This is a genomic window from Mucilaginibacter sp. GW822-FHT03E02, from assembly GCF_058801545.1.
This window is the reverse complement of the sequence record NZ_JBXANJ010000002.1, coordinates 288,358-403,700: the sequence shown is the minus strand read 5'-3', so window position 1 is coordinate 403,700 and position 115,343 is coordinate 288,358. Positions and strand designations below refer to the sequence as shown.

The 115,343-nt window shown below is 43.2% G+C and carries 85 protein-coding genes and 1 other RNA gene (2 of these 86 only partly in view); 36 read left to right on the top strand and 50 right to left on the bottom strand.

The genetic code is table 11. The features are described 5' to 3' along the window. The 6 genes from AC1RM2_RS28505 to AC1RM2_RS28480 all read left to right on the top strand — a co-directional run. On the top strand, positions 1-428 hold the final stretch of the coding sequence (locus tag AC1RM2_RS28505) for a hypothetical protein (protein ID WP_492988551.1). 1,699 nt of this gene lie to the left of the window's left edge; the window shows 428 of its 2,127 coding nt (coding positions 1,700-2,127); its start codon lies off the left edge, out of view; it ends in the stop codon at positions 426-428. Positions 429-434: 6 nt separating this feature from the next. After that, positions 435-2,219, top strand: a complete 1,785-nt coding sequence (locus tag AC1RM2_RS28500) for a hypothetical protein (protein ID WP_492988550.1) — start codon at positions 435-437, stop codon at positions 2,217-2,219. 31 nt (positions 2,220-2,250) lie between these two features. After that, a complete protein-coding gene (locus tag AC1RM2_RS28495; RefSeq protein WP_439697776.1) occupies positions 2,251-3,888 on the top strand; it encodes a TldD/PmbA family protein in 1,638 nt (545 codons plus the stop codon). Positions 3,889-3,895: 7 nt separating this feature from the next. Then, a complete protein-coding gene (locus tag AC1RM2_RS28490; protein ID WP_492988549.1) occupies positions 3,896-5,227 on the top strand; it encodes a TldD/PmbA family protein in 1,332 nt (443 codons plus the stop codon). A 286-nt stretch (positions 5,228-5,513) separates the two neighbouring features. Further along, complete coding sequence (locus tag AC1RM2_RS28485; RefSeq protein ID WP_492988548.1) at positions 5,514-6,407, top strand: glycoside hydrolase family 16 protein; 894 nt, start codon at positions 5,514-5,516, stop codon at positions 6,405-6,407. A gap of 283 nt (positions 6,408-6,690) precedes the next feature. After that, positions 6,691-12,000, top strand: a complete 5,310-nt coding sequence (locus AC1RM2_RS28480; protein ID WP_492988547.1) for an Ig-like domain-containing protein — start codon at positions 6,691-6,693, stop codon at positions 11,998-12,000. A gap of 84 nt (positions 12,001-12,084) precedes the next feature. Here the strand turns inward: AC1RM2_RS28480 and AC1RM2_RS28475 are convergent, their stop codons facing one another. Further along, a complete protein-coding gene (locus AC1RM2_RS28475; RefSeq protein WP_492988546.1) occupies positions 12,085-15,474 on the bottom strand; it encodes a DEAD/DEAH box helicase in 3,390 nt (1,129 codons plus the stop codon). A 1,072-nt stretch (positions 15,475-16,546) separates the two neighbouring features. Here AC1RM2_RS28475 and AC1RM2_RS28470 point away from each other — a divergent pair. From AC1RM2_RS28470 to AC1RM2_RS28460, 3 genes are read left to right on the top strand one after another with little or no spacing between them, the layout of a single operon-like run. After that, positions 16,547-17,923: an ATP-binding protein gene (locus tag AC1RM2_RS28470; RefSeq protein WP_492988545.1), complete on the top strand. Its 1,377-nt coding sequence runs from the start codon at positions 16,547-16,549 to the stop codon at positions 17,921-17,923. Between the two features lie 39 nt (positions 17,924-17,962). Then, complete coding sequence (locus AC1RM2_RS28465; protein ID WP_492988544.1) at positions 17,963-18,940, top strand: O-methyltransferase; 978 nt, start codon at positions 17,963-17,965, stop codon at positions 18,938-18,940. Then, positions 18,937-20,169 carry a DNA cytosine methyltransferase gene (locus AC1RM2_RS28460; RefSeq protein ID WP_492988543.1) on the top strand — a complete coding sequence of 411 codons (1,233 nt, stop codon included), beginning with the start codon at positions 18,937-18,939 and terminating at the stop codon, positions 20,167-20,169. The genes AC1RM2_RS28465 and AC1RM2_RS28460 overlap by 4 nt, the downstream gene beginning before the upstream one ends. Before the next feature lie 477 nt (positions 20,170-20,646). Here AC1RM2_RS28460 and AC1RM2_RS28455 read toward each other — a convergent pair whose 3' ends face one another. After that, a complete protein-coding gene (locus tag AC1RM2_RS28455; RefSeq protein ID WP_492988542.1) occupies positions 20,647-21,114 on the bottom strand; it encodes a DUF6265 family protein in 468 nt (155 codons plus the stop codon). Between the two features lie 177 nt (positions 21,115-21,291). Here AC1RM2_RS28455 and AC1RM2_RS28450 point away from each other — a divergent pair, with 177 nt between their 5' ends. From AC1RM2_RS28450 to AC1RM2_RS28425, 6 genes are all read left to right on the top strand, one after another. Further along, on the top strand, positions 21,292-22,599 hold the full coding sequence (locus AC1RM2_RS28450) for an SWIM zinc finger family protein (RefSeq protein ID WP_492988541.1): 1,308 nt from the start codon (positions 21,292-21,294) through the stop codon (positions 22,597-22,599). Then, positions 22,599-24,080 carry a DUF5691 domain-containing protein gene (locus tag AC1RM2_RS28445; protein ID WP_492988540.1) on the top strand — a complete coding sequence of 494 codons (1,482 nt, stop codon included), beginning with the start codon at positions 22,599-22,601 and terminating at the stop codon, positions 24,078-24,080. The genes AC1RM2_RS28450 and AC1RM2_RS28445 overlap by 1 nt, the downstream gene beginning before the upstream one ends. A gap of 11 nt (positions 24,081-24,091) precedes the next feature. After that, positions 24,092-25,168 (top strand): ATP-binding protein, encoded by a 1,077-nt coding sequence (locus AC1RM2_RS28440; RefSeq protein ID WP_492988539.1) that lies wholly within the window; start codon positions 24,092-24,094, stop codon positions 25,166-25,168. Positions 25,169-25,323: 155 nt separating this feature from the next. Continuing rightward, positions 25,324-27,585 carry a DUF5682 family protein gene (locus tag AC1RM2_RS28435; RefSeq protein ID WP_492988538.1) on the top strand — a complete coding sequence of 754 codons (2,262 nt, stop codon included), beginning with the start codon at positions 25,324-25,326 and terminating at the stop codon, positions 27,583-27,585. Then, complete coding sequence (locus tag AC1RM2_RS28430) at positions 27,575-28,717, top strand: VWA domain-containing protein (protein WP_492988537.1); 1,143 nt, start codon at positions 27,575-27,577, stop codon at positions 28,715-28,717. The genes AC1RM2_RS28435 and AC1RM2_RS28430 overlap by 11 nt, the downstream gene beginning before the upstream one ends. A gap of 191 nt (positions 28,718-28,908) precedes the next feature. After that, the gene (locus AC1RM2_RS28425; protein ID WP_492988536.1) at positions 28,909-29,535 is read left to right on the top strand and encodes a M15 family metallopeptidase; all 627 of its coding nucleotides are present in this window, start codon (positions 28,909-28,911) and stop codon (positions 29,533-29,535) included. 33 nt (positions 29,536-29,568) lie between these two features. Here AC1RM2_RS28425 and AC1RM2_RS28420 read toward each other — a convergent pair whose 3' ends face one another. Further along, positions 29,569-31,332: an SMP-30/gluconolactonase/LRE family protein gene (locus AC1RM2_RS28420; RefSeq protein WP_492988535.1), complete on the bottom strand. Its 1,764-nt coding sequence runs from the start codon at positions 31,330-31,332 to the stop codon at positions 29,569-29,571. Positions 31,333-31,839: 507 nt separating this feature from the next. On the opposite strand from AC1RM2_RS28420, the gene AC1RM2_RS28415 reads away from it, so the two are divergent. From AC1RM2_RS28415 to AC1RM2_RS28380, 8 genes are all read left to right on the top strand, one after another. Beyond that, the gene (locus tag AC1RM2_RS28415; protein WP_492988534.1) at positions 31,840-33,465 is read left to right on the top strand and encodes an arylsulfatase; all 1,626 of its coding nucleotides are present in this window, start codon (positions 31,840-31,842) and stop codon (positions 33,463-33,465) included. Between the two features lie 26 nt (positions 33,466-33,491). Next, positions 33,492-34,667, top strand: coding sequence for a formylglycine-generating enzyme family protein (locus tag AC1RM2_RS28410; RefSeq protein WP_492988533.1), 1,176 nt, complete (start codon positions 33,492-33,494; stop codon positions 34,665-34,667). 449 nt (positions 34,668-35,116) lie between these two features. After that, positions 35,117-36,103 carry a 3-keto-disaccharide hydrolase gene (locus AC1RM2_RS28405; RefSeq protein ID WP_492988532.1) on the top strand — a complete coding sequence of 329 codons (987 nt, stop codon included), beginning with the start codon at positions 35,117-35,119 and terminating at the stop codon, positions 36,101-36,103. A 374-nt stretch (positions 36,104-36,477) separates the two neighbouring features. Next, positions 36,478-37,452, top strand: a complete 975-nt coding sequence (locus tag AC1RM2_RS28400; RefSeq protein WP_492988531.1) for a YncE family protein — start codon at positions 36,478-36,480, stop codon at positions 37,450-37,452. 180 nt (positions 37,453-37,632) lie between these two features. Then, complete coding sequence (locus tag AC1RM2_RS28395) at positions 37,633-39,777, top strand: DUF5703 domain-containing protein (RefSeq protein ID WP_492988530.1); 2,145 nt, start codon at positions 37,633-37,635, stop codon at positions 39,775-39,777. 369 nt (positions 39,778-40,146) lie between these two features. Continuing rightward, positions 40,147-42,696, top strand: coding sequence for a Kelch repeat-containing protein (locus AC1RM2_RS28390; protein ID WP_492988529.1), 2,550 nt, complete (start codon positions 40,147-40,149; stop codon positions 42,694-42,696). Positions 42,697-42,800: 104 nt separating this feature from the next. Further along, positions 42,801-45,047, top strand: a complete 2,247-nt coding sequence (locus AC1RM2_RS28385; RefSeq protein ID WP_492988528.1) for a GH92 family glycosyl hydrolase — start codon at positions 42,801-42,803, stop codon at positions 45,045-45,047. Positions 45,048-45,081: 34 nt separating this feature from the next. Next, complete coding sequence (locus AC1RM2_RS28380) at positions 45,082-46,338, top strand: glycoside hydrolase family 99 protein (protein WP_492988527.1); 1,257 nt, start codon at positions 45,082-45,084, stop codon at positions 46,336-46,338. A 188-nt stretch (positions 46,339-46,526) separates the two neighbouring features. Here the strand turns inward: AC1RM2_RS28380 and AC1RM2_RS28375 are convergent, their stop codons facing one another. The 13 genes from AC1RM2_RS28375 to AC1RM2_RS28315 all read right to left on the bottom strand — a co-directional run bounded on the left by AC1RM2_RS28375 (position 46,527) and on the right by AC1RM2_RS28315 (position 61,298). Beyond that, on the bottom strand, positions 46,527-47,798 hold the full coding sequence (locus AC1RM2_RS28375; RefSeq protein WP_492988526.1) for a glycoside hydrolase family 99 protein: 1,272 nt from the start codon (positions 47,796-47,798) through the stop codon (positions 46,527-46,529). Positions 47,799-47,825: 27 nt separating this feature from the next. After that, positions 47,826-48,830: a family 43 glycosylhydrolase gene (locus tag AC1RM2_RS28370; protein ID WP_492988525.1), complete on the bottom strand. Its 1,005-nt coding sequence runs from the start codon at positions 48,828-48,830 to the stop codon at positions 47,826-47,828. Positions 48,831-48,836: 6 nt separating this feature from the next. Then, positions 48,837-49,865 (bottom strand): family 43 glycosylhydrolase, encoded by a 1,029-nt coding sequence (locus AC1RM2_RS28365; protein ID WP_492988524.1) that lies wholly within the window; start codon positions 49,863-49,865, stop codon positions 48,837-48,839. Positions 49,866-49,902: 37 nt separating this feature from the next. Next, the gene (locus AC1RM2_RS28360; protein WP_492988523.1) at positions 49,903-51,051 is read right to left on the bottom strand and encodes a hypothetical protein; all 1,149 of its coding nucleotides are present in this window, start codon (positions 51,049-51,051) and stop codon (positions 49,903-49,905) included. A gap of 24 nt (positions 51,052-51,075) precedes the next feature. After that, positions 51,076-51,780: a DUF3823 domain-containing protein gene (locus tag AC1RM2_RS28355; RefSeq protein WP_492988522.1), complete on the bottom strand. Its 705-nt coding sequence runs from the start codon at positions 51,778-51,780 to the stop codon at positions 51,076-51,078. A gap of 18 nt (positions 51,781-51,798) precedes the next feature. Next, a complete protein-coding gene (locus tag AC1RM2_RS28350; protein WP_492988521.1) occupies positions 51,799-53,616 on the bottom strand; it encodes a RagB/SusD family nutrient uptake outer membrane protein in 1,818 nt (605 codons plus the stop codon). A 44-nt stretch (positions 53,617-53,660) separates the two neighbouring features. Beyond that, positions 53,661-56,798, bottom strand: coding sequence for a SusC/RagA family TonB-linked outer membrane protein (locus tag AC1RM2_RS28345; RefSeq protein ID WP_492988520.1), 3,138 nt, complete (start codon positions 56,796-56,798; stop codon positions 53,661-53,663). Positions 56,799-57,400: 602 nt separating this feature from the next. Further along, on the bottom strand, positions 57,401-58,357 hold the full coding sequence (locus AC1RM2_RS28340; protein WP_492988519.1) for a YpdA family putative bacillithiol disulfide reductase: 957 nt from the start codon (positions 58,355-58,357) through the stop codon (positions 57,401-57,403). Positions 58,358-58,487: 130 nt separating this feature from the next. Next, positions 58,488-58,586, bottom strand: an RNA gene (gene ffs, locus AC1RM2_RS28335) — signal recognition particle sRNA small type. 235 nt (positions 58,587-58,821) lie between these two features. After that, positions 58,822-59,355 (bottom strand): hypothetical protein, encoded by a 534-nt coding sequence (locus tag AC1RM2_RS28330; protein WP_492988518.1) that lies wholly within the window; start codon positions 59,353-59,355, stop codon positions 58,822-58,824. Between the two features lie 102 nt (positions 59,356-59,457). After that, positions 59,458-60,030 carry a 2'-5' RNA ligase family protein gene (locus AC1RM2_RS28325; RefSeq protein WP_492988517.1) on the bottom strand — a complete coding sequence of 191 codons (573 nt, stop codon included), beginning with the start codon at positions 60,028-60,030 and terminating at the stop codon, positions 59,458-59,460. 6 nt (positions 60,031-60,036) lie between these two features. Further along, entirely contained in the window at positions 60,037-60,657 is a 621-nt protein-coding gene (locus AC1RM2_RS28320) for a 2'-5' RNA ligase family protein (protein ID WP_492988516.1), read from the bottom strand. Positions 60,658-60,668: 11 nt separating this feature from the next. Beyond that, complete coding sequence (locus AC1RM2_RS28315; RefSeq protein ID WP_492988515.1) at positions 60,669-61,298, bottom strand: 2'-5' RNA ligase family protein; 630 nt, start codon at positions 61,296-61,298, stop codon at positions 60,669-60,671. 72 nt (positions 61,299-61,370) lie between these two features. Between AC1RM2_RS28315 and dinB the strand changes: the two genes are divergently transcribed. The 4 genes from dinB (at position 61,371) to AC1RM2_RS28295 (ending at position 65,840) form a co-directional block, all read left to right on the top strand. Further along, a complete protein-coding gene (dinB, locus tag AC1RM2_RS28310) occupies positions 61,371-62,555 on the top strand; it encodes a DNA polymerase IV (RefSeq protein WP_492988514.1) in 1,185 nt (394 codons plus the stop codon). A gap of 208 nt (positions 62,556-62,763) precedes the next feature. Next, on the top strand, positions 62,764-63,999 hold the full coding sequence (locus tag AC1RM2_RS28305) for an acyltransferase family protein (RefSeq protein WP_492988513.1): 1,236 nt from the start codon (positions 62,764-62,766) through the stop codon (positions 63,997-63,999). A gap of 114 nt (positions 64,000-64,113) precedes the next feature. Then, positions 64,114-65,145 (top strand): sensor histidine kinase, encoded by a 1,032-nt coding sequence (locus tag AC1RM2_RS28300; RefSeq protein WP_492988512.1) that lies wholly within the window; start codon positions 64,114-64,116, stop codon positions 65,143-65,145. Further along, on the top strand, positions 65,142-65,840 hold the full coding sequence (locus AC1RM2_RS28295) for a LytR/AlgR family response regulator transcription factor (protein WP_492988511.1): 699 nt from the start codon (positions 65,142-65,144) through the stop codon (positions 65,838-65,840). Before AC1RM2_RS28300 ends, AC1RM2_RS28295 begins: the two co-directional genes overlap by 4 nt. A 523-nt stretch (positions 65,841-66,363) precedes the next feature. On the opposite strand, the gene AC1RM2_RS28290 is transcribed toward AC1RM2_RS28295, so the two are convergent. From AC1RM2_RS28290 to AC1RM2_RS28280, 3 genes are read right to left on the bottom strand one after another with little or no spacing between them, the layout of a single operon-like run. Next, entirely contained in the window at positions 66,364-66,954 is a 591-nt protein-coding gene (locus AC1RM2_RS28290; RefSeq protein ID WP_492988510.1) for a hypothetical protein, read from the bottom strand. Then, positions 66,941-67,438, bottom strand: coding sequence for an RNA polymerase sigma factor (locus AC1RM2_RS28285; RefSeq protein WP_090650380.1), 498 nt, complete (start codon positions 67,436-67,438; stop codon positions 66,941-66,943). Before AC1RM2_RS28285 ends, AC1RM2_RS28290 begins: the two co-directional genes overlap by 14 nt. Before the next feature lie 45 nt (positions 67,439-67,483). Beyond that, entirely contained in the window at positions 67,484-68,011 is a 528-nt protein-coding gene (locus AC1RM2_RS28280; RefSeq protein ID WP_492988509.1) for a hypothetical protein, read from the bottom strand. Positions 68,012-68,341: 330 nt separating this feature from the next. On the opposite strand from AC1RM2_RS28280, the gene AC1RM2_RS28275 reads away from it, so the two are divergent. The 4 genes from AC1RM2_RS28275 (at position 68,342) to rpmA (ending at position 71,245) form a co-directional block, all read left to right on the top strand. After that, entirely contained in the window at positions 68,342-69,745 is a 1,404-nt protein-coding gene (locus AC1RM2_RS28275; RefSeq protein ID WP_492988508.1) for a dicarboxylate/amino acid:cation symporter, read from the top strand. A 178-nt stretch (positions 69,746-69,923) separates the two neighbouring features. Continuing rightward, positions 69,924-70,421: a hypothetical protein gene (locus tag AC1RM2_RS28270; protein ID WP_492988507.1), complete on the top strand. Its 498-nt coding sequence runs from the start codon at positions 69,924-69,926 to the stop codon at positions 70,419-70,421. 75 nt (positions 70,422-70,496) lie between these two features. Continuing rightward, the gene (gene rplU / locus AC1RM2_RS28265) at positions 70,497-70,805 is read left to right on the top strand and encodes a 50S ribosomal protein L21 (RefSeq protein ID WP_090650782.1); all 309 of its coding nucleotides are present in this window, start codon (positions 70,497-70,499) and stop codon (positions 70,803-70,805) included. A 50-nt stretch (positions 70,806-70,855) separates the two neighbouring features. Beyond that, positions 70,856-71,245 carry a 50S ribosomal protein L27 gene (rpmA, locus tag AC1RM2_RS28260; protein ID WP_090650785.1) on the top strand — a complete coding sequence of 130 codons (390 nt, stop codon included), beginning with the start codon at positions 70,856-70,858 and terminating at the stop codon, positions 71,243-71,245. A 55-nt stretch (positions 71,246-71,300) separates the two neighbouring features. On the opposite strand, the gene AC1RM2_RS28255 is transcribed toward rpmA, so the two are convergent. From AC1RM2_RS28255 to pbpC, 10 genes are all read right to left on the bottom strand, one after another. After that, complete coding sequence (locus AC1RM2_RS28255) at positions 71,301-71,711, bottom strand: energy transducer TonB (RefSeq protein ID WP_492988506.1); 411 nt, start codon at positions 71,709-71,711, stop codon at positions 71,301-71,303. Positions 71,712-71,746: 35 nt separating this feature from the next. After that, positions 71,747-73,339, bottom strand: a complete 1,593-nt coding sequence (locus AC1RM2_RS28250; RefSeq protein ID WP_492988505.1) for a M1 family metallopeptidase — start codon at positions 73,337-73,339, stop codon at positions 71,747-71,749. A 184-nt stretch (positions 73,340-73,523) separates the two neighbouring features. After that, positions 73,524-73,928 carry a hypothetical protein gene (locus tag AC1RM2_RS28245; RefSeq protein ID WP_439697482.1) on the bottom strand — a complete coding sequence of 135 codons (405 nt, stop codon included), beginning with the start codon at positions 73,926-73,928 and terminating at the stop codon, positions 73,524-73,526. A 107-nt stretch (positions 73,929-74,035) separates the two neighbouring features. Further along, a complete protein-coding gene (locus AC1RM2_RS28240; protein ID WP_492988504.1) occupies positions 74,036-75,010 on the bottom strand; it encodes a polyprenyl synthetase family protein in 975 nt (324 codons plus the stop codon). An 88-nt stretch (positions 75,011-75,098) separates the two neighbouring features. Continuing rightward, a complete protein-coding gene (rnr, locus tag AC1RM2_RS28235) occupies positions 75,099-77,237 on the bottom strand; it encodes a ribonuclease R (protein ID WP_492988503.1) in 2,139 nt (712 codons plus the stop codon). Positions 77,238-77,309: 72 nt separating this feature from the next. Then, a complete protein-coding gene (locus tag AC1RM2_RS28230; RefSeq protein WP_492988502.1) occupies positions 77,310-77,690 on the bottom strand; it encodes a type II toxin-antitoxin system VapC family toxin in 381 nt (126 codons plus the stop codon). After that, the gene (locus AC1RM2_RS28225; protein ID WP_492988501.1) at positions 77,672-77,911 is read right to left on the bottom strand and encodes a hypothetical protein; all 240 of its coding nucleotides are present in this window, start codon (positions 77,909-77,911) and stop codon (positions 77,672-77,674) included. Before AC1RM2_RS28225 ends, AC1RM2_RS28230 begins: the two co-directional genes overlap by 19 nt. Before the next feature lie 123 nt (positions 77,912-78,034). Next, entirely contained in the window at positions 78,035-79,747 is a 1,713-nt protein-coding gene (locus AC1RM2_RS28220) for an ABC transporter ATP-binding protein (RefSeq protein WP_492988500.1), read from the bottom strand. Next, positions 79,747-80,460: a 3'-5' exonuclease gene (locus AC1RM2_RS28215; protein WP_492988499.1), complete on the bottom strand. Its 714-nt coding sequence runs from the start codon at positions 80,458-80,460 to the stop codon at positions 79,747-79,749. The genes AC1RM2_RS28220 and AC1RM2_RS28215 overlap by 1 nt, the downstream gene beginning before the upstream one ends. Positions 80,461-80,649: 189 nt before the next feature. Next, on the bottom strand, positions 80,650-83,040 hold the full coding sequence (pbpC, locus tag AC1RM2_RS28210) for a penicillin-binding protein 1C (RefSeq protein ID WP_492988498.1): 2,391 nt from the start codon (positions 83,038-83,040) through the stop codon (positions 80,650-80,652). Between the two features lie 81 nt (positions 83,041-83,121). Here pbpC and AC1RM2_RS28205 point away from each other — a divergent pair, with 81 nt between their 5' ends. Further along, positions 83,122-83,847, top strand: coding sequence for a glycosyltransferase family 2 protein (locus tag AC1RM2_RS28205; RefSeq protein WP_492988497.1), 726 nt, complete (start codon positions 83,122-83,124; stop codon positions 83,845-83,847). A gap of 31 nt (positions 83,848-83,878) precedes the next feature. On the opposite strand, the gene AC1RM2_RS28200 is transcribed toward AC1RM2_RS28205, so the two are convergent. The 14 genes from AC1RM2_RS28200 to AC1RM2_RS28135 form a co-directional block, all read right to left on the bottom strand. Then, positions 83,879-84,619 (bottom strand): 4'-phosphopantetheinyl transferase family protein, encoded by a 741-nt coding sequence (locus tag AC1RM2_RS28200; RefSeq protein ID WP_492988496.1) that lies wholly within the window; start codon positions 84,617-84,619, stop codon positions 83,879-83,881. Positions 84,620-84,625: 6 nt separating this feature from the next. Beyond that, positions 84,626-88,654 (bottom strand): non-ribosomal peptide synthetase, encoded by a 4,029-nt coding sequence (locus tag AC1RM2_RS28195; protein WP_492988495.1) that lies wholly within the window; start codon positions 88,652-88,654, stop codon positions 84,626-84,628. A 1-nt stretch (position 88,655) separates the two neighbouring features. After that, positions 88,656-95,285 (bottom strand): amino acid adenylation domain-containing protein, encoded by a 6,630-nt coding sequence (locus AC1RM2_RS28190; RefSeq protein ID WP_492988494.1) that lies wholly within the window; start codon positions 95,283-95,285, stop codon positions 88,656-88,658. Between the two features lie 239 nt (positions 95,286-95,524). Further along, on the bottom strand, positions 95,525-96,700 hold the full coding sequence (locus AC1RM2_RS28185; RefSeq protein ID WP_492988493.1) for a glycosyltransferase family 2 protein: 1,176 nt from the start codon (positions 96,698-96,700) through the stop codon (positions 95,525-95,527). Continuing rightward, complete coding sequence (locus tag AC1RM2_RS28180) at positions 96,697-97,620, bottom strand: glycosyltransferase family 2 protein (protein ID WP_492988492.1); 924 nt, start codon at positions 97,618-97,620, stop codon at positions 96,697-96,699. The genes AC1RM2_RS28185 and AC1RM2_RS28180 overlap by 4 nt, the downstream gene beginning before the upstream one ends. Positions 97,621-97,643: 23 nt before the next feature. Continuing rightward, positions 97,644-98,843 carry a glycosyltransferase family 2 protein gene (locus AC1RM2_RS28175; protein WP_492988491.1) on the bottom strand — a complete coding sequence of 400 codons (1,200 nt, stop codon included), beginning with the start codon at positions 98,841-98,843 and terminating at the stop codon, positions 97,644-97,646. A 52-nt stretch (positions 98,844-98,895) separates the two neighbouring features. Then, positions 98,896-100,116 carry a glycosyltransferase family protein gene (locus tag AC1RM2_RS28170; protein WP_492988490.1) on the bottom strand — a complete coding sequence of 407 codons (1,221 nt, stop codon included), beginning with the start codon at positions 100,114-100,116 and terminating at the stop codon, positions 98,896-98,898. Between the two features lie 16 nt (positions 100,117-100,132). After that, on the bottom strand, positions 100,133-101,470 hold the full coding sequence (locus AC1RM2_RS28165) for a lipopolysaccharide biosynthesis protein (RefSeq protein WP_492988489.1): 1,338 nt from the start codon (positions 101,468-101,470) through the stop codon (positions 100,133-100,135). 11 nt (positions 101,471-101,481) lie between these two features. After that, positions 101,482-102,096, bottom strand: coding sequence for an acyltransferase (locus AC1RM2_RS28160; RefSeq protein WP_492988488.1), 615 nt, complete (start codon positions 102,094-102,096; stop codon positions 101,482-101,484). A gap of 4 nt (positions 102,097-102,100) precedes the next feature. Beyond that, positions 102,101-103,621: an O-antigen ligase family protein gene (locus AC1RM2_RS28155; protein WP_492988487.1), complete on the bottom strand. Its 1,521-nt coding sequence runs from the start codon at positions 103,619-103,621 to the stop codon at positions 102,101-102,103. Positions 103,622-103,834: 213 nt separating this feature from the next. Beyond that, positions 103,835-105,994 (bottom strand): GumC family protein, encoded by a 2,160-nt coding sequence (locus AC1RM2_RS28150; protein WP_492988486.1) that lies wholly within the window; start codon positions 105,992-105,994, stop codon positions 103,835-103,837. Positions 105,995-105,996: 2 nt separating this feature from the next. After that, positions 105,997-106,677, bottom strand: a complete 681-nt coding sequence (locus AC1RM2_RS28145; RefSeq protein ID WP_492988485.1) for a TolC family protein — start codon at positions 106,675-106,677, stop codon at positions 105,997-105,999. 4 nt (positions 106,678-106,681) lie between these two features. Next, positions 106,682-107,767, bottom strand: coding sequence for a sugar transferase (locus AC1RM2_RS28140; RefSeq protein WP_492988484.1), 1,086 nt, complete (start codon positions 107,765-107,767; stop codon positions 106,682-106,684). After that, positions 107,748-108,134: a response regulator gene (locus AC1RM2_RS28135; protein WP_492988483.1), complete on the bottom strand. Its 387-nt coding sequence runs from the start codon at positions 108,132-108,134 to the stop codon at positions 107,748-107,750. Before AC1RM2_RS28135 ends, AC1RM2_RS28140 begins: the two co-directional genes overlap by 20 nt. A gap of 448 nt (positions 108,135-108,582) precedes the next feature. Here AC1RM2_RS28135 and AC1RM2_RS28130 point away from each other — a divergent pair, with 448 nt between their 5' ends. Both AC1RM2_RS28130 and AC1RM2_RS28125 read left to right on the top strand, forming a co-directional pair. After that, entirely contained in the window at positions 108,583-109,116 is a 534-nt protein-coding gene (locus AC1RM2_RS28130; RefSeq protein ID WP_492988482.1) for a response regulator transcription factor, read from the top strand. Between the two features lie 96 nt (positions 109,117-109,212). Next, a complete protein-coding gene (locus tag AC1RM2_RS28125) occupies positions 109,213-109,752 on the top strand; it encodes a DUF4199 domain-containing protein (protein ID WP_492988481.1) in 540 nt (179 codons plus the stop codon). Positions 109,753-109,831: 79 nt separating this feature from the next. Here the strand turns inward: AC1RM2_RS28125 and AC1RM2_RS28120 are convergent, their stop codons facing one another. The 6 genes from AC1RM2_RS28120 to AC1RM2_RS28095 form a co-directional block, all read right to left on the bottom strand. Next, complete coding sequence (locus AC1RM2_RS28120; RefSeq protein ID WP_492988480.1) at positions 109,832-110,224, bottom strand: VOC family protein; 393 nt, start codon at positions 110,222-110,224, stop codon at positions 109,832-109,834. A gap of 60 nt (positions 110,225-110,284) precedes the next feature. Next, positions 110,285-110,506, bottom strand: coding sequence for a hypothetical protein (locus AC1RM2_RS28115; protein ID WP_492988479.1), 222 nt, complete (start codon positions 110,504-110,506; stop codon positions 110,285-110,287). Between the two features lie 32 nt (positions 110,507-110,538). After that, positions 110,539-110,928, bottom strand: a complete 390-nt coding sequence (locus AC1RM2_RS28110) for a DoxX family protein (RefSeq protein ID WP_492988478.1) — start codon at positions 110,926-110,928, stop codon at positions 110,539-110,541. Positions 110,929-110,960: 32 nt separating this feature from the next. Continuing rightward, complete coding sequence (locus AC1RM2_RS28105; protein ID WP_492988477.1) at positions 110,961-111,341, bottom strand: DoxX family protein; 381 nt, start codon at positions 111,339-111,341, stop codon at positions 110,961-110,963. Positions 111,342-111,352: 11 nt separating this feature from the next. Beyond that, positions 111,353-111,784: a VOC family protein gene (locus AC1RM2_RS28100; protein WP_492988476.1), complete on the bottom strand. Its 432-nt coding sequence runs from the start codon at positions 111,782-111,784 to the stop codon at positions 111,353-111,355. 120 nt (positions 111,785-111,904) lie between these two features. Further along, positions 111,905-112,645 (bottom strand): NUDIX hydrolase, encoded by a 741-nt coding sequence (locus tag AC1RM2_RS28095; RefSeq protein WP_492988475.1) that lies wholly within the window; start codon positions 112,643-112,645, stop codon positions 111,905-111,907. 124 nt (positions 112,646-112,769) lie between these two features. Here AC1RM2_RS28095 and AC1RM2_RS28090 point away from each other — a divergent pair, with 124 nt between their 5' ends. Beyond that, positions 112,770-114,401 carry a carboxylesterase/lipase family protein gene (locus AC1RM2_RS28090; RefSeq protein ID WP_492988474.1) on the top strand — a complete coding sequence of 544 codons (1,632 nt, stop codon included), beginning with the start codon at positions 112,770-112,772 and terminating at the stop codon, positions 114,399-114,401. Positions 114,402-114,464: 63 nt separating this feature from the next. On the opposite strand, the gene AC1RM2_RS28085 is transcribed toward AC1RM2_RS28090, so the two are convergent. Next, positions 114,465-115,091, bottom strand: coding sequence for a LysE family translocator (locus tag AC1RM2_RS28085; protein WP_492988473.1), 627 nt, complete (start codon positions 115,089-115,091; stop codon positions 114,465-114,467). 71 nt (positions 115,092-115,162) lie between these two features. Between AC1RM2_RS28085 and AC1RM2_RS28080 the strand changes: the two genes are divergently transcribed. Next, positions 115,163-115,343, top strand: partial view of a uracil-DNA glycosylase family protein gene (locus AC1RM2_RS28080; protein WP_492988472.1) — the start only. 521 nt of this gene lie beyond the right edge of the window; the window shows 181 of its 702 coding nt (coding positions 1-181); it begins with the start codon at positions 115,163-115,165; the stop codon falls past the right edge of the window.

Below are 115,343 nucleotides of genomic sequence, written 5' to 3'. Positions count from 1 at the left end.
CACCGGCACTGAAGTCAGAGAAACGTTTAAGCGGCGATCTGTCGAAGATCAATCAACCTATCGATAAATCGGATATTAAGCCCGGTGCAGATCAATTTGAAAATTTAAAAAAGGCGGTTCAGGTTTTAGCGCAGCTTAGGATCACGCCGAAAATGAGCATAGCAGATGAACACGTGCTTGCTTTAGCCAACCAGCAGCTCAGTTCAAAGGCTTCGGCTCAACCAGGTGCTTACTTGCCGGCTTTAAGTGCCATGCGCCGGATATTATCGAAACCAGATAAAATTAAGCCAGGCGATATCCCGTTGGTAGAAAGAGCTATTCAAAAAACACTGATTCCAGCTGACAAAGTGCCGGTTGCAGCGAAAAACCCCGCAGATTTAGGTTTATCGCAGCAGTATTATAAAAACCTTAATCGCTTAAACCGCTAAATACAAATGAACTGGAACGCCATTGTTATCATCATTTGCATTTTAATTGCTGCTTTCGCGGTTTGGAGGGAATATGTTCGGGCAAATAAATCGCGTTTGGTTTTACGACTGCTTGCAACTATTACGGCCATAGTTGCCTTAGCCTGTATCGCCTTACCTTTAACTTACCAGGTTGATGTAGACCGGCAGGAAAAAAGGGAAGCGCTATTATTAACCGAAGGATTTAGTGCTGATAGTGTGAGCAGGTACAACACGGAAAAGATATTCACCCTGAATAGCGCAGTCAGCAAAAAGATTCCAAAGGCAGTGCTGATCTATGATTTAGCAGATCTGAAATCCGATTCAACAATTACACAAATACGGATACTGGGTGGTGGTTTGGACAAGGAAGAACTGCAGCGATTGGATCATGTACCGGTAATATTCCATCCTGCGGCTTTTAAACAAGGGATAACCGCAGTTAGTTGGAATGAACACCTGAAAGCAGGAGATGAGATTAACATTGCCGGAACTTATAAAAACAGTTTGCCTCAAAAAATAAAGCTGTTACTGAAGGGATTAGGTACAGGGTTGGATTCGGTAATCATTGCATCGGGCGAGGCGGTGCCGTTTAATTTAAGGAACACGCCAAAAAATCAAGGTAAAAACGTTTATAAGTTACTGGCCATAACCGGGACAGATACGCTCGAAAACCAAAATATTCCTGTACAAATTGAGCCGGCCAAGCCTTTGAATGTTTTAATGCTAACAGCATCGCCCGATTTTGAGAGCCGTTTTTTAAAGAATTGGCTTTCCGAAAACGGATACGCAGTGGCAGTCCGCTCGGCAATCAGTAAAGATAAATTCAATAAAGAGTTCATTAACCTGGCGCAATTTCCGATTGATCATTTATCGGCTTCGGTTTTTAACAAGTTTGATGTTTTAATTGCCGACCTCTCCGTTTTGAAAACGCTAAATGGGGCCGAGGCTGCGGCGTTACAACAGGAAGTAACCCAAAAAGGCCTGGGAGTAGTTATCCGGGCTGATAGTAGCTTAAAATCAAATTCGTGGCTGCAACGTGATTTTCCTGCTGATAGGCTGGCAGTGAAAGATCCGGCACCGGTATCGCTCAGCATCCAAGGCAAAACCGGTAATACAGCCAAATTGAATGCCGGAATGGTTTACCTGGCAAACCAGGCTAATATACAACCATTGGTTAGTGACGAGCACGGACATGTTTTAGCAGCCAATGCATTGGCCGGTGCCGGTAAATTGGTATTCACACCCTTGAATAATACGTTCAGTTGGGTATTGGGCGGTGATAAAGCCGACTATTCAGCTTTATGGTCGTTATTGATTGCTAAGGCAACACGAAAGGTTGCCACACCAGAATTGTGGACGGTAAAATCGGCCATCCCAACAGTATCAAATCCGGTTGAGTTGCAGTTGGAGAGCGCGGTAGCGCCATCGGCAATACAAATTGACAGCGCGGTTATCGCCCCCATACAAAATAGTAAGCTCCCTTTTCAGTGGACGGTTAATTATTGGCCACAGACGGTTGGCTGGCAAGCTGTAAAACAAAGTAACGGGCCTTTAAACTGGTTTTATGTTTATAGTTACGATGACTGGAAAAATATAAAGGCGCTAAAAAAGCAGGCCGACACCAAAGCCTACGTCGCCAACAACACGATTAATAGCAATGTAACGAAACAGATACACGAAAAAGCCACGATTGCTGTAAGTAAAATTTATTTTTATGTTTTGCTATTGATGGCTTGTGCTTTTTTGTGGTTAGAGGCCAGGTTTCGGTAGTTATATAAGTAATAAAAGGAGGAAATATACTTTGAGAAGACGTGACTTTATCTATTTAACGGGTATGGGTGCCGGCGCTTTGATGCTGCCCGGTATGAATGCCCTCGGTAAAACAATCGATCCTATACAGGCGCTGGAAGGCGTTGATGTAAAGATCAAAAAAGAGCTGGCCGATGTGGCTTTAAACGCTGCAAAATCAAACGGTGCTACCTATGCCGATGTTAGGATTGGCCGCTACCTTAACCAGTTTGTGGTTACCCGCGAAAACAAGGTACTTAATGTGGCCAATACCGAATCATATGGTATCGGTATCCGTGTTATCGCTAATGGTTGCTGGGGATTTGCGGCAACCAACGATGTAACTAAAGAGGGCATGGCTAAAACTGCCCTGAAAGCGGTGGCTGTTGCCAAAGCCAATGCCAAAATTGGAGGCGCCCCCGTTGAGCTTGCCCCTCAAAAAGGTTACGGCGAAGTAAGCTGGAAAACACCGCTTACCAAAAACGCGTTTGAAGTGCCGATCAAAGAAAAGGTCGATCTGTTGCTTAACGCTAACGGCGTGGCTATGGCGGGCGGCGCCAACTTTGTAAACTCGATAATGTTTGCTGTAAACGAGCAAAAATACTTTGCATCTACCGATGGTTCGTATATCGACCAGGATGTACATCGCTTATTCCCAAGTTTTACGGTAACCAAAATTGATCCTGCAGCCGGCTCATTTGAAACCCGCAGGTCATTAAGCTCGCCGGTTGGCATGGGATACGAGTACCTTGATCCGCTGGATAGCGAGAAAGTGGCTGGTATAACTACCCGCTACAAAAAGCGTTATGACATGATTGAAGATATGAAGTTTGCTACCCAGCAGGCTGCCGATAAAATAAAAGCAAAATCGGTTGAGCCGGGCAAATATGACCTGGTGCTTGACCCTTCGCACTTATGGTTAACCATTCACGAATCTGTTGGTCACCCTACGGAGCTTGACCGTGTGCTGGGCTACGAAGCTAACTTTGCTGGTACCAGCTTCCTGACTTTGGATAAATGGAAATCTGGCAAGTTTAACTTTGGCAGTAAGGCTGTAAATATTGTGGCCGATAAAACCCAGGTTGGTTCGTTAGGTGCTGTAGGATACGACGATGAAGGTGTTAAGTGTAAAAAATGGGATATCATAAAAGAGGGCACCTTAGTTAACTACCAGGCCATCCGCGACCAGGCGCATATTATCGGGCTTACCGAATCACAAGGCTGCTGTTACTCCCAAAGCTGGCAGGACGTGCAATTTCAGCGTATGCCAAATATATCTTTGCAACCGGGCAAAACCCCATTAAGTGTTGATGAGATGATTAAAAACGTCGAGAAAGGCGTTTACATCATTGGCGATGGCTCCTTCTCTATCGATCAGCAGCGCTATAACTTCCAGTTTGGCGGGCAGCTGTTTTATGAGATCAAAAATGGCAAGATAGCCGGCATGCTTAACGATGTTGCCTACCAGGCCAACACACAGGAGTTTTGGAATTCCTGTAGCCAGGTTTGCGACGAGCGCGACTACCGTTTAGGCGGAGCCTTTAATGACGGTAAGGGTCAGCCAGGCCAGTCAAGTGCCGTATCGCACGGCTCATCAACCGCATTATTTAAGGGAGTTAATGTAATCAACACTAAAAGAAAGATCGGATAACTGAATTATGCCTATATTAAATAAAGAAGAAGCCCAGGCTTTACTAAAAAAGGTACTTGCCTATTCAAAAGCCGAGGAGTGTGAGGTAAGTTTAAACGGCAGCGAAGGTGGTAACATCCGCACAGCATTAAACGCGGTATCAACTGCCGGCGATATCAGTACTATTGGATTGGCCGTAACATCGGTATTTGGCAAAAAGGCCGGTACCGCCACCATTGATGAATTTGACGATGCCGCCCTGGAAAGGGTAGTGCGCCGGTCGGAGGAACTGGCCCAGTTAGCGCCGGCCAACCCCGAATATATGCCGATGTTAGGTCCGCAAACTTTTGCAGAGGCTATCACCTTTAATGCCAACACTGCAGCCATAACGCCGGATACCCGCGCCGAAATGGTAGCCAAAAGTCTATCGGTTACCAAAGAAGCAAAATTAACAGCCGCCGGGTTCCTTGAGAATTCTACCAGTTTTAACGCTGTTATGAATTCCAAAGGGTTGTTTGCTTACAACAAAGGTAGCGATGTTACTTTCTCGGTTACCACCCGTAATCAGGAAGGCACAGCATCTGGCTATGCTGCCAGGGGATTTACCGATGCAAGTAAGATGGATACCTTTTCGGCAACCAAATACGCCGCAGGTAAATGTTTAAGCTCGTCAGGTGCAAAAGCCATAGAGCCAGGTAAATATACTGTGATATTGGAACCCGTTGCGGCTACCTACCTATTGGAAAACATGTTCCGTTTTGATGCCCGGAGTGCTGAGGAAGGCCGCAGCTTTTTGAGCAAGAAGGGTGGAGGTACCCGCCTGGGCGAGCAGCTAATGGACCCTAAAGTAAATATCTACTCTGATCCTTTTAACCCCGACCTGCCATCAACCACATGGAGCGGTGAAGGCTTGCCGCGCGAAAAAACCAGCTGGATTGAAAAAGGCGTGGTTAAAAATTTAAGCTATACCCGCTACTGGGCTGATAAAAAAGGTGTTAAGCCTTTGCCAGGCCCCGGTAATATTATTATGGATGGCGGCGATGCCAGCCTGGAAGACCTCATTAAAAGCACAGAACGGGGCATCCTGGTATCACGCCTGTGGTATATCCGCATGGTTGATCCGCAATCGTTATTGTTGACCGGCCTTACCCGGGATGGTACTTTTTATATCGAGAATGGCAAAATCAAGTTCCCGGTAAAAAACTTCAGGTTTAACGAGAGCCCGGTTATTATGCTAAACAACCTGGAAGCCCTTGGTAAGCAGGAGCGAAGCATCAGTGTAGAAAGTTATCGCAGCTACCTCATCCCAACTTTGAAGGTTAGGGACTTTACTTTTAGCTCACTATCAGATGCTGTTTAAATTCAAATAGTGACAAAAACAGGAGCGGCGATAAAGCTGCTCCTGTTTGAATATTGATCCAGCTAAAAGCAGCGATGGTGCCGCACTGGTGCAAAGATCGGTAACTCTTTCCTCAACAGATACTGCTTTAACCAGGGCAGCGCGGTTTAGTCGTTATTCAGCCACATACTGATGGCGGCAGGCCATACTTTATCCACTAAGTAAATTGTTATTGAATATATTTACCGGCGTAACATGATCTAAAAGCATCGCCGGCAAAATCAATAATGTCTTTTTATTATTAAATATGAATTGTATAAAGTATAGTTACAGTTTTATGTTTTTTCTTTGCGGTTTGTCCGCCGTATCAACAGAGGCCTTTGCCCAAACGAAAAAGGCAATTTCAAATCCAGATGAAAAAGTAATTTTTTTTGACGATTTCTCTGAAAAAAAACTGGATCGCAATAAATGGGGTGCCGAAATAACTGGTCAGCATAACAATAACGAATTACAAGCTTACATAGATACCAATGCTACGGCCTTCCTGGTAAACGGCGCAGCTGCCGAAGGGGCTAACAATGGCGCTTTGGTAATAAGGCCGCAATCGATGCCGGGCTTTGAAACAAAGGACGGGCAAAGTTTCGATTTTACATCGGCGCGCTTAACTACCGAGAACAAGTTTGAATTTACGTATGGCAAAGCCGAAGCAAGGATTAAACTGACAGATGGTGCCGGACTTTGGCCCGCCTGGTGGATGCTGGGCAAGGGCGCCTGGCCCGAGTGCGGCGAAATTGACATTATGGAATACGTGGGCGAGAAGGATTGGGTAAGTGCTGCGGTGCACGGACCTGGCTACTTTGGCGAAACCCCGTTTGTAAACCGCCAATACTTTGCGGCCGGAAACGATGTTACCCAGTGGCATATCTATGCTGTTGAATGGACCCCTGACGCCTTGAATTTTATTTATGATGGCAAACTAATGTTCAGGGTAAATAAAAAAATGACCAGCCATTACGGCAAGTGGGCTTTTGATAACAAAAAGTACCTTATCCTGAACTATGCTTTAGGAGGCGCTTATCCTATAAAAATAAACGGAATAAACGCGCCTTATAATGGCCTGCCGGCATCGTCAGTGAATCTTATTAAAAAAAATCGAGCAAAAATGCTGGTTGATTGGGTTAGGGTAACTCAAAAAAAATAACATTTAACAATTTTTTTGAATTTAAAATCGGCCCCTAATAGCCGTTTTTTTTTGTTATTTTAAATTTAAAAGGCTGTTCGGCTATAAAAAATGAAAAATTAAGCAGAAAATTTTACGATATACCAAACCATTTTACTTATTTTACGTATAAAGGTTGAGATTTGATTTCTATAAAGACAGTGTTGTTGGCTATGTTATTGGTTGTAAATAATTTACCGGTTTGAGGATTTATTCAAACGGAACCTTATTATCATAAAGCTGAAACGAATAGATATTGAGGTTAATGAAGATCCGTCTACTTTTTTTTATTTTTTTACTTATTTCTCTGCGTGGCCTTGGCCAGTCATGTTCGCTAACGGCAGCTATATCTTCTTCCGAGCCGGGAATATGTGCAGGCAGTACCATTGATTTGACAGCTACGCCCACTGGCGGTACCGGTAGTTATGATTATGCCTGGAGTACCGGCGAAACTGTTAACCCAATTCACGTCAATAAAGCGGGCAATTATACGGTAACCGTTACCGACAAAACTTCTGGTTGTACAGCCAGTAAAACAATTACGGTAAGCATTACGCCAACGCCTACTGCACCCGTAATAACAGGCGGGGGCACAGTTTGTCAGGGTACAAGCGCCCATCTTCAAATTACTTCTGCGGGCGATAGTTTTCAATGGTATACGCAGGCGGCAGGCGGCACCCCGTTTCATACGGGCGTTAGTTATGATACGCCCCCGGTTAACGGTTATACTGCATACTTTGTTGAAGCTACCACTGCCGGCTGTACAAGTGCCCGGGTTACTATTTCTGTTAACGTTTTAGGTAAACCGGTAGCCCACAATGTTAAAGCCTGTGCAGGCAGCCCGGTTACCCTATCGGTAAGCAACGGTGATAATTATAGCTGGTATACCTCAAGCACATCTGCAAATGCGGTTAATACCGGCTCAACGCTTACCATAGCATCATTAAATCAATCGGTAACTTATTATGTATCTTCAACTGTTAACGGTTGCACAAGCCAGCGTACTGCTGTATCAGCAACGGTAACCTCGGCGCCGCAATCGCCTACGGTGACCAATAACAATCCGGTATGTTCAGGTTCTGTAATCACTTTACATGCTGATGCACCATCTGGCGTTGTTGATTGGTTTGATACACCAACCGGCGGCACTCCATTAATATCAAGTCCGGATTATACAACCCCGGCGCTTACTGCCAATACCACCTACTACGTACAAAATACGCTTAATGATTGCCAGAGCTCCCGTGTACCGGTTACAGTTACTGTAACGCCTATACCCGCAGCACCTCCGCAGCAAACCGTAAATAGTTGTTATAACAGCAGCGCGCACCTAACAGCGGGCACAACAGGCACCTACCAATGGTATGCTGATGCAGATGGTAAACATTTTTTAAAGCAGGGGCTTACCTATGATACGCCGCCATTAACGCACGATATTACTTATTATATCATGGCAGTTAATTCGGGCTGTAATAGTACACTAAGCCCAATAAACGTTGTAATCGCACCACTTGTGCCGGCGCCATCGGTATTAGACCCACCTATTACCTGTTACGGTTCCACAGCCGTGCTTACTGCTACGGCACCGGGAGGCACTTATCAGTGGTTTGCAACTGCTACAGATAATAACCCTTTGCCGGTTACCGAGAACGGAAAATTCACAACCCCGGCGTTAACCACCACTACTACTTATTATGTGCAAACCACGGTAGGGCAATGTACAAGTGCGCGTACCGCAGTAAAGGTTGCTGTATTAAGCCAGGTGGCCCCGCCTGTAGTGCGTGATACCAGTACCTGCTCAGGAACCCCGGTTACCTTAACGGCAAGCGGGCCCGCCGGAAATTATGCATGGTATGATAGTAACAACACGCTTTTACAGCTTGGGCAAACATTTACTACCCCGGCATTAACCGCTACAACAACATATACCGTGCAAGTTACCGTTAATGGTTGCAGCAGTGCCGCAGCTCCGGTAAAAGTGGTTGTTACGCCATTGCCGCAATCGCCGGTAGCGGGGCCATCGCCTACAATTTGCCCCGGTACTACTGCTAATCTTACAGCCAGTGTTCCAGCAGGTGAAAGTATCGATTGGTACGCTGCGTCCTCGGGAGGTGTGTCTCTGCATACAGGAAACAGTTATACAACGCCCCCTTTATCTGCCAATACAACCTATTATCTTCAGAGTACATCTGGGGCTTGTACCAGCACGCGTACCCCAATTACAGTTACTGTTGATAACAGCGGCACCACGTTTACATATTCATCGTCAACATTTGCAACAACAGGTGCAAATCCAACGCCAACCATTATCAATCCATCGGGCGGTGGTACCTTCAGCGCGCCTTCGGGCATAGTATTTATAAGTACAACCACAGGGCAAATTAATATGGGCGCAAGCACTCCCGGAACCTATAATATTGTTTATACCAGTAGCGGTACTTGTTCGGGCACTTATTCGGTTCAAATAACTATTACCGATAATCCCCTTACTACTTTTACATATAATACCCCGGTTTGTAAAAACGGAGCCAACCCTAAACCCCAATTTGCCGCGGGCGCCAGTGCTGGCGTTTTCACGGCATCGCCCGTCGGATTAACCTTTGTGAATAAGTTCACCGGAGAAATAGATTTAAAAAATACCACCAAGGGAACATATACTGTACAGAACACCATACCGCCCAGCGGTGGTTTTGCAGGCGACTCCTCAACTTTTAAAATTACCATTGATGACGCAGTTGTAATTAGTGCGGGGAGCAATCAGAGTGTGCCGCTAAATACGTCCGTAACTTTAAATGGCAGCATAACCGGTGCATCCGGTGGCACGTGGTCTGGCGGGGCAGGCCAATTTTCAAATGTTAATGACCTCCACGCCGTTTATACTCCTGCAAATAACGAAAGCAAGGCTGTGCTCACCTTACTTTCAAATAAGCCTGCCGGGGGGTGTAACGCTGCGTCGGCAACGGTAACCATTTTTTTTAACACGCCTCCGCCTGCGCCTACTGCCAAAGATGCTCAAATTTGTACTGGCAGCAGCGCTACGCTAACGGCTACGGCACCCGGGGGAACCTATAATTGGTTTACCGTAGCTAATGGTGGCTCATCAATAAAACAAGGCGCAAGTTATACTACTCCCGCCCTTACAGCTACTACTACTTATTATGTGCAGACCACTGTAAACGGGCTTACAAGTCCGCGTACAGCTGTAACGGTAAGTATTTTTGAACAACCGCCAACGCCCACAACCTCGGCAGATACGGTTGTTATTTGCGCAGGCGGCACTGCAAAATTTGTTGCAAGCGGCTCGGTCGGCAACTACCAATGGTTTAACGAAAGCGGGCAAACCGTAGCTACGGGAGCTACCCTTACAACATCACCATTAAACACCAGCACATTTTACAATGTACAAAGTACAGTAGGACAATGCCTAAGCGCAATGAAAAAGGTAGTTGTTATAGTTAATTCAATACCTTATATCACCAGTACCTCAAGTGGTTTTATATGTAGCGGCAATCCTTTAGATTATACTATAACAGCCAATTTGCCAAATGCTACATTTAATTGGGGCCGTGCTGCTGTGGCAGGTATCAGTAACCCGGCGGTGTCAAACCAAACCAGTGCTTTAATTTCTGAAACGTTAATAAATACCACGGCCAATCCAATAAATGTAACATACGTAATCACCCCAGCAGGTGGCACGTGTTCAGGTACGCCTATTAATTATGTTGTTACAGTTTACCCTACACCGGTGATAACCAGTTCGGCAAAGGATACAATTTGCAATGGTACCTCTGCCAATTACACTATAAAATTTAATACGGCTAATACAACATTTAGCTGGAGCAGAGCGGCCGTGCCCGGCATTACCAATAATGCGGTAAGCGGACAGGCTTCAAATGTTATCAGGGAGGTTTTATACAATACCAATACCACGCCGGTTGATGTTGTATACACCATTAACTACAAAACTAATGATTGTGATGGGGCGCCCTTCAGTTGGGTGGTTACCGTAAATCCTGCGCTTAATATTACCAGCGATACTACATCCCTGGCATGTAACAAAACACCACAAAATTATACCATTACATCCAATGTACCCATCGCAACGTTTACCTGGAGCAGGGCGGCAGTACCGGGTATCAGCAATCCGGCGACTACCGGTAACACTGCGTTGATTGATGAGGCGTTAACAAACACTACAACATCGGCTGTGACCGTTAATTATATTTTAACACCGATAGCCTATGGTTGCACCGGCCTCCCATTTACGCATCCGGTAACCGTTAACCCTAAGCCCAACGTGCCGCAGGCCAACAGTAATTCTCCGGTGTGCCTGGGTAATACAATTAATTTACGTACCCCATCATTGGCCGGCGCCACATATATGTGGACTGGACCTAACGGTTATTCCTCTACATCACAAAACCCGGATATTCCGGCTACTGCGGCAAGTGCTGGTACATATAATTTATTTGTTACTGTAGCAGGTTGTACAAGCGATGCCGGTATTACCACGGTGCAGGTAAATCAACCGCCGGTTGCTACGGCTACAGGCCCGCAGTTGGTATGTGTTAATGTAACTTCTATAGCTCTTAAAGGTTCGGTAACGGGTGGTACTACAACAGGTATCTGGTCGTCAAGTAATCCAAAAGGGAAATTTTTACCATCGTCAACAACTATCGGTAATGTACAATATATCCCGTCGCCCGAGGAGAAGACGGCGGGTAGCGTTATTATAACCCTGTCATCTACCAGTAAAGACGATTGTACCATTTCTACATCCACCCTTAATATCAGGTACGGGCAGGAGCCGGGTGCGGATGCAGGTAAAGACCAGAATGTTTGTTCGCAAGATCAGCTTGTACAATTGGCAGGCAAAATTCTTGTGCCCGTCAGCACCGGTTTCTGGAGCACAACCCAGGGCGATGGTCATTTTAATTCAGGCAATCAACCCAATGCGTCATATTCACCGGGCGCTAACGACAGGAAGAATGGCTCCGTTATGTTAACTTTTAATGTAGATAATTCCGGCCAGTGCTATACGCCTTCTGATTCGGTTAAAATAACATTTTTTGGCCCCCCCGCGCTCACTACCGAAAAAACAAGATATGTGTTAAAAGATAAAACAATCACGCTGCATCCGTCGGTAAATGATAATACCGTTGCATATTTATGGTCGCCCAATTACAATATCAGCGATATTCATATAAAAGAGCCAGTCATAACCGGAAGCGTAGATACCACCTATACCTTAACCATCACCGATAGTTTGGGTTGCGTAACTACGGGTAAAACTCATATAGTAGTCTCGCCAACACTTTCGGTATCCAACGCTTTCTCGCCTAATGGCGATGGCAGCAATGATACCTGGGAAATAACCGGCCTTGTGGCCTACGAAAATTCGACAGTGGACGTATTTAACCGTTACGGTACCCTGATATTCCATTCCAAAGGCTACGGTGTGCCATGGGACGGTAAATCAAACGGCCAACCGGTACCAGTCGGCGTTTATTACTTTATTGTAGATACCAAGCTTAACGGGCAACGGTTTACAGGATATGTTACGGTTTTGCGTTAGTCATTTGCTTCGCGTCATTGGTCATTCGTCATTGGTCAATAGTTATAACGGCGTAAAACCGGCAACTCGCAACTCGCCACCGAATTACCCCAAAATTCCCAACAGATCCGTTTTCGACATGGATTGTAAAAACGAGCCATCGGTATTAACCAAATTATCGGCCAGGCTACGTTTAAAGTCCTGCATCTGCATTATTTTTTCTTCCACAGTATCGGGGCAAATCATCCTTACGGCTACCACGTGCTTGTTTTGGCCTATGCGGTGCGATCTGTCGATCGCCTGGTTTTCAACGGCGGGGTTCCACCAGGGGTCTACCAGGTATACGTAATCGGCTTCGGTTAAATTAAGGCCTGTACCACCTGCTTTCAGGCTGATGAGGAATACGCTGATCTTCGGGTTGTTTTGAAATTCATTCACGGCAGCTTCGCGGTTACGGGTGCTGCCGGTGAGCCAGCTGAATTCAATTTTACGACTCACCAATTCTTTTTTGATGAGTTCCAGCATCGATACAAATTGCGAGAATACCAGTATTTTATGCTGATGCTGTTTACTCTCAATCTGCTCAATCAGCATATCAATCTTTGCCGATTCATTACCCGGCAATTTCTCGCCCTCAATAAGTAATGGCGAATCACAGATCTGCCTCAATTTGGTTAACCCTTTAAGTACATTCATCGGCGTTTTTCGCAACTCGTCGCTGGTTGTAGCCGAGATGTATTCGCGGAATTCCTTTTCGTACGCATCGTAAATTTTGCGTTGCTGATCCTTCATTTCGCAATACAAAACCATTTCGGTTTTTTCGGGCAGTTCGGCGGCTACCTGTTGCTTGGTGCGGCGCAAAACAAAGGGTTTTATTTTATGCTGCAGTTCGGCGGCGCGTTTGTGGCTTTTAAATTTATCTATCGGCACAGCGTAGATATCTTTAAAATATTGCTTTGTTCCCAGTAAACCCGGGCAGGCGAATGATAGCTGTCCGTAAATATCGAAAGTGTTATTTTCGATGGGAGTGCCTGTAATGGTGATCCGGTTGCGCGATTTTAACAGGCGTGCCGCTTTGTACCGCTGCGAATCGGGATTTTTTATCTGTTGCGATTCGTCTAAAAAAACGTAGTTAAATTGGTAATGCTTTAAAAAGTTAATATCGGCCAGCAGGGTGCCGTACGATGTCAGGATAATTTCGTAGCCATCAAAATCGGCCGTGCTTTTTATCCTGTCGGCTCCGTAAATGGTGTGCATCCTGATGGATGGGGCAAACTTTTTAACCTCGGCCTGCCAGTTAAAAATGATGGACGTAGGCACCACCAGCAAATTGGTATTGCGTTCGCTTTTTTTGCGTTGCGATAATATGAACGCGATGATCTGCATGGTTTTACCCAGGCCCATATCATCGGCAAGGCATCCGCCAAAATTAAAATCATCCAAAAAGTTGAGCCAATTTAATCCCTGCTGCTGGTAAGGACGAAGCGTAGCCTTCAAATCTGCCGAAACCTCTACATGCGCTATCTTGTCAAAATTGGCTAACTTTTCACGGTAGGTGTATAACTCGGCTTTTACTTCTTCGTCCATTACCTGCTGGTCAAACAGTTCGGCAATGGCGGTATAATTTATTTTGTGGATGCTTAAAATGTCCTCGTCGGTTACTTCGCCGGCGTTAAAGTATTTGGTAAATTTTTCTATCCAATCCAAAGGCAAAATGCCCAGGGTGCCATCGTCAAGCTGGATGTATTTACTTTTGTTGCGTACCGCTTTTTGTACCCGTTTTAGGCTGGTTTTTGTTTTGCCAAAGCGGATGCCTATTTCGGTATTAAACCAGTTGATGCCGCTTAATACCCTGATGGTGATGTTTACCTTGTTAGGGTTTAGCTTATTCCCCTCCAGTTCGTTAAAGCCTAAAACGGTAATGCCATGCTGCCGCCAGTCTTCAAATACGTTTAAAAACCATTCCTCCTGTAAAAAATGCCTTTTGTGCAGGTAAAAATAATGCAGGTCGTTATCCAGTTGTTCTTCAAAATAGGGGTGCTGCCTTACCAGTAAGGCGGTTAGGGCTACCTCGGCATCGTCGTCGCGTTTTACAATAAATTCGTTGCCTTTATGGTCAAGCCCGTGAATGGTGCGTTTGGTACGCACCGGAATTTCGGCCTCGCCATAGCGCATTACGGGGATGATCATCACATGGCTGCCAAAATCCGACAGGTAAATGATCTGTTCTGTTTCGGCGTCAAAGCCTTGTTGCATTAGCTGGGCCTGCGTGGCCGGTTTTATATGCTGATAGGCAATGCTGATCCTGTCTTCCAGTTTGGTGAGCAGCTGTGTTTTAAACTCCTTGTATTTGGAGTGATGGATAAGCAGGTTCTCGGGCCGTTTGCGCATCAGGTCGATAATGCCCAGTAGTTGAAGGTTATCTGCCAGGTAAAGCTTATCCTTGGCCAAAATAAAATAACCGAACCGGATGCCCAGGTCTTTAAGCTGATGCACCTCGCCATCAATTTTAAGCTGGCCCGAAAATTCATAAAAAGGCCCCCGCGGTTTAATATCCAGGTTTACATTTTGCGGCAGCAAACCCACCTCAACGGGCACAATAGATGATGCCGTAATATTATCAGATACCTCGGTGTTGTGGTAATAAAAATCATATTGCAGCGGGTTTTTGATAATTGCCTTTAAAGCTAATATATCGGCTGCCGACCGTTTACTGTTAATATGGTTTTGAAACTTATTTATCCCCGTAAAAAATTTGATCTGCTCATGGTCGTCCGTACTCCATATCTGGTCTAAAGGGTTTATCAGCGTAAGCGGGTTTTTAATTTTGCCCTCTTTGGTAATTTGCGCGCTGTACAGCTCCACAAACAGGTATTTATAATATTTGTGCTGCTTTAAAACAATACACATTGATTGGCCTGTATCGCCATCGGCCTTATCGGTAATTGCCGCATCAGGGGGCAGCAGCATTTCGCCGTACTGGGCCAGGCTATCTTTGGTAACCGGAATGAGCGATGGCAGGTGCGGAACAATCACCGACTGTTTATCGGTATACATCACCTTCAAAAAAGCATCCAGGTCGGGCTCATTTTCCAGGCCGTAATCAAGGGCAACTTTCCGTAGTTTTTCGTGGCGCAGGCGGGCATCAAAATAAATGCGCAGCTCGTTCTTTTTAACAAGTGCGCAAAGTACTGCAGTTTGGTGTGCGCAAAGCCTGCCGTGGCTGGCATTACAGCCACAGGTTAACAGCAGCTGGCTGTTGTTTTGCACTACGGTAACCTCCGGAAAGTTATCGCCATCAAACTCATGGTAAAACACACCGCTGTCAATATCTATAACCTCGGGCACGATCTGTTTATAATAGGAGGGATGATTGTCAAAACCACCGCCCGACCGTTGGAGAATAGCGGTATCGGTAATGGCCGCAAAAGGCAAATCTAAAATATAAGTATGGCCCTCATGCTCATCATCCTCATAAATAGCTACGGTATCCAATATAATTCCCCCGGTGTGTTTTGGGTAAATATCTTAACAATTGCCGAAAGTAGGGGTATGCGTGTGATGAATTTTTGATAACAAGACTGTCATAAATATTGCGTGTGCTGAACGTCCTGTCCGGAAATCGAACAGCGGGCGAAAACAGGCAGAGATATCGCCGCCCAGCTATCTGACGCTATTTTTCAACCGTCGCGATTTCATCTTGATTCTTGACTCTAATCTCTTGACTCTCCTCCTGGGCGTTCCCCCCGCTGGTAGAAGCGGCGGTCAGGCTTTCTGTTACAAGTCCTCGCAGGCCATTGGCCCCACGGCCAACACGTGCTCCGGGCTTTCCACGTCAATCCTTAACGCAAGCTGCGGGTATGCTAAACCGATTTTTCTGAAGTGTTAAATCCTTTCTGGTAAATAATTTGCTAAATCGGTTTATTTGTTGGTATTGACAAAAATTTAAGCGTTGCGTATTATTAATTTTAGCGCAAGCCCTGTGCGTTTGGATTTGGGTGGCTGCCATGTGATATATGGGAGCTTTTTAAGTACTAATGTATAACCAACAAAGTGTGTGTACCGGTTTTGGTGGTACACCTTGGTACGGGGTGGTACACTACCCGTAGTTAATATTTTTAACCTAAACAGAGCTTGGCTTTTTCGTAAGCGACGATAATTGTGCTAAACAATCTGGACACGCGGCACGCGTACGCCAGCTTAGGTGAAATATAATTTAGAAACTGCCCCGTTTTATTCATCTTTGAGCACCTAACGAAAAGATTGCCTATTTTTTATTGAAGGTCGTAGTTATGCTGTTGGCGAATTATATGGTAGATTTAAAAATCGATTACTGTTGTTGGCGTCTAATTGCTTATAGCATAAAGAGTTGAGCAGAGATATAGTGCAAGATGTTTTCGAGAAATTATTGATTTTACCTGTCGGAAAACGGAAGGAATATTTTGGCACGCCGGATGTCCATATTCTCGCTCATGTAACTGTTGTCGTAGAAAAAATTAATAATTTCCAACGTTATAATATTAATTAGTTTATTTTTTATAGATTTCGAGTCTAAACCTAAATGGCGATGGCGAATAACCCTGCACAAATGCAACTTAAGCTTGAAGTAAGCGGAGATCCTACTAAGGATTTTTTCATTACGATGCTCATCAAAGATATCTCCTTGAAAGATGCCATAGGCGATTTAGTCGATAATTCTGTTGACGCAATCAAGTCTAAAGCAAGTAACGATAGCTTAATCGGTTATAAAATTAATATCGTTTGCGATGGAAAAAGTTTCGAAATAACGGATAATGGAAGTGGTATTGAAGAGGAAATTGCAAGAAAATATGCTTTTAAATTGGGCAAGCCCAAAGAACACAAACTTCTAAAACATTCAATTGGCAGATTTGGAATTGGAATGAAGAGGGCATTTTTTAAGTTAGGCAACGAAATACACGTCGAATCTATTGCCCCGAAGTCAAGATTTTCAATTGACATCCCCGTCAACACATGGCGAAAAAATGAGAGCGAATGGAATTTTAAATTTACGTCTGTTGTTGCCAACGAAAAAAACGCAGCAGATATAACAGGTACAAAAATTCTAATAAAAGATTTAGCTGAAGATGCTAAAGAAAGTTTCAAAAAAGTCCAATTTGAGAATGATTTGATCGATGAAATCGCAAGAGAACAGGTCCTGAATATAAGCCGGGGGTTAATTATAAGCATCAACGAGAATGATTTGAAACCTGAATCCATCACTCTTAAATACGATGAAGAAGTTGTACCCGCATTTTGGAAGCATACTTTTAAGCATGTCAATGCTGAAACTAAAAAAAGTGAGGATTTAAACGTCGAAATTTTAGCAGGTGTTGGTGAGGAGTTAGAAGAGGAAGGTGGTTGGAATATATTTTGCAACGACCGATTAATAATAGATAGAGATACCACGGATGTTAGCGGTTGGACAGGATCCGGAGGCGATGGTGTTGCAAAATATCATCAACAGTTTTGGGGTTTTAGAGGGTATGTATTTTTTAGTGCTAATGATTCAGCGCTGCTTCCCTGGAATACTACGAAAACAGGGATAGACCCAGAATCGGCGGATTATATTGCCGTCAGGAAAAAGATGATAGAGATCATGAAGGACGTTTTCCTACTTTTAAACCGACAAAAAAAGGAGCGTGAAAAGGATAATCCACAGAAAGAACAAATATTAAACAATAAAATAATTGCTGCGGTAAGTGTTCCGATTTTAAATATTATAAAGGAGAAAGCGAAGTTAACCCCTAAATTCCAGTTTCCGAATGTCATAAATGCAGTGAAGGAATCTGACCTACAAGTTATCCGTTACAAGGTACCTACAGTGAAATTTAATAAAGCTAAGAAAGCAATTGGGGGGACTTCACCAAGCGATGTTGGTAGCAAATCATTTGATTATTTTTATGATAATGAAGTAGGCGATTAATCATGAATAATCAAAAAACTCCCAAAGAAAGAGCTCGTAATGACGAGGTTATTGACTTATTCAATTCGTCGTGCAAAAAATATAGAGCGGAAAATGATTTGCGAAGCGTTAAGTCGGTTATCTATCTTGGCACCACTGCGGGACTATCAGTATGTTGGTTTCGGGTCAACCTATTTTGTTGATTTTTCTTTGTTTCATAAATTATTAGGTATCCAAAAGCTAATAAGTATTGAAGGCGACGATACAGCCGAAACGCGGGTCAAATTCAATTCTCCTTATTCCTGTATTGAGATTTTAATTGGAAAGTCAACAGATAAACTGCCAGAAATTCCTTTGGAAAAACAGCGTTCGATCCTTTGGTTGGATTATACATCCTCTTTAACAGGATATATGTTTTCTGATTTGGCTACTTTTTTTAATCGTGCCATTTCAGGTAGTGTTTTTTTAATCTCCATTAATGTTGAAATTAAGGACGAGGTTGGTGCAAAAACGACTGACGACAGAATAAAGAGTAAATTAAATAAGGATTCCGATGTTAAAAATAGAATTAGAAGAAATACTTTTGCACGTGATTTGAAAAAGGATGATTATTATGAAATTATAAGAAATGTCATTCAGCAGGAAATTGAAAGCGTATTAGAAAGTCGCAATCGTTTAGAGGCTAAATCCAAGTTTAAGTATAAACAAATATTCAATTTCTTATATCATGATGGTCAAGCTATGCTGACTATTGGCGGCATCCTTTTTGATGAAATTGACGAGCCAAAAATTGATACGATGAATTTTAAAAATTTGGATTTTATGAAGGACGCCGGTGGTAGTTTTGAAATAATTGTCCCTCATTTGACTAATCGTGAAATTCAAGTTATTGATAAATTTTTACCAGGATTTCATTCTGATCCTGAAATAAAAGAAAAAGCATTTTCAGCGTTAAAAGGTATAGTTAGTGAAAGTGCAATAGAAAAGTACGCAAATGTTTACAGGTATTTCCCGGTGTATAAAGAGATAGCGATATGAGCAAAATTATTGCTAAAAAAAAAATAAAAATAATTGATCTATTCGCTGGTGCTGGTGGCTTTGGTTTAGGCTTTGAAATGGCCAATGAGAATTATGATTTAATTTGTTCTTTAGAGGCCGATAAATGGGCCGTTGAAACTCTCGCAGCTAATAATAAAAATAGCCATCAAATTATTCATAGTGATATACGAGAATTTGATAGTGCCGAAAAAATAAAAGATGCTATACACCATGGTAGCCCGAATATTATTATCGGCGGACCACCTTGTCAAGGATTTAGTTTAGCCGGTCCGGCAAAGGACCCAAAAGACCCAAGAAATTCATTGTTTAGGAACTTTGTGCAATGGGTTGAAGTTCTTAAGCCTGAAATTTTTGTGATGGAAAATGTACGGGGGATACTTACTGGAAAAAATGATAAGGGGGAGAAAGTTGTTGATATTATAAAAAGCAATTTTGAAGCCATTGGATATTCAGTTAATATTTGGGAATTAAATGCCGCTAATTTCGGTGTAGCACAAAGCCGTGAAAGAGTGTTTTTTGTTGGGAGTTCGAAAGGTGTAGAAATCCCATCACCTTCAATTTCGCATTATTTACCCGAGCAAAAATTAAAATTAAATGGGTCGGCTAAAAATTTAAAATGCGCGATTAACGTGATTGATGCAATTGGGGACTTGCCGCATTTGCGTGCTGGTGAGGGGGTTGAACAATGTGAACTTAATCAGCCAGAACATATAACTGATTACCAAGCGCAGTTGAGAGGAAACGAAATTTTTATTCACAACCATGTTACCATGGCTCACACTCCAAGAATTGTGAAGCGGTATGAACAAATACTGCAAGGTGTAAAGATAGATCAGCTCAATGATGACTTGAAGGTTCGTAAAAGGAATGGAAATGGCGTAATTTCAGATACTGAATATAATTCAAATTACCGTCATCTTAAACCGGATATGATATCTTACACTATCCCAGCATCATTTTATTCCAATTTTGTTCATCCTTTTCAACCTAGGAATATAACTTCAAGAGAGGCTGCGAGGTTACAGTCATTTCCGGATAGCTATGTATTCAAAGGTAAGCGTACTCAAATCTCATCCAAATTATTAAAGCAACTTGGTAAAGAAAGTGAGAATCATCTATCTCAATACAATCAAATAGGAAATGCCGTACCGCCGTTATTGGCGAAAGCAATTGCGAACCATTTATTACAGTATTTAGATTTATCGTGATAAGTTCATTTGTTATACTTCAAAGATTTGCAGAAGTCATAACGCAATTACGACCCCAGCCCCGCAAGAGTTTTTCGCTGCCGCTCCAGCCTTGTGGCCCGCTGATAGGTAAACGCCATGCTAAGTAATGAATATGCAACACCCGGATGTTTAATTTAATCCGGGTATTTTTGTATACCCGCAGCTCGCGTAAAGGATAGAAACGGATACCGGCCCGTGAATAAGGCCTCGTGCAGTATGAGTGAATAGCCTGGCGCCGCTTCTACCGGCGGCGTACGCCAAAATAGATTTGAGATTTGAGATCTCCCGTTCTGTCCGAAGTCAGAGGCTTCGGACGACTATGCCTGTAGTATCCAGATACAGGATAATAGATTGTACGAATGCATAATTAAAAACAATAAAACTACCTTGCAAAAAGTATTGCAATACCATAGTTGCAAACTACAGACATAATGGTTCTAACCTCGAACAGCAGGCTCAATTACCTGCGGCTTGCTTAACAAAATAATAATCGATGCTTTTTCCATCACCAGAAATGGTGGCTTTTAACTTTCCATCTGTAAGTGTGTACGCTATCTTTTTAGGGAAATCATGTTCAGGGTTTTCGCACACAAAACTATGATCGGTTATGTTGCTGATTTTAAAATAGACAGGTGCGGCATTCTCGGCTACATCGCCTACGTAAAAAATAGCATTGTCTTTAATCACCAGTTGCAGTTTTTCTACCACCGCAGTATCCGTGCCCTTTAAGGTAACACCTTTGCCTATAAGCCTTGTAGATGAGGCTATGCTCCAGGTTTCGGTACCCGTTTTTCCGGGTTTCATTCCGGTGCGTATCCAGGTGCCAATAATCCAGTTAAGTTTTTTAAAATCATGGTTTACATCCTGGCAAAAAGCGGTGTTGACAAAAAAGATCAGCAGCAATACTAACAACGATGGTTTCATGATGGCGAGGGTTTGAACAAATATAGGTACTGCCAGCGTATTTTGGTAATAACTGATATAACCACATACTCGAGAATTTAATATTATCAATGTATTATTAAAAAGCATTTCACTTGCCAATAATTTAATTTTCTTCCTATTTTTAAAACCTAAACATTCACAATAAATAACACCGTTTTGCAGCTAACAGAAGACCAGATATACGCCCTTGCGCCCGACGAAGCTTCAAAAAAGGCGGGGCGCGATTTGGCCGGTCCGGCTAAATGGGTTACCAAAGGCATTAATGAACTGGCGCTTTGGGGCGAATGCCAGGGCAGCGGCAGCAAACCCTATCAAACCCAGGTTGATTTAACTTCAATAGCATTTAAATGTTCGTGTCCAAGCCGCAAGTTTCCGTGTAAACATGGTTTGGGGCTGTTGCTTTTATGCGCCCGGCAGCCGGCCTTATTTACCAATGGCGATATGCCGGCCTGGGTAAGCGACTGGATTAGCAAACGATCTGAAAAAGAAGAAAAGAAGGTTGAGAAAGCCGAAAAGCCCGTTGACGAAAATGCACAGGCCAAACGGCAGCAGGTGCGGGAGCAAAAAGTAAGCGGCGGCATTGCCGAATTACTGGTTTGGATAAAAGATATTGTGCGCGGCGGCATTTTAACCATGCCCGAAAAAGGGGCCAACTTTTGGGAAAACATGGCCCGCCGCATGGTTGATGCCCAGGCCGGCGGCTTAGCCGGGATGGTGAGGGCTTTAGCTACCACTAATTTTTGGAACGAAGGCTGGCAAAGCAGCTTTATGGATAGGCTACTGCAACTATACCTGGTGGCCGAAAGTTACCAGCATCTGCCCAATATCAATCCCTTGTTGCAACAAGACATCCGCACGGCTATTGGGTTTACTACAAGCCAGGAGGAGATTAAACAGCAAACGGGCGTTACCGATACCTGGCTGGTAATTGGCAAGGATAGCCGCGATGAACAGCAGCTTACTGTTGAACAAAACTGGCTGTATGGCATCAAAACCAATCAATACGCGTTGGTGCTGCAGTTTATAGCAAGGGGGCAGTTTGGGCAGCTGGCGTTAAGCCCCGGCATGTATTTAGATGCCGAGTTGGCTTATTTCCCGTCGGCGGTGCATTACCGGGCAATTATTAAAAATTACAATGCCGTAAGGCCGGTTGATTTGGCCGCGATACAAAGTTATAGCGGCTGGCAGCAGGTGGCAGGGCAGGAGTCGGACCTAAACGCCCGTTTGCCTTTCAGGAGCGAGATGCCTTTTGTAGTGGCCGGGCTAAAGCCGGTGCTGTATCAAAAACAATGGTGGTTGCAGGACCAGGAGGGCGGCCTATGCAAAATAGCGCCGGATTATCAAAATATATGGCAGCTAATGGCCATAAGCGGCGGCGAGGCACTCACCATGACCGTTATTGGTAAAGAGAATGAGTATCGCCCGCTTGGGGTTTGGTATCAAAACAATTATAAAGCTATCTGATGAAGGCCTGGGAACACGTTATAAATGCCGCCATGCTGGGCACCGATAAACCCATGCCGGGCAATGCCGATTTACCGGAGGAGATAGCCATTGTTGCTAACGCGATTGATAGCGCCGAAACTTTAGATAAGGAAGCAAAATACCTGCAAAAGGCAGCTTTAATATACAATTACAGGCAATGCGGCTTTACGCCCTTGCAAAAACAAGACCTGCCGCAAAACATAGCTCAACCGGAAACAAAACCCTATTGTACTGAAAAAGCGGCCAAGGTTTTAAACGCCATACTCGACGAAAACAATGATGCCTTATTGGAACTTTGGCTAACCTTATGCCACAAAGCCGGGCAATTATTTTTGCCGGATGTTTTGCCTGCATTGTTGGAGAAGGCCGAAAAAGATAAATCATTAAGACCGTTAATAACCGGGTGCAGCGGCAACCGCGGCCTTTGGCTGAGCAGGCTGAACCCCGCCTGGGATTATTTTAGCGTATTGCCCGATGAAGATATCTGGCAAACCGGCAACCCGGCCGAAAGGGCGGAGGTACTCAGGAAGGTTAGACAAAGCGACCCTCAAAAAGCACTGGAATGGTTACAGCAAACCTGGGAGCAGGAAAACGCGGCAAGCAAAGTGGAGCTGTTAAAAGTTTTGAAAACAAACTGCGGCCCGGCCGATTTCCCCTGGCTGGAAAGTTTGCTGGCCGAGAAAGCGCAGAAGGTTAAAGATGAGGCTTTGATTTTGCTAAAGCATATTCCCGGCTCGTCCATCGTAAAACAATATGAAGATTTACTAGCGCAATCCGTGACCCTGAAAAAGGAAAAGGCTATGCTGGGGATGATGACCAAAATCTCTATCCGGCAGGAATTACCGGCAACGGTTGATGAAAGCATTTTTAAATCGGGGATAGAAAAACTGGCCGGGCAAAAAAGTTCGGTAAATGATGAAGGTTATATCATTTACCAATTGATGGCTTCGGTACCGCCTTCGTTTTGGGAAAAACAGTTTGATGCTACGCCCGAGCATGTGGTGGGCTATTTTGAAAAATATGCTGTATCGCAAATTGGCGCTTTGGCAAAGGCCGTTATCAGGTTTAACGCTGATAGCTGGATCCCATATTTTTTTTACAAAGCCGAGATTCATCCCGAATTTGTGAATAAACTACCCGTGCAGCAGCGCGATAAATATCTTTTCATGTTTATGGACAATGATGCCCCTAATACCGTGCAGATAGCCTTACGTTGCCGGCAGGAATGGGGAATTGAATTTACAAACGCAGCGCTGGTACATATGGTAGCCTATTCTTATCAATATAACCGTGGCGATTTTAGCCGGATGATCAGGCTGATCCCGGTGGGCATGCTGGGCCACCTGGAAAGGATAGTGCCCAAAGATTTGAACCACCAGGCTCCCTGGGATAAAAACAAAAATTACTTAATTAAATTACTCGGCTTAAAGCAACAAACGCTGCAGGCCTTTAACGCATAAAATAATTTAACATGTCACAGATTTTACGTCAGCATGCAGAGCAATTATTTGCACAGGAACTGGAAGAAATTAAAAAGCAGGACTCGGAGAAGCGCCCCGTAAACTGGGTGTTATCGCCGCAAGCCGTGGTTACCTACCTGATGGGCGGCAAACTGAAAAACGGTTTTGAGGTATCGCCAAAATACATCGGCAACCGCCGCCTAATGGAAATTGCCGTAGCAACCCTAACTACCGACCGCGCCCTGCTGCTTTACGGCCTGCCCGGAACGGCCAAAAGTTGGGTAAGCGAACATTTGGCGGCAGGCGTAAGCGGCGATTCGACCCTTATAATACAGGGAACTGCCGGTACCAGCGAAGAATCTGTACGTTACGGCTGGAATTATGCCCGCCTGATAGCGCAAGGCCCTACTGAAGAAGCATTGGTTGAAACACCCGTAATGCGTGCCATGAAAGACGGTAAAATAGTGCGTTTGGAAGAGCTGACGCGCATTGGCGCCGATGTACAGGATACCCTCATCACCATCCTGTCCGAAAAAACATTGCCCGTACCCGAACTGAACATGGAAGTACAGGCGGTGAAAGGTTTTAATGTGATTGCCACGGCCAACAACCGCGATAAAGGCGTGAACGAATTATCAAGCGCGCTAAAACGTCGCTTCAATACAGTGATTTTGCCCTTGCCCGATACCATTGAAGAAGAAATTGACATTGTGCGCCGCCGGGTTGAGAGTTTTGAAAAAGTAATGGAAATGCCTGCCGAGCCACCGGCCTTGCAGGAGATCCGCAGGATAGTGACCATTTTCCGCGAATTGCGCAGCGGGGTTACTTTGGATGGTAAAACAAAAATTAAAGTGCCATCGGGCACGTTAAGCACAGCCGAAGCAATTTCGGTAGTGAACAGTGGTTTATCCATGGCCGCCTATTTTGGCGACGGGCAAATCAAAGCCGCCGATTTGGCTGCCAGCATCATCGGTTCGGTGATTAAAGACCCGGTGCAGGATAAGTTGGTTTGGCAGGAGTATCTGGAAACCGTTGTAAAACCACGCAACGACTGGAGCGATATTTACCGCGCCTGCCGGGACTTATAAGCCGAAGGCCAAAAGAGATATAACAAAATGAGGAATGTAAATAATATCGAATAATGAATGTCCAACACCGAAGTTTTTCATTCATTATTCAATATTGGACATTCGGTGTTCGATATTAATTATTGATTTAATATCATTGATTTGATAGCTCAAAGATGGGAGTAAGTATTTTAGGTATCAGGCACCATGGCCCCGGTTCGGCACGGAATGTAAAGGCGTTCCTGGAATCGGTTAAGCCGGATATTGTGTTGGTTGAAGGTCCGCCGGAAGCTGATGCCTTGCTGCAATGGGTAGGGCACGAGGGTTTAAAGCCTCCCGTGGCTTTGCTATGCTTTCAGCCAGACGATTCGCGGCGGTCGGTATTTTATCCCTTTGCCAGTTTTTCGCCGGAGTGGCAGGCTATACTTTACGCTAAAAAGAATAATATCCACGTACGGTTTATGGATTTGCCTGCGGGGAACCAGATGCTGATAGAGAAGGAGCGTGCCGTTGCCCGGCAGGATATTGAACCGGATGCGGTTAACTCCGATGCGCAGTCCTTGGAAAATATATATAAAGCGCCGATTAGTTATTTATCGGATGCCGCCGGCTTTGCCGACGATGAAAAATGGTGGGAGCAGATGTTTGAGTACCGCGCAAACAACGATGAAGTATTTGATGCCGTAGCCGAAGCCATGCAGGCCCTGCGTGAAGGCCTGCCCCAAAAAGATAAGAAACTGGAGCAACTGCGCGAAGCTTATATGCGCCGCACCATCCGCCAGGCCGAAAAGGAGATGTTCCATACCATCGCCGTTATCTGTGGAGCATGGCATGTGCCCGCGCTGCAAGACAAATCGTCGCAAAAAGAAGATAACGAACTATTAAAAGGCCTGCCCAAAGTAAAAACCGAATGCACCTGGATCCCCTGGACATTTAACCGGCTGAGCTTCAACAGCGGTTATGGCGCGGGCATCAACTCGCCGGGATGGTACAACCACGTTTGGCACCACCCTAAGGATGACGGTACGTTGTGGATGGCCCATGTGGCGCAATTGTTCCGCAAACAGCAGATGGACACCTCGGTTGCCCATATTATTGAAGCGGTGCGTTTAGCAGGCTCCTTAGCCTCCCTACGTGGCCTGCCGAAGGTAGGGTTGGAAGAACTAAACGAGGCAACCCTGAGCGTATTATGTAACGGCGAAAGTATCTTACTGAAACTGGTGCACGAAGAACTGATTGTTGGCCACCAGATAGGCGAAGTGCCCGTGGATATCCCCAAGCCACCGCTGCAGTTAGATATCGAAAAACTGCAAAAGAAACTCCGGCTTCCGGCCACTGCCGATTATAAAGACTATACCCTGGATCTGCGTAAGGATACCGACCTGGAACGCAGTGTATTTTTACACCGCCTGTTGTTGTTAGGGATTGACTGGGGCCGCCAGCAATATATCACCGGCAAGGGCACCTTTAAAGAACAATGGCGCCTGCAATGGGATCCCGGTTATTCGGTAGATATCATCGAGCGGGGCAACCTGGGCAACACCGTTGCCGAAGCCACCGCTGCCAGTGTACTTAACCGCGCCACCGAAGCCAAAGAACTCAACGAAATCAGCGACCTGCTTGAAAAAAGCATCCCCGCCGAATTGCCTGAGGCGATTGAGGCGCTGATTGCCCGGCTCAACAACCTGGCAGCCGCATCGGCAGATGTGATCGAACTGATGGAGGTAGTACCGGGGCTTATCACCGTAGCCCGTTACGGCAACGTGCGTAAAACGGATGCTACGATGGTGTTAAATATCATCAGCAGTATTATTACCCGCATTTGCATCAGCCTGCCCAGTGCCTGCGTAGCCATTGACGAGGATGCTGCGCAAAAACTGCTCGAACTATTTTATAAACTGAACGACGGTATCAACCTGTTGCAGGATGGCGAGATCACCGCGCTTTGGCAGCAAACCTTGCGGGTGATAGCCGGTAATAAAAACACTTCGCCGGTTATAGGCGGCTATAATACCCGCCTGCTCAACGATGGCAAGTTACTGGAGGGCGAACAACTGATGCAATACTTCGGTTACGCCATGTCATCGGCAACTGCGCCCGATATAGCCGCCGCCTGGCTTGAAGGTTTTTTGAAAGGCAGCGGAACTTTGTTGCTGCTTGACCAGGACCTTTGGCAGGTGATAGACAACTGGGTATCGGGCTTAACGGATGATGTATTTATGCAGGTGCTGCCGCTGCTCCGCCGAACATTTTCCAACTTTACGAGCCCCGAGCGGAGGAAGCTGGGAGAAAAGGTGAAGTTTGGTGCATCAACGGTGCAACAACGGATAACCAACGATGCCGGATTGGATACCCAACGGGCATTGAAAGGTATTCCGGTGGTTATGGAATTATTAGGTTTATCCATCAGCAATAACAACACCCAAAATGGAAACTGAACCACAACATTTACGCAAATGGCGGCTCATTTTGGGCGGCCACCAACAGGAGGGTACCGGCTTTGAACTGGAAGAAGCCGACCTGAAAGTCGACCGTACCTTAGAGGCATTATACGATAGTGACAAGACCGGCGGACTGGGGGCTTCTTCGCCAAACGTAAGCCGCTGGCTGGGCGATATCCGTACATTCTTCCCTTCCAGTGTTGTACAAGTAATGCAGCAGGATGCGCTTAAACGACTGAACCTCACCCAGATGTTGTTTGAAAAAGAGATGCTCGAAAACATCGAGCCCGATGTTCACCTCGTAGCAACCCTGATGACACTGAGCCGGGTTATCCCCGATAAAACCAAAGATACCGCCCGCCAGGTGGTACGCAAAGTGGTTGACGAACTGGTAAAAAAACTGGCCGAACCAACCCGCCAGGCCATCAGCGGTAGCCTTAGCCGGAGTGTACGCAACACCCGCCCAAGGCACAGCGAAATTAACTGGGGCGCCACAATCCTCAAAAACTTAAAACACTATCAACCTGAATATAAGACTATTGTGCCCGAAAATAGGGTAGGATACGGGCGTAAAAGATCGTCGTTAAAAGATGTTATCCTGTGCCTGGATCAAAGCGGATCAATGGGTTCATCCGTTGTATATTCCGGGATTTTTGGTAGTGTAATGGCCTCGATACCCGCCATCAAAACCAAAATGGTAGTGTTTGATACCGCCGTTGCCGACCTCACCGAAGAACTGACCGACCCGGTTGAACTATTGTTCGGCGTACAGTTGGGTGGCGGTACCGATATCAACGCTGCACTAACTTATTGCCAGCAAATAGTAACCAAACCCGCCGATACCGTAATGGTTTTAATAACAGACCTTTACGAAGGCGGCAATGTGAACGAAATGCGCCGCCGAGCTGTAGAAATTGTGGCTTCGGGAGTTCAGCTGGTTGTCCTGCTGGCTTTGAGCGATGATGGCGCACCATCTTATGACCACCGGAACGCTCAATTCCTGGCCGATTTGGGTGTACCCGTTTTTGCCTGCACGCCTGATAAATTCCCCGATTTAATGGCGGCGGCGCTTACTAAGCAGGATGTAGCTTTGTGGGCTGCTAAAGAAGACCTGGTGTTAAAGAAATGATTTGTTAATGCTGTTCGATGATACCGGCTATTTTTATCAGCGGTAAGCAAAGTTTTATTTTAAATATTGTTTGCCATAAATCAAATCTTTAGTTACCTTAGATACTGAATGTAAAATATTGATTTTTAAATATTTATATAGTATTTGAAAGTCAACTCCTGCGTGTTCATTATTACTTAAACCTTAATTTTATGTCAAAGAAATCAAGTATCACCCCCGATCAGGCTAAAAATATAGCCTGGTATCTGCAACCTGTTGATTTACATACCTTGCTCCCTATTAATGTTGGGTTGCGCTCGGCACAGGAAGCAACTATGATATCGGTTCTCGGTTCGCCCCAATTACCCCTTACCACGGTTGATCAGCCGAGTAAAGCGAGTCCACTGGTAAAAAAACTTGCGTCTACCCTAAATATCAGCCCCTTAATAATTGCAAATGGCATTAAGCCTTCTGTTCAAAGCCTTGATACTATACTTAAAAAAGCCTTTAGTCAGGAACAAGCTGCGGGCCATGATCTTAAAAGTGTTCTTAGCTCGGCATATAATATGTTAAATGTTCGTTACCGCAAGCCGCCAAAGGGCCCGCCGTCAACACAAATCAGTAATCATGCCTGGGGTACTGCTATTGATTTCAAGATAATTACCCAGGACTTTTTGGGCGATACCCATTCAACCATACCTAAATATATTGAAGTATTACTGCCTCTTTTTAACGAAGCAGGCTGGTATTCGGGAATAAGTTTCCACGATACAATGCATTTCGAAGTTTCCGACGGAACTATTCATCAGTGGTCGGTAGAGGAAAAATTTAAGATTTAAAAAAAACTTTACCGGCAGGTGGCAAGCATTGGTTCAAATTTTAGGCGTAACCGCTTTAAACGGTTTATCAAACGAATTAGCCCCATGTACACCCACTTTGCGACGGTAAACTTTATCCTGACAGGTAACATACAATACATCAAAATTGGGCCCGCCAAAGCAAATATTGGCGGGGGTATTTCCTAAGGGTACGGGTATTATCGAAATTACCCGGCCTATCTCGTCCATAACCTGGATGCCCATTTTGGTGACGGCATAAATACGGTTGTTACGGTCGCATTTTAAACCATCGGCCCAGGCGTTTTCGGCATTATCGGGTACATGCAGCCAGCCAAAACGCTGCTTGGCCGTTAATGTACCATCGGCTTTAACCTGGTAAGCGTATACCCAATGGCTTGCACTCTCGGCAACATATAACTCTTTTTGATCGGGGCTTAGGGCCAGTCCGTTAGGGAATTTGAGGCCTTCATCAACTACCACCTTTTCCCCGTTGGTTTTTACCAGGTAAATTTTGCCTGGCTTTTCGGCGCCGTTAGGGGCGGTAACATAAATATTGCCGTTATTAGCTACCGTAAGGTCGTTTACATTAATGCCATCAGCCACCACGCTTTCAACATTATTAGCATCGTATTTTAAAATTTGATTGGTAGCGGTTGCCGAATTATAACGCGATCCATCGTGGCCAAAGGCTGTGCCGCTGGCTTTTTTTGAATCTATTTTTAGTTGGGTTAAGTGCCCCTGCAAATCTACTTTGTAGGTTTTAGCATTGGGGATATCCTGGTAAAATACCTCTCCCGCGGCATTAACGCCGGTTCCTTCGGCAAAACCATAACCTTCGCCAACCAGTTCCCAGTCTTGGCCCGGTATGATGATTGTGTTGGTGAATGCATTTTTTGACTGACCTTTTGCAACCGGTTTTGGGTAATCTTTCCATAAAAAACGCATGGCTTGCGGAAATATGGCCGTAGCATGGATTCCATTGTGTCCGCCATCGCCCCAGGCGTGCTCAACCTCGTAACCAGCAAACTGCAACGCTCTTTCCATCATCTGGGCAGTTATCCACCAGTCGCCAACGTAGTTATTCAAATCGTTTGTTCCGTCCTGCAAAAATACCCTGATTGGTTTAGGCTCAAATTTGCGAATGAGGGTAGGGAACCGCTCGGCACCACGAAAACCTACATAAGTACCAATCGAGCTAAATACCCGGCTAAACTGGTCTGGTCTTTCCCAGGCTGCGTTAAAGGCGGCTATCGCACCGCTGCTTGATCCGCCTATAGCCCGGTCATTGGCCTTTTTTGAAAGCAGGATGGGTTTTCCGTCTTTGGTTTTTTGCTTCTCAACTTCGGGGAGTAATTCCTGTATTAAAAATTTAATATAATTATCGCCCAAGCCATCATATTCGTAGCTGCGGTTGTTACGATTTAATGCGTTGTCGGCGTCTTCGGCTGGTATACTGCCGGGTTGTATAAACACCGCGATAGTTACCGGCATTTCTTTTTTGTAAATAAGGTTATCAAAAACAACCGGGGCTTTAAACTGGATACCATCCTGGTTTACATACAGGCAGGCCGGTTTTTTGCCGTCATACGCGGCGGGCACATAAACCCAATATTTACGCGTGGTGCCGGGGAATATCTTTGAGCTATCGAATTTAAATTCCATCATATCGCCCTTGGGTACGCCAGTTTGATCAATTGATGCCGGATCAACAGGATAATTTTCGGCCGGCGACTGTGCGGAAACGGTGAGGCTGGATATAAAACACACAAAAAGAAGTAATACTTTTATTGGTTTCATGGCGGGCTTATTTCAGGTTTATGTAATTGGTTTTCAAATATATAAAATTGATATTGAAAATGAAGGGAGGCTGATTGAGGAGATTGTCCAATCCGAATAAAATATATTTCCTATGGGAATAGTAGTTTAATGAAATAATTTTATATTTGCGACGTAAAAACACCACCATGAATGCTTTTTTAAATCCTGGAATAGGGTTCAATAAATTCTCTCCTGCTACTCCGCGACAATTCATGTGCGGTTATTGTTGTTGTTGCTGATCCCGCAACAGATCCTGTTATTTTTTTGATGCTGATTTTCTTTCGTTGGAAGAGGTGTGCAGCCCCCAAAATATTCATTTGAAATAAAATTTACAGGTATTGTTTGATGGCAGCCCCAAAAGATAATACATCACCTACTGATGATCTGAATAATGTGTTTAGCAAAAATTACATAAAACCAAGCGTAGCGTAGCCAAACTAACAATTTATGAATAGGTACCATATCACCATCAAATTAACCATATAAGTGAAAAAACTAAGTGTTGCTTTTATAGTATTTTTTTTAACTGGCCTGAGCATCTGGCGGGTACAAGCGCAGCAGAAAAAGCCAAATATCATCCTTATTGTGGTTGACGATATGGGGTATGCCGATCTGGGCAGCTATGGCTCTGAAATTCATACGCCCAACCTGGATAAGCTGGCTTCGCAGGGTCTTCGCTTAAAGGAGTTTTACAATAACGCCATCTGTGCGCCAACCCGGGCATCCATATTAACGGGCCAGGATCAGCATAAGGCAGGAATTGGTTATTTTGATCAAAACCTGGGTTTGCCGGCTTACCAGGGCTACCTGAATAAGGAATCGTTAACGTTGGCCGAAGTACTCAAACAAAATGGATACAGTACTTTAATGTCGGGCAAGTGGCACGTGGGCAACGATAGTACCAGTTGGCCAAATCAAAGAGGATTCGACCATTTCTTCGGTATTATAGGCGGAGCCGCGAATTATTTTAATGCCGGCTATATGCCACTTGCCGGGGCTAAATACCCGGTTATAATTGAAGAAGATAACAAACGCTGGCACAAACCCGACGATAGTTATTATATGACGGATGAAATTGGCGATCATGCCACTAAATTTTTGGATGAGCAAAGCAAAACCAAAAAACCGTTCTTTTTATACCTTACTTTTAACGCACCACACTGGCCATTGCAAGCTTTGCCTGAGGACATTGCCAAATACAAGGGACGGTATAACATTGGCTGGGATTCGCTGCGTAAAGAACGTCTTGCCCGCCAGGTAGCTTTAGGATTGCGCGATGCTAACCAGCCGATTGCCGTGCGGGATGCCGAAGTACCCAACTGGGATAATCTCACTTATGATGAGCAGCAGCTGTGGAAAGCCAAAATGGAGGTTTACGCCGCCATGGTTGACCGTATGGATCAAAACGTTGGTAAAGTAATTGAGAAGCTAAGACAGTTGAAAAAAGACGATAATACGCTCATTGTATTTATATCAGATAATGGCGCGCCAGCCGAGGATGTGGCACATGGCAAGGTACACGCGGCCCGTAATATTGGCCCGGTAGGTACATCCGGCTCGTTTGAATCGCAGGGGAAAAATTGGTCGTTTGTATCTAACTCGCCGTTACGCTCATTTAAGGGTGCCCTTTATGAAGGTGGTATGAGTTCGCCGCTTATTGCCTGGTTTCCCGGTAAAATAAAGGCAAATACAATTGAAAGAGGCACCGCCCACCTTATTGATCTGGCACCTACATTTTACGATGTGGCAGGGGCAAAATACCCGGTGGTTTATAACGGCACCAAAACCAACCCGTTGATTGGTAAAAGTCTTGCCGGGTTGTTTTTTAAGGGCGAGGAACTGAACCGGGACAAACCCCTGTTTTGGGAGTTATGGGGTAATCGCGCCATCCGCGAAGGTAAGTGGAAATTGGTATCAGTGTTCCCGGTGAATCAATGGGAGTTGTACGATATTGATAACGATCGCGGAGAAACTAATAACCTGGCAGCAAAGAACCCCGATGTGGTACGAAAGCTTTCATTGGAATACCTGCAGTGGGTAAACGCAAATAATGTGGTTTTGGATTTTAATTTGATAAAACCCAAAGCGATACTGGATATTAAAGCAAATTAAAAGTGCATAAAATAACTGAGCCTGTAATGAAGGAATTAAGAATAAAAACCAGGCAAATATATAGCGCAGGCTTAGGCCTGATGATATTAGGAATTGGCATTTCGGCATCATCGTGCAAACCAAAACCGGTTGCCGCAGCCGTTGTTGTTAAGCCGGCATTACCGGCAAAAAAAGCCATCTGCTGCGAGTCAAATATCCCGGCGCGTTTTCCTTCGCTTGCCGGTCACCAGGCCGCATTACTGGATAAGCCCGGTGCAAGCGCAGGTCACGAAGGCATGGTTTTTATTAAGGCAGGTACATTTCAGATGGGGGGCGATAATAAACAGGCAATGCCCGACGAATATCCAAAACACCAGGTAAACGTAAATGGTTTCTGGATGGATGCAACCGAAGTAACCAACGCGCGGTTTACCAAATTTGTAAAAGCTACGCATTACGTTACTACTGCCGAAAAAAAGCCAGATTGGAACGAACTGAAAAAGCAATTGCCTCCCGGAACAGCCAAGCCAGCCGATAGCCTGCTGGTAGCGGCATCGCTGGTGTTTAGCGCGCCAACTCATCCTGTTGACCTGAATGATTACAGCCAGTGGTGGGTTTGGAAAACGGGAGCAGATTGGAAACATCCGCATGGCCCCAAAAGTAATATCAAGGGGAAAGATAATTACCCCGTGGTACACGTCTCCTGGTACGATGCCGTAGCTTATTGCAAATGGGCCGGAAAACGTTTACCTACCGAGGCCGAGTGGGAGTGGGCCGCGCGTGGCGGCTTATCAAACAATGTTTACCCCTGGGGTAACGAGCCCGTTGATGCCGGTAAAGCTAAAGCCAATACCTGGCAAGGGCATTTTCCGGATAAAAACACCGTTAAAGATAAATTTTACGGTTTAGCTCCTGTTTCGAGCTTTGCACCCAATGGTTATGGCATATATGATATGGCGGGAAACGCCTGGGAATGGTGTGCCGACTATTATAACAACGATTACTACAAAACAATTAACAGGCCAGGGGGCGTTAAAAACCCAACAGGAGCAGCAAAAAGTTTTGATCCCGATGAGCCTTATGCAATTAAGAGAGTAATCCGTGGCGGATCATTCCTGTGCAACGATAGCTACTGTTCGGGTTACCGTGTTGCCCGCCGTATGAAAAGTACCGAAGATAGTGGTATGGAGCACCTGGGCTTTCGTTGCGTAGCTGATAAATAAATTTAAGCTGCAGACAGCGCCAATAACCTATCTGCTAAAACGATAAACCTGAATGGAATTAGTTTTCATTTGGGCTTTTCCGGTTAACGGAATAAGCTTATGGCGTCGGGAAGATATAAGCATCAAACGACACCTTGTTTTTGTTGCGTGATCCTGGTTATCCAAAGTCTCTTTGGCACCAGTAGGGGGCAACAACAGGCACAAATATTGGATGCACCTGAATTGCGGGATACATCAGTTTAGTGTTAACCATGATAAAATATAAGATATTGATTATTAAATATTTATAAATATTTTTTCTGAAATGTGTTAAGTTATGTTAACCCAATTAGATGCGTTTTCCCGAGTGTAAATCAAATAATTTAGATAAAGAAAAATAAAAAAACTAACTTTCAAGCATCATCGCAAGCAAGCGAAAATTTTAAACCTATAAATAGCTAAAGTAAAGTATGAAAAACCGTACAATGTTAGGCACTAAGTTAATTGGGCATTTTTTTCAGATGCAAATTATGCTTTTGTTATTAGTTTTTTCGGCGTTTAATGCATCGGCAGGAGACACTGAGCCGACAAAAGACCCTGATGTAATTGGCAGATGGGATATCACTATAACCAAAGCAGGTAAAAGTTTACCCTCCTGGCTGGAGGTGCAAAAATCCGGAACCCATACCTTAATCGGCCGTTTCGTGTATGCTTTTGGAAGCGCGCGCCCGATTTCGGAAGTTAAGCCCGATAATGGTAAATACAGCTTTTCTATTCCACCACAATGGGAAGAAGGAACCCGCAACATGGATTTTCAATTTGAAGTGAGCGGCGATAAACTAAAAGGCACCATGATTTATACCGATGGCGTTAGCTATGAATTTACCGGTGTGCGTGCTCCGGTGCTCATCAGGGCCAAAAGCCCTGTTTGGGCTGCGCCTGTGAAATTATTTAACGGAAAAGATACCAAGGGCTGGCATGCCGACGGCAAAAATCAGTGGATAGCCGAGGGTGGAATTTTAAGAAGCCCGCATTCGGGAGCTAACCTGATCACTGATAAAACTTTTACTGATTTTAAACTCCATATTGAATTTAGATATCCGCAGGGAAGCAACAGCGGCGTTTACCTGAGGGGCAGGTATGAATTGCAGGTTATCGATACAAAAAGCGGCGATCCTGAGCCTATAAACAACCAGTTCAGTTCAATTTATGGTTTCCTGCCGCCAAATAAAATGATGGCGAAAAATCCAGGCGAGTGGCAGTCTTATGATGTTACATTGGTTGGAAGAATGGTAACAATTGTGGCCAACGGAAAAACGGTAATATGCGACCAGGTGATACCCGGAATAACAGGCGGAGCAATTAACAGCCAGGAAGGAGAACCCGGCCCAATTTTGATACAAGGCGATCATGGGCCGATAGATTACAGGAATATTATTATAACACCTGTCAAATAAGAAATCCAAATAAACTACAAAGCCTTTCCGCGAAACCGGGAAGGCTTTGTAGTTTCAATCCCAACTTTATTTGTACTATTTGATATCGGCCTTGGTCTATGAAAAGCAACCAACAGTCGGTAGTCTTAGGCCCATCGTCGATTCATCAGCCAATAACACAGAAAGCTTAGTTGAGGTTAAGTATATTTGTTTTCTGGCCGATCATTGCTTATGATCGGCTTTGATAAACCACGTATAAACGAACTCTAATTTTTATCTAATCTGTGAATCGTATGAACAATCCTCGGTATAAGCAAATTCTTAAAGTTATAAAGTTTAACCCGGTCAAGTTATTTTCTGCAGGTCTTTTATTCATTACGTTAGTTTTTGCCGCAATGGAATGCTTAGCGCAGGCTACGCCGCAGCGTTCACTCCTCGCATTATCAAAATCCGATCATATCCTGGCGATCATCGACCCGGTTACCCTGAAGGTTATCGCACGTGTTCCCGTTGGTTCAGATCCGCACGAGGTTGTAGCATCGGCCGACGGCAAGACAGCTTATGTTTCAATCTACGGCGGCGGAAGCTTGCACGAACTGAGTGTGGTCGATCTGGTGTCACAAAAGCCCTTGCCAGCCATTGATACCAGGCCATTCATGGGGCCGCACGGCCTCACGTTTGCCGATGGCAAGGTTTGGTTTACGGCAGAGGGAACTAAGGCTGTTGGGCGCTATGACCCCGCGACAGCTAAATTCGATTGGGCTATGGGAACGGGACAGGATAGAACACATATGATTTACGTAACCAGCAACGGAAAACAAGTTTATACTACAAACGTTTCGGCGGGAACCGTCAGTATTTTGATAGATAGCCTGCTCAAACCTGCTCCTTCTCCAATGGGATTCACGCCGCCGGCTCACCAGGACTGGGTACAAACGGTTATTCCGGTGGCTAAAGGCTCCGAGGGATTTGATGTGTCTCCCGATGGCCGTGAAATTTGGACCGCCGGTGCCGATGATGGCATCATTTCCATCATCGATATTGCTGCAAAAAAACTAATAGGTAAAATTGACGCGAAAGTTTTGGGGGCCAACCGGCTTAAGTTTACACCAGATGGCAAGCGGGTGCTCATTACAAGCCTGCGAACCGGTGACTTGTTTATTTATGACGCGGCATCACACCAGGAACTAAAGCGCTTGAATACCGGTCACGGTGCAGCAGGCATCCTGGTAGACGATGACGGATCCCGCGCGTTTATCGGCTGCACCGGTGATAATTATGTGGCGGTAATAAACCTGAAAACGTTGGCAGTAAGCAGGAATATCGACATACGTGGGGCGGATGGACTTGCCTGGGCGGTAAGGCCGTAGTAGCTATTACGGTGGCCTTTTCCAACTGTTTATTACAATCTGAATGTCAGCATCAAAAACTGACCGTGCTGACTTATTTTTACTGATGGGCAATCTGGATAAGCCAGGCATTCATTGTTAATGCTTTTTTAATGGTTTATTAAGTTATGTAGCTTTATTTGTATTGATAATTGATAATCAATGAATAAGAAGGCCTTCATACTAACTAATATACTCCTGATTTTTACGATAGCTATAGGGTTTGCCAAACCGAAATTTCCTGCTGATACGTTGCTTGATAAATATAATGTGAGTTGGGATACACCAGGGCCGGGTTCGGCCCAATCGATGCCTTTGGGAAACGGGGATATTGGATTGAACCTTTGGGTCGAAAAGAATGGCGACCTTGTTTTCTACATCAGCAAAACCGATGCCTGGGGAGGCGAGTTAGATGCCCAAAAAGATGAGTGGATGAAACAGGGCGGTGTGTTGATGAAACTGGGTGCCATTAGGGTATCTGTAACCCCCAATCCATTAGCCAATATCTCCATTTTTAAGCAAATGCTTAAGCTAAAAACAGGAGAAATAGTAATACAGGAAGGAAAAGGCGGCTCGGCCGTAACCTTGCGCGTTTGGGTTGACGCTAATAACCCGGTAATAAGAGTGGAGACGCAAAGCGCCGGATTAACAACACTAAAAGTGAAACTCGAAAACTGGCGGGCGGGTTTAACCGATACCATCTTAAGCAATCAAAAAAGCCGAATTGCGTGGTATCATCATAATTCATCAACTGCTGATGCTCATTTGGCCAACCTTACCTTTGGAGCGATTATTAAAGGTAAAGGCCTCGCGAATATTGACAACGTAACGCTACAGTCAGGGAAAAAGGTTAAATCACAACTGATCTCTATTTATCCCTTAACATCGGTTTCAACCAGCGGCCATCAGTGGCTATCTGATCTTGAAGAGAAAGTGAGCCAGGTTGAAAAATTAAAGATTGAACAGACGCGGCAGGCTCACCAGCAATGGTGGCAGCAATTTTGGCAACGCAGCTGGGTATTTATCAGTGGTGATGCACAAGCATACGATGTTACACAAGGCTATGTTTTGCAGCGTTTTGTTACCGCATGCGCGGGTAGGGGAGCCTATCCGATAAAATTCAATGGGTCTATTTTCGTGGTAGACAATCCTGCTAAAAATGAGAATGCCGATTTCCGTGCGTGGGGCGGACAATATTGGTTTCAAAACACCAGGCCCATGTACTGGCCAAGGCTTATGGCTGGCGACTTTGACATGATGCGACCATTTTTTAAAATGTATGCCAATATTTTGCCAGCGAATGCGGCTCAAGTTCAGCAATATTATCATCATGGAGGCGCATATTTTGCAGAAACCTCACCTTTTTGGGGTGGCCTGAATTTTATGGGACCTGATGTGAAAGCAAATTATACCAATCATTACTTTACGCCCATATTGGAGTTAAGCATGATGATGCTTGACTACTATGAATACACAGGCGATGCTAAATTCGCCAGGGAAACTTTATTGCCCATTGCCACTGCCGGGTTGCAATTTTTTGATCAGCATTTTGGCCGCGATAGCACAGGGAAATTGCTGCTTGATCCCGACAACGCAATAGAAATGTTTTGGAAGGTGCATAACCCGGCACCTGATATTGCCGGCCTGCATGCTGTACTTAGCCGTATCATAAAATTACCTGGCGGTATGGTAGATGAAAAGACACTTTCGCAATGGGAAAAACTCTATGATGAGCTACCGCTACTACCAATATCAAATAATAACGACAAAAAGGTATTGCTGCCTTACACGGGGCCTCAAACGGCAAAATCATTTAACAGTGAAAATCCAGAATTATACGCCATATACCCGTTTCGTATTTATGGCTTAGGAAAGCCGGATCTTGATGTTGCCGTAAATACGTTTAATACACGCAAACAGCGCTCAAAAGGTTGCTGGGTGCAAGACCCAATACAGGCCGCCATGATAGGCGATGCCAATGTGGCCAAAGAATATGTGAGTTTTGCCCTAACACGTAAAGACCCCACCCTTAAATTTCCGGCATTTTGGGATAAAGCCAATGATTATATGCCCGATGAAGATAATGGCGGCAATGCTGAAAACGGATTACAGCAAATGTTAATGCAGGTTGATGGAAAAAAAATAATGCTTTTACCTGCCTGGCCGCTTGGTTGGGATGCCAATTTTAAGCTCAATGCGCCATATAACACAACTGTAGAAGGAAAGGTTGTAAATGGAAAGCTCAGTAACCTGAAAGTTACCCCTGAAAGCCGCATGACCGATGTAATTGATATGACGAAACAATAATAAAACAGGATGAAATTTATTGTAAGTGTGCATAAACCTCGGTTTAAACACCTCCCGCATAGTCTGCCAAATCCCACCCTTATTGTTGAATTTATTTTACAGACAACCGGGTACCGACTGCCTTGAATAGCCGACAAATAATGATGTTAAATTAGTATTGCTATTTGTTAAATTTATGCCAGTTATCTGGCCCAAATTTCAATGGTATTATAGCCTTATATAAAGTTATATTCCTTGAATCTGTATGGTTTTTATTGTAATTTAGCCGGTGCATCACATGTAACTTAACTATACTGCATGTTTTATAACCTGAATTATAAACTATACGCCGGGTACATAAGTTTTAATGCTTAATGTGTACTTACCAACATGAGATTTTTTTTATCGGGAACTATAACGGTTATTATATTAAATATCCTATCTGTATTGCCAGTTAATGCGCAATCGTATGGGCTTGGGTTTTATAGCCACGAAGTGGTGCAGGATAAACGTACTACATTAGATTTAAGCCTGAGTAATGTTTCGCCAAAAGAAAACCTCGAAATTTCATTCGACTTGTCTTTCATGCCCAATCATGAAATATATTTTGGTTATATATTAAGGATAGTTGACGATCATAAACAAAATATCGATTTAGTTTATGATAATCAGGCTAACACCCGGCATTTTAAGATCATCATTGGCGACCGGCTTTCAAAAATCTCCTTTAATATTGACGACAAACTGCTGTTTGAGCGTTGGAATAAATTGCGTTTACTGATAGATTACAAGAACGATAAGATAATCATATTCTCCGGGCGGGAATCATTTTCGGAGTCGGGCGTTCACTTGCAGCAAAGTAGAAATTACAAACTACTTTTTGGCGCCAATGCTTACCGCCAATACCAAACAACTGATCTTCCCCCGTTAAAATTAAGGGATGTTAACGTAACTCAAAGCGGTACGCTATTGGCTAACTGGCCACTTAACGAATGGGAGGGTTGTGTGGCCAATGAAAGCGTAAGCCAAAATAACGGAACAATAACAAACCCCTTGTGGATAAAAGCACGCCATCGTAATTGGCAAATGGAGAAGGAGTTTACAGTGCCGGGCGATGCCAGTGTTGCCTTTGACGTGGCCAATGAGGCTGTTAACATAATCTCACAGGATTCAATAGTCACATTTTCGGTAAATAAAACACCGCAGTTAAAAAGTGTGGCTTATCGTTCGGGCAGGCAATTGCTGGTGCCCGGCGATCAGGCGCTGTTTGGTAATGACAAACTATATTATTTGTATATCGATCAGATGGCCGTTGCTACCTATGATTTTAAAACCGGACGGTGGAACAAAGGTTTCAAAAGCCTTGCAACCAATAATGGGCATCTGAATAAGTTTTACAATAAAAAGGATAGTTGCATTTATACCATTGGCGGCTACGGCCAGCTGGTATATAAGGATAGCGTGAAATGTTACAATGTAGTTACCAATAGCTGGCAAAAAGTAGCAGTGAAAGGCGAAACCTTTACCCCGCGTTACCTGGCGGGTCTGGGCGTCAATAAAACCGGCGATACCGCTTATGTAATAGGCGGGTACGGCAGTGCTTCGGGGCAGCAGATAGTGAACCCGCGCAATTTGTACGATATGATGCGGTTTTCGGTTAAGGACAAATCCTTTAAAAAGCTGTTTACTATCGATGTTAAAGATGAAGATTTTGTATTTGCAAACTCATTGGTCATCAACGAAAAAAGCCGGTCGTACTATGGGCTCATTTTTCCTCAGCACAAATTTAATTCAAGTATTCAGCTTATCCAGGGATCGTTGGATAAGGCAAGCTATCATTTGGTAGGTGATACCATCCCTTTTCTTTTTCATGATATTCACTCCTATGCCGATTTGGGCTATTTTCCACACAGCGGTAAGTTTTTGGCTATAACGCTTTTCAGAGAAAACGATCGGACAAGGATTAAGATATATTCTCTGTTAAGCCCGCCAGAGCCGTTGGCGGATAAAGTGGTTGAGATTAGCCATGTCAATTATTTCTTATGGATAGGCGGCGTATGTGTTGTAGGCTTAGTTTTAACTTTGGCTACTGTCATTGCCCGTCGGCGTAAAAAAGTAATCATCCCGGTACCGTCTAAGGTAGTTAACGATTTAACTGTAGTTGCTCACAACACCGAACCGGAATTCATAGAGGAAGGTGATCATACGCGTACCAGCAACAGTAATGCTATATTTTTATTTGGCGACCTTCAACTTTTTACTCCCGATGGGAACGAGATAACCAAGTATTTTACACCTTTATTAAAAGAGTTGTTCCTGGTTATATTACTGTACTCGGTAAAACTGGATAGGGGAGTAAGCTCCGAAAAGTTGAACGAGATCCTTTGGTTTGATAAATCAGAAAAAAGCGCACGTAACAATCGCTCTGTAAATATTGCCAAACTCAAATCACTGCTGGATAAAATGGGGCATTGTCATTTATCAAAAGATACCGGTTATTGGAAGATAGAGATTGATTACGCCAATATATTGGTTGATTATCACAATTACCTGAATATCGTATGCAACAAAACCAGACTGAATAAGCAAAAAATAATCCAGCTTACCCATATCACCCAAAGAGGCAACTTTTTATCGAACATTGAATATGAGTGGCTTGATGCTTTTAAATCTGAAGTGTCTAACGAAATCATCGACTCCTACATTCAATTTGCAAACAGTGTCCAAATTGCCGATGATCCCGAGTTTTTAATAAAACTGGCCAATGATATTTTCTACTTCGACCCTGTAAACGAGGAAGCCATGATATTGAAATGTAAAGCTCTTGCACATATTGGTAAACATTCGCTGGCAAAAAATACTTTCGAGAGTTTTAATAAAGAGTATAAAACAATTTATGGCGAAGCTTTTGACCGTGATTTTAATTCAATTCTTGAATAAATCTGTTACAAAAGCTATTTTTCCTCCTGATTAATCAATTATTAATAGTTCATTAAGCATTATGGGCAATTTTGGCACTATAAACCAAATATAAATTTTCTGAGATGGTTAATCATTTTTCCCGCTTGTTAAAGTCGGTTCCGTTATTTGCGTTATTGAGTGTTACACTCGCTGGTACAGGTTACGCGCAAAGCGCCGATGGTAATTTAGAATACATCGACCCACGCATTGGCAATGTGGGCCAACTTTTAGAGCCCACGCGGCCTACCATGCACCTACCCAACCAGATGATCAGGATGTACCCCAAACGGGCCGATTATATTGACGATCAGATTTCAAGCTTTCCGCTCAATATGGTTTCGCACAGGCTGGGCGAGGTTTTTGCCATAAAGCCAGATGATAAACCGCTCACTGCCGACTCCTGGAACGAGCAAATGCCTTATGATCATGATCTGGAAATAACGCGGCCGTGGTATTATTCAACTTACCTTATTGATAAGGAGATTACCGTGCTGTTTACCCCAGGAAAAAAAGTAGGTATATACAGGTTCTCCTTTCCTGCAAAAACAGCAGCTAAGAGCATCCTGTTTAGTGTATATAATGAGGGGGCGGCCAGTTGGAATTTTACCGGCGGTAATGAAGTAACGGGCACAGAAACTTATCACGATGATATTAAAGTATATGTTTATGGTCAGTTTAGCGCAAAAGGAATAGCAGGGGTTATTAAGGATGGTGTTTTAACCAAACAAACATCAATTGAAGGTAAAGATGCCCGATCTTTTATTACTTTTTCAGACGGGACTCCTGATAATATCGAGTTTAAATATGCCATATCATATATAAGCGCCCAGCAAGCAAAGCAGAATTTTAACGATGAATTTACCGGTGTCGATTTTACTACTTTGATGGCAGCTGCAAAAGGCGCATGGGCAAAGGTAGCCAACCAGATACAGGTTGAAGGCGGTACTGTGGCACAACGTCGGTCGTTTTACACGGCGTTATACCGTAGTAATGAGCGTATGGTAAACATTAATGAAGATGGCCATTATTATAGCGGTTATGATAAAAAAGTGCATGACAGTAACAGGCCTTTTTATGTAGATGACTGGGTGTGGGACACTTACCTGGCATTGCATCCGCTCAGGTCAATATTAAATCCGGCCATGGAATCGGATATGTTAAACTCCTATGTGAATATGTACCACCAAAGCGGCTGGATGCCTACCTTCCCGGTGTTGTTTGGCGATAACCCCTGCATGAATGGTTTTCACTCTACAGTGATGTTTTTAGATGATTACCGTAAAGGCATTCGTGGTTTTGATGTAGAAAAGGCATATGAAGGGATTGTGAAAAATGCAACCCAGGCCACCATGCTGCCCTGGGAAAACGGTGCTAAATGTGAGCTTGATGATTTTTACTATGCTAAAGGATATTTCCCTGCTCTGCAAAAAGGCGAAAAGGAAACCGTAAGCCTGGTGCATTCATTCGAGAAAAGACAGGCCGTTGCGGTTACATTGGGAGGTAGCTATGATGATTGGGCTGTTGGTGAATTGGCTACCGAGCTGAATAAGACAAACGATCAATCAATATTTGCAAAGCGGGCATCTAACTATAAAAATTTATGGAACCAGGATAAAAAGATGTTTATTCCAAAGGATAAGGACGGCAACTGGATCAACATCGACCCTAAATTTGATGGTGGCCTTGGCGGGCGCGACTTTTATGATGAAAACAACGGATGGACTTACCTATGGCAGGTACAGCACGATATACCAGGTTTAATCGGCTTAATGGGCGGCAAGGATAATTTTGTGGCTAAGCTTGATCAAACATTTCGCGAAAGCCTTGATCGCAGCAAGTACCAGTTTTGGGCCAAATTCCCCGATGCTACAGGTCTGGTTGGACAATATTCCATGGGCAATGAGCCAAGTTTCCATATTCCGTACTTGTATAATTATGCAGGAGCGCCCTGGAAAACCCAGAAACGAATCCGTTTTTTATTGGATGTATGGTATAAGGATAACATCTTCGGTATCCCTGGCGACGAAGATGGCGGTGGCATGTCGGCGTTCGTCGTGTTCTCCTCTATGGGTTTTTACCCAATTACCCCCGGCAAACCTGTATATACTATTGGTAGCCCTGTATTTAGTAAGGTTACCATTAGTTTGCAAAATGGCAAGCTGTTTAAGATGATAGCAAATAACTGCTCGGTCATTAATAAGTATATCCAGAGTGCAAAATTTAACGGCGAAGTTTTAAATAAACCATGGTTTACGCACGAGCAACTAACTGCCGGTGGGACTCTCGAACTGGAAATGGGGCCAAAGCCAAATAAAAACTGGGGTATCTGATCTAATCAATAAACAAATATTAACCAATATCCTGATGAAAAAACAAGTTTTTAGCATCTTGATGTTACTGCTATGCACTGTTGCCTACAGTCAAAAACACAGCAAAACATCAGCGTTTAAAAGTTATAAAGGATTGGTAATGGCCGGTTACCAGGGCTGGTTTAATGCCCCTGAAGATGGGGCCGGCCGGTGGTGGAACCATTACGTATCACATGGTAAGTTTGAACCTGGCTTTACCAATATCGATATATGGCCCGATGTAAGCGAATATAAAAAGACCTATAAATCGCCCTTTAAATTGGCTGACGGCAGCGATGCGTACCTCTATAGTTCATACGATGCCTCATCGGTTGAAACCCATTTTAAATGGATGCAGCAATATGGTGTCGACGGGGTATTTGTTCAGCGCTTTATCGGCGATGTGCAGCGGAATAGGGGGCGTAACCACAATGATGTGGTTTTGGGCAATGCACTTAAGTTTTCAGAAAAATACCACAGGGCAATTTCGGTAATGTACGATCTTTCGGGAATGGGCGGCGGAGCCGACTCGCTGGTGATAAAAGATTGGAAACATTTGGTTGATAGTATGAAACTAACCAACCGCGGCAATAAGCAAACCTGGCTATATCATAACGGAAAGCCACTGGTAGCCGTTTGGGGCGTAGGTTTTAACGATAATCGTAAATATGGCCTTGCCGAAGCTGAGCGAATCATCGATTTTTTAAAGAATGACCCTGTTTATGGCGGATGTGCCGTACTGCTTGGTGTGCCAACTTACTGGCGCGATTTTGGGAGCGATACCGAAAAAGACCAACGCTTGCATGATCTGCTGCGTAAAGTGGATATTGTACACCCCTGGTTTGTAGGTCGTTTTAATGAAGAAGCTTACCCCAAATTTCAGGCCCGGATAGTGGATGATATTGCCTGGTGCAAAGCTAATAAGATTGATTATGTGCCTACAATTTTCCCGGGTTTTAGCTGGCATAATATGAACCCGCGGGCACCTCAAAACCAGATCCCACGCAACCGGGGAAGCTTTTACTGGAAACAAATTAACGGTGCAATTAAGGGTGGGGCAAGCATGCTATATGTTGCCATGTTTGATGAGGTTGATGAAGGCACAGCTATACTTAAAGCGTCTAAGAATCCCCCGGTTGGGCTTAGCACGTTTGTTAAATATGAAAATGATATTCCTAATGATTACTATTTATATCTCACGGGTTATGCTGCCAAAATGCTTAGGCGACAGTTGCCCTTACAGGAAAATGTACCACCGCCGGTAAAAAAATAACCGGGGTTTAGTTGATGTTACCAGGTACTTGGTAACCTGTGTGCCCGGGGTGAGATACGGGCACACTTATTTTTTTGCTTCAATTAGGGTATGCTTTTTCAGGACAGTAAAGTTATCCTAATGATTTTCAAAAAAAGGCCGCTGGAACCATTGGTTCCAGCGGCCTTTTTGCATAGATATAACTTTTATTACAACACCGGCTTTGTTGGCCTTGTTGCCGTGAGCGGAATTATTTTCTTGAACATCTTAGCCCCGTCACCTGTAAGTCTTAAATAGTAATCTGCAGAGCAGGCGGTGCCGTCTTCATCAAGCCCCAAAAAGCCGGAGCCTGCCGGTATAAATGCCTGGCTTTCGGCAGTTTTGGCTATCTGGTTGCCTTCGTTATATTCATCAAACATCGAGATGTAGATGCCCTGCGCACCAACCCTGGTCATGTTGTAAAACTGGCGCCACATGAAATCGCCGTGGGCGCGCTGGCGACCCGACAGATCGCCGGGCAGTACACAAGGCTGGTAATCAATGCCGTTCGTATTGCAATAGGCCTGGTCGGCCTTATTGATGGTTACAAAAAAGCCATCGGACTGGTTGACATTGCCAATCCTGCCAACCATCCAGGGCGAAAGCATATCAAATGCCTTATACGTATTTAAAAATCCCGGGCGCGAATCGCTGGTTTGGGTAAGCCAGTTTGTAGGCACGCCGCCAATAACATAACATCCCTTGCTTTTAAACCATTTAATCACTTCAAGGCAGTTTGCCGCGGTAAAATCATGGTTGTTATCGGCAAAGCCAAATCCCCAGATACATACCACCGGCTTGCCATTTTGCTTTGCATAGGCAGGCGACGAAGTATATTGCGACATTTTATTGGTCCAGTCGGTTTTTAGCTCGGATTGCATGTTTGTCCAGCCGCTTACATCGTACATAATGTAAAACTTAACACCGTTTTTTTCGGCTGCTATTTTGGTTTTGGCTGCCATGGCATCGCGTACCGGGCCTTCCAGCCCGCTTGGGTTAAAACGCTGAAGCGCCGCGCCGTCAATACCATAATCTTTCATCCATTTAAACTGGATATCAATGGTTTGGTCTGAAAACGATGAGAACACCGTAGCCGGCTGCCCGTTGCCTAAATTAGCAAACTGTGTAGGGAATTTATTGGTATAATCGCGCATATCCGGCCAGGCCGAAATAGCTTTATTGGTTGTTGATGGCTGTTGTTCCCAGGTTTGTGCCCAGTGCCAGTACCTGTCTATCGGCGATCCGTCGCCTATAGCCGCAAACCAGCCCTGGTAACCTACAACTACCTTGCCTACTACGTCGCCAACCGGCGAAGGGGTACGGTCAATGGTATCTGTTGGTGTTACCGGCGGGGTTGGGGTATTAGTACTTTTTTTTGAACAGCTGGTGTTCGCCGCTATCAGCGTTATTAGTAGCAACGCGTTAAATGATCTTCTTCTCATGTCCCTTGTTTTATTTGTTTATATCTTTTATTTTTTTACTCCGTTAATATCCGTTTGTATCACTTTCCTGATGGTGCCATCGGCGTTGTAATAAAGCTTGTTTACACAAACAGAACGCAGCCAATCATTGTGCGAAAGCGAGCTGTTGTGATAAAACGCGTACCATTGACCTTTAAATTCAACTATTGAACCATGGTCGGTAAAACTGTCGGTAGGGTCCATGTATACACCTTTATAGGTCCAGGGGCCAAGCGGGTTATTGCTTGTTGCATAGCGCATACGATTAAATTTTCCCGCCTCGTTAAAGTTGTCGGCGTATGACAGGTAATACACGCCATTTCGTTTATGTACCCAGCTTGCCTCATGAAAATCGGTAAGGCCCTGCATGGTTTTCATTTCGCCATCAAGCTCCGTCATATTATCCTTCAGCTTGCCACCCTTGCAGATGTTGCCGCCGCCGTAGTATAAATAGGCCTGCCCGTCATCGTCAACAAACACACAGGGATCTATCAATGATTCGAGCCCATGGATGTATCCCTGCGATTTGAAGTCCTTAGCAGGGCTTTTGCTGGTTGCTACGCCTATTTTCCAGGTGGTATTCCATTCTGTACCGCTGGGATGCGGGAAGTAGAAGTAGTAAGTGCCGTTTTTATAAGCACAGTCGGGCGCCCACATAAAACCACCCTCCGGACGGCCCCAGGCTACATCACTTGCCTGTAATACCTGTCCTTCGTCTCGCCAATGTACCATATCATCGGTGGAGTATACGTGGTATTTATCCATCAAATCGCAGCCACGCGGCGGGTCGATGTCATGAGAAGGGTATAGATACAACCGGCCATCAGCCCAAACATGTGCCGATGGATCGGCAGTGTATATATCGGTAATAAAAGGATTTTTAAAACCATCGCCCTTGGGGTCCTCAATAACCACTGTTGGGGTTTCGCTGGTAGTGTTGCTTTTTTTTGAGCAATTGCTTGCCGCCGCCACCAGGGTTGTTAAAAGGATTGTATATACTATCTTCCGGTTCATATTATTTTACTTTTTTATAGCCCCGGTTGGTATTACTTTTTTAATAGTGCCATCGGCATTATAGTAAAGCTTATCTACACAGATAGACCGTAACCAATCCTGGTGAGAGAGTGAACTGTTATGGTAAAAAGCGTACCATTGCCCCTTAAACTGAACAATGGAACCATGGTTGGTATAGCTATCGGTAGGGTCCATATAAACACCTTTTGAAGCCCAGGGGCCTAATGGACTATTGCTGGTGGCATAACGCATCTGGTTGTGTTTTCCATTAACATCATGGTTATCTGAGTAGGAGAGGTAATAAATGCCATTGCGTTTATGTACCCAGGTGGCTTCATGAAAATCTTCCAGGCCTTCCATTTTTTGCATCTCTCCATCAATTTCAATCATGTTGCTTTTTAGCTTGCCACCTTTGGAGGTGCCGCCGCCACCATAATAAAAATAAGCCTGGCCATCGTCATCTACAAACACACACGGATCAATCATCGATTCCAGTCCTTTGATGTACCCCTGCGATTTAAACCCGCTTGCCGGGCTTTTGCTGGTGGCCACGCCAATTTTCCAGGTGCTGTTCCAGGCAGTGCCGCTCGGATGCGGGAAATAAAAGTAATAGGTGCCATTTTTGTAAGCGCAATCGGGCGCCCACATAAAACCGCCTTCGGGGCGGCCCCATTCAACCTGGCTGGCGTTTAGTATTTCGCCATGGTCTTTCCAGTGTACCATGTCATCTGTTGAGTAAACGTGGTACCTGTCCATCAAATCGCAGCCGCGCGGCGGGGCTACGTCATGCGATGGATATACGTACAGGCGGCCGTCTTTCCACACATGGGCAGATGGATCGGCTGTGTAAATATCAGTAACAAATGGGGTTCCAACAGCTGCGGTATCGGCCGGTTTATCCTGGGCAATACACAAAGACGTTGATAATGTTCCCAGGCTTATGACCAGTATAGCCGATATTTTTATTAAATTATGCTTTATCATCAGGATGCTGTTTCTTTTTTTAAATGGCAGAGAAATTACTTTCTCCGCCATTTTGATGTTTATAAATTAATGAAGGGTTGGGGGACAATTATTTTGATATAAACCTCAGGTCATCTATGCCGGTAACCAAGTCGGTATGTGTTTTACTATCAGCCCAGAAAAAGATACGGAAGTGGTTAATCGCCGTATAATCGGCCCCACCATCGCCTGTTTTTATAGCTTTGTCAAAATCAAGTTTTACCAGGTTCCACCCATTTTTTAACGACGGTATAAGCGGAGCTATATCCCAGGCCGATTCGTTTGCATCCGATTTTCCGGAGCTTGTAATCTCAATGGAGCCATCGGCTTTAATCAGTGATACATCAGATACATACCACCAGAACTGGAACCTGCCGGTGTTTTCGGCAAAGGTTGTATTAACCGGTGTAGCAACGTCTTTAATAAATTGCATAAAGTCGCCACCATTTGCAATGGTATTTTTGATATAACCTGTACCTTCTTTTTGGCCGGTAGTTGTAATATTTACCTCGCCTACTGTTTGCCAGCCGTCTTTTGAGTCGCAGGCATCAAAAACAACAGGTGGCGGCGGCGGCAAGGCAGCAACCCTGATATCATCGATACCAAAATTCTGGTCGATAGCTGCTTTGGCTGCGGTCCAAAAGAATATCTTTATAAAGTTCATAGCTGTTAAATCCGGGCCACCATCTCCGGATACATATCCGTCGGTAAATTTCAGCTCCAGGTGGTTCCAGCCATTTGTTAATGTTGGGATAATTTTATCCATTCCCCAGCCAATGCGCTTTTTATCCGGATCGGCGGCGCTGCTAAACTGTATCTGACCATCTACTTTAAGCAAAGAAACATCCTGAACATAAAACCAGAGTTTTAATTCGCCGGTGCTTAAGGTTACTTTTGTGTTAACAGGAGCGGGCAGGGTTTTAATAAACTGCATAAAGTCTTGCCCTGTTTTTATTGTTGCCTGGATGTAGCCTGTACCTTCTTTTTTGCCGGTTGTTGCTAAAACAGGATCTCCGCCTGCTACCTGCCAGCCGTCGGTTTTATCGCAATTGTCAATTACAACAGATGTATCGATAACTGGTGGTGTTGTAGTATCAACAGGGGGAGGGGCTTTAAGGCCTGATGTATCCCGCGAAACATATTTTTCTTTTTGGCAGCCCACAATTATAAAGCCTGCCATGAGGATGGCGCATACCATCGTTGTTTTAATGAATTTCATTTCCTTTTTTGGTTTAAGGTTAAATTATTTAGGAACGTCCACCTGTACTATTTCCGAAAAATTGGAGCTGTTGAAACTATCGCTTAAACGCACCCCGGCACGTACAAAAAATGTGCGGCCCGGTATCAGGTTGGGAACAGTTAAGGTGATAGATTTTTGGGCATCAGTAAGATCAATAAATTCTTTATTGATGGTTACAGCATTTAAATCCGAGAAGTCTCTGATAGAAGCTCCTGTACCTACCAGCTTTGTGGTATTTACATAGGGCTGTACATCTTTAATAGTTGGCAATCCTGCAACAACAGGCGCAGTAATATCAAACTTTAAGGTTAAAGTTGTGCCTGTCAAACTTGTTGTAAAGTTTTTGATAACTATGTATGGTGTAACAACAAAGTCGTGTTTGGTGCCTTGGGCAATATTCACCGTCAGGGTGTCATAAACCGGCCAGAAAGCGCCACCTGTAGGCACAACCTTATATGCGCTTTTAAAAAGCTTGGTATCCTGAAAGGTTCCATCAAACTTACTTGGAATGGTTTGTGGGGTAGTCCAGCCAATTTGCTGAAGTTTTATTGTTGTGCTACCGCCTGATGTTGGCAAATTACCACCTTCGGTCGAAATTATGTTGCCCTGGAATGAGGCGTTAGGACCATCGTAGTTGTCTGTTTTTGTACATGCAGAACTTGCAAGTATAGTTACGCCCACCAAAATTCTGCTAATCAGTTTTTTCATATCTTAAAATTTAAATTCTTAATAATTTGGATTATTAGGGAGCAGGTTAGGGTTCTTTCCGATTTCGCCTCCGGGAATACCTTCATAATAAAATTGCTTCTGGAAAGAGTATTCGCGATTAAACAGTTCTGTTTCGGCTAAGAAGATGAATTTATTTTCATTCAACACATAATATGGCATCAGGCCTTTAAAATGCGCCCTGTCAAGCACCACATCGGCGGTGCGCCATCTTTTTAAATCCCAATAGTATTGGTTTTCAAATGCAAGCTCCATACGCCTTTCGTTGCGAACTTTATTTAAATCGATAGAAGTGTAAGGGGTAGCACCGGCCCGGCTTCTGATGAGGTTAACAGAGGTTAATGCATCGCCGGCGTTGCCTAATTCCATAGCCGCTTCTGCCCGGTTTAACAAAATCTCGCCATAACGCAGGTCAATCCAGGGCTGCTCGCTCCTGTTAAGGTCAACCGCCGATTGGGGTTTGTTATAATCAACATATTTGCGCACATAAAAGCCTGTGCGGGTTAGTTCATCGCCACCTGTCCATGGGCCGGTAAAGCCAATTACCTGCTTGCCCTGGTACAATGTTTTTGTATCGCCTGCAAGTATGTATGAGCGGGAATTGGCCTGTTTGGCAACCTCAGCGGCCGCTGTTCCGCTAAAAGATGGGTAAATGCCCCGTTGCATATCAAACATAAGCCCCCTTAAAGTTGCGCCGGGGAAATAAACGGTGGCCAACAACCTTGGCTCAAGGCCTTGCATCAATTGTGCACGGTTATCAAAACGTTTAGGTGTACCATCGCCATTAGTTACCGGTAACTCTCCCCAAAGCCGTACAAAATCTAATGTAGGGTATGAACGCGAAAGCGCATTAGCTGTAAAATAGCGCGGCGACATGGTAGCATCCCAGCTATGGGCAGTGTGGGTAGCAATAGAATATTGTTTTATAAAAATATTTTCAGGGCTTGTACTTTTTAAGAACAGATCAACATAGTTTTGTACTTTATCTGAATTTGCATTATAAAGTGAGTAATGACCGTCGAGCAATTTAGCGGCATCGTAAGCTGCCTGGAAATAAGCAGTCGCTTTATCTGCAGGGATACCAACCAAGCCTTGCGCACGTGCCGGGCCATCAACAAAGTTTACCGAACCGTATCTGGCAACACACGCAGCATAAAGCATTGCCCTTGATTTTAAGGCGGCTGCAACATACCTGTTGGCCCTGCCCGCGTCACTGGTTTCGGGCATCATTTGGTAACCCAAATCAAGCTCGGTACCGATAAAATCCCATACAGCCTGTTCTTTATCGCGGTGCACCTGGAGTGTTGACAGTGGTGCGCCAGGATCTTGTGGTACCGTAATAATTGGGATACCCCCGTAACGCTTGGCCATGCCAAAGTAATAGTACGCCCTTAAAAAATGAGCTTCGCCCAAAAGGGCATTTACTGTTGGCTGGCCAAGCTTGGCCACGTGTTTAGGCAATTCGGCTATCAGGGTATTTACGTTCCTGATATCGCCATATGGCCAGTAACCAAAGCCGCCGCCAATATCCATCCCGCCAAAGGGGCCAACTTCTTCGCCCGTAACCGAGGCCGAATTATAAAAGTTTTCCCAATCGTTGCCACCGGTTTTAAACCCCTGATCGGGCCGGTATTTAAAGTCTTCAATAGGTAAATTATGGTATATGGTTGCCAAAAACGATTTAACACCTGCCTCGCTGTCATATATAATCTCGGGAGTAAAGATGTTAGTCGGCAGAATATCCAGCCTTTGGCAGGAAGTAAGCGAAACCCCTACGCCAATAGATATTGCTATAATAAATTTATGTATACTTTTCATGTGTCAATAGTTATTCGTTAATAATTCATGATGTGCCCGGCAGTCTAAAAGGAAACGTTAGCTCCAAGATTGAAGGTTCTGTTCATCGGATAGGTGTAGCCTGCGAAAGCTTTGCTGAAATCGCCGTTATCTCTTGGATTTGGCCCCTGGTGCTCAGGATCATAGTTTTTCAATCCCGTAAATGTTAACAGGTTGTAGCTGTTTACATATATCCTGAATTTTCTAACACCTATGCTTTTCAAAACTGCCGGCGATAAGGAATAACCAAATTCGAGCGTTTTTACACGCAGATAGCTGGCATTTTGTATTGCTTTTGTACCCTGTGCGGCAGGCGACCCCATTGCAGGGTAATAGCCTGGTACCCATTGTGTATTCGGGTCAAAAACATTTGCCGAAGGATCTGCCGTGTGCCAGCTGTCAAGGAAGCGGGTTAAAGCGCTTCTGCCATACATCAATGGTTCTGCAAATTGTTCGCCATATTGTACGTAAACCCCGGCTGCGCCTTGTAAAAGCATGTTCATATCAAACCCTTTATAGCTTAGGCCTACGGTAAAACCATAGTTGTATAGTGGTATATCGGTAGTAGCAATAGGATGACTGTCTTTATCATCTATAACTCCGTCGCCGTTCCAATCCTTATAATAATAGTCGCCGGGTATGGTATTGTTATTGCCACCGCCCGTGTTTACGCCATAATTATATATTTGCTTGTAGGTAGTAAACTGCCCGGCATACTCTGGCCCCCACCAAACATTCTGATACCTGTTTGTTTGGTTCTCTTTCCAGTTTAAATACTCGTTGCCTGAATTACTGCGAAGAACAGTCATGTTTTTTAAACGGGTTGTACCTATGTTACCTGTAAGGTTTACGCCCAATTGACCAAAGGTATTCCTGTACGATAAGTTAAAATCCAAACCCTGTACCCGGTCGCTGTTGTAATTAATCTGGGGCACATCGGCACCTACTGTTCCGGGTAAAGCAACCGAAGGGGTAGCCGGCAATCCGGTCCTGTCGTTTCTGAAAACTTCTATAGTTCCGTCAACTTTTCCACCAAACAAGCCAAAATCAATAGCTATATTCTTTATGGTGCTTATTGGCCAGGTTAAACCAGGGTTGCCAAGTTTTGGTGCCGACCCGTTTACCGCGCTCGAAGCAAAAATGTAGTTGTTTACCGGATAGGTGTAGCCATTAACATAATTGAATGCATTGCCCTGCTCGTCACCAACTTTACCGTACGAAGCTCTGAGCTTCAGGTTAGAAAGGATGTTATCTGAGATTAGTTTGCGGATAAAATCCTCTTTTGTTAAAACCCAGCCTATTGACGCACCTGGGAAGAAACCATATTGATCGGCCCCTGGTTTATACAAACTGGTGCCATCCCGGCGAAAACTGAATTCGGCAAGGTACTTTCCTTTAAAATCATAATTAAACCTTCCTATAATACTCCTGTGCGCTTGGTCCTGCAAAGCGTTGGCATCCATTCCACCATACATATTGGAATTTTGCAAGCCGCCGAATAAATAATTTACCGGAATCTCGGTATCCCGGTATGCGTTAAAATTATCAGCAGTTTCATGGCTTTGCTCATAGGTAGCCATAGCTGTGATATTGTGGTCATCAAAAAAAGTATGCGCGTAATTTAAAGTTACCTGACTTAAAGTATTTAAGTGGGTATAATAAGCGCGGGTGATGCCCGAAGGTGAATTTACAACGCTTGGTATGTAACTATTGTCGTCTGCTTTGTAAGTATATAAAGAGAATGTCTTTTTTATCTGATTATAATCATTAACCCCATAATCAATATTAAATAAGGCCTTTGCACTTAATCCCTTTATACCTGGGATGTCATAAGTTAAATTTAACTGGCTGGTAATACTTTTGTTCCTGCTCCTTTTTGAACCCACTTTGTCGGCATCGGTTATGATAGATGGGTTCATGTTATCATCAATTACAGCTGGGTATAAAGGATTGTCATTAGCGTATATCTGGTGTGTAGGTATCTGGTTCCAGGTGTACTTATAAATAGTCCATTCGTCGGTATAAGGCTGGTTTTTTTCATCCATCCAGGCTGATGTTAATACCTGTCCTTTTAACCCTTTTGTTATATTGGCCGTAACGTTTGAGCGGAAATTATATTTGTTGTAGTTTAAGTCCCCGGTTTTAAAAACACCGTCCTGCCGTTGATAACCAAAGTTGAAGAAATAGCTGATCTTGTCGTTTCCGCCATCAATATTTAAATTATGCTGTATTTGGTTGGCTGTCTTCCTGAAAACCATGCCTATCCAGTCGGCCGATTTGTAGGTGCCATCAAGCCATGGCTTGATGTCGGCATATGAATATTGCGGGGTTACATTAGATACAAAATTATTGGCAAAATCGCGTTTAACTTTTTCATTTGTAAGTAGCATATAATCTACAGCGCCTACGCCCTGAGGCATACCTAAAAAGGTTTGGATGGCATTGTTAACAGAATAATTGATGTTAATGTTGCCGTTTTTTCCGCCTTTTTTGGTGGTTATTAAAATGGCGCCACCTGCAGCCCTTATACCGTATATAGATGCTGCAGCATCTTTCAGTACAGAAACGCTTTCAATTTCATTCGGGTCCATGCGGCCTATTGTTGATTGGTCGCCGCCAATTACACCATCAATTACAACCAATGGAGCACTTGTAAAGCCCCTGATATTTAAATTGTTGGCAAAAGACCCCGGTTCGGCAGTTGTTTGAACAATGCGTACACCGGGTATTTTACCGCTAAGCATATTAATAACACTTTCGTTTTTAGTTGTTACAATCTCTTTGCTTTGTAGTGTTGATACAGAGCCGGTTATGGTGGCCCTTTTTTGAACACCATAACCCACAACTACTACTTCATCAAGCGTTTTGTTAGTTGCAGTTAATGCGATGGTGCCGCCTTTTATGTCTTTTACAACTACCTCTTTGGTAAGGTAGCCTAAATATGATACCTGTAAAACCACGTTGGTATTTGCAACATTCAGCGTAAACTTTCCTGCTATATCAGTTATAGCACCGGCTGTAGTACCTTTAATTTTTACACTTACCCCCGGAAGTGCCGACCCATCGGTTAAATCAATGACCTTTCCGCTGATGGAAGTTTGCTGGGCTAACAAACCGAGCGGGAAAAGGAAGAGGAGTATAAGTAAGTATCTAAGTTTTTTCATATTGTCTCTCTGTTAATAGTTAAGTTTAATTGGTTTGGTTTACCGTGTTAGGGCAATAAATAGCGCGTGCGGCAGCGTACTTACGGCGGGTTAGGTGCGTAATGATACATGGTTTTAATTTGGTTGGTTAATAAATCACCTTGGCCTTTATGAGGGCTGGCAGGTGCTATAATTGGTTTATTTTATTGACACAAAAGAAGAGGCGATCATTAATAAAAAATAAATAATAGATTAATTTCAGCTGTAAAAACACTAAAAAGAGGGCTTTTGAGATATTTTTCGCAATCGATTGCGGTTTTTGTGGCTTTGGGAGGGTTTTTGTTTTTTACAAAGGATGCCAGGGATTTATGTGGCAGGTTTGCTAAATGAATATTGCCCGGAATATTAAAGGGCAATCAAGCTTTCTGATCTTTGTGAGACCAATACGAAGGGGAGGTATTTTTTGTGATTGGAATATAGATAGAGTCACGTCAAGGATAAATTGACGGATAGTTTTTAGTCCAAAGTCTTGAGTTTTAAGTCGAAAAAGAAAAAATTCAACTTTAGACTTACGACTTTGTACTGTTGGCGAAACACTAATAAAGGCAAACTATTAGTGTATTTTACTTTTTTGCTACGATGTCATCCAATATCATATCGGCGTGTACCCTCGAGTTTTCTATAAACCAAAGGTGTGTGTTTAAGCCGCCGCAAACTACGCCTGCAAGGTATAAACCCGGCAAATTGGTTTCCATACTTTCGGGATTGTATTGGGGGATGAATTTATCTTCGGACAGGATAATGCCCAGTTTTTTCAGGAAATCAAAATTGGGTTTATAGCCGGTCATGGCCATTACAAAGTCGTTGGGGATTGTAATCAATCCATCGGGTGTTTTAATATCAACCTCATGTTCGCGGATGGCTTCAAGATTGGAGTTAAAATAAGCTTTGATGCTGCCTTCTTTTATCCGGTTAATGATGTCAGGCCGTACCCAGTATTTAACCCTGCTGCTAATTTCCGGCCCACGTACCACAATAGTAACATCGGCGCCCTTCCGATAGGTTTCCAGGGCCACATCTATAGCCGAGTTGCTGGAGCCAACCACCACTACTTTTTGCGAGGTATAATAATGCGGGTCCTGGTAATAGTGTTTTACTTTGGGAAGGTCTTCGCCGGGGATATTTAAATTAACCGCGATGTCATAAAAGCCGGTAGATACGATAACCTTTTTTGCCCGGTACGTTGTTTTACTTGTTGCTATTGTATAGGCATCATCTTCGGCTTTTACGTTGGTTACCTCCTCAAATAAATGGAGTGGAAGGTTGTTGGATAGAGCAACCCTGCGGTAATATTCCAAGGCATCATTACGGGTAGGTTTGTTATGAACGGTTACAAAAGGTACGCCGCCAATCTCCAATTTCTCTGAAGTTGAGAAAAAGGTCATGGTTGAAGGATAGTTATATAACGAGTTTACCAGGCAGCCTTTTTCGACAATTACAAAACTTAACCCTGCTTTTTGGGCTGCCAGTCCGCAAGCTAAGCCTATCGGGCCGCCACCTATAATCAGTATATCGAGCATGCCGCTAAGATAGGCAGTTTTTGAGAGAGAATTGTGGGAGGATTTCGGAATTCGGATTTTCGATTTCGGATTTATTTTTTTGACATCCCTTTGAGGATAGTTTTTTGCCGGGAAAAATATAGGCACAAAAAAAGGGTAAGCTACTTTTATCGCGCCGCTCAACTCTCTACCCTTGCTGCGTTCCCACCCTGGGGGAGTTCAAGAGGAGCTGGCCGTAAAAGACTTACCCCGGGGCAAATATAGAAAAAGGATGCGTATCAGGTTAATAAATTGTTAAAAAAGGCTTATCCGCTGATAGCTAAACGAATAGATTGTTGTTTATTGCCCGTTCCGGGTTACATCGGCCATAAACCCCAGCGTTTCGCCGACCTGGAATGCGCGTGAGCCGCCTATTCTTAAAATTTACAACGTTTTTTGGCCGACAGAAATAGAAAAGGCGGTTATTTAACCGCCCCCTTTATTTTTTACTTTGTTAATATCAATTCAAGATCTTTTTTGATCAGATCAGCGTTTTTTGGTTTGATCTCGTAATCGAAATTAGCGGCACCATCAGTCGCGATCCGGATAATTGAAACTGATTTGGTTTTCAATGTTTCGATATCATCTTTTTCCAGTTTATAATATACCAGGTTAATAACCCGGTCGGCCTGCGAGCCGTAAGTTACATGGGCATCACCGCCTGCATCAGGTTTTAAATCCAGTACGCTGTTATCAGTAAACTTAATATTGGTAATGTTGGCCGGACCTATAGACCATATCCGGGGACCATTCATATTATCTATCCTGAAACACAGCACGTAACTTGTTCCTATTTTCTCTGCGTAAACATATAATAGCCTGCCTGTTGCGAAGCCCAATTGTGTGTAAATTCTTTCATCGGATGTTTTCCACGTGGTGTCTCCTTTGATCTTATCAATCTCTGGTTTTTCTAATTTTTGGGCACTCGCAGAAAGCGTAATGCCGGCGGCTAAAATAGCCAGGAGGTAAATTTTTTTCATTGTGAAATTTTTAGGGTTAAGTAATAATTAATAAAAGGTTATAGGTTTAAAGCCAACAAGGTTTTATGTTAAGGTTTAGGTTCTTTTATTCAATATGAGTGTTTATGCCACGGCCAGCTTTCTGTCGAAAGGGATTTTTTTATATACTTTATAGCTATCAAATTTGGTGTCGGCTTCTTTTTCCAACACAGTTATGCCATCGGCTAAAAACTCATCTTTGTATTCAATTTTTACAAAATGCGGCCACAGGGTGTTAAATGCTTCCACAGGTATTTTACGCGCAATGGTAATGTGTGGATGGAGCTTTTTTATCATCAACAAATCCTTAATGGCGGTAAACCAATCGGATGTTTCTTTATCCAGTTCTATTTCGGCATAAATGGTACGAAAGGCCGGCCCATGCGAAAAAAAGTTAAACCCTATGATCCTGATGTTATGCACAATGACAGTGCGCCTGATAATAAAATCGACCATATCATAAAAAGGGCCAATAAGTTTTGGTTTCTGTGAGCCGGGATCAACCTCGTCGCTGTTAATATCTAAAGTAATATGCGCACGCGAATTCATCCCCTGGAAATTACCTATGCGGTTAAAACACGCTTTTTTAAAAGCTTTTATCTTTTGATCAATACGATCTGGCGGAGACAATACTGTCAGATAATATTTAAGGCTCATATTCGGTTAAAAAAGACTGGTTTGTTTATTAACGGCAGCTGTGTTTTTTACATGCCGCATTAAATATTCCTGGTACACACTGTTTAATGAATCGGCCGAACCTTTGAACTCAAATTCGCGATACACCGACGAACCGGAATTAACCAGGTTTTTTAAAATGGTGAATTTTGATACCACAAACCTCTTTTTCAACTCTTTCCTTTGAAAATAGGGCCAAAGTAAATTAAATTGTTCGGGGGTAAGTCCGCGTGCTATGGTAATGTGTGGTGTTCCGCTGCCTTTGCCTACTATATCCCACAATAATTTAAGCCAGTAGGTATTATGGTCGCTTATCTTCAGCTTCGCGTAAATGGTTTTGTTATAGCCGTTGTTTTCGTTAAAGCAATCAAAGCCATCTATCTCAAAAACAACTGCCGGCAAGGCTGTTAACCTTCGCTCAAACATCGAAAAGCCATGGTCATGCACATGGATGGGGTGCTTTGGATAATTGTTGGTAGTTATATGGGGCTTCGACCCCATGCCGGGGTAATCGCCGATTATACGCCGGGCTTCATTTTTTAATTTAACAATCTCGGTATTAACATGATCGGGCAAGGACAATACGAAGTGAAAAAATGGCGAATTCATATATTTGCTAATTAAATTGTTTCAAATAAACTGGTCTGATCCTGACCGGCCATTTCAATCCGGCCGGCTTCAATGTTTTCGGTACCAATAAAGCCTTGCTGATTTTTAAATTCAAAGGCTTTAAAAAACTCCCATTTGGCATAGGGGTCAAACGTATCGCGTTTTACTACGGTAAGCGCGTTTATCCAAAAGGGCTCTATCAATTTTTTATGCCTCAAATGGGGCCATAATGTGTTAAAATCGTTTTCTCCAATATTCCTGGCGATGGTTATATGGGGCACAAGCGTTTTTCTTATTTTTAGCTTTTTCTTTAAATGGTTAAACCAATCATCAACCGCCGGTGTCGACCGTATATTGGCGTATATGGTAAATTTGCCGTGCAGATGCGGGAAATTTCCAAATCCATCGATATGCAGTAATACGGGCGGCAAGCTTCTCAATTCTGTTTCTAACAAGTCAATGTTTCTATCAGTCATGAACGGCTTTTGACGTTCCGTATGCTGGATTGAAATATGAGCAGGCGAGTTCATACCTTGATAATCTCCAATGAGCCTTGTCGATGCCTTTTTATAGCGGGCAATTTCGGCCCTGATTATCTCTGGTGGCGAAAGCAGCATTAAATGATCTTCGTACATCCTCATATTCTAAATTTCTGTGAATCAAAAATACTAATATTATTAGTAAAATACCAAATTAATTAGCAAATTTGTTTCATGGATCAAAAACGACATATCGTACACATCGATCTCGATTCATTTTTTGTGTCGGTAGAGCGTAAGTTTAACCCGGCACTTATTGGTATTCCTGTGCTTATTGGTGGTTCGGCAGATAGAGGGGTAGTAGCCTCCTGTAGTTATGAGGCCCGTAAATTTGGCATCCACTCGGCCATGCCAATGAAACAGGCTATGAAGCTTTGCCCGCATGCTACTATAGTGCGTGGTTCACATGACCGCTATTCCGAAGCATCCAAAGAGGTTACGGATATCATCCAGGACTCGGTACCACTATTCCAAAAATCATCGGTTGATGAGTTTTATATCGACCTTACCGGTATGGATAGATTTTATGATTGTTACCAGGTAGCATCAAACCTTAGGCAACGTGTTATCAGAGAAACGGGCTTGCCTATTTCCTTTGGGATGGCATCGGGCAAAACGGTGGCAAAAATGGCTACCAATGCTTCAAAACCAAACGGGCAGCTGTTTATTAAGCACGGCGAAGAATTAAAATTCCTGGCGCCATTGCCGATAGGGAAGATTCCCGGCCTTGGCGAAAGCACAGCCCAAAAACTTTATCAGTATGGGATAGAAAAAATTGGCGACTTGCAACGCGCCAACCTTAAGTTTTTAGAAACTGTTTTTGGCAAAGCAGGGATTTTCCTTTGGGAAAAAGCGCATGGGATAGATCATAGTGAGATTGTACCCCATTCCGACCGTAAATCTATATCGACAGAACATACATTCGATATCAATGTAAATGATCATCGAACGATTGAAACAATATTGGTTTCGATGACCGAAGAACTATCATCCAAACTTAGGCGAGAGAATAAACTGGCATCGTGCCTGGCTATCAAAATCAGGTATGCCAACTTTGAAACCCACACCCAGCAGCAAAAGATAGCCCTTACCGCAGCCGAGCATATCCTGTTGCCCGGTGTTAAAAATTTGCTTAAAAAAGCCTGGAACCAGCACCGCCCCATCAGGCTGATAGGGGTAAGGTTGAGTAACCTCGCAAGCGGCCGCTACCAGATTAACCTGTTTGAAGATAATGAGGAACGCATCCGTCTTTACCAGGCTATGGATAATATCAACTTTAAATTTGGCGATAAAACAATTTGTCGTGCGGCTGGTATGGAGATAGGGACCCGGAATTTTAACCCGTTTTTGAAAGGGTAGGAAGCCTCACCTAAATCATCTCCAAAGGATTGGGCTTTTGATTTGCGTAAAAAATACATGTTTTTGCATCATGCAATTCTTCTGTCTTAATTCTTGACTCTTGATTCTTGACTCTTCTCCAACCGTTGGTCAAAGGTTTACAACCATTGGTCAAACTAATTTTAAGGGGTTACATCAAGTTGCTTCTTTTGATAAAAAAGAAAACTTTATGGAAATCACACAACGACAAACATACCTCGATTGGTTAAGGATTTTATCCATCATTGGGGTGTTATTTTTTCATTCGGCCATGCCTTATGTTGCCGAAGATGGCTGGCATATTAAAAATGCCGAAACCAGTAACCTGATGATGGAATCAAATCATTTTTTACACCTTTTTCGCATGCCGCTGCTCTTTTTTATTTCTGGTACCGTGAGTTACTACATGATGCAGCGGCGATCTACTTTAAACTTCATCGGTTTACGCTTCCGCAGGCTGTTTATTCCATTACTGGTGGGCATGTTTATCATTGTCCCTCCTCAAATTTATATGGAGCGGCTGGCAAATGGCTATCACGGCAGCTACTGGCACTTTTATGCAAGTGTATTTAATTTTGTGCCTTATCCCAAAGGCAGTTTCAGCTGGCATCACCTTTGGTTTATTGCCTATTTGTTTATTTACGATTTAATGTTTGCGCCGGTATTTGCCTGGATGATATCATCAAAAAGTGACGGCTTTAAACAAAGATTGGCGATTTTGGCAAGGGGAAAATGGGTTTATTTATTAATGCTACCGGGAATCTTATGGTTTACTTTTACAAGCTGGGATTTGCCCGAAACAAACGACCTGATCCACGATGGTAGTTATTTTGTATATTGGCTATTATTCCTTCTGGTAGGTTTTATCTGTATCCTCCAACCTAAATTGATGGACAGTCTTGAACGTAATCGTCGTTTTGGTTTAGCTGTTGGTTTTTTAAGCCTGATGACATGGGAAGTAATGCGCTGGAATGGGATTGAACCATTGCATCCCGGCTGGCCGTTTCAAAACATCATGTTTAGTTATGGCTTTACCGCGCTACGCCCGATAATTGCATGGGGCTGGGTGCTGGCTTTGGTAGGCTATGGCAAACGTTACCTTAACCGCACACATAAAACACTCAACTACCTTAACCAGGCAGTGTATCCCTTTTATATCCTGCATCAAACGGTGATCGTTTTGGTTGTATACTACATTGTACAAACACAAAATGAAAGTATCCTTTCAAAATATATTTACACTGTGGGCATTACCTTTTTTGTTACGGTGCTTACTTACCATTTGCTTATACAACCTTATGCCTTAACCCGGTTTCTTTTTGGTATGAAACCTTTGGAGAAAAATCAAAAATCAAGCGCCAACAATCCAAAGGATGTGGGAATAGTGCCTGCTATTACGGAAACTGATGTTATATCTGCTATATAAATAGGGTGGCTGTGTAATCATTGTTGCATAGCATAAACAATTATCATACCTTAAACAAGATCAAATTACGGCCTTAGTCTTAAATCTTGATTCTTAACTCTTGACTCTTTTCCCATGAGGTTTTTTAGAAAATATATTTCCCCCGCGTTGTATGGCCTGCTGGTATATTTTACCGTAAGGCTGCTGCATGACACTGAACATGATGAAATGTTTTGGAAAAGAGACTGGGGTTTAAATGTCCTTGAAATGAGCTGCAGTGTATTGGTGGGCTATGCAGGCATATATTTATTTGAGTGGCTCTTTCGGTTTTATGACAGGCGCTGGCCACTGCAATTTAATTATCGGGGAGTAGTAAGAGAATTAATTATACTGGTGTTTGCTAACCTGGTTTTGGTGAACCTGATATTTACTCCAATGGCTGCACTGACCGACGATGGCCTATCCTGGGGTGATCTGGCAGACCTCACCATGATACCAACCTTATATGCCATTATTTATTATGGTATAGCCCGTAGCAGCACATGGTTAAAGGCCTACATTGCCAACAAGGTACAATTGGAAAAGTTGACTACCGATCAGTTAGAAACCGAACTTAAGTTTTTGAAAGCCCAATATCATCCGCACTTTTTGTTTAATGCTTTAAACACCATTTATTTTCAGATGGATGAGGATGTGCCGGCGGCCAAGCAAAGTACAGAATTGCTTTCCAGTTTGTTAAGGTATCAACTTTACGATCAGCAGCAACAGGTGCCTATTAGCCACGAATTGGAATACCTGCAAAACTACATCCGCTTTCAGCAAATAAGAGCCAGCAGTAAATTGAAGCTTAATATTTGTTTTGATAAAAAGTTAACAGACCAGCCAATTTACCCGCTACTGCTGCTGCCATTAGTTGAAAATGCTTTTAAATACGCGGGCGGCAATTTTGAAATTAGCATCAGCGCGATTATTAATGATGGGAAATTTATTTTTACCGCAGTGAATGATATGCCGGTGCAAATACAGCCTAAAGAAAACTACACAGGTATTGGGTTAGAGAATTTACGACGCCGGTTACAGTTGTTGTATCCGGATAAACATAGGTTAACTGTTGGCCGTGAAGGAAATCGTTTTTCGGCAGCGTTGGCAATAGAATTTAATGTATGAGCTTGATAACCTGTATAATAACCGATGATGAACCTTTTGCGCGCAAGGGCTTGCAGGGTTATGTGGAAAAGACCAGTTTTTTTGATTTAAAAGCGCAATGTGAGGACGCGATGGAACTGAGCGAAGTGCTGAAGCAACAGCCTGTCGATCTGCTTTTTTTAGACATCCAGATGCCGCATTTAACTGGGGTTGAATTTATAAAGTCGTTGCAAAATCCGCCAAAAGTGATATTTACAACAGCGTTCAAGGAATATGCCACAGATGGTTTTGACCTTGATGTGCTGGATTATCTATTAAAACCCATCTCGTTTGAGCGATTTATGAAGGCTGCCTTTAAAGCGAAGGACTATTTTGATCAAAAAAGCAGCAGTGGCGAGCTTGACTACCTGTTTGTAAAAAGCGAAGGTAAGCTGGAAAAGGTTGTTTTTGACGAAGTGCTGTTTGTGCAGGGTATGGAAAACTATGTGACAATACAAACCGTCAATAAAAAAATTATTACCCATAGTACGCTAAAAGCCTTTGGCGAAAGATTGCCGCGGCGTAAGTTTTTACAAACGCATAAATCGTACTTTGTGGCGTATGATAAGGTATCTTCAATTGATGGCAATATGCTGGATGTAGGCCCGCACCAGGTACCCATCAGCAGGCAATTACGGGAGCAGGTGATGCAGCTGTTAATTAACAGGGGAAAGTAAGCCTGCCTTTTGCCGTCGCTCATAAACCAGCCGTACATGACCAATAGCAAAGTTCGCGAATAGATCCTTCGTGCCTACCCATAACGTGTATTTTCGAGGCGGGAGGCCTGTCAGCCTGAGTGATAAAATTTCGCGAAATTCTGAAGGTGAAATGACATTCAAAAATAAAAGACTGTCATCCTGAGGTACGAAGGATCTATTCGCGAACTTTTCTATCGGTAAAACACAGCTGATAGATCCTTCGTACCTCAGGATGACAGGAAAATTGGATATGGCATGGGTAGGTACGAAGGATCTATTCGCGAACTTTGCTATCGATCATGCAGAGCTGATAGATCCTTCGTACCTCAGGATGACAGGAAATTGTATATGTCATGGGTAGCCTGTCGAAGGGTCGCGCGGAGAGGCCTTTGCCCACCATGCTTCGACAGGCTCAGCATGACAACCCTTTTTTCGACGTCATTCCCCTTCAGAATTTTGCCAAATTTTAACAACTCAGCATAACAATCTTTAAGGGACGTCATTAATCAAACTGTTCTTTCAAACGTACCAGGCGGTCAATCATCAGGTTTAGTTTTTCTTCCTCGTTTTTAAACATCCTTGGCTTTAAGTAAAAGGTGGTAAACAAAAACCAGATAACGATAGAGCTATAAGTGCCTATTTTAAATGCCAGCGAAGATTTCTCCAAAACTTCGATGAAATATAGTGCAAGCCCGGCGCTTATCAGCAATATATAAATGTAATAAAACCAGCCTGTGATTTTAGATCTTGTTTTCTGATATTCCTTCAGGCTGTCCAGGTAGTCGGCCGGATTAATAGTTGCGTCGCGCTTGCTTAAAATGTGATAGTGCCTTACGGTAAGCGCCAAATACATCAGCATGGTAAGCAATACTATTAAAATACCCGCCGTTGTAACCCCCGACTTGAACGCCAGGAAAAATGTAACGATGGCGGCAAATACTGTAACGGCCACCATGGCCACAATTGTCCAATACAACTTGTTGGTTATGCCGCGAATCCCCTTCTTTACCTGCTTCAGCACGTCATCCACTGAAAGCTGATCTTGCTTTGGCTGTCCCTGCCAAACCGACATCAAATGATCAAAGTCTTTCATATTGGTTATATAATTCTGTTAACTTCTGTTTAATACGATAAATTTTCACCCTCAAATTCCCTTCTGATATGCCCGAAACATCTGCTATTTCGGGGTACGGCACTTCATCAAGCACCAGTGTTATAATAATTCTTTCCGATTCTTCCAGTTTTGATATGCATTTATACAGTAAAGCAACCTGTTCATTCTTTTCAGAAAATTCCTCTCGTTTTGTTTCGGCTATTTGTTCGGTAAGTTCGTCTTTTGCCTGTCGCTTCTCCGATCGCAGGTAGGTTAGGCAGGTGTTTACGGCAATACGATAGATCCAGGTAGAGATCATGGCCTGGTTGCGGAATTTATCCAGGTTTTGCCATACTTTTAAAAAAGTTTCCTGTAGCAGGTCGTTCGCGGCGTCATCATCGCCGGTATAACCATAGCACAAATGGAAAATTTTTTTAGAATTAGCTGCATAAATTTCCTTGAATGCTGCTTCTTTGTTGGCCACTGTTAATAGAATTTATATAGGTTAGATTATCTTAGTGTACATATGTTACAACAGGTAATCACTCTTTTTAAACCAGTTCAATTTTTTTTCGGCATCTGTTATCAATGCATTGTAGCTATCGGCAAAATCATATTGCAGGTCCTCATGTAGTTTATTTATTAACGTTTTTACCTTTTCAACTTGCCGGGTTAATATCAGGCGAATTGGTTTGTATGAGGTCCGTCTGTCGGCATACTCCAGGTAATTACTACAAAAATTTAGCAAAAACTCAATCTCGGCCATTTTTGAGCCGGTAAACTTAGTGTATTTGCTCAATAAACGTAATATTTTGCGCATGCCTTTAGCTGCGTTATAGCTCAGCGCCGGCAACTGGCTAAACATGAACCCTGCTTCGGCTTTAACTTTTTCTATAAAGGCGGCTTCATCGTAAGCTTCGAACAGCAAATAGGCCAGCAACTCTTTGTTTTCTTTTTTATAACGCGCCAGCCGAAGCAATAACTCAGACAACTGCTCATGCGGCAAATGCTGTATTTCTTTTTTGATATGCTGTAGTCCGTAGGTAGTAACCGTCATTTTTAATAGAATCAAGAATTGAGAGCCAAGAATCAAGACATGATCAATTCTGGTTGCCAATATATACAAAATGTTTTAAGAGAGTCAAGAATCAAGAGCCAAGACAAGCGCAAGTCTTCAATAAATGTTTTAAAAGAGTCAAAATCGAGACCGGTACAACCTCTCAATAACAATACAAATTAATAAGAGAGCAGTTTGTGGACGACAAAGAGTCAAAAGGGTAGCCATCTGTTTGCTGCTTAATTTTTCCTGTCTTGACTCTTGATTCTTTCCGCCCCGATTCTTAACTCTTGATTCTATTTCACTACTTTTGTCAACTGATCAAAATCCATGCAAAAAAAAAGCAAGCTTACGCTGTATATTTTTATAGCGCTTATCGCCGGTGTAATAGTTGGTTATATATACAACACCAACGTAATCAATAAAATTAATGCTAATATAAGTACAGCTGATGCGCACATTAAAGCCATCGACAAAAACTTGCTGGCATCGACAGACACCACTACCGCTGGTTTTCAAACATTAAAGCTACAACGCAAGGCCGAAGCCAAATTACAACAGGATAATAGCACCTTAAGGGAAGATAAACTGGAAGGCTTTAATATTTTAAGCAAGATTTTCCTGAATTTGATAAAGATGATTGTGGCGCCGCTGGTATTTACAACGCTGGTGGTTGGCGTGGCAAAAGTAGGCGATATTAAAGCAGTAGGCAGGATAGGCGGTAAAACGATGCTTTGGTTCGTCAGTGCCACTTTAGTGTCGTTATTATTAGGAATGCTGCTGGTTAACTTATTTGAACCAGGCAAAACCATGCACCTGCCGTTGCCAGACAGCCATTTAAGTACCGGCATCAAGAAATCGGCACTGTCGCTAACCGAATTTATCGGGCATGTGTTCCCCTCAAGCTTTATTAAATCGATGGCCGATAACGAGATACTGCAGATTGTGGTGTTTTCGCTATTTTTTGGCATAGCCACAGCGGCGGTTGGTGAGCAAGGTAAAATTGTCATTAAAGCCATGGATGCTATTGCACATGTGATATTAAAGATAACCGGCTATGTGATGAAACTGGCCCCTGTTGCCGTATTTGGCGCGATAACAGCGGTAATTGCCAAGCAGGGCTTAGGTGTTTTATCAACCTACGGCATATTTATAGGAGAATTCTACTTTTCGTTAGTGTTGCTTTGGCTCATTATTATATCAGCAGGTTTTATTGTTTTGCGTAAACCTGTGTTCAGGCTGATTAATAGTATAAAAGATGCTATGCTTATCGCTTTCAGCACTTCGACCAGCGAGGCTGCTTACCCAAAAGTATTGTTAGAACTGGAGCGTTTTGGCTGCAGCAACAAAATTGTGAGTTTTGTATTACCATTGGGGTATTCATTTAATTTGGATGGTAGCATGATGTATATGACCTTTGCATCATTGTTTTTGGCGCAATCATATGATATTCATTTATCGTTTGGGCACCAGTTGTCGATGCTGTTGGTGCTGATGCTCACAAGCAAAGGTGTAGCGGGCGTGCCAAGGGCATCTTTGGTAGTTATTGCAGGAACGCTATCAATGTTTAATATCCCCGAGGCAGGATTGTTCCTGTTGATAGGGATAGATCCGTTGTTAGATATGGGTAGGTCGGCAACGAATGTTTTGGGCAATGCCATGGCTACCGCAGTTGTAAGCAAGTGGGAAGGCGAGTTGGATGGCAAACTAATTGAACAAAGTACTATCACCTAAGACTGTCATGCTGAGGAACGAAGCATCTGTTCGCAAACTATTTTCTATGGATTATAGACAGCTGACAGATGCTTCGTTCCTCAAGATGACAAGAAGGAAAAGCGCTATCACTTTATATCTCGCATTAGCAACTTAGAAACAAATTACAAATTATACATAAATACAATTCACTAACTAAATGTCCAGTACTACTAAAAAAATATTTCTCATCTCCACTATCGTTATTCCTTTCCTGCTATACTGTATCTACTATTACGGTATGATGATTAAAAACGCACCTTACCGGTATGCCGATTTTCAGTCCATATCTATTCAGTATGGCCTGAAGGATAGCCTGGTAAATCAGTTCAATTCTAAAACAGGCGATTATCAATATTTGAATAAACGCGATTCGTTGGTAAAAACACACATCAGGCTTACCGATAACGACTTGTTATACCTGCACCATAAAGCGGCCGGCCTGGGTTTCTGGGATTTTCCATCGAATGAGAGGGGAGATACTGTTAAAGAAAAACCTGTGCGTTATATCATCGAGTTTAAATATAAAACCAAAACCAAACGGGTTGTTTTTGATTCGAACTTTCCAGGCGATCCTAAATTGATAGATGCTAATAAACAGCTGATCAAAGAAATTGATCAAAGTTTAACAACGGCAGAAAGAAGGCTGAAAAAATAAAAGGCGGCAGGGTTGTTTATTAAATAACCAATCCCTATATTTGCACCTCGAATTTTAAAACAATAATTAACAAACATGTACGCAATAGTAAGTATAGCAGGACAGCAATTTAAGGTTGCAAAAGACCAGCAGATCTTTGTACACAGGTTACAAGGTGACGAGGGCGCTAGTATTGAATTTGACAGTGTATTGTTAGCAGAAAACGAAGGTTCATTCAAATTAGGTTCTGATTTGAAAGGCGCTAAAGTATCGGCTAAGATCTTGTCTCATTTAAAAGGTGATAAAGTAATCGTTTTCAAAAAGAAACGTAGAAAAGGTTACAAAAAGAAAAACGGTCACCGTCAGCAATTTACCAAGATCGAGATCACTGGTATCACATTATAATTTAAAGTTTTAAACCGAGCCGATTTATCAGCTCATAAAAGATATAAACAATGGCACACAAAAAAGGGGCCGGTAGTTCCAGAAACGGCCGCGAGTCGCATAGCAAACGTTTAGGTATCAAAATTTTCGGTGGTCAGCCAGCAATTGCAGGTAACATCATCGTTCGTCAGCGTGGTACTAAACACAACCCAGGCGTTAACGTAGGTATCGGCAGAGATCATACTTTATTCGCATTAGCCGAAGGTATTGTAGTTTTCCGCAAAAAAGCTGATAACCGTTCATACGTTTCAGTTGTTCCGGCTACAGAAGCAGTTGCCGAAGTAGCAGCAGCGCCAGCGGTAGTTGAAGCAGCACCTGTTGCAGAAGAAGCTCCAAAAGCAAAGAAAGCAGCAGCTCCAAAAGCAAAAAAAGCTGATACTGAAGAAGCAGCAGCTGAGTAATTAGCAAAGCTTTATAGATATAAGAAATCCCCGGTCAGTTTGATCGGGGATTTTTTTATTGCCTTATAGCGGCAGGAGTAAAGGAGATTGGTACTGTATAATACACTCTTACAGGTTTACCGCCCACTGTTGCCGGCTTCCATCTTGGCGAGAGTTTTAAAACACGGATAGCCTCATTGTCGATATCCGCATCCACCGAACGGACGCAATAGGCATATTTTACCGCCCCATCTTTTTCAATTATTATCTTTACGAACACCGTTCCCTTAATCCCTCTTTTGAGGCAACTTGCCGGGTATCGGATATTTTTGACAAGGAAGGACGAAAACTGACGCTCGCCTCCGGGAAATTCAGGTATTACATCTGCCATGCTGTAAACGGAATCTGCCTGATCTGTATTTTGGGCTTTGGCCCGATAGGTACACGCTGCGATAAATACTATTAACAAGGTTAAGGTTTTTTTCATGGGCAAATGAACTTAGCAATAATGTCGGATGGTAGCTATTCAATAATCAGTTTCTTCAAATAATAAGTATCCGGATCAATAACAGGCATTGTTTTGCTGGTGATTGTCAGTCCCTTTTTGTCGAGGGTGTATCGCTTGGTAAGGCCATTCGCACTAATGTCGATAGGTAGGGGCATGTCAATATTTTGAAGCTGGATGAGGTACTTATCGCCGCGTTTTGCAGTTACATGAACTTCGAGTTTATTAACAGAATAAATATAGAGATCAAATAAGGGTTTCAAATCAATACCGGCTGCTTTGCTAAAATATTCCTGTACATCTGCAGTAGTAACCAGGTTGCTATAGGTGTATTTGGGACTTGTAACAAAGCTTTTTATAGTTGGGAAGAAGATAGTGTCGCCCATGATGTATCTCAGCGTATGCATAAAGAAAGCGCCCTTGCCATAAATATCACCATTATAAGCAGCCTCTTCGTCGATATCTTTTCCTATTACCAAAGGGATTTTGTTGCCAAATGAAAGCGCAGCTTGCTGGAAGTGTTTAATATAGGCTTGTTCGCCTTCCAATTCCCGTATGGGCATGGCATCTCCAAAGGTGCAAATACCTTCGTGGATCCAGTAATCGGCCCAGTCTTTGGCTGTTACTTTGTTGCCCCACCATTCGTGGCCAAATTCGTGATGCATCAGCCAGTCAAAATCCTTTCCGCCGAGTTTACTGTACCTGAATTTGTTGCCATAGGCATTCATGGTTTGATGCTCCATACCCAGGTGCGGCGTTTCGGCTATGCCTATTTTCTCTTTGGCCCATGGATACTCGCCGAAGTATTTTTCCTGTATGCTGATGGTTTGCTCAAAAATATCCAGGTGGCGGTTGGCCTTGGCGGCATCCTCCTTCAGCACATAAAACTGGATGGGTACAGTAGTGCCATTAACGGTTTTATATGGCCTGCTTACCACCGTATAATCGCCGACGTTAAATAAGATACTGTAGTTGTTGATGCTATAGTTGGTTTTCCAATGATAAGTAGCTTTATCGCCGCTTTTGGTTACCTTTTGCAGCAAGCCCGGGCCGGCAACTACAAGGTCTTTAGGCACGGTTATCATTATATCAACACCCTCATTCGGTTCATCGGACGGATGATCCTTACAAGGAAAATAAAGTTTCCCCCCGGTACCCTCAGCTGTGATGGCAACCCAGGCGTGCCCGGTAGAATCTTTTGTCCACGTAAATCCATCATCCCAGGGCGGGCGACGGGCAACATGGGGCTTGCCGCCATATATCACTTTAACGGTGGTTTTACCGGCAGGTAATTCTTTCGCTGTACTTATAGTAATCAGGTTGTTTTGATATATAAATTGCTCTTTTTTACCGTTTACCAAAACATTACTGATCTTTAGGGAATCCAACAGATCAAAAAGTAATACCTTGGTAGGTTGAGCCATAATCACATCAATGGTGGTATAACCATCAATAGTTTTTTGAACCGGATCAACATTCAAGGCGATGGTGTAATGGCGCACATCCATAATGGCTTGCTCTGGTTTAAGCTTGCCGCCGGAAGTGAGGGTTTGGGCGCTGGATACTACTACGGCGAGCAGTGCCAATGTTGTGAGTAATGTTTTCTTCATTATTTGGCGTATTCACTTAATGTGAAATAAATTGTAGCTCTATGTCCATGGCCTCGAAACAAGTTTGATATTGCCTCCATTTTTACAATTTTTTGTAACGTTCAAGTCAACCATAAGAGTTCACTATTCAAGATACGCCAACAGGGTATATACAAATATTGTAAAAAATTGGGTTTCGGCAACATTAATAATCGGCAATAAAGAATAGTTTGTTCTTATTCTTTATCGCCGATTCACATATTTCAAGAATAGCATTATATTCTTTTTGCGCATTTAATTCTTCTGTAATAACGAGAGATTTCATATGATCGTAGAATTCTTCAAGTCGATCCACCTGCACCTCCCCGTTAAATTCATCACCCCAAGTGTCAAACTCATAGTCAGCAGACCAGCGATATTTGTATATGATACTTTCGCGCGGTAATTCTTGATAGTCGGGATAGAGATCTAAGATCATTCCGAAATATCCTGACCAAAGCACAACTTCAAATACTAACTCTCCAGATTCTGTACGCTCCCTGAAGTAAGCCTCTCGGATCTGTACGATCGATATTTTCTGAAAGTCAGATACAAGATCGATTTTTTTCATAGTTTGTCTTCTTTTGCCTAAGCCACTTAAATAAATAATTTTGGCAAAATTGTACTTTATGTTAGGATGCAACCGTCATATTCACCTTCTTCATTCCCTAAATATAATCAATACTCCCTCACCAGCAAATTATCGGCAAACTGCCTTAAATACTGGCGGCGATCTTCCGACAGATTGATCTGATCCAGGGCGTTAAATGCCATCTCTGCATAAGCTTGCATCGCATCGTCGGCATAACTCCTGATATTCAAGCTGTCATAAATAGCCGTTACGGCTGCAACTTTGTCGGCAGCAGTAAATTCTTCAAGATTTAGCCAATGTTGAAGTGCGGTTGCCTGGCTGCCTTTAGCCAGTTCAACTGCTTTTATAAGCAGATATGTTTTTTTATTGGATAGGATATCACCGCCAACCTGTTTGCCAAATTTTTCCGGATCGCCGTAAACATCCAGTATATCGTCCTGTAACTGGAAAGCTATGCCCAGGTTTACCCCAAAGCTATACAACAATTGCGCGTCGCTTAATCCGGCACCGCCAATAATGGCGCCTATTTTTAATGTACCACCCAATAATACAGCGGTTTTAAGCCGAATCATATCCAGGTATTCATCTATCTGTACATTGTTGCGTTGCTCAAAGCTCATGTCTATTTGCTGGCCTTCGCATACACCTGTGGCAGTTTCGTTAAAAACATCCATTACCCGGCGCAAAATGGCATCGTCAACCTTCATCATGAATTTGTTGGCTTCTACCATCATGGCATCACCGGATAGTATGGCAACATTGGCGTTCCATTTTTCGTGCACTGTAATTTTACCACGGCGCAAGGGAGCCTTGTCCATGATGTCATCGTGCATCAGCGTAAAGTTGTGGAACACTTCGATGGCCAGGGCGGGCTCTATCGCTTTTTCCACATCGCCGCCAAACAGGTCGCAGGCCATTAGCAGCAGGGCAGGGCGCAGGCGTTTACCGCCAAGCGAAAGTATATAGCTTATAGGTTCGTAAAGATCGGTAGGATATGCCGGAAAAGTAAGTTCGTCTACAGCCTTGCTCACCATGGCGTGTAGTTCTGTAAGTTGTTTCATGTTTGTAGTTAACGGCTGATTGAGTTGATTGCGTTGGATTAGGTTGATTGAGTTAAAAATTCAACTAATCAACCACTCACCTAAAATATCAATCCTGTACTAACGAAAAATCAATTTGCTTCTTGGTCAAATCAACATTTTTAACCCTGATTTTCACTTCATCACCCAACTGGTAAATTTTCTTTTTACGCTGGCCAATGATGCAATAGTTTTTCTCGTCCAAAGTATAAAAATCATCGGATATATCGCGCAGGCGAATCATGCCCTCACATTTATTTTCGATAATTTCGACATACATACCCCACTCTGTAACTCCCGAGATAATACCTGTAAAAGTGTTGCCAACCTGGTCGCGCAGGTATTCTGCCTGTTTGTATTTAACAGATGAGCGTTCGGCATCGGCTGCCTTCTTTTCCATTTGCGAGCTATGGGAACATAGCTTTTCGTAATGTTCTGCATTTACCGATTGCCCTCCGTTTAAATAATGAAACAGCAGACGGTGTACCATTACATCCGGGTACCGGCGGATAGGAGAGGTGAAGTGCGTATAATGGTCAAATGCCAGGCCGTAGTGGCTGCTGGTTTTTGTGGTGTATATAGCTTTAGCCATCGATCTGATGGCCAGTTGGGTAAGTACATTTTGTTCTTTTTTACCTTCCACATCCTCCATCAGGAAGTTTAACGATTTAGCCGTTTCCTTATCTGATTTGGTGTTGATCTTATAACCAAACCTGGCCGCAAATTGCGCAAAGTTGGCCAAAGCATCTGGTTTAGGTGAATCATGCGCCCGGTAAACAAATGTGTATTTGTGTTTTCCTTTGCCCATTTTACTCACATGCTCGGCAACCTTACGGTTAGCCAACAGCATAAAATCCTCAATCAGTTTATGGGCATCTTTACGCTCTTTTACGTAAACACCGATGGGCTTGCCGGTTTCATCAAGCTTAAATTTAACCTCGGTAGTTTCAAAGCTGATGGCGCCGTTTTTAAACTTACGGTCGCGCAGTTTATAAGCTAAGGCATTTAGCTTAAGGATCTCGTCTTTAAAATCACCTTCTTTGCTTTCAATTACTTCCTGAACTTCCTCATAAGTAAAGCGCCTGTCAGAGTAAATAATGGTTTTTCCGTACCACTCGGTTTGGATAAATGCATTCTCGTCCAGTTCAAAAACTGCCGAAAAACATAGCTTTTCTTCTTTAGGACGCAACGAACACAAACCGTTTGAAAGGCGTTCCGGTAACATCGGGATAACCCTATCCACCAGGTAAACAGAAGTTGCACGATCAAAGGCTTCTTTATCCAGGGCAGAATCCGGGAAAATATAATGCGATACGTCGGCAATATGCACACCAACTTCGTAATTGCCATTCTCGAGTATTTTAAACGACAACGCATCGTCAAAATCCTTGGCATCAAAGGGATCGATCGTAAATGTGGTAATGTCCCTGAAATCTCTCCGACGGGCAATTTCCTCTTTGGTGATCACATCTGATATTTCTTCCGATTCATGTTCAACTTCAGCGGGGAAGGATAGGGGAAAACCATATTCGGCAAGGATGGCGTTCATTTCGGTATCATTCTCGCCCTGTGCACCTAAAATGTGTTTTATTCTGCCAATAGGGTTTTTGGCCTCAGCCGGCCAGTCGGTAATTTCGGCAACTGCTTTTATCCCGTTTTTAGCCCCATTGAGCTCGCTCATCGGGATAAAGATATCGTGCATCATTTTGCGGTCATCGGGGATAAAAAATGCAAAACGCTCGGATAGTTTTACAATTCCTGTAAACTCCATTTTGGCGCGCTGCAGTATCTCGATGATCTCGCCTTCTTTACGTTTGCCTTTACTAATGGCATATACGTAAACTTTAACACGGTCGCCATGTAAAGCATTGCGAAGTTTGCGCGGGGCAACAAAAATGTCGCTTTCCAATTCATCGTCGGTAACTATAAATGCCGAACCATCATTCGTGAGATCGACCCGGCCTTCCATAAATGTTTTTAGCTCAAGAAGTTGGAATTTTCCGGGCGAAATCTCTTTCAGTACAGATTTAAAAGCCTCGTCTTTTAGAATATCAAATATAATTTCGCGCGATTCGGGATCGCGGACGTTTAATTTTGCAGAAACCTGTTTATAATTAAGTGGCGTATTGCCGTTTTGTTCAAATACATCAAGTACCATTTGGGTAAGTACCTGAACGATAGAAGAATTATTTTTCTTTTTTTTAGACATACAAAAGTATTTGCGCTAAGATACAGATTTTTGGTGTTTGGGGGAGAAGACGAAAAGATGTAAATAGGCGACTTATATCTGGTAAGGGTCTGTACAAGATAGATGTGTCACCCTGTTAAAATCGCTTAAGTTTCTGGTAAGCAGTGTCAAATTATTGGTTATTGCAGTAGCCGCAATAATTGCATCAGGAAGTTTCAAACGATACATTTTCCTAACCTCTATTGATTTTAGTATGATATTTTCTGACAAATCAAAAACTGTCGAGGCGCTTATGAAACTATTCAAAAAGCTTATTTGGGCGTCAGTTGCATTTCGCCAAACCAATAGCTCTATTCTGGATATTACTGACAATTTGATTTCGATATTGTCAATTAAATTAATTGATTTCTGCGGTAGTTTGTTTTCAAGATAATCAATTATTGTATTTGTGTCCGCTAAATATCGTTGTTCCATTCGTTGCGGACTTCTTTTAAATGATTTTTAAAGTCTTTATATTGCTCATCTGTCAAGTTTAATTTTCCTCTAAAATCAGACGGCTTTTTCTTTTTGGGAATTTCTTCTATGTTCAACTCATCAATAGCATATAACAGCACCTCTATCTTACGACCAACGTAGCTTTCCGGTATATGGATTGATGGGTCTTGGTTTTCAGGAGTTATTATTGTGCGTATCATATGAGTTACTTATCAGGATATTTACATTTCGTAAATAAAATGCCACTAATTGTATGAAATATTTACGATGTGTCACAAATTTAGACAATTTGTCCATACAATCGATTTATCGATTGAAATAATTTAGCCCTGCGGAATTGAAGCTATCAAATTCCTGGTGTACTCCTCCTTTGGCCTATAATAAATATCGTCCGGGTAACCTGTTTCAATGATCTCGCCTTTATTCATCACCATCATCCGGTCGGATATATGTTTAATAACGGCAAGGTCATGTGAGATGAAGATATAGGTGAGTTTAAACTCCTGCTGCAATTCGCGGATCAGGTTAAGCACCTGCGCCTGTACAGATACATCAAGCGCTGACACTGATTCGTCGCAGATGATAAACTTAGGTTGCAGGGCCAGCGCCCTGGCTATCACGATGCGTTGCCTTTGCCCGCCCGAAAACTCATGTGGGTAACGGTTAAAATGTTCGGGTAACAGGTTTACCCGTTCCAGTAACTCCAACACATTTTTTTTGCGTTTGGTATTATTGGCATAAAACTGGTGTACCTGCAAAGGCTCCATAATGGATTGGCCGACGGTTAATTTAGGGTTTAAAGATGAGTACGGATCCTGGAAAATGATCTGGATATTGCGGCGCACTTCACGCAAGTCGTTCTTTTTTAAACTCCTCAAATCGGTGTTTTCAAAGCTGATATGGCCTGCCGTGGGTTCAATCAGTCGCAGAATGGTGCGGCCCAGCGTTGTTTTTCCGCATCCCGACTCGCCCACCAGGCCAAGTGTTTCACCTGGGTATACTTCAAAGCTTACGTTATTAACCGCCTTAACCACTTTTTTTGACATGCCTAATAAACCGGTACTAACCGGGAACCAGGTAGAAAGCTGGTCGATTTTTAATAAGGGTTGTTGCTTATATAATTCCGTTCTTCTTGCTTGTATTTCATTTTCGGGATAATTATATAATGTCCTGATGTTTTCGATAGTGACCGACGATTTATTTTGGATATTATCTGCATCAAAAAAATCGGCAACTATCGGCAGTTTCTTTAAATGTTGATTTGGCGATGGCCTGCACGCTAATAAGCCTTTAGTGTATGGGTGACTGGGATGATCGAATAAGTTGGGCGTATTGGCCTCCTCAACAATTTCGCCTTTATACATCACCATTACCCGGTCGGCAATTTCCTTAATAACGCCCAGGTCATGCGAAATGAAGATCAGGCTCATTTGGCGAGCTTTTTTAAGGCAGAGCAGCAGCTCAATAATAGTTTTCTGCACTGTTACGTCAAGTGCGGTAGTTGGCTCGTCTGCTATTAATATCTCTGGATTGCAGGATAGGGCCATAGCTATCATTACCCTTTGTTTTTGCCCTCCTGAAATTTGGTGCGGATAGCTATCAAAAATTGCTTCAGGGCGGGGGAGTTGCACTTCCTTAAAAAGCTCGATTGTTTTCTGTTTGGCCTCGGCCTTGCTTAAACCCAAATGCAGCCGGATAGCCTCGGTTAACTGGAAGCCGCAGGTAAGCACAGGATTGAGCGACGTCATTGGCTCCTGAAAAATCATGGCCATGCGGTTGCCCCTGATGTGGCGCATATCGGCTTCTGATAATTTGCACAAACTTACGTCATTTAAAAGTACTTCACCATCGATAACAGTTTTATCCGCATCCAAAAGCCGCATTAAAGCAAGCGATGTAACCGATTTACCCGAACCGGATTCGCCAACTATCCCTATAGTTTCTCCCTTTTTTAAATTAAATGAGATGCCTTTTACAGCTTTGAATAATCCGTCGCCGGTTTTAAAACTAACCTCCAGGTTTTTTACTTTCAGCATTATTGGCCAACTATGGTTATTTGTTTATCTCCAATCAACTCCTCGCCCCGGTAGCGGCGTATCAGCTGCGCGGTGGCTACCACATCTTTTTGGCAATAAGTGCAAATCCGCTCAAGCTGGTTTTCGTTCCAGTAAACATGGCCAACCATGCTGCCGTCAATATCATCTTTTGAGGTGGGGATGTTAAAAACAGCAGTAAGCAGGTTTAACGATGTGTAATTTTTATAATCGCCAAATTTCCACAACTCCATGGTATCCAAATGGATAATTTCCCATGGCTTTTTCCCAGCCAATTGTAGCTGGGGCGGGAATGGAAGCCCGTTGATCAATAAACGCCGGCATATATATGGGTAATCAAACTCTTTACCGTTATGCGCTACCAGCACTAGGTTAGCCGGCTGGCTAAATAACATGGCCGAAAAATTAACAAGGATCTCTTTTTCATCATGCCCTGCAAATGACTTTATCCTCAAACCAATATTTTCTTTTCCCTTAGTGAAAACCCCTACAGATATACATACTATCTTACCAAATTCGGCCCAGATACCGGCGCGTTGGTAATATTCTTCGGGCGTTTCATCTTTACGCTGATATTGTGTTTTTAAGTCCCAGAGCTTTTTGAAATGCTCGGGCACTTCATCATGTGTACCATATTGGGGTACCGTTTCAATATCAATTACCAATAAATTATGCAGGTCATACTGCTCAAGCATGATGGATTAATTTTATGGAGCAATATAATGAATGTTTTAGTTTGATAGGTTTTACGTGGTACGTTTTAGGTTATACGTTTGTAATTTTATTAACCGTAGTAAACTCCACTCGCCAGAAATACCGCTTTTTATTTTTCAAAACAGTACATTCAAAATTATTTCCCATAAATAATTTTCACCACTCACCAATCACTTACTCAATATTTCGAATCCAATATTAACGGTATTCCCATTACCATCAACCAGGGTAAGGATATGCTTGCCAGGTGGCGGGTTTAAAGCCATCTGGTGGAAATCTTTGGTAGTACCCACATATTGATCATCCAGGTGCCAGAAAATTTTCATGCCCGGCAAGCGGTGTGCTGCGTTACAAATCATCCGTCCGCGTGTGCCATCAGCCTCAAGGGGGATGTATATTTTTGCGCCATCTTTGGGATAAATCACTTCCATGGTATTTCCATTCTCGGTCTGGCTGCAATCTGCCCTAAATGGCGGAAGCACATGGTACTGATAATTTCGGGATTTATAATAATACTCCATAGATGGCGGCAGCACAAACCATTTTTTATTAATCATTTGATCTGGTGGTTCGCAATTACCATTTACCTGGTATTGCCCATTGGCAGATAGATGAATAAGCTGGTGATAAGGACAAACAGGTGCTCTTAATCCGGTTTTAGGTACCAGTACCTGGTCAATATCCTGGCAATACTGGCCGGCACGGTAGCCGCTTTGCCTGCACACGTCGATTTTTACCATTTCGCCGGTTGGCATTGCAAACCAATCTTTTGATGCAGGCAATAACCTGAAAATCTCGAACAGGGCAGGGGCAGCTGCGTTAATACCGGTTAAACCGGGCCGCCCTTCGCCATCGGTATTACCAACCCAAACACCCACCACATATCTTGGTGTTACACCAATGGCCCAGCCATCCCGGAAGCCAAAGCTTGTTCCTGTTTTCCAGGCCACGCGCTGGCTCGAGCTGAATTGCTGCCATAGCATCTCTTCGCCCGGCCTCATCACTTCTTCCATGGCCTGGAAAGTGGCATAGATCGAAGCGGCGTCAAGCAGGCCCGATTTTTCCAGATCGGGTTTCTTAATATCCTGTTTGCTATAAAAAGGACTGTGAAAATCCTCAGGGTCGTAACTGCCGTTGTATTTATCGTAATGATTAAGCACCCTGGCCATATCTGCATAAGCGCCTGTAAGTTCCCAAAGCGTATTTTCGCCCCCACCGAGTATCAACGATAATCCATAATGGTTTGCCGGTTTGGTTAGGGTGGTGATCCCAATTTTATGCAAGAAATCATAAAATTTCTCGAATTTGTACTGCTGCAGTAGTTTTACTGCAGGTACGTTAAGCGATCTGGCCAGGGCTTTCGAGGCAGGTACAGCACCGTCATACCCCATATCGAAGTTCTCCGGGTGGTAACCGGCTATCAGTGTAGGCACATCCGGTAGTAAGCTGTTAGGCAATATCAGCCCGTTATGCATTGCCGAAGCATACAACAGTGGTTTTAGTGTGCTTCCGGGGCTGCGCGGGGCATCAATCACATCTACATCGCTTTCCATTTGCGGGTCTTCATGGTGGGTAATATTACCGGCATAAGCCAATGTTTCGCCCGTTTCAACATCCAGCACAATTGCAGCTATATTGTTAATATCGTTTGCCTTTAAAACCTGGTGATGTTGCTCCAATATATCGTTAACCTGCTGCTGCAAGCCAGAACGAATACTTGTACGAATACGGGTATCGCCTATTGGCTTGGCATCGTAATCGTTTTTAAAGCGCTGTAGTAAATGCGGAGCAAGGGACGGCAGCGGCATGGGCCTTTCCGGTACGGGTTCCAATTTTGCCAGTTCGGCTGTTATACTGTCGATGACGCCTTGCTTATATAATCGGCTGAGCAGCCTGTTCCGTTTATTAAGCAATGTTTGCCTGTTCCTGCCGGGATGCACTAATGACGGCGCATTGGGCAATACCGCCATTGTGGCCATTTCGCCCCAGGAAAGTTTATCCGGGCTACGGCCAAAATAGCGCCAGGAGGCGGCATCCAGGCCAATAACGTTGGTGCCAAATGGCGCGTTGCTGGTGTAAAGGGCTAATATTTCCTTTTTGCTGTAGGTAAGTTCCAGCCGCAGCGCCATAAAAATCTCCAGTAACTTATTCCAGATGTTGCGTTTGTGTTTGGTGGCGAGCCTTATTACCTGCATAGTAAGCGTACTGCCGCCACTGGCTATTTTTTTTGAGCTGAGGTTTTGTTTAATAGCACGCCCAAAAGCCAGGCCATCAAATCCGGGGTGATGCTCAAAGCGTTTATCCTCAAAGGCCATGATACATTGCTTGAATTTTTCGGGCACACTATCATTATAGGGAAAGCGCCATTGGCCGTCTTTGGCGATGGATGCGCCCAACAATTGGCCCTGATTATCGTCGATTACGTATGATGTTGGGCTTTTAAATAGTGGCTTTGGCAAACAAAACCAAAACAACGCGGTTAAAACGAACAGGAATACAAGCAGAAATATTACTTTTGGTCTTTTTAAGTAAGTTTTTATCCGTTTTAATACAGCTTGCATTAAATAATATTTTCAATAAAGATATAACTAAGCTTTATATCGCTACCATATCCGCAAGCGGATTTTTTGACAAACAACATAATGAGCATTCAAAAACTTTCAATTATTATCCCGGCTTATAACGAAGGCAATACCATACATTTAATTTTGGATAAAATTAAAGCGATTAAGCTAACTAATGAAATTCAAAAAGAGATTATTATTGTAAATGACTGTTCAACAGACCATACCGAACTTGCAATCAGTTCATACCAGCAATCCAACCCGGATGTAAACATCCAGTACTTTAAGCACGAGATAAATAAAGGTAAAGGGGCAGCCTTGCATACCGGCATCTCGAAAGCAACGGGCGAATATCTGATAATACAAGATGCTGATTTAGAATACGATCCGGCCGAATATAACGATTTGCTGAAGCCCGTGGTAAACGGATTTGCCGATGTTGTTTACGGCTCCAGGTTTATGGGAAGTAACCCGCACCGCATATTGTTTTTTTGGCATACTATAGGTAACAGGTGGTTAACCTTTGCATCAAATATGTTTAGTAACCTTAACCTAACGGATATGGAAACCTGCTATAAACTGTTTGATACCAAATTGATACAGGCTATCCCCCTAACCGAAAAACGCTTTGGGTTTGAGCCCGAGGTTACCATCAAAATATCAAGGGTACCCAAAATCAGGATCTACGAAGTAGGTATTTCTTACTACGGGCGTACTTATGAAGAAGGCAAGAAAATAGGGTGGAAGGATGGCGTAAGGGCTATCTACTGCATATTAAAATACGGGTTGTTCAAAGGTAAATAGTTCAAACAAAAGCAACAAAAAACCACACAAATCATACATTTTTTGACAAGTTTATTTCAAAAAAATGCAACTTTTGAACAGTTTTTTCACACACGATACTTCCCCTGTTTTCAGCATCGGTTTTGAAGCTTTTTACCAGCCAGTTTTTGTCGGTTTTTAAAATATTGGTGTTGGTGATGTGCGTGCCGTCGAGGCTTGGGATGTGTTTGAGGTTTTCGTCTAAGCCCTGGGCGGTGGCTTTGGTAAGGGCTTCCTTTCTTGTCCACAACAAAAAGAAATTTTCCGGGTTGCCATTTATGAAATTAATTTCGGCGGGATTGAAATAATCTTCCAGTATCGATTGGAATTTAAACGAGGCATCTATGATTTCCGTATCCACGCCAACATCGGTTTTTGCTATTGCTATCAACACCCAATTTGCCGAGTGGGATACATTATATCGCAAATCCGCTCCCTCAATAAATGGCTTTTTGTTTGGGCCGCTGCCGAAGACGATATCACTTGCCGGTTGATTGATGTACCTGCTCACTATCACCCTCAATGCGGCCCTGCTGATAATAAACCGAATCCGATCTTTTTCCTGTACATAACGGTTTGCCCGTACAATTTCATCGGGCTGCAGGAGATTTAGAAAGTGTGCAGCTTGGTGTTTATATGAAGGAATATAAATTCGCCAAACATCTACGGTATCTTCCGATTGAAAATTGCATTCAGTTTCTGGTTGCCAGTTAATGGTACCTGACAATTGAATGTTCACCTCTACCTGTGCCATTGTAATTTATTTTTTAGCAGCCTCATCCAGGCAATTTTGCAGGATATTGGCAAATACCTTGTCGTTGGGCGCTTTAAAAATAGTATTATGCTCACCGGGTATTTTATGTACACTTACCCCCTTCAGCGCATATTGTTGCCATCCAAGATATTCAAAATCATCCATGTAAAACGTATGTTTTTCGGCACGGAAAAGCTCGATCTTGATATTATAAGGCTTGAGCTGATATTTCCTTTCGGCAAGGAGGTTCATTTCGTCTATTTTGTTGGAGTACCCAAAAAAGCCTTCCTGTTCCTCATCTTTAGTAATTTTCCATACCGTTTTGGTGAGCCGGCGTTTAAGACCTGTAGCATTGTGTGCAAGCGTTTGCACCACACCATCTTTAAATGACAAATTATAGGCCAGCTTTCGCATAAAAAATTTGCCCCGTTTCATATACTGGGTTGGGAGCGCATCATAAAATGGCGATCTGTATGCATAAGTATCAAACATAGCCAGCATTTTTACCTGCTTGCCCATTGCCTCCAGCTGTCTGGCCATTTCAAAGGCGATGATACCACCAAATGAATACCCTGCAAGCGCGTAGGGCCCGGTTGGGTTTTGAGCCATAATAGCGGCATTATAATGTGCTGCTATATCAATTATATTGTCAAGTGGCTCGTCAACGCCATTAAGGCCCTTTGCCTGTAGGCCGTAAACCGGTTGGTCGGCATCCATATTTATGGCAAGTGCGTTAAACAACAACACATTTAAGCCGGCGCCATGTACAATGTAAATTGGCATTTTGGTACCGGTTGGCTTTATAGGCACCAGCGAATCCCAAACGATAGATTTGCCATCCATTTCCAGCATCAAGGCCAGTTTCTCGACTGTTGAGTTTTCAAGCAAGGCGGCAAGTGGCAGGCGTTTACCGGTCAGTTTTTCGATCCTGGTCATTACCTGTACGGCTATCAGCGAGTGGCCGCCCAGCTCAAAAAAATTATCGTAAATGCCAATGTTCCTGATCTCCAAAAATTCCGACCAGATGTCGGCCACTAATTTTTCCACATCAGTACGTGGCGAAATAAACAGGTTGATGCTTTCGGCCAGTTTGGTGTGCTCATTGGCCAGGGCCTTTTTATCTATTTTGCCGTTAGGCGTAAGCGGCATGGCCTGCACAATGATGAAATCGTCAGGAACCATGTATTCGGGCAACAAGCCTCTGAGCTCGGTGCGCCATCCTTTTATTTGAGTAGTATCGCTTTCATCCTTGTAGCCATCTTTCACCACAATGTAGGCTGCCAGTTTATCAATACCATTTTTATCTGGCCGGGCTAGCACTACGGCTTCTTTAATGTTGTATTGAGCTATCAACTGATGCTCTATTTCGCCGGCCTCAATACGGTACCCACGTATCTTGATTTGAGAATCTATACGGCCAAGGCACTCAATTTCCCCATCAGTCGTAAATCTGCCCATGTCGCCTGTACGGTACATTTTGTTGTTAGGGTTGCGGGAGAATGGATCGTCCACAAACTTTTCAATGGTGAGCTCCGGCTGGTTCAGGTAACCTTTGGCTACGCCATCGCCGCCAATATAAATCTCGCCGGCAGTACCGGACGGCAAGGGATTCAGGAATTTATCTAAAATATAAACCGACGTATTATCAATGGGCCTGCCAACGGTAATTAACTCATCGCCAGCTTTTATTTGCTTAATGGTCGACCATATGGTGGTTTCCGTAGGGCCGTAAACGTTCCATAAACCGGCCGCCGCCTTTAGTATCCTGTCGGCTAATTCTTTGGGCAGGGCTTCGCCACCGCACAATGCCTTTATCGATGTGGTATTATTCCATCCGGCTTCCGCCATAATGCGCCAGGTGTAAGGAGTGGCCTGCATTATGGTTATCCCTTCGGCCTTTATCATATCAAGCAATATCCGCCCGTCTTTCGCCTCGTTGCTATCGGCAATAATTACCTGCGCACCGGTAATAAGCGGCAAAAACAATTCCAGGCCTGATATGTCGAAGCTCACCGTAGTTACGGCCAGTAATTTATCGGCAGCCGTTAAGCCCGGCTCTTTTTGCATGCTATATAAAAAGTTTACCAGGCTGCCATGTGTTATCTGCACGCCCTTAGGGTTTCCGGTTGAGCCGGATGTATACAGGATGTAAGCCAGGTCGTCACCGTCTACTTCAACGCCGGGATCAGTAGTTGGGTATTGGTCAAGAGTTTCCCATTCGGTTTCCAAAACCAGTTCCTGAGCATTGGATTGATAATGGCCCTTATATTGTGCAGAGATGATCAGCACAACAGCAGCAGAATCAGCCAGCATGTAATTAATGCGCCCTAAGGGGAATTGCGGGTCAAGCGGCATATAGGTAGCCCCCGTTTTCATTATGCCCAACATTACTGCCACCATTTCGGCAGAACGGTCAACAGCAAAGGCAACTTTATCACCTTTTTTAACGCCCCGGGTAATCAGTAACGCAGCAAAACGATTGGCATTTTGGTTTAATTCCTGGTAGCTTAATTGGGCCTGGCCAAATTTTACGGCAATACTATTATTAAATATGGCGGCTTGTGCCGCAATTACCTGGTGTAATGGCTTGTTTTTGTCGTACGGTGCATCAGTTTTGTTCCAGCTATTTAACTGGCCGATGAGTGCAGCAGTTTCTTTACGGGTAAGGTTACCAATCAAAATATCGGGGCTTGCAACCAGTTGCCTAAGCAAAAATTCAAATTCATCCATCATATTATGGATGGTTGCCGATTGAAACAATTGGGTGTTATATGACCACTCCAACACCAGCGATTCATCGCGGCCAGAGATATTTACAAATATCTCGAAGCTTTCGTACTCGCGGGGATTACTGCGGAGGTAGTGCTTTAGTCCGTAAAACGCCACATCATCATCCATGCCCATATCAATGTTGAACATTACAGGCACCAATGGTATGCGGGATGCATCACGCTGGATATTTAACTTTTTAAGCAGGCTGCCGAAGGTATACAATTGATGATCGTACGCATCCAGTATGGCTGTGTTCCTGGCTTTTAAATAACTTTTGAATGATTGTTCGCCATTGGGCTGGCTTCGCAAAGCAAGCAGGTTTACACAATGCCCTACCAGCCTGAAATTGCCCGTTGCAGATTGGCCAGCGGCAGGTAAACCCAGTATGATCTCGTCCTGGCCGGTTATTTGTTGTAAAAATACCTCGAACGCTGCCAGCAGTGTAGTTACAAAACTGGTGCCGTTTGCTTTGCCCAGTTTTTTTAGTTGCAGCGCCAGTAACATATCCAGATTAAAATCGTCCCGATGGCTTTTATAGGTACGTATGGCCGGGCGCGGCAAATCGGTTGGCAGGTTTAAGTAATGGTTGCTTCCTTTAAACTGATTAAGCCAGTATTGTTCAGTTTCGTGAAACTCGGGGGTTTGTTCAAATGCCAGTTGTTCGGTAGCATAATCAGAAAAAAGCAGGGCAGGAGGCAGTTGAATTTGTTCGCCCCTGGCATAGGCCGAATAAAATTTACTTAAATCCTGCATCAAAATACCTACCGACCAGCCATCACAAATAATATGATGGGCAATAAGCGTTAACAGGTGCTCATCCGGGGCTAATTTGATAAGGCTTGCCTTAAAAAGCGGGCCGGTAACCAAATTAAAGGGTGTTATGGCAAATTGTTTGTTCAAATTGCTGATAAAACGCTGCTGTCCGGAGGATGACTGGCCGCTCAGGTCGTGGTAATCAATATTTAACGGAGAGCTTTCATAAATACAGATATATTTCCCATCGGCGCTAAAAGATGACCGTAAGGCCTGGTGCCGGTTGGCAACATCCTGTAACGCGCCAAGTATAGCATCGTGATTTAATGAGCCGGTTAAAGTAAGCGAAAACGATTCATTATAGGCGCAATTAGCAGCATCGCCGCCGATAAGGCACGATGTCCAGATCTCCAGTTGTGATTCTGTCACAGGGGCAACCGATTGTAATTCCGGCCCTGCAAAGGGATCAAATTCTACGGGGATTGTATCGTATGAAAAAGAAGTATCCAATTTAATTGCTGCTTAACTTAACCTGTAAAAATTTTCCGGGATTGTTGCTATCGCTGATAAACCATCCGGGGTTGCCATCTTTATCGCGCCCAAGTTTTGCACCGGGAACAGGAGGGGCGGACAGTAAATTTATCGGCCCATTGGCGGTAACTTCAGGTTTTTCTGATGGCATAAAACCCGACTCAATCATCTCGGCAACACTTTCTTTAAAAGCGGTAATAATCTGGTCTATTTCTTCGTCGGTATGGGCTGCCGTAACAAAACACGGAAACAAATCCCATATATGAATGCCTTTAAAGCGCATCAGTGTAAACAGCAATTCGCCATAAGCCAGTTCATACTTAAACTTGATTTTCCAAAGAGATCCAAAAAATGGTGAGTACAATGGGATACCCTCGGCCTCGCAAATGGCGTTTAAAGCATCAGAGAGGCGTTTGGTGCGGGCGTTCAACTCCTGCTGCAGGGCCGGGCCTTTTTCCTTCATGTAAAGCAGTGTGGCTTTACCGGCGGCCAAAGCCAAAGGATGCCTCACAAAAGTTCCGGCAAAATATGTTACGCCTGCTTCGGGTTGCGAGTCATCACCGTATTGCCAGGTACCGCCATCCAGTGCATCCATATATTTGCTGATGCCTGCAATGGCGCCAATAGGCATGCCACCGCCAATTACTTTACCATAGGTGCCCAGGTCAGCCTTGATGCCAAACATAGCCTGGGCACCGCCCGGATGCATCCTGAAGCCCGAAATTACTTCGTCAAATATCAAAACCGTTTCTGAACGGCTGGTAATTTCCCTTACTTTTTGCAGGAATTCAACAGGCTGAAATTCAGGTCGCCTGCTTTGTACCGGCTCCACAAGTACCGCGGCAAATTCATGTGCCCTTTCGGCTATAATTTTAAGCGATTCCTCGGTGCCATAATCAAGGATGAGCATATTCTGTACCGCCTCGGGCATAATACCGGGGGCCGCAGGCACGGTTTTTAACTTCTTTGTCCCACGTACAATCACCTCGTCATTAATACCATGGTACGAACCGCTAAAAGCTACTATTATTGAGCGGCCTGTTACCGTACGCGCAATACGCATAGCGCCCAAGACCGCTTCCGATCCGGTGTTGCAAAGGGCGGCGCGATCAAAATTGGTAAACTCGCAAATCAGTTTGCAAACATCGCCCGCCAGTTCATGCTGAGGGCCAATTTCGTAACCTTTTTCAACCTGGTCCAATACTGCTTGTTTAAGTACATCGGCCTGGTAACCCAAAAGGTTCGATCCAAAACCATTAAGCGCATCAACATAGTCGTTGCCGTCAATATCCCAAACATGGCTACCTTTTGATCTGTTAACTACCAAAGGATAAACAACCTCTTTGGTTAATGGCCTGAAACCACTTACCACCCTCGGATCGGCCATATATGGGCGGTCTTTTTGGGTTTGCGCCTTGCTGCTTTTGGTTTTGGCGTTGTATTTTATGGTCAAATCATTTAAAAATGCTGATTGTTTTTCGGTCAGCTCCAGGGTTTGTTTTTCTATCCGGGCTGTAGCGCCAAAAGGTTTTTTTATCTCAATCTGCTCTTCTGCAGTAAGTTCCGGTTCCCGGTGATCTGGTTTAGCCGGAGTAATAGCCGGTGTTGCCGAATGATAAACAGGTGCAGGTAGCGCCGCCTGTGCACTGCCTCCTTGTATAAGCGCTAACTGGTTACTTAATAGTTGAAGTTGTTGTGATATTAAATTGATTATCAGGTCGTTATTGTTTGTTGTTGCACCGTTACTTGAAGCTGCCGGTATTGCAAACACAGGTTGCTGTGTGGTGGCTGCATGGGTGGGGGCAACGGCTTGTGGTTGTAACACATCGGCAGCAAGGTTTGCGTCAAGATACGATGCCAATAGTACCAGGCTGTTATACTCTTCAAATAATTTACGGAATGTAACGGGTACATTGAATTGTTTTTTAAGGTTGGTAGCTATCTGCGTAAGCGATAACGAATCAAAGCCGATCTCGATAAAGCTTAAGCCGGTGCCCGCCTCGTCAATTTCGATGCCCGACGCATCTTCAAATATCGCCCTAAGTTTATCAATCAATATATCTTTCCTTGTTTGCATAATCTGGGGTGTAGTAGGTTCCGGTTGGTGTGCAACATCTTCGGCTATGGTTTCAACTTTATTTAACATGATGGCTGGTTCAAGCCAGTAACGTTTATGATCAAATGCATAAGTTGGCAGGTCTATCTTGTTGCGTTGCTGGTTGTTATAGATATTTCCCCAACGCGGTTCAATGCCATTAAGCCATAATTGCCCCACTGCCTTTAATACGGATTTATACTCGGTATTGGTTTCGTTTTGTTCAAATCCGGCTATAACGGGCACCGTTTTATCAACAATATGCTGCCGGGCAAGTGTAGCTAAAACGATTCCCGGACCAGCTTCTAAGTAAAGGCGCCCTTCATCTTCCAGTAAAGTATCCAGGGCCTGGGCAAAACGCACGGTTTTCCGGAGGTGTTGCGACCAGTAAGCGGGGTCGGTAGCTTCGACCGCGCTCATCCACTTGCCGGTTACGGTAGATACTATGGGTTTTATGGGCTGGTTTAATTTTATTGATTTTACAACCTCTTCAAATGCCCCTACAATATCATCCATCATTGCCGAATGGAAGGCATGGCTGGTAAGTAATAACCTGCCTGGGATACCCTGTTCTGCCAATTGTTCGGCAAAGGAATTGATAGTGTTGGTTGGGCCTGCAACAACACAAAGTTTACGGGTGTTTATTGCTGCTATTGACAATTTAGCAGGCAATATGGCTGCCAGTTTTTCGGCTTCCATACGTACCGAAAGCATGCTGCCGGGTTGGACGCTGTTTACCAGGCGCGCCCTTTCCGAAATCAATTTTAAAGCATCGGCAAGGTTAAAAACCCCCGCTAAATGAGCAGCCACAAACTCGCCTACGCTATGGCCGGTTAGTACACCGGGTTGTATGCCAAAGCTCATCCACAGCTTAGCCGTTGCATATTCTAAAATAAATATGGCCGGTTGCGCGTAAAGCGTTTGCTTTATTTTTTCGGCCGATTGGTTATCAGCTACCCTGGGGTAAAGTATTTCAAACAGATTTTCATGTATGGTGCCTTTTAAAAGGGCCATGCATTCATCAACGGCTGCGGCAAAAACAGGTTCGGTTTGATACAGGTCGAACCCCATATTTGCATACTGCGATCCCTGGCCGGGGAACATAAATACAACCTCGGTAACACCGGTTTTTAAGTTTTTTGATGCCGACAGATCTGCTTCCGGGGTTTTTAATCTGGCTATTAACTCATCGTTATTGGCAGCAATTATAAACCTGCGGTGATTAAACCCGGCGCGGGTAGTTTGCAAAGTATAAGCTGCATCGTCAAGGTTCAATGCCTCGTTCTCACCTATAAATGTGCCCAATTTTGCAGCATAGCCGTTAAGGCTATTTTCGGTTTTGGCCGACCAGGTAATAAGTTTAAATGGTTTGCCAGGATCTGAATGAACAGGATTGTCCTCAAATTCCTCAACAATAACATGTACGTTGGTACCGCCTACACCAAATGAGCTTACTCCTGCCCGGCGTATGGCATCCGTTTCCCAATCCTTCAGCTGGTTGTTGATATAAAAGGGGCTATCTGCAATATTGATATTGGGATTGATGTGGTTATAGAATAACGATGGCGGAATTTGTTTGTGGCGCATAGCCAAAACTGTTTTTATTAAGCCCGCTACGCCCGAGGCCGCGGTAAGATGCCCCATATTACTTTTGATGGAGCCTATGGCGCAAAATTGTTTTTTATCCTGGGCACCAAAAGCAAGGTTAAGGCCTTCTATCTCAATCGGATCGCCAAGTGGTGTGGCTGTGCCATGTGCTTCTACATAAGTTAAAGACGATGCTTCAATCCCGGCATCGTCAATTGCCATTGCTATAGCGCCGGCCTGTCCATGGGCGCTTGGGCCGCTAAAACTGCTTTTGGCCGCGCCATCGTTGTTAATACCTACACCTTTAATTACAGCGTAAATGGTATCGCCGTCGCTTTTGGCATCGGCTAATGATTTTAATAGCACTACCCCGGCACCGTCGCTAAATACTGTGCCGGTAGCCTGGGCATCAAAAGTACGGGTATGGCCATCTTTACTCATGATGGAGCCTTCTTCATAAAAATGCCCACTTTTTACAGGCGATGTTATAGAAGCGGCACCCGCGATGGCTACATTGCATTGCCCGTTGCGAATGCTGGTTACAGCCTGCGCAATGGCTAATAACGAGGTGGAGCATGCTGCATAAACAGCAACCGCAGGCCCTTCTAAATTCAGCTGGAATGCGGTGCGGGTTGCTATATAGTCTTTCTCGTTAAGTAACCTAACCTGGAAATGGCCCGTACGCTCAACTATTTCGGGGTTGGTTAACACGTTGTTATTGTAATAGGTATTGTAGCCGCAACCGGCAAAAACACCTACAGCGCCTGTATATTTCTGCGGCAGATAGCCGGTTTTTTCAAGTACTTCCCAGGCTATTTCTAAAAATACACGGTGCTGCGGATCCATCAGTTCGGCATTTCGCGGGTTGAATCCGAAGAAACCGGCATCAAATTCGTCTGCCTTATCAATAATGCCCCTTGCTTTTACATAGGCAGGGTCGTTTTTAACACTTGCCGGGATCGATTTATCTATTTCATCGGCTGAGAAAAATGTAATGCTTTCTTTTCCGCCGGATAGTAACTGCCAAAATTCGTCAATGGTATTTGCGCCCGGAAACCTGCCGGCCATGCCGATGATGGCTACATCATGATTTGCATTCCCGGTATTTTTTTTAATTAAAGATGGGAGTGGAGCCGGCTTATTGCCGTCGCTTAAAAAGCTAACGAGGCCGCCAATTGTTGGATACTGGTAAAGCTTGGTTATTGGTACATCTAAGTTTAACTCCTGCTTTAAAGTGGCTACAGTTTTAAGGGCCAGCAGGGAGTTACCACCTAAAAGGAAAAAATCATCGTCGATCCCTATTTTGTTTAACTGCAATAAACTTATCCAGATACCGGTAATGTTTTTCTCTATCTGGGTTGATGGAGCCTGATATAATACAGCAAGTTCGGGCCGTTCCAAACCTGGGTTGGGCAACGCGTTTCTGTCAACCTTACCGCTGGTGGTTTTTGGAAGCTCGCTGATCCATACGTAGGCCGATGGCAGTATAAAGTCGGGCAGCTGTTGTTCGAGTGCTTTTCTGATGGCTGTTGTATCCTGCTTGCCTGTTGACGAAATCAGGTAGGCTATAAGGCGCTTTTGACCGGCTGCATCTTCGCGGGCAATAACAACCGACTGCCGGACATTGCCAAGCTGATTAAGCAATACCTCAATCTCGCCCAGTTCCACGCGGTTGCCACGGATTTTTACCTGGGTATCTTTACGGCCCAGGTATTCAATATTGCCATCGGGAAGATAGCGGGCCAAATCGCCGGTGCGGTAAATGCGGGTAATTTTATTTTCGACCGTTATTTCGGTAAATTTTTCGGCCGTCAGATCTGGTTTGTTCAGGTATCCATCGGCAAGGCTCAGGCCTGCAACGCAAAGCTCGCCGGTTTCGCCTTTTGCTAATGGGATAAGATTTTTATTTAAAATCAGAATCCGGGTTTGGCTTATCGGGATGCCGATAGATGGTAATGCCGGCCATAGCGCAGGGTCGCCATGTAATTTTAACGCTGTAACCACATGGGTTTCGGTAGGGCCGTATTGGTTATATAAAACAGCGCTAGGCAATCCCTTAAAAAAAGCGGCAATTTGTGGTGTAACTTTTAGCTGCTCGCCCGCAGTCATTACTTCCTGTATACAGGCGGGGATATGGTTGTTGGCAATGGCAGCTTCGGTTAAGTATTGCAGCACCACGAACGGCAGGAAAATCCGGTTGATGCTGTTATCCTGTATATATAGCAACAGCTTTACCGGATCGATGCGCAAATCATCATCAACAAGCACCAGTGTGCCGCCTGTTGTAAGTGTAGCAAATATTTCCTGGAAGGATACATCAAACGTAAGCGGTGCAAACTGCAGGGTATTGGCCCCTGTTGTTGCTATAGAGTGTTCCCGCTGCCATAAAAGTAGGTTGACTAATGCAGCATGGCCCATTAAAACGCCTTTTGGCGTACCTGTTGAGCCCGAGGTGTATAACACGTAAGCATCGCCGCCAGGCTGGTTTGGTGATGGCGCTGCAGGATAAGCTTTATCTGATAAAAGGAGATTTATGGGTAGCTTTTCAAATAGTGACTGCTGTTTTTCGGTTACTAAACAAGTATCAACACCCGAATCGAGAATTATTTGCTCCAGCCGGTCTTTAGGATAATCCGGGTCGAGCGGCAAATAGGCCTTGCCGGCTTTAAGTACGGCCAACACACTTACGATGGTTTCAACACACCGGAATGTACTAACCCCAACAATTGCCGAATTGGGCGATTGTGATAGCAAAGCGGCGGCCAGGTTATTAGCTTGCTGATTTAACTGGCTGTACGTAAGTTGCCTGTTACCAAAAGTAACAGCCAGTGCATCAGGCTTTTTTTGAAGCTGTTGCTCAAATAAATAGTGTACAAACACAGTACTGCCTAAACTTTCTTCAACTTCTTTACCGGGGGTTATATTCATTAAAATTGATGAGGTTAGCTTGGTTAACTTGCCTGATCGTTATTATAATTGGGGCGTTTAAAATAATGGTGCAGGTTACTTTAAAAGCTTTGAATATAGTAATTTTTTGTGTTCCAATAATGCAAAAACAGGGTCTGTATCAATAAAATTGATTATAAATACGGCTTACTTTATACGTAAACAATGTTATCTAAGTGATTGATAGTTTTAAACTGTCGGTTAAAATTCTATATTCTTCGCTATTGTTTGCGTTGTGCTTTTTCCCAAACGGCGCTTTGTGTGGTGGTAAAGTACCTGATGATACCAGCTAAAACAGCATAGTTCATTACACAAAAATAATAGGGGATAAACAATATTTTTACCCGTAATTGTTTCTTTTCCATGATGTAGCCCAAAAATGCCAGCAGGTAAAATAATACCTGCGCAAACAACAGCAGCTGCCACCCTGTTGCGCCGGGTTCTGAAGCCAGGGCCATATTCAGCCCAAACGATAGGATGAGCAGGAAAGGGGTAATCGTCCATCGTAACACCCGGTGGCTGATGTACTGGAAGGAAAGGATTGGGTAGGGGAAAGGATTAAACAAACTTTTTAGCCGCAATATTGATTGGATGCCACCAGCTGCAATCCTGATTTTTCGTTTTAACTCTTCTGATACATTTTCAGATGCGGTTTCGGTAGCGTAGGCTTCCGGTTCATAAACAATGCGGTAGCCTTTTTCGGCTATCAGCATAGATATCATAAAATCATCCAGCACGGTATCAGCCTGTACCGGCAAATAAAGCGACCGCCTTACGCTAAAAAGTTCACCGGCTGCGCCAACAACAGAATATAATTCAGAATCCCACTTTTTAAGCGCCGATTCGTACTTCCAGTAAAAACCCTCGCCGGCGGCGCTTGCATCGGCATTTTCGTCAAAATGTACACGTTTTTCGCCGGCTACGGCGCCAACGGCTGGGTCGGCGTAATGCCTGCAAATTTTTATCAGCGCGTCTTTGTTCAAAAAAGTATTCGCATCGGTGAAAACAACGGCGTCTGTATCCACAAACTCCATAGCACGATGAACGGCAGCTATTTTACCGGCGCGCTGCGGCTGGTGCAAAAGCCGGATCTGGGGATATCCGGCAATTATATGCGGAGTGCTGTCGGACGATCCATCGGTTATAAAAACTATTTTCAATTTGCCTGCCGGGTAATTAAGGAGCAAACTATTGGCTATTTTTTCTTTTATAAAAAACTCCTCGTTATAGGCGGCCACAATTAGGGTACAGGTAGGGAGAATGCTCAAATCCTCGGCTATCGGTTTTTTAGGCCCCCTCACCATTCTTTTTAGTTTTATAATAAAGTATAACAGGATGCCGTATCCCGCAAACGTATAAAACACAATGAACAGGCTTAATAGTAAAATTATTTTCATGCTATGGTATTTATAGGGTAACCTAAGTTAGTGCTGTTTTTTGAGTGGCTGAAGTTCCACCAGATTGCTTTAAAAAGCATGGGTATAAAAGCGTAATTTTTGTTTTTTATATAAGCTAATACGTTGCGCGGCACTACCAGCAACAGGAAATAAATAAAAAAAAATATTTTTTTGTGAGCAGGAGCATTACGCCGCGTAAACAAAATGCGATTGCGGTTCATGAAATATTCCTTGAGCTTACTTTTTTTGCCCACGGATATCGATTCTTTATGATAAATCAACGCATCCGTGTTTACCCAGGCTTCGTAGCCGGCTCTTTTTATCATCTCGCACCAGTCTACTTCTTCGTAATACAGGAAAAAATTTTCGGCCATGAGCCCGGCTTTGTCAATAGCCTCTTTTTTAATCATCATGGCCGCACCATGGCAGTAGGCAGTTGGCCCTACAATATGATTAAACTGACCCTGGTCTTTTTGCCTTAACCCAATACAACTATTGCGGCATGTATAATAATCCATGGGCGTATAGCCGGCATATTGAATTAACCCCTTGTCGCTATAATACTTTATCATGGGCGAAACGATACCTACCTCATCATGTGTTTCCAAAGTATCTACCAGGGCATTTAGCAGGCCGGGGGTAAATTCGGTATCGTTGTTTACCAGGAAGATGTAATCGCCCGTGGCATTTTTAATGCCCAGGTTATTACCACCAGCAAAGCCAAGGTTGGCATCCGACCGGATAGATTTAATATCGGGGTACTTTATCAGCCACCCGGGCACCGGGTTTATTTTGCTGGCATTGTCAACCACAATTATCTCCAGACTGGCGTAGGTATTCGTTTTTTTTATGGATGACAGTAACTCTTCGGTAACTGCCGGTTGGTTAAAGTTTACGGTTACAACAGATACTTTTTTCATCTATGCTGTTAATATACATGCTACTAAGCAGCTGTATGGTCATGTGTGGTATGTATAAATTTTTTATTGGCGCCCTTTAATTTGAATAACAACAATAACATCGTGAAAAATATCAGCGGCAGCTTAAGCGCCGCTTTCAGCAATTGGATGTTAAAGTAGGGGCCAGGTATGGCAGCAAGAATGCCGGCATAGCAGCAAAGGGTTGCGAGCGCCCACAATTGCCATGACGGCCCTATACCCGGCGTTAACCACCATAGGCATAATGAAATGATTAACATAAAGGGCATCAATCCCAGCATCAGTACCCTCGGCAATATCGACATTTGGTATATTTCGTTAAAATAATCAAAGTTGCCCCGCAAAAATAATTCGCTAAAGCCGCTCATGCCGTATTTACGTAACAGGTTAAACTGGGCCGAAAGCCATCTTTTACGTTGTTTTTTAAATACTTCGGGGTTGCTTACCTTCTCATCATATACAAATGCTTTTTCGGCGTAGGCAACGCCAATTTTCTGGCGGGTAAGTATCAGGCCCATTTCTTTATCAAAGCCGCCAACAGCGTCAATCTGGCTCATGGTAGTCTTAAATAAGTTGTATTCCAGGGCCATTCCCGAACCGATAATAGCTGCCGAAAGGTTAAACACCCGTTGCGCCTTCCTAAAAATGTGGTTGTTAATCTCTTCACTTATGCCATCAAGCACCGCTACCTTGGTATTGCTGTTTTTGGCTATCCTGTGGCCTTGTACCACCTTTTCGCCTGCCTGCAGGTAGTTATTTATCTGGTACAAAAAATCGGGCGCAGCAACGTTGTCAATATCGTAAACAATGGCTGCGTCAAATCCGGGCACCGTATTTTCAATGGCTTTGTTCAGTGCTTTTGATTTGGTGCTGTTTTCAAAAAATACTTCAACAACCTGCAATGGCATCTGCCTTAGCTTTACCAAAGTTTCGGGCTTAAGCGAATCGGCTATAACACACACATGAAATTTATCGGATGGGTAGTCAAGCGTTAATGCATTTTCGGCTGAGTTTAATAAAATTTCATCCTCTTTATAAGCGCAGATGTAGATAACAAATTTGCTTAATGAGGTAGCAACAGGAGGGTATTTTACAGGCACCAATTTTCCTAAAACCGAGAAGATAAAAAGGTACAGGCAATATATCCCCAGGTATATAAAAGCCGCCCACATGATTACCGAAGCAATAAACTTGATGATCTCCATTGTGTATTATGTTTTATAACTTTTACTGTATTTTAATAAAAAAGTTGCGTTATTATTGATTTATCACTTTAAGCTTTAGCTCTAAATTTAGTGCCAAGAGTTTTTCTATCTCAACAACCCGGTGTTCCCAGGTGTTTTCGGCGGCCACTGCAAGTCTTTTTTTCTGCAATTCAGGCGTATCATTTAAAGCCTCGTTTATAGCGATGGTAAATTCTTCGGCAGTTTTACAGTAAGCAACCGTATCTTTTGTAAATTCTTTTAAATCGGTATTAAAGTTGGATGATACCGTTGGTTTGCCCGAGCCAAGATATTCAAAAAGCTTCAACGGGAAAATAGAACTGCTTACCTCATCTTTTTTGAAAGGAATAATGGCTACATTAAAACCTTTTAATACTGCGGGCATTTGCTCATAAGGCACTGCTCCTGTTAAAAAAGCATTGGGCCGTTCAAATACCGACATATCGGCGTAATTATGATCCACTGGGCCTACAAACGCGAAATTCTTGTCTGGGTTTTGTTCAAATAGTTCTTTGAGCAAATTATAATCAACCCGGCGCTCAATATTGCCAAAATATCCAATTATTGGTTTGCCAATGCCCGATAAAACAGCCGCAACCGGCAATTCAGGATCAAGCGCTTTTTGGCTGTGGTTAATGTTTGCCGCGTTTGGAATAAGGTGCGTGTTATGATTTAGCTTAAGCTTTTTGTTCCTTAATTCTTTGCTGGTGCAAATTACCAGGTCTACGTTTTTAACAACAATATCTTCGGATATTAAACCATGCCTGGTTTGGTAAACTTCAATCAGCGGATCGACGCAGTGGTAAACCGTTAGCAATGGCTTTATTAAATTATGAAAGTTGGGGTAGGTGTAGTTGTAGGAGTTGATGTAAATGTAATCGTGGATGCTAAATTGTTTTATTACTTTTTTTAATCGCGAGGCAACTATCAATTCATTCATTTTTACAGCCAGGCGATATATTTTCCCCTCGGGCAGCATATTAATGGATGGCACCGGCGGACAAATCACTATTTTAAGGTTGGGTATCTCTGTTCGGATAATGCTATCGGAAGAGGAGAAGAAATGCGGCTTTCTGGTCTTAAAAGCAGGTGTATTTTTATACATCACATAATCCCTCCAGGTAAAGGGCCTGTCTACGTAGTATACGTTATTGTTTTTAGCCAGGTATTTTGCCAAAGTATAGTTTGTTGATTCCAGGCGGCCATCAAACTGCATCTGTGAAAATATGATGATATTACGGTTCCTGAGCTCCATACTGAAATTGCCTTGTTTACCTGTTCCTGACCTTTTTATATGCCGTGCTGATAAGTTCGTTCAGTTCAACATATCCTAAATAAAACATGTCTCTAACAGAAAATTGTAAATGCTTTTTAAGGGCCCAGTAACCAAAAATGGCTCCCGAGAAAAAAGTAAAAATTGATGCTATGGCCACACCATATAAGTTATGGAAAATGAATATCCCGGCAAAATCGGCAATTACATTGATGGTTAACATAATAAAAACTTTTATCATATTTAATTGCGGTTTCCCGATAATATCCAATGTTATTCCAAAAAACCTATCAATAGGAAGCAGCATAACAAAACACATAAATATCCTGAAAATATTGCCTGCATCCGAGTGCCGGTAATCGCTGCCGAATAATAAACCGATAATAAAGTCGGCCAATAAAAAGGAGAGTATGGCTACAGGAATCAGTGCGATAGTAAGCATTCCTGCATATTTTTTCATAATGTAGGCTACATGCTTTTTGTCGTCGCGATGTACCGAGGCCGACATAACAGGCAATGCCGTTGCTATAAAAGCCCTTAAGGGGATCTCAAATATTTCCATCAGCCTTTGCGGAATATAATATACGCCGAGTAAATAGGACGGGAACATCATTTTAATGATAATGGTATCTGAACTGCGCAGCAAATATGAGCTGATTGATGTGCCAACACTATATTTGCCAAAGTGGGCCATCTCTTTTATTGATGCCCAGCTTTTACTGCCAATTGTTTTTATTTTTGCCCAGCCGGTAAAAATTGCGATTAAGCTGCTGATAATACTATTTAAACAATAGCAATAAATTGAATTTTGTAAACTGATGTGACCGGATACAATCAGCAATAATATAAAAAGAAAAAAGCCGCCCTGGTTAATTAACTGCACCAAAAACAGCCTGTCAAAACGCTGCCCGGCTTGTAATAACCAGGTGGTTATGGTAGTTGGAAGCGAACATAGGTAAACAACACCAAGCCATTTTGTGATGAGGAACATATTGGGGCTTGTGCCGGTGTATGAAAGAAAGAAAAACAGTAATAAATTACCTAACCCAAAAGCGGCTACTATAATTAAGCCAATATACCAGGCAGAGCCTGCAATGTTTGCTGCCCTTTCGGCACTGGCACCGGCGTAGTATTTTATAAGCGATGTTTGCAAAAAACCGGTCCTGAACGTATCGGCAAGGTTAAATACAACCAGGAAAAATATATAATCGCCAAAGTCGGCTTTAGATAGATGACGAGCCATTAAACCCAATATGGCCATACCCAAAACCGGCATAATAGCGTTACTTGCTAACGAAAGTGTATGCTTATTAATAAGTTTTTGTATAAACCGCATGGCTTGTTTTGTTACGCCTTTTCCCAGCAATTTGTTGTGAAATTGTATCTTTTTATAACCCTTGCCGGGTTGCCTACCGCCACCGAATAATCGGGTATGTTTTTGGTGATAACACTGCCTGCACCTATTATAGCATGTTTGCCAATAGTTACGCCCGCGGTAACCACACAATTGGCCCCAATCCAAACATTATCATGAATGGTTATGGGTTTGGTAACTACTTTTTGCATCCGTGGAGGAAGTGTTACATCTTCGTAACCATGGTTTAAGCCCGAAATAACTATGTTTTGCGCCAGCATTACATAATTGCCCATAGTAACCGGGCCAATAATAACATTGCTGATGCCGATGCCGCAATTGCTGCCTATAATTACGTCGCCTACGCCATTGTTGATGGTTGCAAAATCTTCGATAATACTTTTGCTGCCTAATGAGAATTTGTTAAACGGAAAAATATCCAGCCGTGCATAATACCTTACAATAGCCCCCTTGCCCCGCGGATAATAAAACGGCGTAATAAACCAGCGCACCCAGCGCCGGGGCCTCGATTCGCCGGTTGGTATCAACATCCAGTGGACTAAGCGTTTTAGCCTGGGGTTTGTTTTTATTGTAGTTATTATCGACATCGGCTCAATTCAATTCGGTTAATGCTGTGGTATCTTTGTTACTGCCGCTTAACAGGGCTTTTTGTTGCTCCAGGTCCAACCGCATACAGGCAACAATAATGGCAATAGATAAGTAAAAAATAATATTGGATGGATATTGTACAATGGCCTGCTGCGGAAAATTGCCAATGTTAAAGGCAAATATGACCAGTACCATGGCCATGCAATAGTTTTTAAGCCTGGGGTTTTTAATCAGGAAAAAGAAATTAATACCGTTTTTTAATACCACAAAAAACAGTGTGCAAAATAGCAGCAGGCCTATCCAGCCCATCTCGACAGCCACACGTACGTACCCGCTATCCGGCGGAAATTTAGCCAGCATAGAATTGGGGGCAAAGCGTCGCCCCCAAACGCCAACCGACCCAAGCCCGCCGCCTATGGGATGCGATAATATATATGGCTTTATTTTTCGTTGATTTTCGGCCCGCACATTATATGATGCATCTTTAGATGGGCTAAAAGCCGATTGGAACCTTTTTATTGCCGGGTTTGAGGTGGGCATTACAATCAAAAAAGCAAGCATTAACCCGGCAATAACTGTTCCGATAAGCACCTTGCGGTTAAAATTCAGCACAGCCAAAATAAGTAATGAGGCAGGTAACAGAACATAAGCCGCTCTGGTACCCGAGTAAAGCATAACCGTAAGGAAAAATATGGCTACGCATGCCAGGATAATCTTCTTGCGGATGCTGATATTGCTCATGATAAGTGCGATACAAAGCAAGGCGCCGATAACCATGTTATAGGAGAAAGTAACGGGATCGGAAAAGATGCCCGATTTACGCATGTGGCCGTTTATAAACAACAAACTCACCCGTTGCGGATCGGAGTAGAGCCATTTTTTTTCGAAGGATAAAAAACCAAACTTTTCCTGTTGAAATGCCGAGAGCGCCGCAATAACATCAAGCAGGAGCCACAGCTTAAACAAATATTTTATGAAGTTAACCGTACGTATGTGATAAACAAACACAAAGTACATGAGCATGATAAAACCAACCGTACGTACTGTGTAAATCCAGGCCAGCACCGATGCGGCAGCTGGATTAGCTACCTCAATCATATTGTAAGCAAGCCAAATTATAATTAATATACTAATAGGATTTTTAAAATAGCTCCAGTCATTTTCGCTTTTTTGCTTAATAAAAAAACCCAGGATAAGCAAATAGGTAATAGCATCGAGCAAGGTGCCTATTGGGACCTGAGCAGGCAAAAATTCAGAAATGTAGCTAATAAAAAATGATGCAACTATTAGTACGGTTATCCCAAATTTTGGATAGGCAACAATGCCAACCAAAACAGGCAGGCCTATTACAATGGCCATAATGGCCCCTGCACCAATAATGCCAAGCTTATAAACAACAACGCTTACAAACAAAGCGGCGAGCGCCAAAAAAACAAGCACCAAAGGGTTTGAAAACTTTTGGATCAGCAGCCTTTTTCCAAATGTTTCGTTCACTTTAGTATAGTTGGGTGTTTCACGCTGCATTTGCTATGGCTAACGGGTTTACAAAAACAAAATTTTAATTGCCCATACAAAAACACCTATGAACGATATAACAATAGCTGCTTTACGCGACTTGTTTTGAAGTGGTGTTAAATCTTTAAAGGGGTCCGGTTTTGCTTCAATAGGGTCTATTCTCATAATACTAAAGCTAAATTACCCTGGCTAAAATAAACTGCCAAATGTATTTGACAGGGTTTATGTTCTCTTTTTATCTGCGGTCGTTTTATTTAGCACCCACCCGCCAAATTTGCTGCCCAGCGTTTTTAAAAATGCCAGGTGAGGTTTTTGCACATTGGTCAATTCTTTATTCGCCTCAAAAATGGCAATAGTTTTATTGGCAAATAACAACCATTCCTTTGATTTATTTAAAGCAGTTAGTGGGGCTGTATCAACAATAATAATATCGTATTTTGACTTTAAATCGTCAAAGCGGTTTTTAATGAAAGCTTCATCAGCAATTTCAAGCAGTGTAATATCATTGCCGTGGTTGCCCAGTGTTGTAGCTGTGCTGCTGTTTAAATCGATATTGTATGACGGGCTATTTTTAAAATAATCTTCTAAAAACAAGTCGGGACGTGCGGAGTTTGTTAAATCCGGCCGCTCGAAATTTCCGTCAATCAACAATACCTTTTTATTGATCATGGCATAGGAGTAGGCCAGGCTTGCAGCAAATAGTGTTTTACCCTCATGCGGCCCCATACTGGTAACGGCTATAATTTTTTCTCCGTGTAATTCCTGGTCAATCTCAAACCTTACAGATCGCAGCAAGTCTTTATACTGTTGCATTTTATCACGGTTTTCAATATCCCAAAGTTTCCTAAGGTCAAGGTTGGTGCCAGGTATCCTGTTCAGGTAGCCCAGGAGCGGTAATTGGGTTTTGTTTACAAGTTCGGCCGGCTCCTTTATTGTATTATCAAAATAAAACATGATGAATAATACAAATACACAACCAAAAAGCATTACCACAACGCTTATAACTATCAGCAGCATTTTTTTGGATGGCTGCGGGGCTTCCGGTTCGGCTTTCTCTACCTGTATCAGCTCAATGTTGAAATTTGATTTAAGGTTGGTAGCATTGTATTTGTTCAGCACGTCAAGATATTCCTGGCTGGCAATATTGATGTCAAAATCGTAAGTTTTTACCTTGGCATCAAACGGCACCAGGCTTGCAAATTTGGCGTTCAGTTTGGCCAGTTCGGCATTGATAGATTGCAGGCCATATTTAGCTAGGTCGCGTGCTATTTCAAGGCCCAGTTTTTGCTTAACCAATTCGTCTTTATGGGTAAGCGGATTGGTAATATATTGGTCTGATGAGATATTTATTTGAGCCGATAATGATTTTTGAAGCGAATCAAGGGTGGGTTTATATTTAGGGTCATAATTGCTGCGGATATACCTGTTTTGAGTAGTATGAAGTTCATCCTGGGTTGCGGTAATAGCCTGGTTAATTTTGCTTGATACCGACTCAAAATATTTTCTGTCGCCGGGATCAAACCTGCTGTCAATCTTTTTTAGCGTCCCATCATATGATGCAATTTCTTTTTCGGCATCCTGCTTTTTATCATTATAGCTAATGATCTGGCTAAAAATAGCCCTCGATTGTTCTTCAAGGTTTATTATTCCGTTGTCTATCTTGTATTTTTGCAGCTGCGCTGTTTTATCACGAAGGGCGTTCCTTTTTTGAACTAACAGCTCGGATAAAAATGAAACTGCATTTGATTGGTTTTTCTTTACCGCCTGGGTATAGTAGTTAATAAATTGGGTACATAATATATTAACTACATCTGCAGATAATTGCGGATTTGCCGAATCATAACTGATAGTTATAAAATCGCTATCCTCATCCCTGTAAATAATCAGGTTCTTGCGTAAGGATGCATCATCATATTTCATCGAGTGCAACAGGTCGTTCATGACGAGTTCCTGTTTATTATAAAGCTGCAGCGGTTCAAAGTGGTTAAATTTGTATTCAAAAAACTTCAAAGCAGCATCGCGCTCGTATTCGGCCATTTCTGCAAGTATTTTGCTTGGTTTGCTATAGGGGTAGGCCGGGTATTTAAGGTCATGTATAATTAGCGAGTAGGATACCTGGCTCACTATCCGCTTAAGCTTCATGATAGCTATCAGGTTGCTAAATTCGCTGAATGCCTGTTGTGCCTGCATACTTGCGTTTGCATCTTTATCCAGCAGGTGCCGCGATGCATCAATTATACCTGTAGCAATTTGCGCATGTGAAATATATGAATCGGGCAGCTTTTTAACCAAAAAAAATGTACCTATACCTGTTATAAGCGGTATAAAAATGAGTACTAACCGGTATTTCTTTAATAGTTTAAAAAAAAAGCTCAACTCCATCTTTATTTTACGTCTTCCAGTTTAATCCCTAATAATTCTTCCAGGTTTGTTTTGGCTGTCCATGTGGCCAATTCGGCCTGCAACATAAACGCATTTTGATTGTAATACGTGGTCAGTTGTTCATTATAAATCTGGAATGTGGTTTCTCCCTTTTGAAATGAGTATTTAAGTTGTTTAACAGCAGTGCCGGCATCTGTTACAGCGCCAGAGCGAAGCCTTAATTCGGCCATAGCAGCCAAATAAGTAAAATAACTTCTTTTTACCTGCGCTTCAAGACTAAGCATGTATTCCGCTTGCTGGTATTGCGCTATTTTATAGGATTCGTTTGCAATATTTGTATTAGATGGATTTCTAAGTAATTGGCCTATATTAAGCGTTATGGCTAACTGATAGCCTTTAAATATGCTTGGCTTGGCCTGGTTAACTAAATTTTGCGGGCTATAAATGTACGATGCCGTTAAGCCATCCACCCAGGCAAATTTTGTTTGATTGTAGGTGCTGCGGGCTATTTTAACCTGACTTTGCCTCGATTTAACCTCTGGATAATTCTTTTTAGCTGTCGCTATCAGTTTATCCAGGTAGGTCATATTTACCGTGTTTATAAAAGTTTCCTGGGCATATACATGCCTGGAAAACAGCGTGATGGTTAACAAAAAACAGGCAACCTTTAAATTTTTGTTCATTAATTTATACTTTTTCCTTTTGAAAGAGAGCTGGTACGGTACCCACAATAATCCGTAAATCTAACCAAATAGAATACTTTTGAGCATAAAAATTATCCAGTTTCTTTCTTTCTCTTTCAGACATATCTTCTTTTCCGCGTTTGCTTATCTGCCATAAGCCGGTAAGCCCCGCCGGGCCCAGAAACCTCATTGACCATTCGTTAGATGTCAGCATCTCGGCCTCATAAACGGGCAAAGGGCGGTTACCTACTACAGACATATCGCCCCTGAGGATGTTGAAAAGCTGTGGAAGTTCGTCAAGGCTGGAGTTGCGTAAAAAATTACCAAGCCTGGTAATACGGGGATCGTTTTTGATTTTTACAAAAGCTGCTTTACCGGCTCCACCTTCGGTTGCGTACTGGTTGTTCTCAGTAGATAGTTTGGCCAATAGCTGATCGGCATCGGTACGCATCGATCTGAACTTATAAAAATCAAACACTTTGTATCCTGTGCCAACCCTTTTGCTTTTATAAAATACCGGCCCTTTTGAATCTAATTTAATGGCTATGGCCACAAGCAGGTAAATAGGTGACAAGAAGAAAAGCATCGAGCACGATATAACCAGGTCAATAATACGTTTTCCGAAAGGCATCTTGTAAGTTGTATCAACTTCTTTTGATAACTCAAGCAGCTTCGGTTTTATCAGTTTAAAAGTTACCAGGAAGTTTAGCCTTTCGCGCAAATCATCAACAGAAAACGGAACACTATAATAATCATGTACCCTTAATTGAAGCGCTTTTTGCTTGAGGGCTTTATCATTTTGGGTTGATAGCAAAACGATGATAGAGCCATTTAGTAAAAAACTCCTTTTTATCGATTCAACCAGCGCGAAGCATTTGCCTTCGGTATCAATCTCCATCAGGATAATATCCGGAACGGTTAAAATAGATTGCTCACCAAGGTAAACATCAAGCTGTGTGATGGTATCATTAGGAATGACATTAAAATTATTAAGGCCACTTAATATAAGGTCTTTTAATTCCAACCCCGCATAAGCAATCCTGATGTGCGAACCGGAATTCTCGTTCCAATCAGACGTTTGTCGATTCATAAACTTGTAGAAGTTGGTTAATTGCTGATTTTAGTTCGGTTGGTTTGAAAGGTTTGTGCATATAGCCATCAATTTTGAAAGGCATATTACTTACCTGCTCATCCAGGTCATGTGCTGCCGACAGCAACAATACCGGGATATCGCGGTAAAAACCACTTATTTTAACATTTTTGGCAAATGACTGCCCGTCAAAATAAGGCATCTGAAGATCGGAAAGAATAAGGTCGGGAATATGCCCTTCTTCAAGCCATCCAAACGCATCAATTCCGTTGTTTTTAACAACGCAATCGTAATCTTTAGAAAGGATGAAACTGAGTAACTTTAGTATGCTTAAATCGTCATCGACAATCAGTAACGTTTTCTTCATATGGTTAATTTCGGGAATCTGGTAAAGCAGTTAAAACAATTAAACTAATAATGATTTCGGGCAAAGGCCCGGCTTTAATTATATTAAAATTCCTATATTTTTAATGGTTTTCAAAGTAATCGGGTGTACGTTAAAATGGCGACAAGAGTTCTGTTTTTGGTATAATTTCCTAAAAATCTATATGCCGATAATCAATTTGTCCGCACTAAGGCAATTACTGTACCGAAAATACAGATAAAAATTTTACCTAAGGTACCAATAATGCTTTTATTTGCTAACAAGTCTTTTAACCGTTTTGTTCATATTAATTAAGGTGTTGATGTAGCTTTAGTTCGGTTATTATAGCTGAATGCTGTCTACAGTTGAGGAATATATTCCCATTTCTGGTAGATGCTTTAAAAAAGGGAAAAAAATTACCTGATATGTTAATACTTTCAACAGCGTACTATTGGATATAACATCGGTATTGAACGGCATATTTTATATTTTTACAGTGAATAACATTGATAAGCATTTGAACCGGTTTGCAAAAAATAAGCATATTATAATTTATGGGAGCTCACTCGCGGTGCTGCTGTTTTTAATGCGGTGGCTTGAGTATCGTTTTATTATCATAGACCACGCCCTTGAGATTTATATTGGTGCCATAGCCATTATTTTTACGTCGCTCGGTATCTGGCTGGCACTAAAGCTAAGTTCGCCAAAAGTAAAAACCATTCAAGTTGAAAAGGAGGTTTACGTTTACCCAAACGATAATTTTGTTTTAAATGAAACGGCATTAGCCGAGCTTAATTTAAGTAAACGTGAAGTGGAGGTACTGCAATTAATGGCCAGCGGTTTAAGTAACCAGGAAATTGCTGCCCGGTTATTTGTATCATTAAATACCGTTAAAACCCACTCATCAAACTTATTCTGGAAACTTGAGGTTGAACGCCGCACCCAGGCCGTTGACAAAGCTAAAAAGCTGGGAATCATTGCCTGAAAAGCTGGTACTTTAGGGTGATTTGCCCAAAATCACCCTAAAGGATGACTGCCATGCAGGCGCAATCCTTCAAATTTGTACCAAAAATTAAAAACGATGAAAAAAAATGTAATCACTTTTGGACTAATTGCAGGTGCTATAGTTTCTGGTTTGATGGGTGTGACCGTAACCATGTGTTATGCCGATGGGAAAACCCACGGCAACATGTACTTAGGGTACGCTACTATGCTCATCGCATTCTCGATGATATTTGTAGCTGTTAAAAACTACCGGGATAAATATAACGGCGGCGAGATCACTTTTGGAAAGGGCTTTATGATAGGGCTGTATATTTCGCTCATCGCATCTACCTTGTACGTGATTACCTGGTTAATTATCTACTATAAATTTATGCCCGATTTTATGGAAAGGTATGCAATCCATACGCTCACCGAAGCTAAGGCCAGCGGAGCAAGTGCAAAAGAACTTAGCGAACAGGCCGCTAAAATGGATACCTATAAGCAAATGTACAAGAATCCCGTTTTTGTGGTGTTGTTTACTTATATAGAGATTTTACCGGTAGGGTTAATTATAGCCGTTATTACTGCATTAGTGTTAAAAAAGAAACCAACAGATAATATATTGGTAACCAACTAAAAAGCGTTATGTAGTGAACATACACGAGGTATTATTACAACAAATCCCTTAAGAAAATCAACTTAAGGGCTTTGTTTATTTAGCTTTTAGCTTGTTCAATAACCGACAGGATATTACCCGCCGGGTCATTAAACCAGGCTATTATCGGGCCGCCGGCAGTAAAAATGCCTTTTTGATTGGTTTTAAAGTTCTCTTCATCGTAAACTATAAATTTAACGCCGCGTGCCGTTAATTCATCTACGGCTTTTTCAACATCCGGTACCGGGAAGTTAAGTATGGTAAAAGTGGCTGGCTCATGATTGGGCTTTGGGTATATCACAATTGCATTGCCGCCCAAAATTTCCAGATGTAAAATGCCCGGCATTGCGGTGTCGTCTTTTACTTCCAGTCCTAATGTTTTACCATAAAACTCCTTTGCTTTCGCGATGTCGTTTACCGAAAAACCACTGAATGCTTTGCTCTCTTTTAACATGATGTCCTCCTTTTATCATTATAACAATTAATCATAACAGATTTTGTTTCAGCATTAAAACTAATCCGTTAATACTTCCGCGCGATAGCCAAAGCGTTTTAAAAAAAGTATCATCGTATCAGCGCATATTGTTCCGGTGTTGCATTGCACCCGCAATATATGATCACAATCGTCCAGGTCGAAATTTGCATGATAGCCTGCAAAGGCATTATGGATTTCGGTTAATAATACTTTGGCGTATTTACGCTTGTTTACATTGGTTTTAAAAACTTCTACCGTCATAACAGCTTGATTTTTTAATCCGCGCGTATTGTTTATTTTGCTGTAAACAAAGGCGCGTACTTTTCGCGTTGGGTATAAGCCAGGAATAATACACCTGCCAGCAGTGGTATAACCATAGTGAGCCCTGATGGCGACAAAAATGCATTCACTAAAACGATATTTATCATTACCGGGAATAAAACTACCAAAGCCAGGGCCACGTACCTGCCAAATAATAATAGCAGTGCGCAAACCAATTCGGTTATTTTTATAAACAGCATTAAATAACCTGAGGCTTCCAATCCATCGTTAAAAACTTTCATATTGCCTGTTACAGGAGGCATAGTAAATGCATGGAAGTAAACCATAGCAAAATAGCTTACAGCAGCAAACAAAAACATCAGGGCTACAAGGGTACGTACAATAATTACAGCGATTTTCATAGAATTTTAGTTTTGGTGTGGTTGGTTTTTATTCAGTTTGGTTTTAATTGATTGTATTTTTTCCAGAAATAGTAGGTGACAAACAAGAATACAAGCATGATGATAGGAGGAATGAACTCACCGATGGCATCGCCCGCAAAAGCCCTTGAGGCAATGGCGCCAAAAAAAGTGAACGAAAAGCCTGCGTAGGCCCATTCTTTAACCGCCTTGTATTTATTTTGCAATATAGCTATTACGCCCAATAGTTTGGCCGTGCCCACTATCACCATAAAATAAATGGGATAGCCCAGGTGTTGCAGTACAACTATGCCCGCCTGTTGCTTTGTAACTCCGCCAAAGCCATCACCAGCCATAGCTAATGCCAGTAATGCTGTTAACACCCAATAGGTGATGTTAATTGTCTTCGTGCTCATGACGATAAAGGTTATTGTGGGCGGTTGGGCGAATAACTTACCATCCATGATATGCCGAATTTATCGGTAAACCATCCAAAAAGGTCGCCCCACTCGGCCATGGCAAGCGGCACCATAACCTGGCCGCCCGCAGATAGCGCCGCAAATATGGTTTCGGCTTCTTCTTTGCTGTCGGCATTAATAGAAACATGATAGTTATTACCTTGCTTGTAACCCATGCCCATTTCACCAACGCTATCGGTAGCCATCAGGATGTTTTTGCCTATAGGCAAGGCAATGTGCATCAGTTTGTCTTTGTCGGCTTCGGCTACGTTTTCAGACCCTCCTGGCGAATCTTTAAAACGTATCACCATCAAAAATTCGCCGCCAAATACTGATTTGTAAAAGTTAAAAGCTTCTTCGGTTGTACCGGGGAGATTCAAATAAGGATTAATTGTTGCCATGGTAGTCGAGGTTTTAAATTGATAAAATTTTCTTAACGGTTTATATGTAAATCTACACTGATTAAACCTAAACCCAAAGGGCCAAATCCGACATTTAACGGGTATAATTAAGACAGGTTGTTATTTATCAGAAATAAACCGGTAAACATAAGGGGCTTTATGTGCGCCGCCCGTAAATTTCTTGGCTATACGCTCCAATATCCCAAGGCTTAGCATCTTACGCTGAAAGGCCGCACGGATAAGTTTCTTGTTCAGTACCGTTTCGTACAGGCTTTGCAAATCGCCCATGGTGAAATCTTCGGTGAGCAGGTTAAAGCCAATCAGTTTTTGATCCAGGTTGGCACGTAAGGTTTCCAATGCTTTTTTTATAATTAGCCGGTGGTCTTGCATCAGCACAGGCAAATCATCAAGGCCGTACCAATCGCAACTATCCGATATACTATCAGGAGTGGGGATAGCCTTCGTAAAATCAACCAGCGCGTAATATCCTATAGATACAAAACGCTTCAACAGCCAATGGTCGGCAGGGGGCGTAGTGCCTCTTACCGACATGATTTTTTTCAGTGGCTCCGGATCGTGCCTGCTTCTGTCGCCAAAAACATAAAACTGGTCAAGGAAGATGTTTTTCAGGCCGGTACGATCAAATAATACCCGTCGGGCAGCTTCGTTAACATCTTCGTAATCATGAATAAAACCACCGGGCAGGGCATGTAAGCCGGTATTTTTATAGGCAAGCAGCAAAACTTTAAGTTGTTTATCATGAAAGCCAAAAATTACCGCATCGATAGCCAGGCCAGGTAAATAACCTTCGCCTTTTGCATCAGCTTCCTGTTTTTTGAATTCGTTATTGTTTGCCGGCATATATATATCGTAGCAATTAACAAAAAAATTTGTTAGCTGTGTAAAATTAATTATTATTGTAACATAATGATACAATAGCATATCTAATGTTTGTATTAATTCCCAATAACCAATTATAAACCATATGAGGAAACCATTTTTAGCAGTATTGCTGCTGGTGCAGCTAACTACCATGAAGGTAATTGCACAAACAAACCAGGTAACTGTTGCGAACGGTACGCTGGAAGGTGTAAAAGAGGCCGGCTCGCCCGTAACTATTTTTAAGGGCATCCCATTTGCGCAGCCACCCGTGGGCGATTTGCGCTGGAAAGAGCCGCAACCCGCAAAAAACTGGACAGGCGTTTTAAAGGCTGATCATTTTGCGGGCAACCCCATGCAAAAGCCAATTTTTGGTGATATGAATTTCCGTTCATCGGGCATGAGCGAAGATTGCCTTTACCTTAACGTTTGGACGCCAGCCAAAACCATGAAGGAAAAGTTGCCGGTACTGGTTTATTTTTACGGCGGCGGTTTAGCGGCCGGCGACGGGTCTGAATCCCGCTATGATGGCGAAAGCATGGCTAAACGCGGCATTGTAGCATTAACGGTAAATTATCGTTTGGGTATCTTCGGGTTCTTTTCGCATCCGGAATTAACTGCCGAATCGCCAAACCATTCGTCGGGTAATTATGGTTACCTCGACCAGCATGCCGCGTTGGAATGGGTGAAAAAGAACATAGCCAAATTTGGCGGCGATCCTGACCATGTTACCATCGCAGGCGAATCGGCAGGTTCGATATCGGTATCGATACAAATGGCCTCTCCTTTATCAAAAAACTTAATTAACGCTGCGATAGGAGAGAGCGGTGCCGGCATCAAGCCAACTTTAAATTCTATCCCTTTGGCTGATGCCGAAAAGAACGGGACAAAATTTGCAGCAAACATGAAAGCCGGATCGATAGCTGATTTAAGAGCTATACCTGCTGCCGATTTGTTAAATGCTGCCTATAGCCCAAGCGCAACCCCCAACACGCCAACTATTGATGGATATTTACTACCAAAATCGTTACCCGAAATTTTTGAGGCAGGCGAACAGGCAAAAATTCCGATTTTAGTTGGATGGAACTCGGCCGAGGTGCCTTACCAGTTTGTAATGCGTGCCGACGCACCAACGCTGGATAATTACAAAAAAGCATTAAATACTTTGTATGGCGATAAGGCTGGCGAAGTAATGAAACTTTATCCCGCTTCGACAGATGAAGAAGTTATCAAATCGGCAACCGCCTTATCAAGCGATCGTTTTATCGTGTACAGTACCTGGAAATGGGCCGATCTGCAAATAAAAACAGGAGGCAAACCAGTTTATCGTTATTGCTTTTCGCGCATCCGCCCGGCAATGACAGCACAAATGGGCAACGCAGCCCCGGGGCTTGCGGGCGGTGTTGTGAAAAATAACGGCGGCATGGCTATGCCTAAAATGCCTGCGGCAGTTGGCGCATCTCACGCTTCAGAAATTGAGTACGCCATGGGGAACCTTGCCGGAAATAAAGTTTACGCCTGGACTCCCGACGACTATAAAGTATCAGAAACCATGGAGAGCTATTTTGCCAATTTTATTAAAAATTATAATCCAAACGGTGCAGGTCTGTCAAAGTGGGACGCCAACACAGCAGGTAAAAGCCCGGTTAAGTTTATGGACATTGACGTAAAAAGCGGGCAAAAAACAGAAAACGATCGGGACAGGTATTTGTTCCTGGATAAAGAATATATGAAGTAAGATTTTTTTATGGGGTGTTTTGATTGTCCTGGTTGCTGTAAAGTAACCGGGACTTTTTTTATTTTATCTTTTGGTGAAAGCTATTTTAATACCCATCAGCACAAAAACAACTGCCGAAAATTTATTAAGCCAAAAACTAAATAAAGGCTGCTTTTTTAGTTGGCCGGATAATGAGCCGGCAAAAAACGTGAGCACAGCAAACCAGGCTAAACCCATTAGCGCGTAAGTTATACCAAGCAAAACAAAGGGCAGGGCATTGTGAATTTGTGCCGGATGGATGAATTGCGGGAAAAATGCCAGGAAAAATATGGCAACTTTTGGGTTAAGGGTATTGGTTAACACTGCAGATAAATAAGTTTTACGCACAGGCTCCAATACCATGGTTACATCCTGTTTTAAAATTTCTTCTTTGGAAAGAAACTTACTGATGCCAAGATAAACCAGGTAGGCAGCGCCGGCGTATTTTACAAAGCTGAAAGCCATTGCCGACCGCGATAAAATTAATGAAAGGCCAAATGCCGCCAGGGTTGTATGTACCAGCACCCCAGTAGCGATACCCAGCGTTGCGTAAACACCAGCCTTTTTGCCCTGGGCAATTGATTTGTTAAGTACGAAAATGGTATCGATACCTGGTGAAATGATAAAAAGGAAAGAGGTGACCAGAAATGTACTGAAATTTATGATGCCCATGGGTACAAAACTAATAACATTATAACAAAATTGCTTTGCGATAAGCTTTCTGCTTTTATTAATTTTACCAAATGGACACTTTTGCCGATAGAATAATAGCTTTTAATCAACAACTGGAATATACAGGAACGCTGCCGACTGGTGTAAGCATCATGAACCCATTCAGGGACAATGATTTTGCATTGGATGTATCTACCCGGTTTTACAATAAATATTACGGCGATAATCATCCCCGCCATTTGGTGTTGGGAA

Bases quoted from the DNA above. Each gene is read 5' to 3' on its own strand.
- AC1RM2_RS28455 (WP_492988542.1), bottom strand. From the start codon at position 21,114: ATGAAACCATCGTTGTTAGTATTGCTGCTGATCTTTTTTGTCAACACC.
- AC1RM2_RS28375 (WP_492988526.1), bottom strand. From the start codon at position 47,798: ATGAGAAGAAGATCATTTAACGCGTTGCTACTAATAACGCTGATAGCG.
- AC1RM2_RS28315 (WP_492988515.1), bottom strand. From the start codon at position 61,298: ATGAGGATGTACGAAGATCATTTAATGCTGCTTTCGCCACCAGAGATA.
- AC1RM2_RS28410 (WP_492988533.1), top strand. From the start codon at position 33,492: ATGAAGGAATTAAGAATAAAAACCAGGCAAATATATAGCGCAGGCTTA.
- AC1RM2_RS28145 (WP_492988485.1), bottom strand. From the start codon at position 106,677: ATGAACAAAAATTTAAAGGTTGCCTGTTTTTTGTTAACCATCACGCTG.
- AC1RM2_RS28350 (WP_492988521.1), bottom strand. From the start codon at position 53,616: ATGAAAAGTATACATAAATTTATTATAGCAATATCTATTGGCGTAGGG.
- AC1RM2_RS28355 (WP_492988522.1), bottom strand. From the start codon at position 51,780: ATGAAAAAACTGATTAGCAGAATTTTGGTGGGCGTAACTATACTTGCA.
- AC1RM2_RS28420 (WP_492988535.1), bottom strand. From the start codon at position 31,332: ATGAAACCAATAAAAGTATTACTTCTTTTTGTGTGTTTTATATCCAGC.
- AC1RM2_RS28150 (WP_492988486.1), bottom strand. From the start codon at position 105,994: ATGGAGTTGAGCTTTTTTTTTAAACTATTAAAGAAATACCGGTTAGTA.
- AC1RM2_RS28435 (WP_492988538.1), top strand. From the start codon at position 25,324: ATGGGAGTAAGTATTTTAGGTATCAGGCACCATGGCCCCGGTTCGGCA.
- AC1RM2_RS28305 (WP_492988513.1), top strand. From the start codon at position 62,764: ATGGAAATCACACAACGACAAACATACCTCGATTGGTTAAGGATTTTA.
- AC1RM2_RS28340 (WP_492988519.1), bottom strand. From the start codon at position 58,357: ATGCTCGATATACTGATTATAGGTGGCGGCCCGATAGGCTTAGCTTGC.
- AC1RM2_RS28280 (WP_492988509.1), bottom strand. From the start codon at position 68,011: ATGACGGTTACTACCTACGGACTACAGCATATCAAAAAAGAAATACAG.
- AC1RM2_RS28220 (WP_492988500.1), bottom strand. From the start codon at position 79,747: ATGCTGAAAGTAAAAAACCTGGAGGTTAGTTTTAAAACCGGCGACGGA.
- AC1RM2_RS28365 (WP_492988524.1), bottom strand. From the start codon at position 49,865: ATGGCGGAGAAAGTAATTTCTCTGCCATTTAAAAAAAGAAACAGCATC.
- AC1RM2_RS28120 (WP_492988480.1), bottom strand. From the start codon at position 110,224: ATGTTAAAAGAGAGCAAAGCATTCAGTGGTTTTTCGGTAAACGACATC.
- AC1RM2_RS28160 (WP_492988488.1), bottom strand. From the start codon at position 102,096: ATGTCGATAATAACTACAATAAAAACAAACCCCAGGCTAAAACGCTTA.
- AC1RM2_RS28215 (WP_492988499.1), bottom strand. From the start codon at position 80,460: ATGCTTGAGCAGTATGACCTGCATAATTTATTGGTAATTGATATTGAA.
- AC1RM2_RS28330 (WP_492988518.1), bottom strand. From the start codon at position 59,355: ATGAAAAAAATTTACCTCCTGGCTATTTTAGCCGCCGGCATTACGCTT.
- AC1RM2_RS28380 (WP_492988527.1), top strand. From the start codon at position 45,082: ATGAAAAAACAAGTTTTTAGCATCTTGATGTTACTGCTATGCACTGTT.
- AC1RM2_RS28125 (WP_492988481.1), top strand. From the start codon at position 109,213: ATGAAAAAAAATGTAATCACTTTTGGACTAATTGCAGGTGCTATAGTT.
- AC1RM2_RS28105 (WP_492988477.1), bottom strand. From the start codon at position 111,341: ATGAGCACGAAGACAATTAACATCACCTATTGGGTGTTAACAGCATTA.
- AC1RM2_RS28390 (WP_492988529.1), top strand. From the start codon at position 40,147: ATGAGATTTTTTTTATCGGGAACTATAACGGTTATTATATTAAATATC.
- AC1RM2_RS28200 (WP_492988496.1), bottom strand. From the start codon at position 84,619: ATGGCACAGGTAGAGGTGAACATTCAATTGTCAGGTACCATTAACTGG.
- AC1RM2_RS28445 (WP_492988540.1), top strand. From the start codon at position 22,599: ATGAAGGCCTGGGAACACGTTATAAATGCCGCCATGCTGGGCACCGAT.
- AC1RM2_RS28155 (WP_492988487.1), bottom strand. From the start codon at position 103,621: ATGCAGCGTGAAACACCCAACTATACTAAAGTGAACGAAACATTTGGA.
- AC1RM2_RS28135 (WP_492988483.1), bottom strand. From the start codon at position 108,134: ATGAAGAAAACGTTACTGATTGTCGATGACGATTTAAGCATACTAAAG.
- AC1RM2_RS28345 (WP_492988520.1), bottom strand. From the start codon at position 56,798: ATGAAAAAACTTAGATACTTACTTATACTCCTCTTCCTTTTCCCGCTC.
- rnr (WP_492988503.1), bottom strand. From the start codon at position 77,237: ATGTCTAAAAAAAAGAAAAATAATTCTTCTATCGTTCAGGTACTTACC.
- AC1RM2_RS28460 (WP_492988543.1), top strand. From the start codon at position 18,937: ATGAGCAAAATTATTGCTAAAAAAAAAATAAAAATAATTGATCTATTC.
- rpmA (WP_090650785.1), top strand. From the start codon at position 70,856: ATGGCACACAAAAAAGGGGCCGGTAGTTCCAGAAACGGCCGCGAGTCG.
- AC1RM2_RS28165 (WP_492988489.1), bottom strand. From the start codon at position 101,470: ATGCGGTTTATACAAAAACTTATTAATAAGCATACACTTTCGTTAGCA.
- AC1RM2_RS28405 (WP_492988532.1), top strand. From the start codon at position 35,117: ATGAAAAACCGTACAATGTTAGGCACTAAGTTAATTGGGCATTTTTTT.
- AC1RM2_RS28085 (WP_492988473.1), bottom strand. From the start codon at position 115,091: ATGGGCATCATAAATTTCAGTACATTTCTGGTCACCTCTTTCCTTTTT.
- AC1RM2_RS28395 (WP_492988530.1), top strand. From the start codon at position 37,633: ATGAATAAGAAGGCCTTCATACTAACTAATATACTCCTGATTTTTACG.
- AC1RM2_RS28485 (WP_492988548.1), top strand. From the start codon at position 5,514: ATGAATTGTATAAAGTATAGTTACAGTTTTATGTTTTTTCTTTGCGGT.
- AC1RM2_RS28500 (WP_492988550.1), top strand. From the start codon at position 435: ATGAACTGGAACGCCATTGTTATCATCATTTGCATTTTAATTGCTGCT.
- AC1RM2_RS28470 (WP_492988545.1), top strand. From the start codon at position 16,547: ATGGCGAATAACCCTGCACAAATGCAACTTAAGCTTGAAGTAAGCGGA.
- AC1RM2_RS28270 (WP_492988507.1), top strand. From the start codon at position 69,924: ATGTCCAGTACTACTAAAAAAATATTTCTCATCTCCACTATCGTTATT.
- AC1RM2_RS28205 (WP_492988497.1), top strand. From the start codon at position 83,122: ATGAGCATTCAAAAACTTTCAATTATTATCCCGGCTTATAACGAAGGC.
- AC1RM2_RS28430 (WP_492988537.1), top strand. From the start codon at position 27,575: ATGGAAACTGAACCACAACATTTACGCAAATGGCGGCTCATTTTGGGC.
- AC1RM2_RS28300 (WP_492988512.1), top strand. From the start codon at position 64,114: ATGAGGTTTTTTAGAAAATATATTTCCCCCGCGTTGTATGGCCTGCTG.
- AC1RM2_RS28140 (WP_492988484.1), bottom strand. From the start codon at position 107,767: ATGAATCGACAAACGTCTGATTGGAACGAGAATTCCGGTTCGCACATC.
- AC1RM2_RS28255 (WP_492988506.1), bottom strand. From the start codon at position 71,711: ATGAAAAAAACCTTAACCTTGTTAATAGTATTTATCGCAGCGTGTACC.
- AC1RM2_RS28100 (WP_492988476.1), bottom strand. From the start codon at position 111,784: ATGGCAACAATTAATCCTTATTTGAATCTCCCCGGTACAACCGAAGAA.
- AC1RM2_RS28170 (WP_492988490.1), bottom strand. From the start codon at position 100,116: ATGGAGCTCAGGAACCGTAATATCATCATATTTTCACAGATGCAGTTT.
- AC1RM2_RS28180 (WP_492988492.1), bottom strand. From the start codon at position 97,620: ATGAAAAAAGTATCTGTTGTAACCGTAAACTTTAACCAACCGGCAGTT.
- AC1RM2_RS28230 (WP_492988502.1), bottom strand. From the start codon at position 77,690: ATGGAACAACGATATTTAGCGGACACAAATACAATAATTGATTATCTT.
- AC1RM2_RS28295 (WP_492988511.1), top strand. From the start codon at position 65,142: ATGAGCTTGATAACCTGTATAATAACCGATGATGAACCTTTTGCGCGC.
- AC1RM2_RS28225 (WP_492988501.1), bottom strand. From the start codon at position 77,911: ATGATACGCACAATAATAACTCCTGAAAACCAAGACCCATCAATCCAT.
- AC1RM2_RS28240 (WP_492988504.1), bottom strand. From the start codon at position 75,010: ATGAAACAACTTACAGAACTACACGCCATGGTGAGCAAGGCTGTAGAC.
- AC1RM2_RS28320 (WP_492988516.1), bottom strand. From the start codon at position 60,657: ATGAATTCGCCATTTTTTCACTTCGTATTGTCCTTGCCCGATCATGTT.
- AC1RM2_RS28115 (WP_492988479.1), bottom strand. From the start codon at position 110,506: ATGACGGTAGAAGTTTTTAAAACCAATGTAAACAAGCGTAAATACGCC.
- AC1RM2_RS28480 (WP_492988547.1), top strand. From the start codon at position 6,691: ATGAAGATCCGTCTACTTTTTTTTATTTTTTTACTTATTTCTCTGCGT.
- AC1RM2_RS28250 (WP_492988505.1), bottom strand. From the start codon at position 73,339: ATGAAGAAAACATTACTCACAACATTGGCACTGCTCGCCGTAGTAGTA.
- AC1RM2_RS28245 (WP_439697482.1), bottom strand. From the start codon at position 73,928: ATGAAAAAAATCGATCTTGTATCTGACTTTCAGAAAATATCGATCGTA.
- AC1RM2_RS28385 (WP_492988528.1), top strand. From the start codon at position 42,801: ATGGTTAATCATTTTTCCCGCTTGTTAAAGTCGGTTCCGTTATTTGCG.
- dinB (WP_492988514.1), top strand. From the start codon at position 61,371: ATGGATCAAAAACGACATATCGTACACATCGATCTCGATTCATTTTTT.
- AC1RM2_RS28400 (WP_492988531.1), top strand. From the start codon at position 36,478: ATGGAATGCTTAGCGCAGGCTACGCCGCAGCGTTCACTCCTCGCATTA.
- AC1RM2_RS28370 (WP_492988525.1), bottom strand. From the start codon at position 48,830: ATGAACCGGAAGATAGTATATACAATCCTTTTAACAACCCTGGTGGCG.
- AC1RM2_RS28360 (WP_492988523.1), bottom strand. From the start codon at position 51,051: ATGAAATTCATTAAAACAACGATGGTATGCGCCATCCTCATGGCAGGC.
- AC1RM2_RS28110 (WP_492988478.1), bottom strand. From the start codon at position 110,928: ATGAAAATCGCTGTAATTATTGTACGTACCCTTGTAGCCCTGATGTTT.
- rplU (WP_090650782.1), top strand. From the start codon at position 70,497: ATGTACGCAATAGTAAGTATAGCAGGACAGCAATTTAAGGTTGCAAAA.
- AC1RM2_RS28465 (WP_492988544.1), top strand. From the start codon at position 17,963: ATGACGAGGTTATTGACTTATTCAATTCGTCGTGCAAAAAATATAGAG.
- pbpC (WP_492988498.1), bottom strand. From the start codon at position 83,040: ATGCAAGCTGTATTAAAACGGATAAAAACTTACTTAAAAAGACCAAAA.
- AC1RM2_RS28095 (WP_492988475.1), bottom strand. From the start codon at position 112,645: ATGCCGGCAAACAATAACGAATTCAAAAAACAGGAAGCTGATGCAAAA.
- AC1RM2_RS28090 (WP_492988474.1), top strand. From the start codon at position 112,770: ATGAGGAAACCATTTTTAGCAGTATTGCTGCTGGTGCAGCTAACTACC.
- AC1RM2_RS28490 (WP_492988549.1), top strand. From the start codon at position 3,896: ATGCCTATATTAAATAAAGAAGAAGCCCAGGCTTTACTAAAAAAGGTA.
- AC1RM2_RS28185 (WP_492988493.1), bottom strand. From the start codon at position 96,700: ATGAAAATAATTTTACTATTAAGCCTGTTCATTGTGTTTTATACGTTT.
- AC1RM2_RS28290 (WP_492988510.1), bottom strand. From the start codon at position 66,954: ATGAAAGACTTTGATCATTTGATGTCGGTTTGGCAGGGACAGCCAAAG.
- AC1RM2_RS28440 (WP_492988539.1), top strand. From the start codon at position 24,092: ATGTCACAGATTTTACGTCAGCATGCAGAGCAATTATTTGCACAGGAA.
- AC1RM2_RS28175 (WP_492988491.1), bottom strand. From the start codon at position 98,843: ATGGAGATCATCAAGTTTATTGCTTCGGTAATCATGTGGGCGGCTTTT.
- AC1RM2_RS28190 (WP_492988494.1), bottom strand. From the start codon at position 95,285: ATGAATATAACCCCCGGTAAAGAAGTTGAAGAAAGTTTAGGCAGTACT.
- AC1RM2_RS28325 (WP_492988517.1), bottom strand. From the start codon at position 60,030: ATGAGCCTTAAATATTATCTGACAGTATTGTCTCCGCCAGATCGTATT.
- AC1RM2_RS28275 (WP_492988508.1), top strand. From the start codon at position 68,342: ATGCAAAAAAAAAGCAAGCTTACGCTGTATATTTTTATAGCGCTTATC.
- AC1RM2_RS28425 (WP_492988536.1), top strand. From the start codon at position 28,909: ATGTCAAAGAAATCAAGTATCACCCCCGATCAGGCTAAAAATATAGCC.